Source organism: Anoxybacillus tepidamans PS2 (assembly GCF_000620165.1).
In the GTDB taxonomy this organism is placed as follows: Bacteria; Bacillota; Bacilli; order Bacillales; family Anoxybacillaceae; genus Anoxybacteroides; species Anoxybacteroides tepidamans_A.
The window spans coordinates 1-115,343 of record NZ_JHVN01000002.1 but is presented as its reverse complement, the minus strand read 5'-3'; the positions used below and the strand labels follow the sequence as shown (position 1 = coordinate 115,343).

The following is a 115,343-nucleotide window of genomic DNA, read 5'->3' as shown; positions in this document are numbered from 1 at the left end:
GGATGAAGCGTATTTAGTTGGCGAAGGAAAAAAGCCAATTGAAGCTTACCTAGATATCGAAGGGATCATTGAAATTGCAAAAGCGCATGATGTTGATGCGATTCATCCAGGATATGGATTCCTTTCAGAAAATATTCAATTTGCGAAACGATGCGTTGAGGAAGGCATCATTTTCATCGGACCGAACGAAGAGCATTTGGACATGTTCGGTGATAAAGTAAAAGCTCGCCATCAAGCGGAGTTAGCCGGAATTCCCGTCATTCCGGGAAGCGATGGTCCGGCACATAGTTTAGAAGAAGTCGTTCGTTTTGGCGAGAAATATGGGTATCCGATTATTATTAAAGCAGCTTTAGGCGGCGGCGGTCGCGGCATGCGCATCGTCCGCTCAAAGGCGGAAGTGAAAGAAGCGTATGAGCGAGCAAAATCAGAAGCAAAAGCGGCGTTTGGAAGCGAAGATGTGTATGTTGAAAAGCTGATTGAAAAGCCGAAGCATATTGAAGTTCAAATTTTGGGCGATTACGCTGGAAACATTGTTCATCTATACGATAGAGATTGCTCTGTGCAACGCCGCCATCAGAAGGTTGTTGAGGTAGCTCCGAGCGTCTCGTTGTCGGATGCGCTGCGCCGAGACATTTGTGAAGCAGCGGTCAAACTGATGAAAAACGTCGGGTATGTCAATGCGGGAACGGTTGAGTTTCTCGTTTCAGGGGATCAGTTTTATTTCATAGAAGTCAATCCGCGCATTCAAGTAGAGCACACGATTACGGAAATGGTCACAGGTATCGATATTGTGCAGTCACAAATTTTAATAGCGGAAGGGCACACGCTTCATAGTGAACAAGTTGGAATTCCAGCACAAGAAGATATTCGAATTAATGGATATGCGATTCAGTCGCGTGTAACGACCGAAGATCCGCTAAATAACTTTATGCCTGATACTGGAAAAATTATGGCGTACCGTTCAGGCGGTGGCTTTGGTGTGCGCTTAGATGCCGGAAACGGGTTCCAAGGAGCGGTCATTACACCATATTACGACTCGTTGCTTGTGAAATTATCCACATGGGCGTTAACATTCGAACAAGCAGCGCGGAAAATGCTCCGCAACTTGCGCGAGTTCCGCATTCGCGGCATTAAAACGAACATTCCGTTTTTAGAAAACGTCGTGCAGCATCCAAAGTTTTTATCAGGGGAGTATGATACGTCGTTTATCGATACGACGCCGGAATTGTTCGTGTTTCCGAAACGGAAAGACCGCGGAACGAAGATGCTCACATACATCGGCAATGTGACGGTCAACGGATTCCCAGGCATAGGCAAGAAGAAAAAACCGGTGTTTGAAAAGCCGCGCATTCCGAAAATGGACGATTCAAAGCCAATTGCTAGCGGCACGAAGCAAATTTTAGACGAAAAAGGGGCTGAAGGGCTCGTAGCCTGGATTCAAGAGCAAAATCGGGTGCTTTTAACCGATACGACATTCCGTGACGCTCACCAATCGCTGCTTGCCACTCGTGTTCGTACAACGGATCTAGTGCATATTGCTGAACCGACGGTCCGGCTGTTGCCGAATTTGTTCTCCCTTGAGATGTGGGGAGGAGCAACGTTTGATGTCGCCTATCGTTTCTTGAAGGAAGATCCATGGGATCGCTTGTTGAAGTTGCGCAAGCGGGTTCCAAATGTCCTATTCCAAATGTTGCTTCGCTCTGCTAATGCGGTTGGTTACAAAAACTATCCAGATAACGTCATTCAAGAATTTGTTGAGAAGTCAGCGCACGCTGGCATCGATGTTTTCCGCATTTTTGACAGCTTAAACTGGGTCAAGGGAATGACTGTTGCCATTGATGCTGTGAAACAAACAGGAAAAGTGGCGGAAGCTGCTATTTGCTATACAGGAGACATTTTAGACCCTGCCCGTCCAAAATATAATCTTGAATATTATAAAGCGTTGGCAAAAGAACTGGAAGCAGCAGGCGCACATATTTTGGCGATTAAAGATATGGCTGGACTATTGAAGCCGCAAGCAGCGTATATACTCATTTCCGCTTTAAAAGAAACAGTCGATATTCCGATTCATCTTCATACGCATGATACGAGCGGCAACGGTATTTATATGTATGCAAAAGCGATCGAAGCGGGCGTTGACATTGTTGATGTAGCGATTAGTTCGATGGCTGGACTAACATCGCAGCCAAGTGCCAATACGCTTTATTATGCATTAGAAGGAACAGAGCGCGCTCCGCTCGTTGATATCCAAGGGCTTGAACAGCTTTCTCGCTATTGGGAAGATGTACGCAAGTTTTACCAAGAGTTTGAAAGTGGCATGAATGCTCCGCATACGGAAGTGTATATGCATGAAATGCCAGGGGGACAATATAGCAACTTACAGCAGCAAGCGAAAGCAGTAGGGCTTGGCGATCGCTGGGATGAAGTAAAAGAAATGTATCGGCGCGTCAACGACTTGTTTGGCGATATTGTCAAAGTAACTCCTTCATCTAAAGTAGTGGGAGATATGGCGCTTTATATGGTGCAAAATAATTTAACGGAACAAGATATTTATGAGCGGGGAGAGACGCTTGACTTCCCGGATTCCGTTGTGGAATTGTTTGAAGGATATTTAGGACAAACGCCGGGCGGGTTCCCGAAAGAGCTGCAGCGCATTATTTTAAAAGGGCGCGAACCGATCACAGTCAGACCAGGGGAATTGCTCGAACCAGTTGATTTCGGCAAAATTAAAGAAGAACTGTTCCATACGCTAGGAAGGGAAGCAACTGATTTTGATGCGATTGCTTACGCTCTTTATCCTAAAGTATTCCTAGAGTATACGCAGACGGTTGAAAAATTCGGCGATATCTCTGTTCTTGATACCCCAACGTTCCTTTACGGCATGAGACTTGGAGAAGAAATTGAAGTCGAAATCGAAAAAGGAAAAACATTAATCGTGAAATTAGTGGCAATCGGTCAGCCGCAAGCCGATGGCACACGGGTCGTTTATTTCGAATTAAACGGCCAGCCGCGTGAAGTTATCATTCGCGATGAAAGCATTAAGTCGGCAGTTGTCGAGCGAATTAAAGCTGATAAAAACAATCCGAACCACATTGCGGCCACGATGCCTGGAACGGTTGTGAAAGTGCTCGTAGAATCAGGTGAAAAGGTGAACAAAGGCGATCATTTAATGATTACAGAAGCGATGAAAATGGAAACAACGGTGCAGGCGCCGTTTTCGGGAATCGTCAAAGATATTTATGTGAAAAATGGAGATGCGATTCAGGCGGGCGATTTGCTCATTGAGTTAACGAAATAAAATAAAGCGCTAGGAGAAATCCTAGCGCTTTTCTATTTAACAAGAGCGTGTGTATGATGTTCAAGTTGTCGTGAGAGCTGTTCGTTTTGTTTGCTTCGCACCGCAAGCAATAACAAATAACTAAGCACGCCGAATAAGCACGAGATGAAAAAGGCATGGGCTAGAGCGATATATAAGTTTAACTGTGTAAAGACGGCCAGCGCACCGGTTGCCATCTGCAATAAAACGAGAACGAGAGCGGCGATCCATCCCCAGTAAATCACCCGTTGATGTTTATGATATTTAATTGCACGAATTGTTGCTATGAAAATCCAAACGATAATTAACCCCGCTGCAAGGCGATGGCCCATTTGAATCCATTCATGGAGTTGCATAGGAAAAGGGCGTGTATTAGAACAGAGCGGCCAGCTAGGACATGCTAGGCTCGCATGTTTGTGTCGAACGAGCGCCCCCGTATAGACGACAATATAACAATAAGAGATTATACCGTAAATGTGCATTTTCATCTTGCTGTCAATAACTAATGACTGAGCGTCGAATTTTTTATCGATTTCAAAAATAAGAAGTGTTAATAAAAAAACCGAAGCAAACGATATAAGAGAAATGCCAAAATGCAAGGCCAGCACAAAATCAGACTGCCCCCATACAACAGCGGCTGCGCCGATAAGACCTTGGAGGACAAGAAAAATAAATGAAACGCTCGCCAAAAACTTCGTTTCACGAATATGCCCGATTGCCCGCCATGACCAAATCGACAAGGCAAGCACCAAGAATCCCGCCAGACCTGAAACTAGACGGTGGCTTAATTCTATCACAAGCTCTGGAGTGATGTTCGACGGAATGATCTCACCTTGACAAAGCGGCCAAGAACGTCCACATCCCATTCCAGATCCCGTCTTTGTCACTAGCGCTCCACCAATTAACACAAACAGCATCGCAATTGTCGTTGCTAAAGCAAACCATTTTAAAGAACGTTGCAAAATTCTTCACCTACTTGTATTGGAAAGTATTGATTTTGTCAATAATCTAGTAAAGTATATGTTTATCTTACACGAAATAAGCAGATCGAGCAATTTCGACAATGAGCAACATTATTTTATAACATATTCAAAGTGGAAAACAAATAAATGCTTATTTCTGCAAAAAATGTTGAATGTTGCGCGGGAGTTTGCTAGAAATATTAATGGGCATATACAAGGGGCAACATTTTAGTCAAAAATTTGACACAAATTATCCAAAAAAAGTTCACAATTCGCTAAAAAAATGTGATTTAATATTATAAAGAAAGGAATAACGATTAAAAATGTGTTAAAATACGTTAAGATATTGATGAGTGCTTGTAAACGTATTCATGTGGCCTGTTACTCCGAGTGTGGAGCGGGGAATGAAGGAGGAATCAATGATGGCAAATGAAGCGGCCACTCAAACTCGTGAAGAAGTTCAAAGTGTACAATTGACGAGTGTATGGAAAGATTTTCTTTCTGTTATAAAAATCGGCATTGTGAACTCGAATTTAATTACGACGTTTACGGGATTATGGCTTGCGTTTTATTTTATGGGAGAAGGATTCCTCGAGAATCTTCAAACCGTCTTTTTTACTCTTTTTGGCTCAGCTCTTATTATTGCTGGCGCTTGTAGCATAAATAATTTTATTGATCGTGATATTGATCATTTAATGGAGCGAACAAAAACAAGACCGACTGTAAAAGGGACGATGGAACCGAAGCGGGTCTTGTGGCTTGGTATTTTGCTTACTGTTGTCGGAACGCTTAGCTTGCTCATGACAACGGTCACAGCAGCTATTGTTGGCTTAATCGGCGTCGTCACATATGTGTTTTTATATACTATGTGGTCGAAGCGGAGCAATACATTAAACACAGTGATTGGAAGCATCTCCGGCGCGGTCCCGCCTGTGATCGGTTGGACAGCCGTTGATCCGAATTTTCATATTGTTCCGCTCGTTTTATTCTTGTTGATGTTTTTATGGCAACCGCCACATTTCTTGGCGCTTGCGATGAAGCGATGTGAAGAGTATCGTGCGGCAGGCATTCCAATGTTGCCTGTTGTCCATGGTTTTTCGGTTACAAAGCGGCAGATTGTTGTGTGGATTGCTTGTTTGTTGCCGCTGCCGTTTTATTTATTTTCTTTAGGCAAACTGTTTCTTGTTATTGCTACTTTATTGAATGTAGGATGGCTTGCGTTAGGGCTTTATGGCTTTAAAATGAAAGACGATTTAAAATGGGCAAAATGGATGTTTGTTTATTCGTTAAATTATTTAACTATTTTATTTGTTGCTATGGTGATTTCAGCCATTGACTAATGTGTTTACAATTCTTTCTACATTAATATAGAGAAAGAATTTATATACTTTATTCAAAATTGAAAGAGGGGTTTGATTAGGCTATGAAGAAATGGCTACTTAATTGGCGCTTATTTTCTCTTTTTAGCGTAATGGCGCTTCTATTAGCCGGTTGTGGCAAGCCGTTTTTATCGACGCTGCAACCAGCCGGTGAAGTAGCAGATATGCAGTATTCACTTATGCTGCTAAGCACAGCCATCATGGTTCTTGTTATTGTTGTTGTAACAATTATCTTCGTCTATGTTGTCATTCGTTTCCGGCAACGTAAAGGCGAAGAAAAGAAAATTCCAAAGCAAGTGGAAGGAAGCCACACGCTAGAAATTATTTGGACTGTCATTCCAATTATTCTTCTTCTTATTTTGGCGGTTCCGACCGTTTCAGCGACGTTTAAACTTTCTGATGTAAAGCCAATGAATAAAGAAAAGCGCGATAAACACACAGTCGTTGTTAATGTACGCGCAAATCTGTATTGGTGGGAGTTTGAATACCCTGACTATGGCATTATCACAAGCCAAGAGTTAGTCGTTCCTACGAATGAACGTGTCTACTTTAATTTGAAGGCTTCTGATGTGAAGCACTCTTTCTGGATTCCGGCGGTTGGCGGAAAAATGGATACGAACACTGATAACAAAAACCAATTTTGGTTAGAGTTTGACCAAAAAGCAGCAGACAAAGCAGGAGGCATTTTCTACGGAAAATGTGCGGAGCTCTGTGGGCCGTCTCATGCTTTAATGGACTTCAAAGTAAAACCGCTTCCTAGAAAAGAGTTCGATCAATGGGTAGAGAAAATGAAAAATGCAAAACCAGTTGTTACGGACTCAGTTGCAAAAGAAGGGGAAGCAATCTTTAATAAAAGCTGTATCGGTTGCCATGCTGTAACTCCAGTGGATAAGCGTCCGGAGCAAGCGCGTACAGCACCAAACTTAGCTAACTTTGGCGATCGCACTCGCATTGCCGGCATTTTAGAACATAACGAAGAAAACTTAAAGAAATGGTTAAAAGATCCTAACAGCGTGAAACCTGGCAACAAAATGGCAGGTACATATGGCAATTTGACTGACGATCAAATTAACGCGTTAACGAAATATTTAATGAGCTTGAAAGTGGAATAATTCAGGGGATTTATATCAAAAAGGGAGGTTAAATCGTGAGTACAGTAGCTCGCAAAAAGAGCGTAATTTGGGACTACCTTACGACGGTCGACCACAAGAAAATCGCCATTCTTTACTTGATTGCCGGTGGCTTTTTCTTTCTTGTCGGTGGTCTTGAAGCTCTATTTATTCGTATTCAGCTTGCTAAGCCGAACAACGACTTTTTAGTTGGCGGTCTGTATAACCAAGTGTTGACAATGCACGGTACAACGATGATTTTCTTGGCTGCGATGCCGCTCATTTTTGCGATGATGAATGCGGTTGTGCCGATTCAAATTGGGGCGCGCGACGTTGCGTTTCCATTTTTGAACGCATTAGGTTTCTGGTTGTTCTTTTTCGGAGGAGTGTTCCTCAACTGTTCTTGGTTTTTAGGTGGAGCGCCTGATGCAGGTTGGACTTCGTATGCGTCTTTATCGCTTGAGTCGCCAGGACACGGTATCGACTTTTATGTACTAGGGCTGCAGATTTCAGGTTTTGGTACGTTAATGGGTGGTATTAACTTCCTAGTTACAATTATTAACATGCGCGCACCTGGAATGACGTATATGCGCATGCCGATGTTTACTTGGGCATCATTTGTTACGTCTGCGCTAATTTTATTTGCGTTTCCTCCGCTTACTGTCGGTTTAGTATTCATGATGATGGACCGTTTATTCGGAGGTAACTTCTTCCATCCGGCGCAAGGCGGTAACACGATTATTTGGGAGCACTTATTCTGGATTTTTGGTCACCCAGAAGTGTACATTTTAGTGTTGCCGGCATTCGGTATTTTCTCGGAAATTTTTGCAACGTTCTCGAAAAAACGTTTGTTTGGATATTCTTCAATGGTATTTGCGACAGTATTGATCGGATTTTTAGGATTCATGGTGTGGGCGCACCACATGTTCACAACCGGTATGGGGCCAATTGCTAATGCCATTTTCGCAGTGGCTACAATGGCGATTGCGGTGCCAACAGGTATCAAAATCTTTAACTGGCTCTTTACAATGTGGGGCGGAAACATTCGCTTCACAACACCAATGCTGTATGCAGTAGCGTTTATCCCATCGTTCGTTATGGGTGGCGTTACAGGGGTTATGAACGCTGCGGCAGCAGCTGACTATCAATATCATGATAGCTATTTCGTTGTAGCGCATTTCCACTACGTAATCGTAGGTGGGGTTGTCTTTGCGCTCCTAGCTGGTGTTCACTATTGGTGGCCAAAAATGTTTGGGAAAATGTTAAATGAAGCACTTGGTAAAACTACGTTCTGGTTGTTCTTAATCGGATTCCATTTAACATTCTTTATCCAGCATTTCCTTGGTTTAATGGGGATGCCACGTCGCGTCTTTACGTATTTGCCTGGTCAAGGATTTGAAACAGGAAACTTAATTAGTACAGTAGGTGCCTTTTTCATGGCAGCTGCCACAATTATTCTTTTAGTTAACGTTATCATCACAACTGCTAAAGGGAAAAAAGCAGAAGCGGACGCATGGGGTGTTGGCCGTACGCTTGAGTGGGCTGTCGCTTCTCCGCCGCCAGAATACAACTTTGCGCAAACTCCACTTGTGCGTGGATTGGATGCATTATGGATTGAAAAAATGGAAGGCAAAAAAGGTTTAACGCCTGCAGAACCATTAGGCGATATTCACATGCCTAACTCTTCAATCTTGCCATTTGTTATTTCGCTTGGTTTATTTATTGCAGCCTTCGGTTTTATGTACCATAATCAGCATTCTTGGGGGCTATTCGTGGGAATCGGCGGATTGTTAATTACGCTTGGTTCGATGTTCTTACGTTCCGTCATCGATGATCACGGCTTCCACATTCATAAAGAAGAAATTATGGAAGCAGAAAAGGGGGTTAAGGCATAATGCATGCTGAAGAAAAATTAACAGCGGAAACATTTCCTGCAGCACCTGAAAAAGCCACCCTCGAAGGGAAAAATAAATTTTTAGGTTTTTGGTTATTCTTAGGGGGAGAGACGGTTCTCTTCGCCTCCCTCTTTGCTACTTATTTGGCATTGAGAGATAAAACAGCTGGCGGGCCACCTGCACACGAATTGTTTAGAATGCCGCTTGTATTCGTGGCAACGATGCTTCTATTAACGAGTAGCTTGACAAGCGTGTATGCAATTTACCACATGAAAAATTTTGATTTTAAGAAAATGCAGCTTTGGTTCGCGATTACTGTGCTGCTAGGTGCAGGCTTCTTAGGACTTGAGATTTTTGAGTTTAATGAATACGTCCATGAAGGACATGTATTTACGAAAAGCGCTTTTGCTTCTTCATTCTATACATTGGTTGGAACACACGGAGGTCACGTTGCATTCGGATTGCTGTGGATTTTGACGTTAATGATCCGCAATGCAAAGCGCGGATTAAATCTGTACAACGCGCCAAAATTCTACGTAGCAAGTTTATATTGGCACTTTATTGACGTTGTATGGGTGTTCATTTTTACCGTTGTATATCTAATGGGAATGGTGGGGTGATTGTATGGCAAATCATACAAATACAGGCAACCCAAACGTGGATTTAGCATACCGTCGCAAAAAGAATGCTGAAGAAATGAAGCACCAAGTCATCTCATTTGTTTTAATGATTGCACTAACGTTAGTTGCCTTTTTTGCAGTCGGTTATGACGAGTTTTCTCACTGGTTTTCAGTGCCATTTATTTTACTGCTTGCCGCTGTGCAAGTAGCGTTTCAACTCTACTATTTTATGCATATGAGTCATAAAGGTCATGAAGTTCCAGCTCTATTTATTTATGGCGGGGTGCTCGTTGCATTCTTAACCATTTGGGCGTTTATGACTGTTGTTTGGTGGTAATCAAAAAGGAAATCGGCGCTGCCGATTTCCTTTTTCACATCATAGGGACATTTAATAGACAAACGTTTAATGTATAGTATAATGATGAAAGAGAGGTGAGAATATGCTTGCATCATTGCAAATGTTTGGCTTTATGGCTCTATGGAGTCCCATTTTTCTAGGAGTACTTCTAGTCATTGCCATCCTTTATGTTTTAGCGGTAGGTCGATGGCGTGAAAGAATGGCGACAGAGGAGTTGACGCCTACAAAGCAAAAGACTTATTTTTTTGTAGGGCTTGTGCTTCTTTATGTGATCAAAGGCTCTCCTATCGATTTACTTGGACATTTAATGTTCAGTGCTCATATGACGCAAATGGCGGTATTGTATTTAATCATCCCGCAATGCTTTATCTTAGGAATTCCAAATTGGATGTATGAACAGCTGTTTCGTATGAAAGCAATAAAACGTACGTTTGCTTTTTTTACAAAACCGCTTATTTCCTTATTATTATTTAACGGTTTGTTTTCGTTTTACCACGTACCGTTTATTTTTGATGCCATTAAAACAAATATGCTTTATCACGCAATGGTTACGACAGTCATTTTTATTTCCGCCTTTTTCATGTGGTGGCCGGTGATTAATAAATTGTCAGAGTGGCAAACGTTGTCCAATATTAAAAAAGTAGGCTATATTTTTGCCAATGGCGTGCTTCTAACTCCTGCGTGCGCTCTTATTATTTTTGCGGATACACCGTTATATAAGACATTTTCAGATCCGCAAGCATGGCTTAACGCTCTTCAGCTTTGCGTGCCAAAGGGGACACTGGCGTCATTGCATTTAACGGGACCGGAAATGTTTTTATCAATGTCGCTTATCCATGACCAACAACTTGGCGGCGTCTTAATGAAAATTATTCAAGAAATTGTGTACGGAGCAATGTTATTCTTTATTTTCATTGACTGGTATCGAAAAGAACGCGAGAAGGAGCCATCGTTAGAAACGATTGCTTCACCGCATCCTTCCGAATCATAACTAGAGTTAAAGCGAGGAAAAGGATATGGAACATTCATTGCCGATTTTACCAACCATTAGCACAAGTTGCATTGTTATCAGTGCTGCGCTAGTAGCATACGGGTGGAGCCTTATTCGAAAACGAAAGATCGAGGCGCATAAAAAAGTGATGCTTTGGGCAGCGGCGTTTGCTCTAGCGTTTTTTCTCGTTTATTTATCGAGAACTGTGTTTATTGGAAACACAAGTTTTGGCGGCCCGGACGATGTGAAAATATACTATACTATTTTCTTAGTGTTCCACATTTTTTTAGCGACAGTAGGAGCTATTTTTGGGATTGTTACACTTTTAACGGGTTTAAAAAACAACTTAGTTAAACATAAAAAATTAGGGCCGATTACAAGCGTTATTTGGTTTTTTACAGCTGTGACAGGTGTCGCTGTCTACTCGCTTCTTTATGTGTTCTATCATGGAGGAGAGACGACATCAATGATTAAGGCGATTTTAGGATTTTAGATAGCTCGACATAAAGGTCGGGCTTTTCTTTTAGGCCCCCTCTGTAAACAATGTGTAGGTGGAGGGGTTCGTGGGAAACAGAGGATGATAAACGGCATATAAATATAAAAATATTTTGCCCGCAGGAGGAAAACGATGAAGGGAGCAGCTCGGTTGCGCCGTTCTAGTGCAGCCTATTTGACGTTAGTAACGATTGCAACGATGTGCCTGCGTGAACAAAAAGAAATCGTGCTCGATGAAACAACTGTAGATGTTTTGTTTCATGAGAAATTTTATTGTACGATCGCCGTTACGGCAGTTATAAAATATGGGGCCGCTATTATTCCGGTATGCGAAAAGTTGCAAGAGCAAATCGCCGCTGAAATTCAAGTAATGACCCCATTTGTTGCAAAACATGTCCATATTTTTGTGAAACGTCTTGCGGATGCAAAAATAAATGCATGAGAATCGATCTCATGCATTTATTTTTGCCAATTCCTCTTTTACTTTTGCTAAAATCGTTTGGCACTGGCTCACTAACGAAGATGGGAAGTTTTCTCCTTCGCCGTATTCAACGCCATGCGGATAATAATGTTTGCCAAGAAGCGGAGTGATGAGTTTGATTAACGCATAGCGCGAATCCACTTCGCCTTCGATCGCATAGCCTTGCACGCGAAGATAGTAGACATCGTTTTTAATCTCAAATTTGCGATCGTATGTAACTCGCTCGTAATCCCATTGACCTGCGCGCACAAATCCTAAACTTTCCATTAATTCGTCTAAGCGAGACAATTCAGCTGTTTGGTTTTCAATGCCCGTGTTTTCGAATCTCATGATATATTCCCTCCTAATATGAACCAATATCCCGATAAATAGGAAATGCTCCTTCATCTATAATAGTATGAAAGCGTTCAACTTTCAATCAATAGTTTAGTTTCGTTTCAATGACGGAAAAAATTTTGCGGAGTTCGTCATTTTTTTAAAATTTTGGTGAAACTAAAAGGCGAAAGGAGGAGAAAACAATGAAAAAAGTGTTGTTATCATTATTATGCAGCGTAACTCTGTTTGTTATTAGTGTTCCGCCAAGCGCCCATGGACAAGGGACAACGACTTATATTGTCCAACCAGGGGATAGCTTATGGAAAATAGCGGTGCGCTATCAGGTAGGACTGTCGGAAATTATTCAAGCAAACCCCCAAATTCCTAATCCTCGTTTAATTTATCCTGGTCAAAAGGTATATGTACCTGTTTTAGATGCTGTAAAACAAATCGAGAATGAAGTTGTGCGTCTAACAAATCAGCAACGGGCAAAATACGGACTGCCTCCGTTGCAACTTGATTGGGAATTGGCGCGCGTGGCCCGCTATAAATCGGCAGACATGCGCGATAAAAATTATTTTTCGCACCAATCACCAACATATGGATCGCCATTTACTATGATGAAAAATTTCGGTATTAATTATCGCACAGCAGGAGAAAATATTGCAGCCGGCCAACAGACTCCGCAGGAAGTGGTTAACGCTTGGATGAATAGCGCGGGGCATCGTGCGAATATTTTAAATAAAGATTTTACACATATCGGTGTAGGTTACGCGAAAGGCGGATCATACGGCCATTATTGGACACAAATGTTCATCGCAAAATAAAAAGAGGTGAAATAATGAAAAGAGTACGTGAAGTGATGACCACAAACGTGGACTATTGCACACCGCTTGATAATGTGTTTGAAGTGGCGGTCAAAATGCGCGATTTAAATGTCGGGGCTGTTCCTATAGTTGAAAACGGGCGGCTCATCGGAATGATTACCGATCGCGATCTAGTCGTTCGCGGAATTGCAGAGAAACGTCCGGGATCAAGCCAAGTGACTGACGTGATGAGTAAAGAAATCGTTGCAATATCACCTGATGCATCTGTTGAAGAGGCAGCCGAGCAAATGGCGAAACATCAAATTCGTCGTCTGCCCGTTATCGAAAACGACCGGCTTGTCGGTATTGTGTCGCTTGGCGATTTAGCGACATACCAATATTCGGATGAGAGCGCTGGTCGTGCATTAAGTGCTATTTCAGAACAACACCCGTTCCACTAAAAATAGAAATCCCTTTTTTATAAGGGGTTTCTGTTTTTTTTATGGACAAAGCAGGATATAATGACAGTAAAGAGATTTTGTGAAGGTGGGACGGCCTTGTGAAATGGTTTTTTCTATTTTTTCTTGTATTTATAGGCTTTTTTTATTTTTTTCCTAATCATATACCTCCATTAAGTCCTCCGCAGCCGCAAAAGGAGCATTACCTCGTCGAAAAAAAGAAAACATCCGTAATTATGAACTTAATTGGAAAAACAGAGGAGGAAGTAACAAAACAATTCGGTCAGCCGATGCGTACGGACGACTCTGCCTATGACTATAAATGGTGGATTTATAATCGGCAGCCGCAAACGTACTTGCAATTAGGAATGCTGAATGGCCGGGTTGTTACAGCTTTTATATGCGGCGAGCAAATTGATGTTGCCCCGTTTCGTATCGGCCAGCCGGTCCGAGAATTATTTGACCGTATTTCCCTCTCTCCAACAATAGAAGTATCGCTACCTACTGGCACCTACCGTTTTGAATTATCTGAGCAAGACATGACGATTCAACCGCTTGTCAGACTAAACGATATATATGCTCAACTTTACATTGATCATTTTACTGGAAGGATTTCAAGTATCCGTATCATGGATGCAAAAACACTTGTGAAACTGCGTCCGTACGAGTTGATGTATCGAGGCAAACTGCTGTCACCTCGCCCTCTGTCTTTAGAGGAGCAAAAGCGGGTGGAAATGGCGAATGCAAGGCAAATTTTTGAGATTACCAACGTCATCCGAAAGCGCTACAATGTTCCGCCGCTAAGCTGGCATGAGAAGGCAGCACAGGCAGCCTATGCGCACAGCGAAGATATGAAAGAGAACCGCTATTTTTCCCATCACTCGCCTACTTACGGTGATTTGAAAGACCGATTATTACTGGCCCACATTCCATTTCAAATAGCAGGAGAAAATATTGCAGCGCAGTATGTTGACGGAATCGCTGCTGTCGAAGGATGGTTAAACAGCAAAAGCCATCGTGATACACTATTAAGTCAGCAATTTACCCATCTTGGTGTCGGTGTGGCTGGTCAATATTATACGCAAGATTTTCTAAAGCCGTGGAAGCTGTCTGGTAAGTAGAAAATAAAAACAAATCGTTATTCCGCTGACCGTAGCAGACGATCGTTTCGCCAATTTCAAACGATGGTTTTTGCATATGTTGCATCACTGGTAATTGCATTCGCGCGATTATTTTTTCGTTTTTGCATTGAAGCAATAGATCAATTACGTAAATGTAGTAATTGTGATAATAATGTTCCGTTTTTTCTTGAACGTTGACAATCGTTCCTTTTATTACTGATTCTGCCGCCACTTTTCCGATTTGCCGCCATTTTTTGCGAATTTCTTTTTGCTCTTTTCGCGTGATGTAATAGAAATAACAAAATAAGAGCGGGATTACAACGGCTGTTACCAATACCCATTCCCTCCTTTTTTATTATTGTATCAAAAAATGGGCGCACGCCGCATTGCTCTATTCGATAGTATATGGTAGATGAGCAAAGGGAGGTAGAAGGGGTATGGAAAAACGTCTAGATCCTTCCGTGGAGCAGTTTAAACAGTTTGTAAAAAAACACCCAAAAATCATTCAAGCAGTACGTAACGGCACAAAAACGTGGAAGCAGTTTTATGAAGATTGGTATTTATTTGGCGAGGAAGACGAGATATGGGATGAGTACAAAGAAGAAGAGAAAAAACAAGCGACCAAAACGACAAACAGCCCGCTCTTTATCAATAAAATTTTATCAACGTTAAAAAACATGGATCCGAACGAAATGCAGCAGCACATTGCCAGCGTCCAACAAGCGATAGCAGCCATTCAAAGCATGATCGGGCAACTCCAAGGAATGAAGCCACCGTCTTCAACTGTTCCGAGTGAACATCATCCATTTTCGTTTCGGAAAGATTAGAGGAGTTTAAATGAGAAAAGAAGTTGTGCAATATATTCAATCAAAGAAAATGTTACAAATGTTTATCCGCGAGAAGCCGAGATGGTACCGGATATTATCTCGTGACCCAAGCAAGCTTGCATCATTTGAATTAAAGGCCCTTGAATATTACGAGCAAACATTGCCGCATAAAGTGGAAAAAGTAGCAAATTCATTAGAAATGGCATCTCTTATGCTTCATATGTTTCAGGCGATACGCGATTAATTTTTTAAAAAAAGCAAAGACTACTCCCTAAAGGAGTGTGATGTCTTTGCGAACAAAACTATTCATCGCCGCTATTTCTTTATCAGTTTTGGCAGCATGCACCAACCATAAACCAGAGCCTGAGACGATGTATGAGGCAATCCCAACGGCTTCTGCTCAAGGCGTACAAACAATACACGTCAAACATGATGTGCGCGGGAAAGATGTATTTATTGAATGCATTATAGGCAATTTTTCCTTTAAAAAGGGGACGCGACGCAAAGTAGAGGGAGAAGGACATATTGATGTGTATTTAAATGGACAAAAAATAAATGAGGTGTTTACTGCTGCTTTCATTCTAAGAGGATTACCTACTGGAAAACATAAGGTACATCTCGAACTCGTTCATAACGATGGAAGTAAATACGGTGTATCGTATGATTTTGAGGCCGATGTTTCGTAATCAAAAGTCTGACAAGGGTCAGACTGCTTTTTTTTATGCAGTATCTCGCTTTCCTTACATATTGCTGTCATGATATGATGAAAACGGAGGTGTTTATATAAAGTGATCATTGCAACGCTCGAGCGGCTCGAGATTTTAAACAAGGCCGAATCGTTGGGAAAAATGATTGCTGACTCAGAGGTAGCCGAGCGCTATCGTGATTGTTTCCAACGATTGAAACACGATCGCACAGCTCAAGAGTTGATTTCCTATTTTACCAAAATGAAGGAACGTTATGAGGAAGTGCAGCGTTTTGGAAGATATCATCCAGATTATTATACAGTGACAAAAGAGATACGCGAAGTAAAGCGAAGGCTAGATTTGCATGAAAGCGTTGCCGCCTTTAAAAAAGCGGAAAACGAATTGCAAGAATTGTTGGATGAAATTAGCGTACTTGTTGGGAAGGCGGTGTCGGTACAAGTAAAAGTGCCGACAGGAAACCCTTATTTTACTTCAATATCTAGTTGCTCGGGCGGATGTGGCGCAGGAGGGAGCTGCGGCTGCCGTACGTAATTTGTCAAAAGGGGAATGGGATTATGTTTCCGAAGCGTCAAGGAATCATTGTTTGGCTATACTCAACTAAACATAGCAAACATTTGCGGAAATTTGGAAATATTCATTATGTTTCTAAACGGCTTAAATATGTAGTGTTGTATTGCAATATGGAAGAGGCAGATCACCTTATGAAAAAAATTGCTTCTTTGCCGTTTGTTAAAAAAGTAGAGCCTTCGTACCGACCATTTTTGAAAATGGAGTTTGAGTCGAAAGGTGATAAGGAGAAAGAAAAGGATTTCCAATTAGGATATTCCATAGAATAAAGCTGACTTTCATTTGAAAGTCAGCTTTATTGATGTAGCGGGAAGCATTTTTCGTTTCTCATTGCAATGGAGGGATAAAGCGGTTCATGCGCATAATTCCGATTAAATGCTGATAATATAGTTCACGCTCGGCGAAAAATGTTGACGGCTTAACCTCTAAATGAATAATTTCCAAATTAAGTTCTTTTGCGAGATCAGCAAATAATTCGTATCGTTTGTTCGGTTTGACTGAAGGATTCGGAATTCCCTCGCGGCAAATATATAAAGGCTGAAATTCTCCTGGATCAGTCGGATGAAGAACAACGACACAAGACGTTACAGCTTGGCCATTTTTAACGGTATGAAAAGCAAAAAGGCCAGATAAACGGTGGCGATTTGCTTTAGCTAACTCAACTAACTCGTAAATATCGGAGTATCCTTCCCCAAGTTCAATAAATCGTTGAATCATGTGCAATACCCCCTTTTTCTTTTTCTTCAATTTACTACTTTATCATTGTTTCTGAAAAAGATAAACAAATTTCGACATTTTTATACAAATGGTGTATATTTTTTGATATCTTTATTTGTAAGAAGTGAGTTAAATGAGGGATTGCACCATGATACGAACGGCTATTTTGATGATGGTTCTTTTTTTAGGCATAAGCGGCGGAACTGTATATATGCAATGGCATGACTACGAACAGAGCGACAGCCAAAGCGATGAGATCCCATTAGTGCATATGATTGATATTCGCCGTACCGGAACCGTTTTGGAAATTACGCAAACGGTTGAAGGGACTCTTAATCCATCATATGAAATTATAATACCGATTGGGGCTAAGCATTTGAATTATACAGTTGGTAAGAAACAGCAAACACTCAAGTATGGACAAGATGGAAAAACTTCTGTTAAAACAAATGGACAAGATCGTCTTGTTTTTCAATATACAATTCCACTGCCACAAACGAAGACGATTTGGCTTGAGAACTGGTCCGTCGTATTGTTAGCCAAGCAGCCTCAACAATTTCACGTGCAGCTTGTCGATTATGCGACGAGAAACGGAATGTGGATTGCGGGTGCTCCGCTAGAAGAAAGGATAAAAAAAGAAAGGTTTACCATTTATTCTTGGTCGCAAACTAAGTTGTTGTCGTTTCCTCTTTACTTTCAGCCGGGAGAGCTGCCAAAAAGGGTATATAAGCATATCGAAGTGTACGGACGTGATAAAGCAGATCTTAAGCCGATAAAAGGGATGGACACTCCGTCAATAACAATTGTGCGGTCGCTATGGAATGATCGGCATGTATCACCAACACTCATTGTTGTGCCGGAAAAAAACTCTCTTTCTTCGATAGAAACAGAGCTTAGGCGTGCATACTATGCTTCTTATTTTTGGCCGAGTGGTGCAATCAACAAGTGGGTAGGCGATTTATTAACCGCACTCATCTTTCAAAAACAAGCGGTAACCCCTCAAGCAAAAATGGCGATGGAACAAATTCAAAAAAACTTGACAAAGGAGGAGCAGGATATATTCCTATCTTCTGTTTTACAAAATAAAGGAGAGATGCTCACACCAGCCTTGCTTGATGCGGCTTTATCGGAAGTTCATAAGGGGACTACAACATATTTTACAGAATTATCAAAAACGAAAAGACCGCACACTCTCGTTTTTACGAATGAAGGCGGGGTTTATGTGAATAACAGACTATTAAAAGGTGTGAAATCGATTTTGCGAAACGGGGAGATTCTTTTACCATTTACAGAAACGATGAGGCATTTAGGGTATCGTGTAAAACAGTCGGGAGAGGCGGTGTTTATTGAAAAAGATCACAATAATTGGCGTTTTTTTGTCAATTCTCCAGTATATATGCAAGGAAATGATCGCTTTGGGGAAGGTTCTGTTATTATTTATGATATTAACGGCTCGCTATACATGAGCACAGATATGATACAGCGTTGGTTTTCTGTCCAGGTGTGGACAAACGATCGCGATATTTATGTTAAAGAAGCTTCGTAAATCTAAGAGTTAAAAATGTTTTGTGAAGGTAATGATGAGTTAATTTGCTGTGAACAGGTGTGTGAATTATCCAATCATAATCAATTGATATCGCTCTACACTTAGCTTTTCTGCCGTAGTCGGCGAAGCTCTTGCTTTGCCGACTGGGCATACTATAGGCATGCCCTCCTCGAACAGCGAACGCTTTGCGGGCAAATTCATTTGCCCGCTGGCGTTCCTGTTCGAGGGAAGAGGCAGAAAAGCTTGTGTTTAGCTGTATCATTGTATTTTTTGGTAAAATAATGGATCATCAACACTTTTGACTTCGCTATTCATAAAAAAAGTCCCTGCAGTTTCCTGCAGGGGCCTTTGATGCTTACCCGTTCCTTGCGCATCGAAAAGGAGCTGGTAAGCCAAAGGAAAAGGGAGAGGAGAAACCGGAGGAAGAACTTATGGGGAAACGTAAGTCTTCTCCGTGGTTGGCAACAACATCCATATGGACGTTGCCATTAATCATTATGACCAATGCTTGAATTTGTATACATGCTTTCCGAAAAACCTTTGTCAAAAAACGACTTGAAACGGCAAAGTGTGGTATTATCAATAAGTTTATGATAGCATAGGAATGGTAAAACGTTTAAAAACGTGGTGAAACATAATGAGAGTTATTTCGGGGAAATGTAAAGGAAGACCATTGCAAGCGGTTCCAGGCATGTCAACAAGACCGACAACAGATAAAGTGAAAGAAGCAATTTTTAATATGGTTGGTCCTTACTTTTTTGGAGGGATGGGCCTCGATTTATTTGGCGGAAGCGGCGGTCTAGGTATTGAGGCACTAAGCCGCGGGTTGGATCGTATGATTTTTGTTGATCACGACTTTAAAGCCGTTCAGACGATCCGCCAAAACATAAAAACGTGCGGGTTAACAGACCAAGCGGAAATATACCGGAACGATGCTGAACGAGCATTAAAAGCGATTGTAAAACGAAAGCTCCAATTCCGTCTCATTTTTCTCGATCCGCCTTATCGAAAGCAAAAGTTGCAACAATTGATTTCTTTTATAGATGAACAAATGCTGCTTGAAAGAGATGGACATGTAGTTGCGGAGCATGCGCACGACATTGAACTCCCTCCCCAAATAGGAAATTTAGCGCGCGTCAAACACGAAATTTATGGGATTACTGCCGTGTCTATTTATGCATATGTAGAGAAAGGAGAATAGAATAAATGGCGAGCATTGCGGTTTGCCCGGGCAGTTTTGATCCGGTCACATATGGGCATCTAGATATTATTCGGCGCGGTGCAAAAGTTTTTGATCAAGTGTATGTTGCTGTTCTAAATAACTCATCGAAAAAGCCCCTATTTTCGGTAGAAGAAAGAATGGAGCTCTTAAGGGAAGTAGTAAAACCGTTTCCAAACGTCGTTGTTGAATCGTTTAACGGTCTTCTCGTTGACTATGCGCGCAGTAAAAACGCCAATACCATTTTGCGAGGATTGCGCGCTGTATCGGACTTTGAGTACGAAATGCAAATCACATCAATGAACCGCGTATTAGATGAGAACATTGAAACTTTTTTTATGATGACAAATAGCCAATATGCATTTTTAAGTTCTAGCATTGTCAAAGAAGTGGCGAGATATAACGGAAATATTTCTGAACTTGTGCCGCCTGTTGTTGAAGAAGCGCTTCGTAAAAAATTTGCGCCTTCTGTGCCAAAGCAATAATAAACGCAAAATAAGCTGACTGAACAGGAAAAAGCCCTCGTTTCAGTCAGCCTCTTTATTATTTAGTTTAGGAAAAAGCAACAATATATATAGGCATAGTGATAACAAGGTAACAATAGGCCCGTATGCACTCAAAAATTTATAATAACTTGCTGCCCATGAAGAAGCATGTTCTGTTAGAAATACTGGAATGGCGCCTTTTGTTTCATGAGTCGATTGCCACCGGACATAAAGCGGATCCCATAAAATGTAAGTGAAAAGGGCAGCAAAACAACCGTGAAAAATTCGCGCTATGAAAAAAGGCTGAAATCGAATATTAGCTTCTGCAAGAATACTTGCTACTTGAGCTTGTACGGAAAAGCCGCCGAAGGACAAAATAAAGCTTGTTACGATGGCTTTTTCTAAAAGATCTGCCTGCTCAACTTGGCTGATCATTTGGCTGCCGAGCGTAATTTCAAATAAACCGGAAATAAACGGGATGCCTAGCTCTTTCGGAAGCTGAAGCAGGTGAAGCACGTATTGGAACAAGAAAGCGATATGCTCAGTAATATGGATCATATATAACAGTTTATTAATAACAGAGAAAAGGATAATAAATCCGCCAATCATTAATAATGTTTGAATGGAAGAACGGACGGCATCCCCCAACAATTTTCCTAGCGGCTGTTCATTATTAAGACGTGTTTTATGTAAAATGCGAAAGGCGCGGCGAATGGAAAAAGGGGGACGTTTGACAGGCTTAGAATGTCGTTCTTCCGTTTTTCGATAAAATCGCATCATCAAGCCGACAAACACATTACCGATATAATGGGATAGTGCAAAAACCATCCCGAGCCGAGGATTATGAAAAAATCCGATCGACACCGCGCCAAAAATAAATAGAGGATTGGACGCATTTGTAAATGAGGAAAGGCGTTCTGCTTCGATCGTCGATATTTGCTTTTCTTGATACAGGCGGGCCGTAAGTTTGGCTCCAGACGGATAACCGGATGCCATTCCCATTGCCCAAACAAATCCCCCGACACCAGGAACGTTAAATAACGGGCGCATAAGCGGCTCCAACAGCACACCAAGCAAATGAACAACTCCGAAGCTGATCAACAGCTCAGAAACGATAAAGAAAGGCAATAGCGATGGAAAAACGACTTCCCACCACATATTTAAACCGCGAATCGAAGCCTCGAGCGATTGTTGCGGATAGCAAATAAGAGACAAGGCAAAAACGGTGACGGATAAAGCCAAAAGAAGCGTATACGCCTTTGCTTTCATATATGTGTCGCCTCCTTAGTACGGCGTTTGTTCACATCTTTTCTCTCCTTTCATTTTGATGTCGTGTACAACCTCATGTAGTTTAATATACGAGTATAGGCAATCGTTTTAGACCATAAGAATGAAAGAAAGGGGGGAAAGGGATGGAGCCGAAAATTGGTTTAGCCCTTGGTGCCGGAGGGGCTAGGGGGTTTGCCCATTTAGGGGTCATTAAAGTGCTTGAGGAAGAACGGATTCCGATTGATTACATAGCGGGAAGTAGCATGGGGGCTCTTGTTGCGGCGCTATATGCAACTGGTTTAGGAAGCGATCGTTTGTATCGGTTAGCGAGAGCTTTTAGGCGCAATGATTTCATTGATATCACTATTCCGAAAATGGGGTTGATTTCCGGGAAAAAAATAAAGGAATTTATTCGCCTCGTAACAAAAGGCAAAAAAATCGAGGAGCTGCAAATTCCTATTGCTCTTGTTGCAACCGATTTGCAAAGATGTGAAAAAGTCGTTTTTTCTAGCGGCGATGTCGCTGATGCGGTACGCGCGAGCATTTCCATTCCCGGAATTTTTGTTCCCGAGGTAATAGGTGGCCGCATGCTTGTCGATGGAGGCGTGATTGATCGCATTCCGGTCTCGGTAGCGCGTGAGATGGGGGCGGATATTGTCATCGGTGTAGATGTTTCGCACGTAAAAGTGAATGAAGAAATTAGCTCTATTTTTGATGTGATTTTGCAAAGTCTTGACATTTTGCAAGACGAGCTCGTTCGCTACCGCGAAATTGTTTCTGACATCATGATTCGACCGCGGGTTGAGCAATACAATTCTCGTGCGTTTACTCATACGGAAGAAATCATTAAGATAGGGGAAGAGGAAGCGCGCAAACAACTGCCTAAAATCCATCAAGCAATCGAGAAATGGAAGGAGCAGCATTTATGAAGAAACGAGCCTATATGATTACATTTTTGCTTGGGGTCGTCGTCAGTTTTCTTTTTATTTTTGTACAGCTGCCGTATTATGTTACGATGCCTGGGACAGCGCAAAAGCTAGAGCCGCTCGTTCATGTAGAGAATGGAGATAAGGATCAAGGAACGCTAATGTTGACAACAGTGCGAATGGGAAGGGCGAACGTAGCATCGTATTTGCTTGCCCATATTCGTTCTTATTATGAACTGTACCCAATGAAAGACATTAAACAAGAAGGAGAAACCGACGAAGAATATACGATCCGTCAGCTGCATCTCATGGAGGAGTCTAAAGAGGCCGCAATTGTTGTAGCATATAAAAACGCCCACAAACCGTTGTCATACCGACCGCATGGTGTTTACGTTATGGGAGTGGTGCCCGGGATGCCAGCGGAGCGCATTTTACAAGTAGGGGATCGAATTGTCGGTATTGATGGAAAGAAAGTTGAGACAGCAGAACAGCTCATTCAATATGTCCGACAAAAGAGAAAGGGGGAGCGGGTAGCGATTACATGGATAAGAGGCGAAAAAGAAAAGACGTCCTTTCTTACTTTAGCTTCGTTTCCTCAATCTCCGAAACAGGTCGGTCTCGGCATTTCACCAATGACTGATTATAATATCGTGACGAATCCGCCTGTTCGTATTGACTCGGAGAAAATTGGCGGACCGTCCGCTGGACTTATGTTTTCTTTAGAGATCTATAATCAGTTAGTACCGGAAGATATTACGAAAGGACATAAAATTGCCGGGACGGGCACCATTAATATGAAAGGGGAAGTCGGACCGATCGGTGGAATTTCGCAAAAAGTTGTTGCGGCCAACGAGGCGGGAGCGGACATTTTCTTCGCTCCGAACGAAAAAGGGGCGAAAAACTCGAATTATCGTGAAGCGTTAAAAACGGCCAAAAAAATTGGAACAACCATGAAGATTGTTCCAGTGGATACATTTGCGGATGCGCTTCGCTATTTGCAAAAACTTAAATAGATTGGCGGGGTCGCATATTCTTCTTTCATCATTTTGATGCGCAGCGCTTCAGGAAAAATAGCGGCATAGGCAGCTGTCGCTTTTTTTTCTTGCGCATATATAGGATGCGATTGCAAGCGGGACATCGTTGTAGCAACCGGCAATGGCAGATGTTTTTTGACCGACTGCAAATAACGTTGTCCGTTGCCGCTCATGCCAAGAAGACGAATGTAAGACGGTTTTTTCATCGCTTTCATTTGTTCCTTCGTAAAGTTCGTTAAAATATGCGCACATGCTCTTTGCAACCTGGTCCATGTATACCGCCTTGTTTTGAGTGCTTGCATGAATTGCGCGAACGTTTCTGCCTGTATAATGGTTGCTTTGAATCGATGCTCGAGCCCTTCGTCGATGTTGGCAATGCGCTGCAATTCGCTCTCTTCGCTAATCATAATTCGATATTTTAGTAAAGGGAAATAATGTTCCCAATGATGGAATGTGCCGTATGTTGAATAATATTGTTTCAGTGCATGCTTTGTATATGAAGGGATGTATCGTGAAATATCATTTAATTGTTCAGCTGATCCATTCAGCATCTTTCGCAGGCTTGTCGCACTAGCGATCGACGGGTGGGAAACCGTTTCGTCGTGATACCCAGCGGCGATGCGACGAATTGTTCGCGGAACGATAGAGCTTTGTTGCTCTACAATTGCCTTGACATAGGAAAAACCAAGAATGTTATTAGGTTGGGTTAAGTCGACACCATCGATTTGCAGTTGTTTCCACGTGTCAGTAATCGCTTGCGGATAGCTCACTCCAGTCTTTATCGCTTTCTGAATATGCGCATTGTATTGTTGCTCGTGTTTTTGCACGGCATGCACGGCCGCGATAAACGGTTCAATTTCGCCATGTTCGCTGCCAAAGCAAAGTTCGGTGCAACGAAGCGCATCAAGCAAAGCCACCGCTCCGCTTGCGAACATTTCTGCCGATTGCACACTAAACGCATAAGGCAGCTCGATCACAAGGTCCACGCCTGCTGAAAGAGCCATCTTTGTCCGCGCCCATTTAGAAACGAGCGCTGGTTCACCTCTTTGAAGAAAGTTTCCGCTCATGACGGCAATGATACAATCTGCGCCCGTCTGTTTTCTCGTTTCTTGTAAATGATACAGATGTCCATTGTGAAACGGATTATATTCTACAACGATTCCGACCGCTTTCATTTTTTCTCCCCATTTTCGATTTTGTATTTTTATTGGAAAAGTGATAAATTGTATGTAAGCTGACAATCATTATACTGTAAAGAAAAAATATTGACAAACGAGAAAACGAAACGTATAATTTTCTTTGTTGCCTTGAGGTGATTTTTATGAAATGGTCTATTCACCAGCTTCATCAGCTGCAAGCAAAAGGACTTGTTATTGATGAGACAGTAGATCTTTCCGATTTGAAGCAAATTGATCGTTCAATCCGCGATATTTCACCTGTTCGTGTAACAGGAAGAGCGGATATCGGTGCGACTAAATTCACGTTTCATTTAACGATTGAAGGTACGATGGTGTTGCCTTGTTCCCGGACGCTTGTTGACGTATCCTATCCGTTTACAGTTCAGACAACGGAAACGTTTTTTTTGAACGACTATGACGTCAATAACGATGAGGATACGCACCTCGTTCAAGGAGATGCGATTGATTTATTGCCTATTGTAAAAGAACTCGTTCTTCTTGAAGTTCCGATGCAAGTGTTTTGTGAAGCGGATGGGCAAGAAGGGGCGCCGCAGTCAGGGGCTGGCTGGGAGGTCATTACTGAAGAGCAGGCAAAAAATAAAATTGACCCTCGCCTAGCTGGATTAGCAAAATTTTTTGATAAAGATAAAAAGGAAGAGTAAGCGAAGAACCGGCATGATCCGGCCTTCATTATAACTTCTAAATCCTGTTAAGGAGGTGGAAAGAATGGCTGTACCTTTTAGAAGAACATCCAAAACGAAAAAGAGAATGCGTCGTACACATTTCAAATTGCAAGTACCTGGCATGGTAACATGCCCAAATTGCGGTGAAATGAAATTAGCACATCGCGTCTGCAAATCTTGCGGAACTTATAAAGGAAAAGATGTTGTTAACAAATAACGATGAAAAAACGGGCATAAGGAGCAATCCTTATGCCCGTTTTTATTGTAGAATAGAAGGAAAATGGAAAGGTGCGACTAACATATATAACAAAGAGGGGGAAGGTAAGATGAGTGCAGTTTTGTTAGAGCGTGATTATGACGGCATCGTTTGGTTTACCATTAACCGCCAAGAAAAGCGGAATGCGATCAATTATGAAGTGATGGATGCTTTGCAAGAAACGATTCGTCTTGTGGAGAAAAATGATAAAGTAAAGGTGCTCGTTATTACTGGAGCAGGTGACCAAGCGTTTTGCTCGGGCGGCGATTTAAGCGAATTTCATCATTTGCATACGAAAGAAGAAGCATATCAAATGCTTTCAAAAATGGGCTCCATTTTATATTCGTTGTTAACGCTTTCTAAACCGACTGTTGCTTTGTTGAACGGATCGGCAGTGGGCGGTGGATGTGAGCTGGCGACAGCGTGTGATTTCCGTTATGCGAAAGCAGGAGTGAAAGCGGGGTTTATTCAAGGAACGCTTGGAATTACGACAGGTTGGGGCGGGGCAACAATGCTCTTCGAGAAGATTCCGTATGCGAGCGCGCTTGATCTGTTGCTGAGAGCGGAGCGTATTCCTGTCGAAAAAATGCAAGAATACGGATGGATTCATTCTCTTATTTCCGGAGAAAACGTTAAAGAAGACTGCAGAAAGCTTCTGTATCCGTATTTATCGCAATCTGTTCCGGTGCTGCGCGCCTATAAAAAAGCAGCGATAAAAAAATGGGAAACTGAAGAGTTTCGCGCTCGATTTTTTGCAGAAATTGAACAATGTGCCGTGCTGTGGGAATCAGAAGAACATGAGGAAGCGGTGCGCATTTTTTTAAATCGGTCTTAACATTCTTCTTCTATCTTTTCTACTAGTCGCATACATTAGTGAAAAAAGCGACTAGGGGGAAGGAAAAATGACAAGTGTGCGCCAAGATGCATGGACGCAGGATGAGGATTTATTACTTGCTGAAGTAGTATTGCGTTATATTCGGGAAGGTGGAACCCAGCTGCAAGCGTTTGAAGAAGTTGGTAGACGGCTTTCGCGTACAGCAGCTGCTTGTGGATTCCGTTGGAATTCATATGTTAGAAAGCAGTATAAAGAAGCTATTGAATTAGCGAAAAAGCAGCGAAAAGAAAAAAAGAAAGAACGAGCGCAGCTAGCCCAAAAAGCAGAGAATCTATCTGAAGAAAAAGCGGTGAAAATAACATGGCAAGATGTTATTTCTTTTTTACAAACATGCCAGCAGGCTTCTGCTCATCATCAGCATGTTGTTGACGAAAACCGCGCGCTGAAAAAAGACATGGAACAGCTCCAGCAAATGATTACGAAGCTGCAAATGGAAAAAGAACAACTGCAAAGAGAGTTAAAGGCCGTTCAGGAAGATTATAGGACGTTTATTGGGATTATGGAACGGGCGCGCAAAATGGTTGTGCTAGAAGAAGAGGCGCAGGCAACAAAGGTGAAATTCCAAATGGATAGAAATGGTAATTTAGAGAAAATTGAAAAGTAAAAGTAATAGAAAGAGCTGATCTTTTTCGATCAGCTTTTTCTATTAACGTTCAGATTTAGAATTTGATAAAATAGGAACATGAGCTTATTGACGGAAAGAGAGGAAAAACAGGGATGAAGATAGGGATTGTTGGAGGAGGGGCAATAGGGCTATTAATCGCTGCCTATTTGTGTGATCGTCATGATGTAACCATTTATACGCGGCGCAGATCGCAGGCGGCACTGCTCAAACAAGAGAAATTGCGGCTTATTAAGGCAGATTGTGAACGTGTGATCCCTGTTCGCGCTGTACAAATTGACCAGGAGGATATAAAGGCGGACGTTGTATTCATTACCGTGAAGCAGTATGATCTTGCCGATGTGATAGAACGGTGTCAACAATGGCCAGAAGAAGCAACGCTCGTTTTTTTGCAAAACGGAATGGGACATATTCGTTTGTTGTCTGCATTAAAACAGCGAAACATTGCAGTAGGGGTCGTTGAACACGGAGCGTTAAAGCACGATGATCGGACGGTTGAGCATACTGGGATCGGGAAAATCAATGTTTCTTTATTTAATGGGTATTTTGGTCTTTTGAAGCAATTGCTAGATGACCCAATCCCTGATTTTTCTATTAATTGCGAAAATAATTGGCAAGGGATGTTGACAAAAAAATTGATAGTCAATGCAGTTGTCAATCCACTTACCGCCATTTTGCGCGTGCGAAATGGTGAGCTATTGCGGGTGGCTGAATATAAAAAGATGATGAGAATGCTATTTTCTGAAATATGTACTGTCCTAACGCTGCATGATAAAAAAGAAGCATGGGACCATATTTTAAGCATATGCGAAAAAACGGCAAACAATCGTTCCTCTATGCTCTCTGATCTCGAACAAGGCCGGAAAACAGAGGTTGATGCCATTTTAGGATATGTGGTTGACCAAGGAGAAGAAAGGAATATACCAACTCCGCTCTGCCGGTTTTTATTTCATGCAGTGAAAGGGATGGAAGGAAGGGAACTATAAATGGGGAATTTGATTGCTCATGTAACAGCTGCTTTTGTCACGATGCCGCTGTTTGCCTTTTTCGTTATCTATTTGTTGGCTAGGAAACTGACAAACAAAAAGAAAAAATCATTTTATGCTGCAGTGAATATTTCTACGTTGTTTTTTATGATTGCTGTTCATTTTTTAATTGTTGCAATTTGGGGGAAATCATATTTATCCGCTATAATTATTTTTCTATTGGTTGTCAATATGCTGTTTGCAGTCGGGTATTGGCGCAGAAAAGGTGATTTGCATATTGCAGCAGTTTTTCGTTTGTTTTGGAGGTTTAGTTTTTTGCTATTTTTCTTTGCTTATTTCGGCTTGCTTAGCTACGGGATTTTTGTAAGAGTGTCTAACAATATGTAACACGTTGTGAGCGCATGTTTTTTCATTTTGTGCAAAGAATGCTATACTCATGAGTGTTCACTACTGATAAAGAGGCAGTATGCTTAAAAATAAAGAGCGAGAAAGGAAGTTTTCTAATATGGAGATATATGAAATCCCTTTGCGAGCAACGACTCCATTGGCGACTGATTACATAACTGGAGCGTTTCCGATTGAAAAAGGATTTGTATATGACGTGAGAGCGGGCGCTGTATTTGAACAGCGTGTGCGCGACCTCCAGGAGCGAACATATCCGCGCCAACGGCTAGTGGATCATTTGCTATCTTATCATCAATCGTTTCAAGCGAGCGAGCAAACGTTAAATAACATTCGGAAGCTTTCAGATCCAACGAGCGTAGTTGTTATTGGGGGACAACAAGCTGGTTTACTGACAGGACCGTTGTATACAATTTATAAAATTATATCGATTATACGTTTAGCAAAAGAACAGGAACAACAATTGGGGATTCCGGTCATCCCGGTTTTCTGGATTGCCGGTGAGGACCATGATATTGCAGAGGTGGACCATGTTTATGTAGCGCAAAAAGGAAGGGTCAAAAAGCATACGTACCCGCAATCCGCACAAGAGAAAAGAATGGTTGCGGAGCTCTCGATTGACAAACCGCTTTGTTTTGAATGGATTAAAGAGATCGTCGAGACGTATGGGGAAACGAACACAACAAACGAACTGCTCGACTTTTTAGAGGATTGTGTCAAACAAGCGAACACGTTTGTTGATTTTTTTGCCATCATTGTTTTGCGCTTATTCGCTTCGGAAGGGATTGTCGTTATCAACGCTGCCGATGAATCGCTAAGAGCGATCGAAAGCGACTTTTTTGGAAAACTCATCGCACGGCATAATGAAGTGACGAATGCTGTATTGCTGCAGCAAAAATTATTAGGAGAGCTTGGCTATGCTAAAGTGCTGGATGTACGGGAGCAGTCAGCAAACCTTTTTTATTACGATGGGCGGGAACGGTGGTTATTAGAACGGGAAGGGCAAAATGGACTTTTTCGCAGCAAAAAAGGCGAAATAGCGTTTTCCGAAGAAGAGTTATTGACGCTTGCGAAAACTTCTCCCGGCAAACTAAGCAATAATGTTGTAACACGTCCGCTCATGCAGGAGTTTTTATTCCCGACGCTTGCTTTCATTGCAGGGCCGGGCGAAATTGCTTATTGGGCTGAGTTGAAGCAAGCATTTGCGCTATTTGGCTACTTGATGCCTCCTGTCGTTCCAAGGTTGAACATTACACTTGTTGAGCGATCGATTCATAGCGATTTACAGGAAGTAGGGCTAACCGTTTCCGACGTTTTGCAAGGTCGCACGGAACAAGCAAAATCAGATTGGCGGCTGCGGCAAATTGCTTATCCGCTTGATGAAATGACCATGCGGGCAAAGGAAACCATTGAGGAAGTTCATCGTCCGTTGCGGGAAATCGGACTAGAAATTGACCGTGGTTTAGCGAATGTATTGACGAAAAATGCAGCCTTTCTGCAAACACAAATCGATTTTCTTCATCAAACATTGCAACGTTCCATCGAGAGGAAATACGAAGTGCAATGGAACAAATTTGCTCGCATCGAAACCTCCCTATATCCGAATCAGGCGCTTCAGGAGCGGATTTGGAACATTTTCTATTATATAAATAAATATGGATTTGACATTGTTGACCGGTTAACGCAACTCGAGTATAAATGGAATGGTTTGCATAAAATTGTATATATATAACAGAAAACGTCGAACGAAAAATCCTGTCTAATACAGGATTTTTTTTCTGTAAATGAGAATAGTACAAAGAGAATGTGAAAAGGAATATTTGTTCGTATTTCCGATCCATTAGACGAAATACGACAAAAGAAAACATGATAAGACGTTTTTTTACAGAAAACACCTAAAAATTTGTTTTGTTTTGTTGTATAATAAATTGACGGTTGCTTACATGGACATACATCATGGAAAAGGTGGTGAGGCTGTGTTTCAGCATACGACAGTCTTATTGAAAGAAACAGTGGACGGATTGAAAATAAAGCCGGATGGTACTTATGTTGACTGCACGTTGGGTGGTGGAGGACATAGCGAATATTTGCTTTCGCAGCTATCAGAACAGGGGCGATTGTTTGCCTTTGATCAGGATGATATGGCGATTGAACATGCGAAAGAAAGATTGGCACAGTATGAGAAACAAATCGTGTTCATTAAAAGCAATTTTCGATTTTTGACTGCGAAGCTCGCTGAGCACGGCGTTGATAAAGTAGATGGAATTTTGTTTGATTTGGGGGTATCTTCCCCACAGTTAGACACACCCGAACGCGGTTTCAGCTACCATCATGATGCGCCGCTTGATATGAGAATGAACCGCGACGCAAACCTAACGGCTTACGATATTGTAAATAACTGGACGTATGAGCAGCTTGTACATATTTTTTTCCACTATGGAGAAGAGAAGTTTTCTAAACAAGTGGCCAGAAAGATTGAGGCTTTCCGAAAGCAAAAGCCGATTGAAACAACAGGGGAATTAGTGGAGTTGATTAAGGAAGCAATTCCTGCCCCTGCGCGAAGAAGTGGAGGGCACCCGGCAAAACGAATTTTTCAAGCGATACGCATTGCCGTCAATGATGAACTGCAGGCCTTTAAAGAGGCGATTGTCCAAGCGATTGAGTTGCTAAAGCCAGGGGGAAGGATCAGCGTTATTACCTTCCATTCGCTCGAAGATCGCATCTGCAAAACCGTATTTAAAGAGGCGAGCGAGGGGCCAAAACTTCCACCGGGGCTGCCGATTGTTCCAGAGGAATATCAGCCAAAGCTAAAACTCATTACGAAAAAACCGATTGTTCCATCAGAGCAAGAAACAAGTGCCAATAACCGCGCGCGATCGGCGAAACTGCGCATTGCTGAGAAGCTATAAATCAATTTAGGGAGGGAAACGTGTGAATAATACAGCCGTAAAAATTCAGGAAAAACAAAGACAGCATTCTTCTTTGCGTCCAGAAGTAAAACAAAGACGAAAAGTTAAGCTTCGTTTGACGCTTGGTGAAAAACTCGTGCTATTTTCATTTCTTTTATTTGCGATATATGCATCTGTGAAAATGGTTTCAAACCAAGTGGCTATTTACCAAGTCAATAAGCAAATTCAACAATTACAAGGAGATATTAACGAGCAGAAAAAACATAATAACGATTTATACGTAGAGGTACAGCAACTAAGCACGTATGAGCGAATTTTAGAAAAGGCGAAACAGTTAGGGCTTTCGCTAAATGAAAATAACGTAAAAGTCGTGCAGGAATGATGGACGATGGCACATAAAAAGCATAAGAATACTCATAAAGGAGCAGCACTATTATTTTGTTTGTTTAGCCTGCTCTTTTTTGTGTTAGTGTTCCGGTTTGTTGAATTGCAGGCAACAGGAGTAGCGGATGGACAAGTGCTGGCGGTAAAGGCCGAAGAAATGCATAAGAAAAAGCGAACAATTGAAGCGAAGCGCGGAACGATTTTAGATCGCCACGGAGAAGTGCTTGCAGAAGATACGCCGTCGTATACGCTTATTGCTGTGCTCGATCCAAAAATGACAACCGATCCTAGTAATCCGAAGCATGTAGTCGACCCGGAGATGACAGCACGAAAACTAGCCCCGCTTCTACATATGGACGTCAGCGAAGCCGAGCACATTTTAAAGAAAAAAGCAAAACAAGTAGAATTCGGTGTATATGGACGCGATATTAGCTATGAACTCAAGAAAAAAATTGAGGCGTTGAAGCTTCCAGGCATCGGATTTATTCGGGATACGAAGCGGTTTTATCCAAATGGGACCTTTGCTTCTTACGTTATCGGCTATGCGCAAAAAAAAGGAGAAAACGGCGATAAAACAGTTGGAATGATGGGACTTGAAAAAAGTTTAAATCGCTATCTGCGCGAAAAAGACGGATATGTTCTTTTTGAAGGAGATAAGGAAGGGTTTCGTTTACCGGAAACCAAAGAAAGGATCGTTCCTCCGGATAACGGGGATGAAGTATATTTAACGATTGACCAAAAAATTCAAACGTTTTTGGAAGATGCAATGAATCAAGCTGAAAAAAAATATCAGCCCAAAAAAATTATTGCAATTGTTGCAAATCCAAAGACGGGAGAAATTTTGGCAATGGGAACAAGACCGAGTTTCGACCCAAATCAACGTAACATTACGAACTATTTAAATGATGCGATCTCTTATCCTTACGAACCAGGTTCCACCATGAAAATATTCACATTAGCCGCCGCCATTAATGAAGGAGTGTACAATGGAAATGAGTTATACCGTTCCGGTTCTTACCGAGTGGGGCCGAACGAAATTCGGGACCATAACAAAGTCGGTTGGGGTGTTATCTCCTTTAACGAAGGAGTGCAACGTTCCTCGAACGTCGCATTTGCGAAGCTAGTGCATGAAAAACTAGGAGAAGACCGTTTTCTACAATATTTGTACCGGTTCCACTTTCAAGAAAAGACCGGTATTGATCTTCCAGGGGAAGCAGTCGGTAACATTGTTTATCGATATCCAATCGAAAAATTGACAACTGCGTTTGGACAAGGAACGTCTGTGACTCCGATTCAGCAAATTCAGGCGGCAACAGCGATTGCAAATGGTGGGAAAATGATGAAGCCATACGTGGTGGATCGCATTGTTGATCCGGACACAAAAAAAGTCGTTTTCAAGAATGAACCGGAAGCCGTTGGGGAACCAATCACGAAAGAGACCGCTCAAAAAGTGCTAGATATATTAGAAACGGTTGTAACATCAGAAAAAGGAACGGGTCGCCCTTATCAAATCGAAGGTTACCGGGTGGCCGGAAAGACGGGAACAGCACAAATTCCGTCTCCGAAGGGCGGATACTTAACAGGCTACGAAAATTATATTTTCTCGTTTTTAGGAATGGCTCCAAAAGAAAACCCGCAACTTATTATGTATGTGGCTGTTCAACAACCGAAGCTTTCGTACACAGAGACAGGTGCTGCACCGGTTTCAATGATCTTTAATAGCGTGATGAAAAATAGTTTGCAATATTTGAATATCCATCCTTCGTCTGACAAAACAGAGCAGACCTTCAGCAAAAAGGGAGTCGAACTGCCGTCATATGCCGGGCAAACGGTCGAGGCTGCTTTGCAGGATTTAAAGTCTAAAGGATTGCAACCGATTGTGCTCGGAGAAGGAAAACAAGTAGAGGCACAGCTTCCTTTAGCCGGCGGTGAAGTGATTGCTAGTGAGCGCATTATTTTAAAAACGAGCGGTACCGCTACCATGCCGGATCTTCGAGGCTGGTCGTTGCGTGATGTTATGAAAGTTGTCGAGCTGCTTCATATTAAGCCAAGCATAAAAGGAAGCGGATATGTTGTGACGCAAAGCATTCGCCCTAAAACGACCGTTAAGGAGAATGATTATTTAATCGTTGAACTCGCTGCGCCTTCCAAATGGAAAGAGCGCATAGAAAAAGAGAAAGGAAAAAAAGTTAAAAAGAGAGAACAGCCTGTTGACTAAGAGAAGCGGCCGATATCGGTGAAATCACTATGTTGTTTATTAAAATACCGATTATATTGAACGCATTCTGTTCTAGCGTTCTATAAACAAAAGTACAAGCATATAGTGGAACGAGCCTATTATAAGGGGGGTTCCCAAAATATGCGCGTTTCAAACGTCACCGTTCGCAAGCGGCTCGCTGCTGTATTGCTCATTGGGGTGCTCATCTTTTCAATTATTGATATCCGTTTGGGATACGTTCAATTGATTCTCGGCGATGGTTTGACAGAGAAGGCAAAAAACTCATGGAGTCGAAGTATTCCGTTTGAACCGAAAAGGGGAGAAATTTTAGATCGCAACGGTGTTCCGTTGGCGACGAATATGAGCGCTCCAACCGTCTATGTCGTGCCAAGGCAGGTTGAAAACCCGGCAGAGACTGCTGAGAAACTAGCAAAAGTATTGAACATGCCTGTTGAGGAAGCATACAAGCACGTGACGAAAAAAACGTTAATTGAACGCATTCCAGAAGGCCGAAAAATTTCTAACGAAAAAGCGAGAGAAATCCGGGATCTTAATCTCAAAGGAGTGTATATCGCCGAAGATACAAAGCGGTATTATCCTTTTGGTAGCTATTTGTCGCACGTTCTCGGTTTCACCGGAATTGATAATCAAGGGCTTACTGGCTTAGAGTTATATTATGATAAAGAGTTAAAAGGTCATAAAGGTTCAGTTGAGTTTTACTCGGATGCAAAAGGAAAACGAATGCCGAACATGGCAGATCGCTATACGCCGCCAACGGACGGATTAAATTTAGAGCTGACGATAGATTCTCGCATTCAAACAATTGTGGAGCGCGAACTTGATATTGCCGAGGCTAAATATAATCCGGACGGCATTATAGCAATTGCAATGGATCCTAATACAGGGGAAATTTTGGCAATGTCCAGCCGTCCGACGTTTGATCCAGCGAATTATCGAAACGTCCCGTCAGAAATTTATAATCGCAATTTGCCTGTATGGAGCACGTATGAACCGGGTTCAACATTTAAAATTATTACGCTAGCCGCCGCTCTTGAGGAGAAGAAAGTAAATTTGTTAAAAGATCACTTTTATGATCCAGGTTATGTAAAAGTGGCTGGCGCAACATTGCGTTGCTGGAAAAGAGGGGGGCATGGCTCCGAAACATTTTTGGAGGTAGTTCAAAACTCATGCAACCCCGGTTTTGTCGCATTAGGTGAGCGCTTAGGAAAAGAAAAACTGTTTGATTACATCAAGGCGTTTGGATTCGGACAAAAAACAGGTATTGATTTGCAAGGTGAGGGAACAGGAATTTTATTTGATATGAAGCGCGTCGGTCCTGTTGAGCAAGCGACGACTGCGTTCGGCCAAGGTGTGTCAGTGACGCCGATTCAGCAAGTGGCAGCAGTTGCCGCGGCAGTTAATGGAGGGATTTTATATACTCCGTATATCGCGAAACAGTGGATTGATCCTGAAACAGGTGAGGTCATCAGCCGCAATACACCAAAAGCGAAACGTCGCGTTATTTCCGAGGAAACTTCGAAGCAGGTTCGCTTTGCGCTTGAGAGCGTCGTTGCCCAGGGAACAGGGAAAGGCGCTTTCGTCGAGGGATACCGTGTCGGCGGAAAAACGGGAACGGCGCAAAAAGCGAAGAATGGTCGCTATCTAAAAGACGATTATATCGTTTCATTTATTGGATTTGCCCCGGCAGACGATCCAAAATTGGTCGTTTATGTAGCTGTTGACCATCCAAAAGGAACTGTACAGTTTGGTGGGGTTGTTGCGGCGCCAATCGTTGGAAAAATTATGGAGGATAGCTTGCGCACGATCGGCGTGAAACCACGAAAGGGACAGATCGAAAAAGAGCGTGCCTGGAACGATCCAAAAGTAGTTGAAGTACCAAATTTAGAAGGTTTGACAAAAAAAGACTTGCAAGAGCAGCTTTTTAACTTAAAATTAGATGTTAGTGGAGAAGGCGATGTTGTAATTGACCAAGCTCCACAGCCAGGAGTTAAAGTGAAGGAAGGAGCCACGATTAGGGTCTATATGGGGACGAAGTCGGGTTCTCGTTAATAAAAACTAGCATTGATATTTAAAAAAATGATAAGGGGGATGCCATGACCCCTTCTTTTCCATTTTTTAAGCAGAAGAAGGTTTGTATTTTCCTTTAAGGGAATTTAAACGAGAGGAATGAATAAGATGAAGCTGCAAACATTGCTTTCTTATTTGCATGATTTCACGACATACGTCGGCGAAAATCCGACGATTACATCGATCGAAATGGATTCGCGAAAGGTAACAAAAGGGGCACTATTTATTTGCATTAAAGGATTTACCGTCGATGGGCATGATTTTGCCAGAAAAGCGGTAGAAAATGGGGCTGTTGCGATCGTTGCTGAACGAAACGTCGATGTTCCCGTTCCTGTCATTATCGTTCGCGACAGCAAGAGAGCGATGGCGGTATTGGCGGATGCGTTTTACGGGCAACCAACCCATCAGTTACACTTGATCGGGGTAACAGGAACAAATGGGAAAACAACAACAACTCATATGATTGAACATATTTTTCGAAAGTCGAAGAAGAAAACGGGGTTAATTGGAACGGTTCATATTAAAATTGGCGACAAGACGTATGAAGTGCAAAATACAACCCCTGAGTCGCTAGTGTTGCAGAAAACGTTTAAGCAAATGGTCGATGAGAATGTCGATGTAGCCATTATGGAGGTATCATCGCATGCGCTGCATATGGGGCGCGTTCACGGCTGCGATTATGATGTGGCTGTGTTTACAAATTTAACGCAAGATCATTTGGATTACCATCGGACGATGGAGGAATACCGCCTAGCGAAAGGATTGCTGTTTGCGCAACTTGGAAACCGTTTTGATCACAGACGGCCAAAATTTGCGGTTCTCAATCATGATGATCCAGCATCGGAACAATATAAACATATGACAGCCGCTACGATTATTACGTACGGTATCGATCGGCCAAGCGATATTATGGCGAAAAATATCGATGTTACATCAGGAGGAATGGTTTTCGACTTAGTGACGCCATATGAAACTGTTCGAATCAAAACGAAGCTGATCGGTCGATTTAATGTATATAATGTGCTTGCGGCCGCCGCAGCTTGCCTCGTCTCGGGAATTGCTCTATCGACCATTGTAGAGGCGATCGAAGAATTGAGCGGCGTTCCCGGCCGGTTTGAAACCGTGGATGAAGGGCAAGACTTTACAGTAATCGTCGATTATGCACATACGCCTGATAGTTTGGAAAATGTGTTGAAAACAATCCGGCAGTTTGCTAGAGGAAGGGTTTGCGTCGTTATCGGTTGTGGAGGCGATCGTGATCGCACGAAACGGCCATTGATGGCACAAATAGCGGTTCAATACGCAGATACAGCGATTTTTACATCTGATAACCCTCGTTCCGAGCGTCCAGAAGATATTTTGAAAGATATGGAAAACGGGGTTGTTGGTCAGCGCTATGTTTCAATCGTTGATCGAAAAGAAGCGATTCGTTATGCAGTTCATAACGCTAGCGAAGGTGATGTTATTTTAATTGCCGGAAAAGGACATGAGACGTACCAAATTATCGGGGATCGCACATTGCATTTTGACGATCGCCTTGTTGCCCGCGAGGCGATTAAGGAGCGGCAGCTGTTATGCTGACATATCAAATGGTAAGGCAATTATTCCCGCGTGTGCGCGGAATTGTTGACGATAGCATTGAGTTTCATTCCGTTTTTGTCGATCCTTCCCAGCAAGTAAAAAAAGGACTGTTCGTTCCATTACTGAATGAGAACGAGCAGTTAAAAATAGCAATCGAGCACGGAGCGATTGCTTCATTGTGGAAAGAGGGGACAGAGTTGCCTCGCTATGTCCCTAATCAATTTCCAATCTTTTTCGTTCCTTCGCCGCAAGAAGCGTTAGCGGCGGTTATTCAAACATACAGAAAGACAAATGCGGGGAACGGTAAAATGACTAAATTTTATTTAACGGTCGATATTTCGCATCATAATGCGGAAAATCGCTCATATGATATAGCGGTAGTTCATGAATTGCAACAACTGGAACAAAAATGGTTCGGTGTTCAACAGAAAGAAGGGTGTGAACCATCATGACAGAACAAGTTATCGTATTTTCAATAGTCACAGCTTTTTTCATTACAGTGCTGCTATCACCCATTTTTATTCCCTTCTTGCGAAGATTAAAATTTGGGCAAAGCATACGCGAAGAAGGACCGAAATCACATCAAAAAAAATCAGGTACCCCGACAATGGGCGGTATTATGATTTTGTTATCTATTGTCATCACAACTCTTTTGATGACGAAAAAGTTTGCAAGTATAACAGTTGAAACATATTTGCTCCTTTTTGTCACGATCGGCTACGGGTTGCTAGGTTTCCTTGATGATTTTATTAAAGTGGTCATGAAGCGCAACCTTGGACTGACAAGCAGACAAAAACTCGTTGGACAACTCATTATTGCGTTTATTTTTTATATTGTTTACCGTCAACATGATTTTTCTACCGTTTTACATATTCCTGGAACAAATGTATCGTTTGATTTAGGATGGGGATACATTGTTCTGCTTGTCTTTATGCTCGTAGGAGGATCGAATGCGGTTAATTTGACCGATGGACTTGACGGCTTATTATCGGGAACGGCGGCTATCGCGTTTGGCGCTTACGCGGTACTGGCTTGGAATCAGAATCAATACGATGTGGCTATTTTTAGCGTAGCCGTTGTTGGGGCTGTTTTGGGATTCCTTGTATTTAATGCCCATCCCGCTAAAGTGTTTATGGGAGATACAGGATCGCTCGCACTAGGCGGAGCGATTGCCACTGTCGCTATTTTAACAAAGCTTGAAATATTGCTCGCCATCATCGGTGGGGTATTTGTCATTGAAACATTATCGGTGATTATTCAAGTCATTTCGTTTAAAACAACAGGAAAACGAGTATTCCGCATGAGCCCGTTGCATCACCATTACGAGTTAATCGGATGGTCTGAATGGCGCGTTGTTGTTACATTTTGGGCCATTGGTTTATTATTTGCAATACTCGGAATCTATATCGAGGTGTGGATGTAATTGAAACGAGTCACGATGTATGAAGGTAAACGCGTGTTAATCATTGGTTTAGCGAAAAGCGGATCCGCTGCAGCGATATTGCTGCATAAGTTAGGAGCGGATGTGACGGTAAACGATCAAAAACCGCTTGAGGAAAATGAAGCAGCGAAACAATTAGAGAGATTAGGGATTCGCGTCATTTGTGGGGGGCACCCGCTAGATTTGCTCGACGAGCCATTTGATTTCGTCGTGAAAAATCCGGGAATTCCTTATAAGAATCCGCTCGTGGCAAAAGCGGTGGAAAAAGAGTTGCCGGTCATCACCGAAGTGGAGTTAGCTTATGAAATTTGCGAAGCCCCATTTATCGGGATTACTGGATCCAATGGCAAAACAACAACTACAACACTTGTTTATGAAATGTTAAAAGAAGCTGGACGAAAACCATTAATAGCCGGCAATATCGGAACAGTCGCTTGCGAAGTGGCACAAACCGCTAACGGAGATAATTGGGTCGTAACTGAATTATCTTCGTTCCAGTTGATGGGAATTCAAGCATTTCGCCCGCACATTGCTGTGCTTCTTAATATTTTTGATGCACATCTAGACTATCATGGGACGAAAGAAGCGTATGCACAGGCTAAAGGAAATATATTTAAAAACCAGACGGAAAGCGATTATGCGATTGTGAACGCGGACGATGAGATTGTTATGCAACTTGCAGAAAAGTCACGTGCCAACAAAATATTGTTTTCCGCAACAAAACAGCTTGAATCCGGTATTTATGTAAAAAACGAAGCAATTTACTGGGATGAAGAGCAAATCATTGCATTATCCGATATTGTGCTTCCTGGGAAGCACAATCTTGAAAATATACTAGCAGCGATTGCGGCTGCTAAACTAGCAGGCGCAGACAATGAAGCGATTGCCCGGGTACTAGCGACGTTTACAGGGGTCAAACATCGCCTTCAATATGTAGATACTGTTGACGGCAGAAAGTTTTTTAATGACTCCAAGGCAACTAATATACTTGCGACGCAAAAAGCGCTATCCGCTTTTGGTGGCCAGTCCGTCATTCTTCTTGCGGGCGGACTAGATCGCGGCAATGAATTTGATGATTTGATTCCTTATTTAAAACATGTTAAAGCCATCGTCTTATTTGGACAAACAGCACCAAAGTTAGAGCGGGCAGCTAAACAAGCGGGAATAGAAACGGTTTATCATGTCGATAATGTGGAAAAAGCGGTGCCTGTTGCTTATGAAATCTCAAGCCCTGGTGATATTATTTTATTATCGCCAGCATGCGCAAGTTGGGATCAATATAAAACTTTTGAACAAAGAGGGGACATTTTTATAAGCGCGGTGCATAAGCTGAAGTAGAGGAAGGACATACCGTTCATAAAGCTGAGGTGTTGGGCATTGTCGCAAAAAAAGTCTACGCCTGATTTTTTACTCATTTTGTTGACGTTTTCGCTTCTAGCTATCGGGCTCATTATGGTATATAGTGCTAGCGCTGTATGGGCAGAATACAAGTTTCACGATTCATTTTTCTTCGCCAAGAGGCAGCTTTTATTTGCTGGGGTCGGCATCATCGCTATGTTTTTTATCATGAATGTTGATTATTGGGTGTGGCGCGATTGGTCAAAAGTGCTGCTTATCATTTGTTTTGTGCTTCTTGTTCTTGTGCTTATTCCAGGAGTTGGAATGGTGCGCAACGGTTCACGTAGCTGGATCGGTGTTGGGGCGTTCTCTATTCAGCCATCTGAGTTTATGAAACTAGCGATGATTGCCTTTTTGGCGAAATACCTGTCAGAACACCAAAAAAAGATTACGTCGTTTAAACAGGGAATGCTCCCTGCCTTAGCCCTCGTATTTGCAGCGTTTGGTATGATTATGTTGCAGCCCGATTTAGGAACGGGAACGGTGATGGTTGGTACGTGTATTACAATGATTTTCGTTGCTGGAGCTCGCATCAGCCATTTCGTTGGATTAGGAATGGTTGGGTTAGCTGGTTTTGCGGGACTTGTTTTATCCGCTCCTTACAGAATTAAGCGAATCACTTCCTTTTTGAACCCTTGGGAAGACCCCCTTGGGAGCGGCTTTCAAATGATTCAATCGCTATACGCGATTGGTCCGGGGGGACTGCTTGGCTTAGGATTGGGACAAAGCAGACAAAAGTTTTTTTACTTACCAGAGCCGCAAACGGATTTTATTTTCGCCATTTTGGCAGAGGAATTAGGATTCATTGGCGGTTCGCTCGTGCTACTTTTGTTTAGCTTGCTGCTTTGGCGGGGGGTGCGAATCGCTTTTGGTGCCCCAGATTTATACGGCAGCTTCTTGGCCATTGGAATTATCTCAATGGTCGCAATTCAAGTGATGATTAATATTGGTGTAGTAACGGGACTTATGCCTGTTACAGGGATCACATTGCCTTTTTTAAGTTACGGTGGTTCCTCGCTAACGCTTATGTTAATGGCGATTGGTGTGTTGCTCAACATTAGTAAACATGCTCGATATTGAAACGACAAAGGGGAAGCTCTCCAATTGCCCTATTTGGAGAGATAGCCCCTCTCGTTTTGTTTGCATCATCTAGTAGCGGCAGGCAAGAAACATCATAGGATAAATGTAAGTGCAACCAAGTATGTTGATTATCCAATAAAAACTAGTTGACATTGCTCTATTCCTAGCTTTTCTACCATAGTCGGCAAGGCAGAGCTTTGCCGACTGACATGCTTAACATGCCCTCCTCGAATAACGAACGCTTGGGGGGCAAATGGATTGATTTGTCCGCCAGCGTTCTTGTTCGAGGGAAGAGGCAGAAAAGCTTGTGTTTAGCTATGTAATTCTATATTTTTTAGTAAAATAATGGATCATCAACATTTGTGAAGTGCAACAAGAGATTACCAGGAAAGGGGAGGATGTCCGTGCAACAATTAATAAAGGAACTATTGGAGGCTAATGTTGGAAAAGTAAAAGAAAAAGAACCGCTTGCACATCATACGACGATTAAAATCGGTGGGCCTGCGGATGTTTTTATAGAGCCGAACAGTATCGAAAACTTGCAAAAAGCAATGTCGATTATTCAGAAACATCAAGTCAATTGGCGAGCGATTGGCCGCGGCTCCAATCTGCTTGTTTCAGATGAAGGAATTGAAGGAGCAGTCATCAAACTTGGCGAAGGACTCGATGAACTAAGCATTAATGAGGACGAAGTAACCGTCGGAGGAGGGTACTCTCTTATTAAACTAGCGACCATTGTGAGTAAACAAGGGTTATCGGGACTGGAGTTTGCTGGTGGAATTCCGGGATCGATTGGCGGTGCTGTATACATGAATGCAGGCGCCCACGGAGCGGATATGTCGCATATTTTGAAAAAAGCGCAAATTTTATTTCCAGACGGGACGATTGAATGGCTGACAAATGAGGAAATGGAATTTTCGTACAGAACATCCGTTTTGCAAAAGAAGCGGCCAGGCATTTGCATTGCGGCTATTTTGCAACTGCAAAAAGGAGAGCGAGAGGAAATTGTAGCAAAAATGCAAAAAAACAAGGATTATCGCCGTGACACTCAACCGTGGAACTACCCATGCGCTGGAAGTATTTTCCGAAACCCGCTACCAAACTATGCAGGAAAATTAATTGAACAGGCAGGGTTGAAAGGATACACAATTGGCGGTGCAAAAATTTCAGAGCAGCACGCTAACTTTATTGTTAATATCGGAAATGCAAAAGCCCAGGATGTATTGGCCCTTATTTCCTATGTCAAAACGGAAATTCAACGTCTATACGGAATTGAACTTGCTACAGAAGTAGAAATCATTGGTCGGAAGTCCTGAAAATTAGGTCACCCTATTTTCCAATATTGTGCTATAATGAAAGCAGCATTGCTTAAAAAATCAACGGCATGGAAAAATGCCGTTTGTTTTATTGTTTGAAGTGTCGGAAAGCGGTGATCGAGTTGGAGAAAAGAAAAGTTGTTGTTCTCGAAGAGCGTGTTCCAAAACTGAAAGAGCGCCGAAGACAAAAAGTAAACCGCCGATTAACAGCCTATATTTCTTTCTTTTTTATGTTAATTTTATTAATTATTTATTTTCAATCACCGTTGAGCAATGTTAGGCATATTGAAGTAAAAGGGAATCAGCATGTTTCCGACAGAAAGGTTATTGAATTAAGCGGTTTAACGGGGCGGACAAGCTTTTGGAGAGTAAAAGCAGAAAAAGTTGAAAGGGCGATTGAACATCACCCGGAAGTAAAAATGGTAACGCTTAAGAAAATTTTTCCTAACACAATTGTGTTGTATGTGAAGGAGCGAAGAAGAGTCGCCTATATCAAGCATAAACAGGCCTTTTTTCCAATTCTTGAGAATGGTCAAATTTTAACGAAGCACACATCTGAGACCGCACTAAGTGATGCACCGATCTTAGTTGATTGGAAAGAAGGAGAAGATATTCAAGAAATGGCGGGACAGCTCGCCAAATTACCGCCATACATACTAAACTCCATTTCCGAAATTCATTATACACCGCGTAGTCAAGACAAATATCATATTACGGTCTACATGAATGACGGGTTTGAAGTAAGCGCGAATGTACAAAACTTCGCTGAAAAAATGCTTCTGTATCCATCGATTGTAAAACAGCTGAATCCAAATGTAAAAGGTGTTATTCATTTAGAAGTGAGCAACTATTTTAAAGCTTACGATGAAGAGAAAAAGGGGGATGGCGATGAAAAAGATTCGAGGTAATGATGTCATCCTTTCCTTTGTTTGTCTAGTTTTAGGCTTTATGCTTTCCTTTTCCTATCAATATACGAAAAGTCAATCCGAAAAGCGAAACATCACCGATAGTCAGTGGGAGAAGGAGTATGAATATCGAAAACTGCTCATCCATGCGCAAAAAGAAAACCGCAAGTTAAAGGAAGAACTAATGAAAAAGCAAGAAAAAGTAAGACAGATGGAAACGTCATTAGCGAATGAAAAAAAGACGTATGTTGATTTAGTAGAACAGGCGGAACAACTGCGCATGTATGTTGGAAAAGTGAAGGTAAAAGGGAAAGGAGTGGAAGTGACGCTATCTGATGCGTCCTACATTCCAAGCGAACAAAATGCTACAAACTACATCGTTCACGAACAACATGTGTTTAAAGTGGTACATGAATTGCTTATTTCAGGGGCGGAGGCGATCGCTATTAACGGCCAACGTATATCCCATCGTTCCTATATTGTTTGTAACGGTCCTGTTATTGAAGTAGACGGCACGCAACATTCGGCTCCATTTGTCATTTCGGCTATCGGCGATCCTGCCGTACTTGCTTCGGCGCTCAATATCGCCGGGGGTGTGAAGGATCAATTAACGAATGATCATATTGTCGTTAAAATTGAGCAAAAAGAGGAAATTACGTTAGATCCGATTTTTCATACGAATCGCGATTGAAGATGGAAAGTTTGGTGAATCCCGTTGGAAAGAAGACTTGTTCATTTTACACTGATTACAATTATTATCGGTTTTATGCTGGCTGTTCAGTTGCAAACGAAACGGCATCCTGTTGTTCGCGATACTCGCGACATTTGGGAATTGCGCAAAGATTTGAAGCAAGAACAGGAACTTGAACAACAGCTTTTGCTAGAAATTCGTCACAATGATGAAAAAATACAAAACTATAAACAAAGCCGTTCTGTTAATCAAAGAGCTGCGCTGGAGGAAACGGTTAACGAGTTAAAGAGGGAGGCTGGATTGACAGAAATAAGTGGTCCCGGTCTTCTTCTAACGATCGAACCATTCTATCCTGACAATTATGTAGGACCGGTTGTGAACACCGTTTCCCCTGAATTGTTAAAGCGGTTTATTAATGAACTTAATATGTATGGGGCAAAGGAAATTGCTATTGCCAACGAGCGAATCACCAATACAACAGCGATTCGGGATGTAAATGGAGTTACAAAAATCGGAAATACTAAAGTTTCTTCATTGCCTATACAAGTAAAAGTGATTGCCGACAATGTGACAACGTTTCATAACAGGCTAAAAGCTTCAACCATTTTCGATGATTTTGTGATTGAAAATTTGCAAATTACTGTTTCCGAACCGATGACAACAGTAGTAATTCCAAAATATGACGGGAATTGGCACATTCGCTATATGAAAGCGGTACAAGCCGAAAAGGAGGGAAAATAGCGTGTGGCTCCCAATCATCGGCTTCATTATAGGGATTACGCTAGGATTGCTCACCGACTGGCGCATTCCAGACGAGTATTCGAGCTATTTATCAATCGCGATTTTGGCGGCATTTGATACGTTAATCGGCGGCATTCGCGCCCATTTACAAAACACGTACGATGAAAATGTCTTTTTAACAGGGTTCTTTTTTAATATTATTTTAGCTGCAAGTTTAGCTTTTCTCGGTGTTCATCTTGGTGTAGACTTGTATTTAGCAGCTGTGTTTGCTTTCGGGGTTCGACTGTTTCAAAACATTGCTGTCATTCGCAGAATTTGGCTTGGGAAATGGATGGAGAAGCGGCAAAAATCCTAAAAAGTTGATGCAAATAAGAGGGAATGCTTCTTTACATGTTGAATATATGAATAAATCTTGTCGTCGCTGTTCGATTGATATATTAGTTTGTTGAAGGAGGTGCTAACAGATGAACAGCAATGAAATCGTTGTAAGTCTTGACATTGGAACATCCAGTGTTAAGGTTATTATAGGAGAAATGTTGAATGAATCATTGAATATTATTGGTGTTGGCAATGTGAAATCCGAAGGGCTTAAGAAGGGTTCCATTGTTGATATAGATGAAACAGTGCAGTCAATTAAGCGAGCCATTGATCAAGCGGAACGAATGATCGGTTTAACCATTAACCAGGTCGTCGTCGGCGTAAATGGCAACCATGTACAGCTGCAAGATTGTCGCGGGATCGTCGCTGTTTCAAGCGAAAATCGTGAGATTACAGATGAAGATGTTGCACGCGTCATCGACTCTGCACAAGTGGTCTCAATTCCGCCTGACAGGGAAATTATTGGGGTCATCCCAAAACAGTTTATCGTCGATGGTCTTGACGGCATTAGTGATCCGCGCGGTATGCTCGGAGTGCGACTTGAAATGGAAGGAACGATGATTACCGGGGCGAAGACAGTTTTACATAACTTGCTGCGCTGTGTTGAACGAGCGGGGTTAGAAATTAGTGATATTTGTTTACAACCACTTGCCGCTGGTTCCCTTGCTCTGTCAAAAGATGAGAAAAATTTGGGTGTCGCTTTAGTGGATATTGGTGGAGGTTCTACGACGATCGGCGTGTTTGAACAAGGTTTTCTTCAGGCATCATCCGTTCTCCCAGTCGGAGGCGACCATATTACGAAAGATATCTCAATTGGGTTGCGGACATCCACGGAGGACGCTGAAAGAATTAAGCTGAAACATGGACATGCTTTCTATGATCTTGCTTCTGAGGAAGAAATTTTCAGCGTGCCGATCATTGGGACTGATCAGCATCAGCAGTTTACTCAATTAGAAGTTGCTGATATTATTGAAGCGAGACTCGAAGAAATTTTTCAATTAGTGTACCAAGAAATTCGAAAGCTAGGATTCCGTGATTTGCCGGGCGGATATGTGTTAACGGGTGGAGTCGCCAATATGCCAGGAATTTTAGAGTTGGCCCAAGTGATGCTCGGCAGCAGCGTGCGCATTGCAATTCCTGACTATATTGGCGTCCGCGACCCGCAATATACAACGGGAGTAGGATTGATAAAGTTCGCTTACCGGCATGCGAAATTGCAAGGCCGCGGTATCCCTGTGGCAGCGGCGATCGAAGTGCCGGAAAAGCGGGCGCCTAAACAACAACCGGCTAAAGCAAAACAAAAGAGCAAGGAAGAAAACTTAGGACAAAAAGTTAAAAAGTTTTTCGGTTATTTCTTCGAATAGAGATCGAAATTATTGGGAGGATTTTGTCATGTTGGAGTTTGACACTACTGTTGATCAGTTAGCAACGATTAAGGTCATCGGTGTTGGCGGCGGCGGAAACAATGCCGTAAATCGAATGATTGAACATGGCGTACAAGGTGTAGAATTCATTGCGGTCAACACCGATGCACAAGCTTTAAATTTATCAAAAGCCCCTACTAAACTGCAAATTGGTGCGAAATTGACGCGAGGATTGGGGGCTGGAGCAAACCCAGAGGTTGGAAAAAAAGCGGCGGAAGAAAGCAAAGAGCAGATTGAAGAGGCGCTAAAAGGTGCTGACATGGTGTTTGTGACCGCGGGAATGGGAGGCGGAACAGGAACTGGAGCAGCGCCAGTCATCGCACAAATTGCCCGGGAGTTAGGAGCGTTGACTGTAGGGGTTGTAACGCGTCCATTTACGTTTGAGGGCCGAAAACGGGCAGTACAAGCGGCTAATGGGATCGCTGCGATGAAGGAGGCTGTTGACACACTCATCGTTATCCCAAATGATCGTCTTTTAGAGATCGTTGACAAAAACACGCCAATGCTCGAGGCGTTCCGCGAAGCAGATAATGTCCTTCGTCAAGGGGTGCAGGGCATTTCCGACTTAATTGCTGTCCCAGGGCTTATCAACCTCGACTTTGCCGATGTGAAAACGATCATGTCAAATAAAGGTTCAGCGCTCATGGGAATCGGAATTGCCAGCGGAGAGAATCGCGCGGCTGAGGCTGCGAAAAAGGCGATTTCGAGTCCGTTGCTTGAAACTTCGATTGACGGAGCACAAGGGGTGCTAATGAACATTACAGGCGGCACTAATTTAAGCTTATATGAAGTACAAGAAGCGGCTGATATTGTTGCGTCTGCTTCCGATCAGGATGTTAATATGATTTTTGGCTCCGTCATTAACGAAAACTTAAAAGATGAGATCGTTGTGACAGTTATTGCTACCGGGTTTAACGAAACGGAAGCACAACCATCGCGTCCTGTTCGTTCAGGCATCGGAACAGCGACTAAGGTCACAACGACAGTCAAGCGAGAAAAACGGGAGGAGCCAGCACAAGATTACAGCTCAATCCGTTCTCCACAAGTGGAGGACCCTCTAGATATTCCAGCATTCCTCCGCAACCGCAATCGCCGCCGATAACAAGAAAAGCGAAGGCGCCGAAGCTAGACAGCAAGAAAAGCGAAGGCGCTGAGAGTCACAGCGAAAAGAGCATGGATCATAACGATTCATGCTCTTTTATACTAATAGAAGTTATAATCCAAAGTTCTTCGCTGTCTCCAAACAAAGCCTCATGTTATCAATCAATAGCAGTTGCCGGTTCGAGCATATAATTTTTGCATTATAGAGCAGTTTTTTATGGGCACATGAAAACAGCGGGTAAATGGCTCGCGAATGAACCTCCCCCACCTACACTTCGTTTCAAGGTGGGAGACTTCTCAGTAGATGATGTTAAAAAGCTATATCGCGAGCAATGTTTTATCGAAATCAGCAATTCCTCTTATCTTTGTTCTATCGTCCTCATTGATCCCCGCAAAATATCCCTTATTTTGTTCGCAAGATTGTGCTGCTGCCACAAAAAGTGTATGTAACGTTATTGTTATGCTAAGGAAGATATGGACTGGCCGATAGAGGATGTATTCCTCCATTTTTGCCAAACTCTCAAAAATCATCGCTTGATTAGTTTCATAAAATAAATTTTTTACAAAATCCTCTTTTGATTGAATCGAGAAAAAATGCAGCAAATGGCTAACGGATTGCTAAAGAGCTTGTCTGTTCGTTTTTCTTTGACAAAAAATTTGTTTTTTCACCATCATAAATTGACAGACTTTCCAATAAGATGTGCTATATACTATTTTCAGAAATTGCTTGGCTTTGTTCCTTATAAAAGGGAGGCTAGTTGCTTGACGGTTTATTTAGATATTGTCTGGCTATTAAACTTTTGCTTTGATGGTTTATTGCTTTGGCTGACTGCTATTATGCTGAAAAGGAGCATTGTGTGGTGGAGAATCGCGGTGGGAGCATTTATCGGCTCATTGCTTGTGTTGTTTATGTTCACGCCGTTTTCGCCATACGTGCAAAAACCGATCGGCAAATTGTTCTTCTCTCTCCTTATCGTTTGGGCATCTTTTGGATTTAAACGTTTTCGGTATTTTTTTGAGAACTTATTTACATTTTATTTTGCTACTTTTATGGTCGGCGGGGGATTAATTGCCGTTCACTATTTTCTCCAAAATGAGGTGCAAATTACAAATGGAGCCCTTACAGCCTATTCTTTAGGAGCAGGCGATCCAGTTAGCTGGTTTTTCGTTTTAATCGGTTTTCCGCTTTTATGGTTATTTTCACGATCGCGAATCAATGGAATCCGTGAGAAAAAAATGCGGTTTGATAGCATTGTGGATGTTGTTCTTACGTTTGATGGCCATTCGCTTTTATTAAAAGGGCTGATTGATAGCGGGAATCAGTTATATGATCCGATTACAAAAACCCCTGTCATGATTATCGATGCGGATGAAATGAAAGATATTTTGCCGTCTTTATTGTTAGAGAATATAAAGCAGCAAACAGACTTTCAATGGTTGCATAATGAACAACTTGGAAAATGGGCGCAACGGTTGCGTCTCATTCCTTATCGTGTTATTGGAAAGGGGCAACAATTTATGCTAGCAGTAAAACCGGACCGAATCGTCATTTGTTATGAAGCGCAGCGGATTGAGGTGTCAAAAGGTCTTGTTGGCCTAAATGAAGCACGTTTATCAACGGATGGAGAGTACCAGTGTATTGTGCATCCAAAAATGATACAAACAGGCAGACGGTTAACAGCTTCATGAGTTTGTTACTATATCATACGCATTTTTAATTAAATTAGAAGGGGGATTTTTATGAGAGCATGGAAACTTCGCATTATTTATTTATGGCATAAGCTATTAATGAAATTAGGAATAAAAACAGATGAAATTTATTACATCGGCGGAAGCGAAGCGCTACCACCGCCACTAACAAAAGAAGAGGAAGAGGTGTTGTTGCAAAAGCTTTCATCAGGTGATGAAACTGCAAGGTCGTTGCTCATTGAGCGAAATCTGCGTCTCGTTGTTTATATAGCTCGGAAGTTTGAGAATACGGGTATTAACATTGAGGATTTGATTAGTATCGGAACAATCGGATTAATTAAAGCAGTTAACACGTTTAATCCAGACAAAAAAATTAAATTGGCAACCTATGCTTCGCGATGTATTGAAAATGAAATTTTAATGTATTTGCGCCGCAATAATAAAGTGCGATCGGAAGTATCGTTCGATGAACCTCTAAACATTGACTGGGACGGCAACGAATTATTGCTTTCGGATGTGCTTGGGACAGAAGATGATGTTATTACAAAGGATTTAGAGGCAGATGTTGACCGTCATCTTTTACTTAATGCGCTTCGGCAGCTAAGTGACCGAGAAAAACAAATCATGGAGCTTCGTTTCGGACTTTCTGGAGGAGAAGAAAAAACACAAAAAGATGTTGCGGATTTGCTCGGTATATCGCAATCTTACATATCACGTCTAGAAAAACGCATTATAAAACGGTTGCGCAAGGAATTTAACAAGATGATGTAGCCTGCTAATCTCTAAAGTCCTTTTGCCTCGATTGTGGTCCGTTCGTGGCTTTTTTTGAAAAGCGTCACAGAAGAGATCGCGACCATCTGCTCATGACGATTGTATGATGCATGATTGTTAGAACATAAGGCAGCTGTTTCCATGCATATCTTTTTCGTCTATTTGATTGTGCATATTTTTCCTTCCTAAGGGGATACTGAACATTGACAGCATCTCCTGATGGGAGGGAAAGACTTGACAAGAAACAAAGTAGAAATTTGCGGTGTTGACACATCAAAGCTTCCGGTATTAAAAAACGAGGAAATGCGTGAATTGTTTAAAAGAATGCATGAAGGGGATTTGGAAGCAAGGGAAAAGCTTGTAAATGGAAACTTGCGCCTAGTTTTAAGTGTGATCCAACGTTTTAATAACCGCGGAGAATTCGTCGATGATTTGTTTCAAGTCGGTTGCATTGGACTTATGAAATCCATTGATAATTTTGATTTAAGCCAGAATGTCAGATTTTCTACGTATGCCGTGCCAATGATCATTGGGGAAATTCGTCGCTATTTGCGTGACAACAACCCGATTCGCGTATCCCGCTCCTTGCGCGACATTGCTTATAAAGCGTTGCAAGTACGCGAAAAATTAATGGGCGAAACGGCTAAGGAACCGACAGCAGAAGAAATCGCCAAAGTGCTTGGGGTTCCGCATGAGGAAGTCGTATTTGCTCTTGATGCCATTCAGGATCCGGTTTCATTATTTGAACCGATTTATAATGACGGCGGTGATCCGATTTATGTGATGGATCAGTTAAGCGATGAAAAGAACCGAGACAGCCATTGGATCGAAGAAATCGCTTTAAAAGAGGGATTGCGTCGATTAAATGAGCGAGAAAAAATGATTATCCGTAAGCGTTTTTTCCAAGGAAAAACACAGATGGAAGTAGCCGAAGAAATCGGCATTTCTCAAGCGCAAGTGTCACGGTTAGAAAAAGCGGCGATTCGCCAAATGAATAAAAATATTCAAGTATGAAGAGCTGTTCTATTAAGAACAGTTCTTTTTTTCGGAAAGGTCATAACAAACACGTCATATAGTGAATTAAGAAACGAAAAGCGGAGGGGCTTGCCATGATTAAAATTTCTGAATTTCAAGCAAAAGATGTTGTGAATGTGGCAAACGGAAAGAAACTCGGGAATATTGGTGATATCGATATTAATTTACAGACAGGTCAAATCGAATCTTTAATTATTCTAGGTGCCGGAAAAGTGCTAGGTCTATTCGGCCGTGAGGAGGAAACGGTCATTCCTTGGCGCAACATTGTCAAAATTGGTGCTGATGTTATTTTAGTTCGTTTCAATGAAGGTGAATAAATTATTGATTATCATTTGTAAGCAAACTATGATAAAATAGGAAAAAAAGTGATAAAAATCTACAAAGAGGATGTCGAGAATGTCGGAAATTTTTCACCAGGTTGGCGAGGAACTGCTGCTGTTGGACGGTTGGCAAGGTGTGGTTGCCGGTTTTACAACAAAACAAGGGGGGGTTAGTGATCCGCCATTTGCGACGTTCAATGTCGGCTTGCATGTCGGAGATGCCAATCCTTCTGTTGAAAGCAACCGCCGAAAGCTTGCCGGGTTGTTGCAGTTTCCTATCGAGAGGTGGGTATGCTCCGAGCAAACACACGGCTCCCGAATTGAAAAGGTAACGAGATGCGATGCTGGAAAAGGAGCTCTTCATCTTGAGACAGCTATTGCTGATACGGATGGATTGTATACAGAGGAGGCAGGAATTCTGCTAGCATTATGTTTCGCTGACTGCGTACCTCTTTATTTTGCTGCCCCTAATCACGGTATGATAGGGGTAGCCCATGCAGGATGGAAAGGAACAGTTAAAAATATTGCTGGGGAAATGGTGCGTTTATGGCGGCATAACGAGCAGATTCCACTAGATGAGGTTGTAGTAGCAATCGGTCCATCGATTGGTTCTTGTTGCTATATTGTAGACGATCGTGTCATGGAAGCTGCGGAAAAAGCGTTAGGAATGAAAGAAGCCCTTCCTTATCGAGAGGTAAGTATAGGACAATATGCTCTTGATTTAAAGGAGCTAAATCGTCTATTGCTTATAAAAGAGGGTGTCCCGGAGCAACAGATTCATATGTCTCATTACTGCACAAGCTGTACAAAAGATTTATTTTTCTCGCATCGCCGCGATCGCGGCCGGACGGGAAGAATGATGGCATTTATCGGCAGGAAGGAGGAATAAATGATGTCTGTTTATGACAATGTAGCATTGATCCGTAGCAACATCGAAGAAGCATGCAAGCGGACTGGGCGCAATCCTGCCGACATACGCATCATTGCGGTAACGAAATATGTAAGCATCGACCGCGCGAAGGAAGCCCTTGCTGCCGGAATCGCTGATCTCGGAGAAAATCGCGATGATGGTTTGCTTAGGAAGTATGAGGCAATCGGTAAGGAAGCAACATGGCATTTCATTGGAACATTGCAATCGCGCAAAGTGAAAAATATTATAGATAAAGTAGACTATATTCACTCGCTTGACCGTTTATCGCTCGCACAAGAAATTGAAAAGCGGGCAGCCCAAAAAATGAAATGTTTTGTTCAAGTCAATGTATCAGGGGAACAAACAAAGCATGGACTAGCAAAGGAAGAAGTGCTCCCATTTATTGAGCAATTGCGGGATTTTTCTAAAATCGAAATTGTCGGGTTGATGACAATGGCTCCGTATACAGATGATGAGCCGTTTCTGCGCCAATGTTTCCGCGAGTTGAAAACATTGCAGCAACATGTACAAGCACTAGGCATCCCAAATGCCCCATGCACAGAGCTATCGATGGGGATGTCCAACGATTATGTGATTGCAGTTGAAGAAGGTGCTACGTTCATCCGATTGGGAACATCACTTGTTGGAAATGAATGATAGGAGGTGTAAAGTTTATGGGACTTATTAAAAAGTTTAAAGATTATTTTTTAGAAGAAGATTACGAGGAATATGAAGAGGAATATGAAGAAGTGGATGAGGACGAGCTACCTCCTCAGCCGATTGGAAAAGGAACTGCTAAGCAAAACGTCGTAAGCTTGCAAAGTGTGCAAAAATCATCAAAAGTTGTACTCATCGAGCCAAGAGCATATGCCGAAGCCCAAGAAATCGCTGATCATTTGAAAAATCGCCGTGCTGTTGTCGTTAATTTGCAGCGAATTCAACATGATCAAGCGAAGCGCATTGTCGACTTTTTAAGCGGAACGGTTTACGCCATTGGCGGAGATATTCAGCAAGTCGGTACGCGCATTTTTCTGTGTACTCCTGACAATGTCGACGTTACTGGATCAATCTCTATTGTTTCTGAGGACGAAACATCGATGAAAAGGTGGTAATTTATGTATAGTCTCCTTTCGTTTTTAACAACGTTAATTGATATATATTCGTACGCATTAATTGTGTACATTTTAATGTCGTGGTTTCCTAATGCGCGCGATACGAAAATCGGCCAGCTTTTGGCTGCGATTTGCGAGCCGTATTTAGAGCCGTTTCGCCGCATCATTCCTCCAATTGGAATGATTGATGTTTCTCCGATTGCCGCTTTATTTGTGCTAAATTTTGCTACGAGAGGTTTGCATGCGCTATTTAACATGTTACATTTAGTGTAGGGAATCCAAAAAAGGGTTCCCTTCTTTGTGAGAAGGAGTAGCGACGATGAATTTATATCAGCATTTCCGAAAAGAAGAGCACCATTTTATCGATCAAGTGCTTGAATGGCGGGAATTTGTCAAAGAACAGTATTGTCCGAAGTTAACGGATTTTCTTGACCCGCGTGAACAACAAATTGTCCAACTTGTCATCGGGAATGACGAGGATGTACATATTTCTTTTTTCGGTGGCGCACCGTCAGTCGAGCGAAAGAGAGCGCTTTTATACCCGCCGTATTTCCAACCAGAGGAAGAGGATTTTTCGCTAACTCTTTTTTCGATTGGCTACCCGAGTAAGTTTGTTTCGCTCGAACACCGACAAGTGCTTGGGGCTCTTATGTCTCTTGGTTTGAAGCGAGGAAAATTCGGAGATATTTTAGTCAAAGATGACCACATTCAGTTTATTGTTGCAAAAGAAATTGCCGATTACATTCGCCTCCATTTTGAGGCGGTAGGAAGAACGAAAATTTCACTGCAAGAAAAGCCGTTGACAGATATGATTGCAGTGGAGGAGCAATGGAAGGAGACGACAATTACCGTTTCGTCGCTTAGGCTTGACGCCGTACTGTCGCAAGCGTTTGGTGCATCGCGGCAAAATGTTCAATCGCTAATTGAAAATGGCCTTGTCAAAGTGAATTGGAAGGTTGTCGAACAAGCACATTCAGAGTGCAAGGAAGGCGATACGCTTTCCGCACGGGGGCTTGGGCGGTTAAAAATTATCGCAATTGACGGAAAAACTAAAAAAGATCGGTGGCGCATTCAAATAGGAATGCAAAAATAATCGAATTGTTGCAGGAATTCGCAGAAATATGTCGAATAATAGCAAAAGAGGAAAGTGTGTTGATTATCCACGATTTTGTTTCTGAAAAAATGTTTAATATGGCGATCATCAGCCATTGAAGCCAAAATCGCCATGGACAGCAACGTGCAAATGAATTTGCTCGCAAAGCGTTCATGTTCGATGGGCACGCGTATCGCATGCTAGGGCGACAAGAAATCTTGCCGTCCTAGCAGAAAGCGTGACGACCGTTGTTATTGGCTAATCAACACACCAAGTTAAAGAGGAATTATGCAGATGGAGGTGGCATTCGTGCCTTTAACACCATTAGATATTCATAACAAAGAATTTAGCAAGGGTTTTCGCGGTTATGACGAAGACGAAGTAAACGAGTTTCTAGATCAAGTGATTAAAGATTATGAGATGATGATTCGCGAAAAGAAACAGCTAGAGGAAAAAGTGGCCGAATTGACCGAAAAGCTTGGCTATTTTACTAACATTGAAGAAACGTTAAATAAATCAATTTTAATTGCACAGGAAACAGCAGAAGAGGTGAAGCGGAACGCTCAAAAAGAAGCGAAACTCATCATTAAAGAAGCGGAGAAAAATGCTGACCGCATTATTAGTGAAGCGCTCGCTAAATCGAGGAAAATCGCTTTGGAAGTCGAAGAGCTAAAGCGGCAGTCGAAAGTGTTCCGTACGCGCTTCCGCATGTTAGTAGAGGCGCAGCTTGAAATGTTAAACAACGATGATTGGGATCATTTGATGGAATATGAAATCAAAGAAATTGAATTGAACGAGCAGGAAGAAATAAGCCAATCTTGACGAATTTTGCCCGTTTCGCATATAATCAAAAATAAATGTTTTGTCTTAGTTTAATTATCACTAACGACAAATAAAATTGACATACAATTGACGATGAAAGGGACAGTAGTTCTTTCAGTTGCTTATGATAGCGAGTCGGGGACGGTGGAAGCCTGGCATAAGCGAAAGAGTGAAGATCACCCTGGAGTTCCATGCTGAAAGAAAGTAGGCAATGGCGCGTCATTCCCGTTACGAATGCAGAGTGGACTATGTTTGAGTAGTCAATAAGGGTGGTACCGCGAGACCGTTCTCGTCCCTTTTGGGGATGAGAACGGTTTTTTTATGTTGATAAAAAATGGAGGAGTGTAGGTATGGACTATAAAGATACGTTGTTAATGCCGCAAACAGACTTTCCGATGAGAGGAAACCTTCCGCAGCGTGAGCCACAAATTCAAGCGCAGTGGGAAGAAATGAATATTTACCAAAAAGTGCAGGAGCGCACGAAAGGCCGTCCGCTATTCGTGCTGCATGACGGTCCTCCGTATGCGAACGGCGATATTCATATGGGGCATGCCTTAAATAAAATTCTAAAGGATTTTATTGTTCGCTATAAATCAATGAGCGGCTACTGTGCCCCATATGTGCCGGGGTGGGATACGCATGGTTTGCCGATTGAAACGGCGCTTACCAAAAATAAAGGTGTAAATCGTAAGGAGATGAGCGTAGCTGCGTTTCGCAAGCTTTGCGAAGAGTACGCTTATGAACAAATTGACAGCCAGCGCAAACAATTTAAGCGTCTTGGTGTTCGCGGAGATTGGGAAAATCCGTATATTACGCTGAAACCAGAGTATGAAGCGCAACAAATTAGAGTGTTCGGCGAAATGGCGAAAAAAGGGTTGATTTATAAAGGCTTGAAGCCTGTTTATTGGTCCCCGTCAAGCGAATCCGCACTGGCAGAAGCGGAGATTGAGTATAAGGATAAACGCTCTCCGTCGATTTATGTTGCGTTTTCTGTTAAAGATGGAAAAGGTGTGCTTGATGGAGACGAAAAAATTGTGATTTGGACAACAACGCCTTGGACGATCCCAGCGAACTTAGGAATTGCGGTACATCCGGATTTGGAATACAGTGTTGTTCAAGTAAGCGGGGAAAAATATGTTGTAGCTTCCGCGTTGCTTGAATCTGTGAAAAAGGAGATTGGCTGGGAAGAGACAACCGTTGTCAAAACATTGAAAGGAAAAGAGCTTGAGTACGTTGTGGCGAAGCATCCGTTGTATGAGCGTGATTCCCTCGTTGTCTGCGGCGAGCACGTCACGACCGATGCCGGAACAGGATGTGTTCATACAGCTCCTGGACACGGGGAGGATGACTTCTTCGTTGGTCAAAAATATAACTTAGGAGTACTTTGTCCAGTTGACGAGCGCGGTTATATGACAGAAGAAGCCCCTGGATTTGCAGGACTCTTTTATGATGAGGCAAATAAAGCAATTACTGAAAAATTAAAAGAGGCAGGCGCGCTGTTAAAGCTTCAGTTTATTACACACTCTTATCCGCATGATTGGCGTACGAAGCAGCCGACGATTTTCCGCGCGACGGCGCAATGGTTCGCGTCGATTGATAAAATTCGCGATGAATTGTTGCAGGCGGTACAAGAAACGAAATGGGTGCCAGCCTGGGGAGAAACACGCTTATATAACATGGTGCGTGATCGCGGCGACTGGTGCATTTCGCGCCAACGTGCATGGGGCGTGCCGATTCCGGTCTTTTATGCGGAAAACGGCGATCCAATCATCACCGATGAAACAATTGAGCATGTGTCGAATTTATTTAGACAATACGGCTCCAATGTTTGGTTTGAGCGTGAAGCGAAAGATTTGTTGCCGGAAGGATTTACGCATCCATCTAGTCCAAACGGCATCTTTACAAAAGAAACGGACATTATGGATGTTTGGTTCGACTCCGGTTCTTCGCATCAAGCGGTCTTAGAAGAGCGCGATGACTTGCAGCGTCCAGCCGACCTCTATCTTGAAGGGTCTGACCAATATCGCGGTTGGTTTAACTCTTCGCTTTCTACGGCGGTCGCTGTAACAGGAAAAGCGCCGTATAAGGGAGTATTGAGCCACGGGTTCGTTCTTGATGGTGAAGGACGCAAAATGAGCAAATCGCTTGGCAACGTTGTCGTGCCGGCGAAAGTGATGGAGCAGCTAGGAGCGGATATTTTACGCCTTTGGGTTGCGTCTGTCGATTACCAATCTGATGTGCGCATTTCTGATAGCATTTTAAAACAAGTGGCAGAAGTATATCGGAAAATCCGCAACACGTTCCGTTTCTTGCTTGGCAACTTATTTGACTTCGATCCGGAAACAAATGCTGTTCCTGTCGCGGAACTGCGCGAAGTCGATCGTTATATGCTCGTTAAATTAAACGGATTAATTGAAAAAGTGAAACGCTCGTATGAAACATATGATTTTGCCGCGATTTATCATGATGTAAACAATTTCTGTACGGTTGATTTAAGCGCATTTTATTTAGATTTTTCAAAGGATGTCCTTTATATTGAAGCGCCGAATCATAAAGAGCGCCGCTCGATCCAAACGGTGCTGTATGAGACGCTTGTGGCGTTAACGAAATTAGTTGCTCCGATTTTGCCGCACACGGCCGATGAAGTATGGGGACATATCCCGAATCGAAAAGAGCAAGCGGAAAGCGTTCAGCTTGTTGATATGCCGGAAGCGAAGGAAATCGAAGGAGCAGATCAGCTCGCTGCAAAATGGGATGCGTTTATGAATGTGCGCGACGACGTGTTAAAAGCGCTTGAAGTGGCACGCAATGAAAAAGTAATCGGAAAATCGTTGACCGCCCATTTAGCTATTTATCCAACAAAAGAGACGAAACAACTTCTTGATTCGATTGAAGAAAGCTTGAAACAATTATTTATCGTTTCCGGATTTGAAGTTGCTGGAGACTACACAGAAGCGCCAGAAGAGGCACAAAAATTCGCAAGCATGGCCATTGTTGTGAAGCAAGCAAACGGCGAAACATGCGAGCGTTGCTGGGTCGTGACGCCAGAGGTCGGAACAGATTCAGACCATCCAACGTTGTGCCCGCGTTGCGCAAGCATTGTCAAAGAGCATTATACAGCGTGAGAAGGGAAAGGCTCGCTTTGATGGCGGGCCTTTTTGCTAAAAAATGTATGACTATTTGGGCTAGAAGTGCTTTTTAACAAAGTGTCTGTTTTAGTTTAACATAGGACATTTTCCTTAGGGCATGTTAAACAATATTGTTGATTTCTTTGTTAGACTAGCGGAGGCATTATTCAATTTCGGTTACTGTGACCCTATCTAAATTTACATCAAAAGTTAGAGTGACTGGGCCTTCTGGTGGATTATGGGGACCCGTATAAGTATCATATTTAACTTTTATGATAAAGTTATACTGAGAAAATCCTTCCGTTTTCCGATGAACTTCTAATATTTCTGCATTCCATAAACCGTAACTGCGTGTCGGATACTTATTTTCGATTGCTTTCCTTGCATAAGGGTCTAATAGAACTAAGACGGCGTCATAAAAATCAGTATGCTTTTTCTCGCTATTCCGATTTGACTCGGCCATTGCTTGATAAGGCCACGATATATTCCAGAATAATAAACATATGAAAAGAGAAATTACGATGCGCTTCATATAAAATAACCACCTCCTTTATCTAAGATAGTTTTTGTTAAAAGAGACGTGTCATTCCATATGTTTTTTAGCAAACCATTTTTTTCAGGTGGATTCAATGCCTCGTTTATTATTCATTAAAATAAAGTATTAATCTATAGGCGCTAGACCACATCCATTGTCTACCTCTCTACGATTGTGCTACAATTCATAAGTACATATGTCGAGTTGGAGGGAGTCGCGTGCTTTATTATTTAATCGCTCTTTTTGTGATTGCGGTGGATCAGTTGACAAAATGGCTGGTCGCAACGCATATGAAGATCGGTGAAAGCGTTACGATTATACCGAATGTGCTGTATATTACTTCCCACCGAAACCGGGGAGCAGCATGGGGGATTTTACAAGGCCAGTTTTGGTTGTTTTATTTAATCACCATTATCGTTGTTGTTGGTTTAGTTGTATATATTCAGCGCTTGCCGCGCAGGGAGCGTCTATTTGGCGTTGCGCTAGGATTTATGCTAGGCGGGGCGATCGGAAACTTTATTGACCGCTTAATCCGCAAGGAAGTGGTCGACTTTATCCATACATATATTTTTACGTACGATTTTCCGATCTTTAACATTGCTGATTCCGCCTTGTGCATAGGCGTCGCCCTCGTTTTTTTACAAACATTTGTTGTTGGAGCGAAGGAAAAGGAGAATTCATGATATGAATGTGGTACAGTTTCATATTGAGGAAGAGTATGATCGCGAGCGGATTGACAAAGTCATTGCCGCTCTTAATGAAGAATGGTCGCGCTCGCAAGTTCAACAATGGATCAAAGACGGGCTTGTGGCGGTAAACGGGAAGCCGATTAAAGCAAACTATAAATGTTCTGCAGGCGATGAAGTCATTATCGAGCTTCCGGAGCCAGAGCCGCTTGATGTCGAACCGGAAGAAATGGATTTAGATATTTACTACGAGGACGCCGATGTTCTCGTTGTCAACAAACCGCGCGGCATGGTCGTACATCCCGCTCCAGGTCATATGCGCGGCACGCTCGTCAACGGATTGCTTGCCCACTGCAAAGATTTATCGGGCATCAACGGCGTATTGCGTCCAGGGATTGTGCACCGCATTGATAAAGACACATCTGGGTTGTTGATGGTGGCAAAAAACGATATAGCTCATGAGTCGCTTGTAAACCAGCTTGTCAAAAAAACAGTCACTCGCAAATATAAAGCGATTGTACACGGAGTTATTCCTCATGACTACGGCACGATTGATGCACCGATCGGCCGCGACAAGCACGATCGACAAAGCATGGCTGTCGTAGAAAATGGGAAAGAAGCGGTGACTCATTTTCGGGTGCTTGAACGATTTGCCAACTTCACATTTATTGAATGCCAATTAGAAACAGGACGAACGCACCAAATTCGCGTACACATGAAATATATCGGCTATCCGCTTGCAGGTGATCCAAAATACGGGCCGAAAAAGACGCTTCCGATTGATGGACAGGCACTTCACGCTGGTGTGCTCGGGTTTGTTCATCCGCGCACAGGGGAGTATTTAGAGTTTGAGGCGCCGCTTCCGATCGAGTTTGAACAGCTTTTGGACATGTTAAGAAATAATCGTTGACAAACGTAGCTTTCACACGTACAATGAAAGCAAGTGAATGATAGTCCTTTAAATCAGTCCCGTGAGGCTGAGAAGGAGACGGATGTGAGCGAATTTATGCCATTTTCTGCCCTCTCGCCGATCGGCGGGAGGGCTTTTTGTGCGGAGGTGAACACGATGCAAAAAGCAGTTGTGTTGGACGAACAAGCGATTCGCCGCGCATTAACACGCATCGCGCACGAAATTATTGAGCGCAACAAAGGGATTGAGGATTGCGTGCTTGTCGGCATTAAAACGCGCGGCATTTATTTGGCGCAGCGGCTCGCTGAGCGAATTGAGCAAATCGAGGGAGCAGCAATTTCTGTTGGTGAACTCGATATTACATTGTACCGTGATGATTTAACGACGAAAACAAGCGATAAAGAGCCGCTTGTAAAAGGAAGCGACATCCCGTTCGACGTAACAAACAAAAAGGTCGTGCTCGTCGACGATGTATTGTTCACTGGGCGAACGGTTCGCGCTGCAATGGACGCGATTATGGATTTCGGACGTCCTGCCCAAATTCAATTGGCTGTCCTTGTTGACCGAGGCCACCGCGAACTGCCGATTCGCGCTGATTTTGTCGGAAAAAATATCCCTACATCCAGTTCAGAGATTATCGTTGTAGAATTAAAAGAAGTGGATAAACTTGATCAAGTAAGCATTCATGAAAAATAATGCCCTTTTAAAAGGCAGTCCCGTGAGGCTGACAAAGGGGTTGGGCTTGTCTACGCCATTTGTAGGCAACGACTGTACCTCTTTGCACCCTCCGGGCAAAGAGGTTTTTTTATGAACAAGTAACGAAAGGAGCTTTTCAATATGAACAAACCTGTGTTAGACGTTAAAGATGTTCCTTCACCAATGCAGTGGTTAACATTAAGCTTGCAACATTTATTTGCGATGTTTGGTGCGACCATTTTAGTTCCGTATCTTGTTGGGCTCAGCCCAGCGATGGCTCTTATTTCAAGTGGTCTTGGAACGCTGGCGTTTTTAATCATCACCAAATGGCAAGTGCCTGCGTACCTTGGTTCCTCATTCGCATTCATTTCTCCGATTATTGCGGTAAAAACGGCTGGAGGTCCTGGTGCTGCCATGATCGGAAGCTTCTTGGCGGGACTTGTATATGGTGTTGTGGCACTCATTATTAAAAAAGCTGGTTACCGTTGGATTATGAAATTATTGCCGCCTGTTGTAGTAGGTCCGGTCATTATCGTCATTGGGTTAGGGCTTGCCAATACAGCAGTTGGCATGGCGATGAATGGGCCAAATGGCAAGTATAATCTTACCTACTTTTCGGTAGCGCTAGTGACGCTTGCTGCGACGATTGTATGTGCGATTTATATGAGAGGATTGTTTAGTCTTGTGCCGGTGCTCGTCGGAATTATAGTAGGCTATGTTTATGCGTTGGCGATTGGCATTGTCGATTTATCCAAAGTCGCTAGCGCGAAGTTATTCGAGATGCCGGATTTCTTGCTGCCTTTTGTTGACTATCCTGTGCATTTGACAGGGCAAATTGTTCTCCTTATGGTGCCGGTTGCAATCGTAACGCTTTCGGAACATATCGGTCATCAGCTCGTATTAAGCAAAGTTGTCGGTCGCGATTACATCAAAAAGCCTGGTTTGCATCGCTCGATTTTAGGGGACGGTACGGCGACGATGATTTCTGCATTAATCGGTGGACCACCGAAAACAACATACGGCGAAAATATCGGTGTGTTGGCGATTACGCGCGTTTACAGCGTATACGTGTTAGCCGGAGCGGCGGTGCTCGCTATCATCTTTGGTTTCGTTGGAAAAGTAACCGCTTTGATTAGTTCGATTCCGACGCCGGTCATGGGCGGCGTGTCCATCTTGTTGTTCGGAATTATTGCCTCTTCTGGTTTGCGCATGCTTGTTGACAGCAAAATCGACTTTGGTGATAAGCGAAACCTAGTGATTTCGTCCGTCATTCTTGTCATCGGAATTGGCGGAGCGGTATTAAAGATCTCAGAAACATTTCAAATTCAAGGAATGGCTCTGGCTGCGATCATCGGTGTTCTTCTCAACCTGATTTTGCCAGGCCGACCTGAATTGGATGAAAATATGTTTGAACTTGAAGAAGAAAAGGATAATCATATTGCGTAATGCCACCTTTTAACTAAGTCCCGTGAGACTTAAAAGGGTGTTGCTGTTCGCGGAAAAAGGAGCGAGCCAGCGCCTAGGCGCAGGCTTCTTTCCGCCTACCTTTTTGCGCCCAAAACGGTGTAACACCCTGTCCAATGACAGGGTGTTTTTTTATAAAGCAGGAGGGAAAGATGATGAAACATTTATTTACCTTATCGGAATTATCGCTTGATGATATTATCGCATTGCTTCAAGAGGCTGAACGATTTGCCAACGGAGAGCATTGGCGAATGGAACAACCTGGTTTTGCCGCGAATCTATTTTTCGAGCCGAGCACGCGGACGAAATGCAGTTTTGAGGTGGCACAGCGGCGGCTAGGACTTCATGTGATTCCATTTGATGTAGAAATGTCAAGCGTACAAAAAGGAGAAACTTTATATGATACGATTCGCACACTCGAGTCGATCGGAGTGCAAACGGTCGTGATTAGACATCCAGAAGATCGCTATTTTGAATCGTTGCGCCATGCAGTTCATATTCCGATTATTAATGCAGGGGACGGATGCGGTCATCACCCGACGCAATCATTGTTAGACTTGATGACGATTCGTCAGGAGTTCGGAACGTTTCAAGGGTTAACGGTGGCGATTGTTGGCGATATTCGCCATAGCCGCGTGGCCCGGTCAAATGCGGAAGTGCTCACAAGATTAGGTGCGACGGTGCTGTTTTCCAGCCCGGAACAATGGAAAGACGAAACAAATCCGTACGGCACATATGCTGATTTAAATACAGCGGTAAAAGAAGCGGATGTTGTGATGTTGCTTCGCATCCAACATGAGCGGCACGGTGAGAAAATGGGATTAACGAAAGAACAATACCATCAACAGTACGGATTAACAGTAGAACGAGAACGGAAGATGAAGACTAGCAGTATTATTTTGCACCCGGCGCCTGTCAATCGCGATGTGGAAATCGCCAGTGAACTTGTTGAATGCGAACGATCTCGTATTTTTAAACAAATGGAAAACGGGGTATACGTGCGCATGGCTGTCTTAAAACGAGCGCTTGAATCATGCGAAAGGAGAGTCGAACATGGCTATTATTTTAAAAAATGCTCGCTCGCTTAATGAAGAGGGAAAGCTTGTCGCAACAGAAGTGAAAATTACTGGAGATGTCATTGAGGAAATTGCGCCGCATGTTGCTGTGAGCGAAGGCGATGAGGTTATTGATGTCGCCGAGCAACTGCTTGTTCCAGGGTTCATTGATTTGCACGTCCATTTGCGCGAACCGGGTGGTGAGCATAAAGAAACGATTGCTACTGGCACGCTCGCGGCAGCCAAAGGCGGCTTTACGACGATTGCCGCCATGCCGAATACGCGACCTGTACCTGATACGAAAGAGCAAATGGAGTGGCTGCAAGAGCGCATTCGTGAAACAGCCCGCGTCAATGTGCTCCCATATGCCGCTATTACCATTCGCCAGCTTGGCAAGGAGCGGACTGATTTTGCGGCGTTAAAAGCAGCGGGGGCGTTCGCGTTTACGGACGACGGCGTCGGCGTTCAAAATGCGCAAATGATGTACGAGGCAATGAGGGAAGCCGCTGCGCTCGATATGGCGATTGTAGCCCACTGCGAAGACGAAACCCTTACATATAAAGGATGTGTTCACGCGGGGGCGTTTGCAAAAAAATACGGGCTTCCGGGAATTCCATCCGTGTCGGAATCGGTTCACATTGCCCGTGATGTGCTGTTGGCCGAAGCAACAGGGTGCCATTACCACGTCTGTCACATTAGCACAAAAGAATCCGTTCGCGTTGTCCGTGATGCGAAGCGGGCGGGTATTCGTGTCACAGCGGAAGTGACGCCGCATCATTTGCTTCTTTGTGATGAGGACATCCCAGGACTTGATGCGAATTTTAAAATGAATCCGCCGCTAAGAAGCAAAGAAGACCGCGAAGCGCTTATTGAAGGGCTGCTTGATGGAACGATCGATTTTATTGCGACAGACCATGCTCCGCATACGCAGGCAGAAAAACAAGAAGGAATGGAGCTCGCGCCATTTGGCATCGCCGGGCTTGAAACCGCGTTTCCACTGCTTTACACATATTTCGTCGAAAAGAACGTTTGTACGCTGAAACAGCTCGTGGATTGGCTGACGAAAAAGCCAGCCGAAGTGTTTGGCCTCAAGCAAGGAACATTGGCGGTCGGCGCGAAAGCGGATTTGACGGTGATTGATTTGCATACGGAGCAAGCGATTGACCCGAGTACGTTTGTTTCAAAAGGAAAAAATACGCCGTTTGCTGGCTGGGTGTGCAAAGGGTGGCCAACGATAACGTTTGTCAACGGAAAACTCGCATGGAAGAAAGGGAGAGAGCAATGAAGCGACAACTCATTTTAGAGGATGGAACGGTTTTCGTAGGAGAGGCGTTTGGCAGCACGGAACAAAAGATTGGGGAAGTCGTGTTTAATACAGGAATGACGGGCTATCAAGAAATCTTATCCGACCCGTCGTATTGCGGACAAATTGTCACGATGACGTATCCATTAATCGGCAACTACGGCGTGAACCGCGATGATTTTGAGTCGATTGAACCACATATTCATGGATTCATCGTGAAAGAAATATGCGACGCGCCGTCCAACTGGAGAAATGAAATGACGCTCGATCAATATTTCAAAGAAAAAAATATTCCAGGTTTGGCGGGCGTCGATACAAGAAAATTAACGCGGATTATTCGCCAGTACGGAACGTTAAAAGGAATGATTTGCGATGTCGATGTCAACGTGGAGGAAGCGGTCGCTTACTTAAAGAGTACGACGCTTCCGACCGATCAAGTGAAGCGTGTTTCCACGAAAAGCGCGTATCCAAGCCCTGGACGTGGTCATCGCGTCGTTCTCATCGACTTTGGCATGAAACACGGCATTTTACGTGAACTCAATAAACGCAATTGCGATGTCATTGTTCTTCCGTATAACGCGACAGCACAGGATGTACTTCGATTACATCCAGATGGCGTCATGTTATCAAACGGCCCTGGCGACCCGAAAGATGTGCCGGAAGCGATTGCGATGATTCAAGGAATACTCGGCCGCGTGCCGCTTTTTGGTATCTGCCTCGGACATCAGTTGTTTGCGCTCGCTAGCGGCGCCGATACGGAGAAAATGAAATTCGGCCATCGCGGCTCGAATCATCCTGTCAAACACTTGGCAACAGGAAAAGTGGCGATTACATCGCAAAATCATGGCTATACGGTCAATGAAGAGTCGCTTAAAGGGACACGTTTAGAAGTGACACACGTGGCCTTGAACGACGGCACGATTGAAGGGCTGCGTCACCTTGATCACCCGGCATTCACGGTGCAATACCATCCGGAAGCTTCTCCAGGTCCGGAAGATGCGAACAATTTATTTGATGAATTTATCGCTATGATCGAACAGTTCAAAAAAGAAAGGGAGATCGTTCATGCCTAAACGTCGAGATATTGAAACGATTTTAGTCATCGGATCCGGTCCGATTGTCATCGGCCAAGCGGCGGAGTTCGATTACGCCGGAACGCAAGCGTGCTTAGCGCTGAAAGAAGAAGGATACAAAGTGATTTTAGTGAACTCCAATCCTGCAACGATTATGACCGACACGGAAATTGCCGACAAAGTGTATATGGAGCCGCTTACGCTCGAATTTGTTTCGCGCGTCATACGCAAAGAACGTCCTGATGCGATTTTGCCGACGCTTGGCGGCCAGACGGGTCTGAACCTAGCGGTGGAACTCGCGAAAGCGGGCGTGCTTGCAGAATGCGGAGTGGAGATTCTCGGTACGAAGCTTGAAGCGATCGAAAAGGCGGAAGACCGCGAATTGTTCCGTGCACTTATGAATGAACTCGGCGAACCGGTGCCGGAAAGTGACATTATTCACAGTTTGGAGGAAGCTTACGCCTTTGTCGAAAAAATCGGCTATCCGGTCATCGTCCGCCCGGCGTTCACTCTCGGCGGAACGGGTGGCGGCATTTGCACGAACGAAGAGGAGCTCGTCGAGATTGTTTCAAGCGGCTTAAAAATGAGCCCGGTGCATCAATGTTTATTGGAAAAAAGCATCGCCGGCTATAAAGAGATCGAGTATGAAGTGATGCGCGATGCGAATGATAACGCGATCGTTGTGTGCAATATGGAGAATATTGACCCTGTCGGCATTCATACGGGCGATTCGATCGTCGTTGCTCCAAGCCAAACATTAAGCGATCGGGAATACCAACTGCTCCGGAACGCCTCCTTACGCATTATTCGTGCCCTCGGAATTGAAGGGGGATGCAACGTGCAGTTGGCGCTTGATCCGCACAGCTTTAACTACTACGTCATCGAAGTCAACCCGCGCGTCAGCCGTTCCTCGGCGCTCGCATCGAAGGCGACGGGCTACCCGATTGCGAAACTCGCAGCGAAAATTGCGGTTGGTCTAACGCTTGATGAAATTATCAACCCGGTGACGGGCAAAACGTATGCTTGCTTTGAACCAGCGCTCGACTATGTCGTCACGAAAATCCCGCGCTTTCCGTTCGACAAGTTCGAATCGGCGAACCGCCACCTCGGCACGCAGATGAAAGCGACCGGCGAGGTGATGGCGATCGGTCGGACGTTTGAAGAATCGCTGTTAAAAGCGGTACGCTCACTTGAAACGAATACGTATCATTTGCAAATTAAAGATGCGGACCACGCGACGGATGAATTGATTGAAAAACGCATTCGCAAAGCAGGGGACGAGCGGCTCTTTTATATCGCTGAGGCGATCCGCCGCGGCATCGATATTGAGCAAATTCACGAATGGAGCCGAATCGACCGCTTCTTTTTAACGAAAATCGCACGCATTGTTGCTTATGAAAAAGTCGTGCGCGAGCATATCGGAGATGCGGACGTGCTCCATACAGCGAAACGCATGGGCTTTTCCGATGTCGCCATCGCCGAACTTTGGGGCATGAGCGAGCGGGACGTGTATGAGTTGCGGAAACAAGCGGGCATCGCGCCGGTATATAAAATGGTTGACACATGCGCGGCGGAATTTGAATCGGAAACGCCATATTATTATGGAACGTATGAAGAAGAAAACGAGTCGATCGTAACGCCAAGAGAAAGCGTTGTTGTTCTTGGATCGGGGCCGATCCGCATCGGGCAAGGAATCGAATTTGACTACGCGACTGTTCATTCGGTCTGGGCGATTAAAGAAGCAGGTTATGAAGCCATTATTATTAACAACAATCCGGAGACGGTGTCAACCGACTTTAGCGTATCAGACAAATTGTATTTTGAACCGCTCACGATCGAAGATGTCATGCATGTGATCGATTTAGAAAAACCGATCGGCGTGATTGTGCAATTCGGCGGCCAAACAGCCATTAATTTGGCGGCGGAGCTTGCGGCGCGCGGTGTTCGCATCCTCGGCACCTCGCTCGAAGATTTAGACCGCGCAGAAAACCGCGATAAATTCGAACAGACACTATCACAATTAGGCATCCCGCAGCCGAAAGGAAAAACGGCGTTTTCTGTGGAAGAAGCAGTGCGAATTGCCGCGGAAATTGGCTATCCGGTTCTCGTTCGTCCATCGTATGTGCTTGGCGGCCGGGCGATGGAAATCGTCTATAAAGAGGAAGAGCTGCTGCATTACATGGACAACGCCGTGAAAGTTAATCCGCAGCACCCAGTTTTAATTGATCGTTATTTAATCGGAAAAGAAATTGAGGTTGATGCGATTTCCGACGGAGAGACGGTATTGATTCCAGGTATTATGGAACATATTGAGCGGGCTGGCGTCCACTCGGGCGACTCGATAGCCGTTTATCCGCCGCAAACGCTAACTAGCGAGATCCAACAGAAAATTGTTGATTATACGATTAGACTAGCTAGAGGATTGCGCATCGTCGGATTGCTTAATATTCAATTTGTTATGTACAAAGATGAGGTATTTGTGCTTGAAGTAAATCCTCGTTCAAGCCGAACCGTGCCGTTTTTAAGCAAAATTACCGACGTGCCGATGGCGAACATTGCGACAAAAGTCATTTTAGGGGCGAAGCTTGTTGATTTCGGCTACGAAACGGGATTAAAGCCGGAAAGCGAAGGGGTGTATGTGAAAGCGCCGGTCTTTTCGTTCGCGAAGCTGCGCAACGTCGATATTTCGCTCGGGCCGGAAATGAAATCGACCGGGGAAGTGATCGGCAAAGACACAACGTTTGAAAAAGCGCTCTACAAAGGGCTTTTAGCTTCCGGCATCCACATTCGTCCGTACGGGGCGGTGCTGTTGACGGTAGCCGACAAAGATAAAGAAGAAGCGATCGAAGTGGCGCGCCGCTTCCATCAAATCGGCTACCAGCTTCTTGCGACAACCGGAACAGCGGAAGCGTTGCGCACTGCCGATATCCCGGTAACAGTTGTAAATAAAATCCATTTGGAATCGCCGAACATTTTAGATATCATCCGCCAAGGAAAGGCGCAAGTCGTGATTAACACATTGACAAAAGGAAAGCAGCCGGAAAGCGACGGCTTCCGTATCCGACGCGAAGCGGTCGAAAACGGCATCCCATGTTTAACATCGCTTGATACAGCAAAAGCAATGCTGCAAGTGATGGAATCGATGACATTTTCAATGACGGCGATGTCTGAAAAGAAGGTGCACGCATGAAAACGGAACAAATGACGATTGTTCATCAAGAACCGATCGCCAAAAACATTTATAAATTGACGCTTGCAGGCGCACTTGTGCAGCAGATGAATGAAGCGGGTCAATTTGTCCACATTAAAGTGTCAGAGCAAGCAAATCCGCTCTTGCGCCGCCCGCTTAGTCTTTGCGATATCAACAAAGAAGCGAGCGAATGCACGATTCTTTACCGAAAGGAAGGAGCGGGCACGACGCTCCTTTCGCAAAAGAAAACAGGCGATGCGGTCGATGTGCTCGGCCCGCTCGGAAACGGCTTTCCGCTTGAAGCGGTTCAAGCGGGACAGCGCGCCCTTTTGGTCGGGGGCGGCATCGGCGTCCCGCCGCTCTATGAATTAGCCAAGCGGTTGGTGAACAAAGGTGTGAAGGTAACGAGCGTGCTCGGCTTTCAAACGAACGAGGCCGTGTTTTACGAGCGCGAGTTTGCTGAATTTGGCGAAACGTACGTGGCGACGGTCGACGGCTCTTATGGAATGAAAGGATTTGTAACCGACGTGATCGATGAGCGTGGACTTTCGTTTGACGTGCTGTACGCATGCGGGCCGAAGCCGATGTTGCGGGCGCTTGAGCAAAAATTCCCAAACAAAGAAGTGTATCTATCGCTAGAAGAGCGGATGGGCTGTGGCATTGGCGCTTGTTTTGCCTGCGTGTGCCGCGTGCCGGGAAGCGACACTGCGTATAAAAAAGTGTGCAGCGACGGTCCTGTATTTAAAGCCGGGGAGGTAGTGCTATGAACCGTTTAGCCGTGGAATTGCCGGGACTTTCGCTAAAGAATCCGGTTATGCCGGCGTCCGGATGTTTCGGATTCGGGCGCGAATACGCCAAATTTTACGATTTAAGCAAGCTTGGAGCGATCATGATTAAAGCGACGACGCTCGAACCACGCTTTGGCAATCCGACGCCGCGAGTGGCCGAGACGCCGAGCGGCATGTTGAATGCGATCGGGCTGCAAAATCCAGGATTAGAAAAGGTGATCGAGGAAGAGTTGCCATGGCTTGCGCAATACGATGTGCCGATTATCGCCAACGTCGCCGGATCGACGATGGAAGATTACATCGAGGTGGCGAAGCGCATTTCTCAAGCGCCAAACGTCCATGCACTTGAGTTGAATATTTCGTGCCCGAATGTGAAAAAAGGCGGCATTACATTTGGAACGGTGCCGGAAGTGGCCGCTGAACTCACTAAGCTTGTTAAAGAAGTATCGGCTGTGCCTGTTTATGTGAAGCTGTCGCCGAACGTGACCAACATCGTCGAGATGGCGAAGGCGATTGAAGCGGCAGGGGCCGACGGCTTGACAATGATTAATACGCTCCTTGGCATGCGAATCGATGTGAAAACGGCAGCGCCGATTTTAGCGAATCGTACAGGAGGGCTGTCAGGACCAGCGATTAAGCCGATTGCGATTCGCATGATTTACGAAGTGAGCCAAGCGGTATCAATTCCGATCATCGGCATGGGCGGCGTTCAATCGGCGGAGGATGTCATTGAATTTTTCTACGCTGGGGCGAGCGCGGTCGCTGTTGGAACAGCCAATTTTGTCGATCCGTTCGTGTGCCCGAACATTATTGCGGAGTTGCCAACATTGCTCGATGAACTCGGCTTTGACCACATATCTGAATGCACGGGAAGGGGCTGGAACAAAGGTGGACCAACCGTTTATTGTGGCGCTTGATTTTCAATCGCGCAAAGAAGTCGAAGCGTTTTTGCGGCCGTTTGTCAATGAGCCGCTGTTTGTCAAAGTCGGGATGGAACTGTACTATCAAGAAGGGCCTAATATCATCGCCGCTTTAAAAGAACAGGGGCACCGCATTTTTTTAGACTTAAAGCTTCATGACATTCCGAATACGGTGAAGCAGGCGATGAAAGGGCTCGCGCGCCTTGGCGTCGATTTAGTAAACGTGCACGCTGCCGGCGGCACGAACATGATGAAAGCGGCGCTTGAAGGATTGGATGCGGGAACGCCAAGCGGCATGGCGCGCCCTCTTTGCATCGCGGTTACGCAGCTTACAAGTACGAGCGAGGAAATGCTGCATCATGAACTTTGGATTGAACGACCGATGGAAGAAGCGGTGCTTCACTATGCGTCGCTCGCACAAGAAAGCGGATTAGACGGCGTTGTTTGCTCGGCTAGAGAAGTGCCGCTCATCCGCGAGCAGTGCGGAACAGCATTTATAACAGTGACGCCAGGCATCCGTTTTGCCGACGATGAAACGAACGATCAAGTGCGCGTCGTAACGCCAAAAGAGGCACAGAAGCTTGGTTCCAGCTTTATTGTTATCGGAAGAAGCATTACCCGTGCCGCTGATCCGTATGCGGCGTATGCGCGGCTTAAACGGGAATGGAATGAGGAGGAATCATGATGAAAAAAGAGATTGCCACACAGCTGCTGCAAATTGGAGCAGTTTCCTTGCAGCCAAATGAACCGTTTACATGGTCATCCGGGCTGAAATCACCGATTTATTGCGACAACCGCTTGACTCTCGCCTATCCAAACGTCAGAAGCGCGATCGCTGACGGGCTCGCGCAGCTCATTCGCGCGCATTTTCCAGATGCGGAAGTTGTGGCGGGAACGGCGACTGCGGGCATTCCGCATGCGGCATGGGCAAGCGAGCGCCTCGAGTTGCCGATGTGCTATGTGCGCAGCCAAGCAAAAGCGCACGGAAGAGGCAAGCAAATTGAAGGAAAAGCAGAAGCCGGGCAAAAAGTCGTTGTTGTAGAAGATTTAATTTCTACAGGGGGCAGTTCGTTAAACGCTGTCCGCGCGCTTCAAGAAGCAGGCTGTCATGTACTTGGCGTCGTCGCCATTTTTACATACGGCTTGGAAAAAGGAACGCAAGCGTTTGCGGAAAGCGGTGTGCCAATGCATACGCTAACGGATTATGACACGCTTATTGAAACGGCGGTGGAACTTGGCGTTGTGGGCGAACAAGACCTCGCTACCTTGCGTGACTGGCGAAAACAGCCGGAGGAGTGGGGGAAGTAACGCTAGAGAAGGAGTACGAATGACGAGGTTATTCGTACCCTCAGACTGTTGACAAAATGGTTTTTTGATCGTGGAAATATTAAGTCCATCGAATTAAGCGTATGATTTAGTGGCGAAGTTCAAGAAATATTTAGCTAACAGAAAAACAGCAACCGCCTATTCGCGGTTGCTTGATTTGTTTTTTGGAATGATATCATCATGAGAGGGATATGGTTGTGTTATGGAGAGGGGTTGTTTTGCTTTTAAGGAACGAATTTCATTTTCGTGTTCAAGAGAACGAAACGCAAGCGATTGAAGCACAAGCTCTTGGCGCGCCTGCGAAGCGATGACGTCATCCAGCTTTCGCAACGCTTCGGCGAGCGTTTGCTTTATTGTTGGGATTTCCCTGACCGCCTCCTGCATTTCCAGCACGGCTTGTTTAATAAACGGAATCTCTTTTACATCCTCTTTCGTGGCCATCGTTTGCTCAATGTTCTCGATACGTTTGTTCATCGCGGCGAGATCATCTTTTGTTGCCATGGCTTCCTCAATTTGCTCAATCCGCTTGTCCATCGCAGCGACATCCTCTTTCGTCGCCATCGTTTGTTCCACGCGCTCGATGCGTTTGTTCATGGCGGCCAGATCGTCTTTTGTCGCCATATGTTGACGCAAAAACGACAGTTCATCGAAAATCCGACTTAACACTTCCTCCATTCGTTCACCTCCTTTTCTCCAACTTTATTATAGCATTCTCCGGTCATTGGAAGCGAGCATACAAGCAAAAGGAAAGATGAAAAAACCGCCTGTTCATCAGACGGTTTTTTTCATTTTTATCACCAGCTCCTCATCCGGCGTGACGTAAATTGTTTGTTGGTTTTCGTAGATGACAAACCCCGGTTTGGCGCCGCTCGGTTTTTTGACGTGGCGGATGCGCGTATAGTCGACGGGAACAGAGCTGGAGTGGCGCGCTTTGCTGAAATAGGCGGCAAGATGGGCGGCTTCGATGAGCGTCTGCTCGGACGGGTTTTTGCTGCGGATGACCACATGCGAGCCCGGGATGTCTTTCGTGTGCAGCCAAATTTCATCTTTTTGCGCCAGTTTGTTCGTCAAATAATCGTTTTGTTTATTGTTTTTGCCGACGAGAATTTCCGTGCCGTCGCTGGCGGTATACCGTTCAAGTTCAATCGCGCGCGGCTTTTGTTTTTTCAGCTTGGATGCGCGCGGCCGCAAATAGCCTTGTTCGGTCAATTCGTCGCGAATTTCTTCGATATCTTTCGGCGCGGCCGTTTCAAGCTGCTGCAAAAGCGTGTCGAAGTAGGCGATCTCTTCATTTGTCCGCATGATTTGTTCTTGCACGATGCCGATGGAGTTTTTCGCCTTTTGATATTTTTGAAAATAGCTTTGCGCGTTTTCTGACGGCGATTTTTGTGCATCAAGCGGAATTGTCATCGTCGAACCGTTTTCATCGTAATAATTGATCACTTCGATTTCTGTCATGCCGCGCTTAACGGCGTAAAGGTTCGCTGTGAGCAGTTCCCCCCAAAGCCGGTATTGCTCGGCTTGTTTCGCCTCTTCTAACGTTTCGTTCAGCTTGCCAAGCTTTTTTTCATTTTTCGCTTTTTCATTGGCGACAAACCGCTCTAAATCGTATGCTTGCTGTTTGACGCGGTCGCGTTCCGCCTTGCCGAAATAAAAGCGGTCAAGCATCTCGCTCAGCGTGGCGAACGGTTTCGCTTCCGCATCTAAATGGGTCAGCGGCAACACGTAAAACCATTGTTTTTGGCCATTGTCATAAATACAAGGCGTAAAACGGTCATTTCGCACGTCTTCTATCAAGGCAACAAAACTTTTCGGCAGCGTTGTTCGGTTGGCAAGTCCGGCGCGAAAGACCGCTTCGTTGGCAAACAGCGGCGAGATGCCGGCAAAAGCGGAAACGAGCTGCTCTGCTAGCTTTCCGGCATGAAAATCCACTTTTTTCATCACGGTTTCTTCATTGACGGTAAGCGGATTGAGCTTGTCATGCGATGGCGGCGCGACGTATGAATAGCCAGGAAGCACCGTCCGGTAGCGGTTGACCGCTGGCGAGAGATGTTTGATGCTGTCAATGATTGTGTTCGTTTCTTTATCAATTAAGATGATATTGCTATGACGCCCCATAATTTCCACGATTAATTGTTTGACGGATAAATCGCCGATTTCATTCCGCCCTTTTGCTTCAATGACGATAATCCGGTCAAAATCGATTTGGCGAATCGATTCGATGATGCTTCCTTCTAAATGCTTGCGTAAAAGCATGCAAAACATTGGCGGTTCGGCCGGGTTGTCGTACGTTTCGGCTGTCAAATGAACTCGTGCATAACTTGGATGCGCCGATAGAAGCAGTTTATAGTTTTTTCCGTGCGCGCGCACATAAAGCACCAATTCGTGCTGAAACGGCTGGTAAATTTTTGTGATGCGTCCTCCTTCGAGCGCCGTTTTTAATTCCTTTGTCATCGCATATGTAAAAATTCCGTCAAACGACATATGAAACACCTTTCTTATTTTTATTTCGCTAATATCATATCATTTTTTCGGACATGTCTGAATAAGCTTTGATAGAAAAGCAACGAGGAAGGGGGAATACAATATGCAATGGCACACGCTCGCGCCAAACGATGTAGCGAAAGAAGCGCATACGGATTTGGCGAAAGGACTAACGGCGGAAGAAGCGAAAAAACGGTTAAAGCGGTTTGGACCGAACGAACTGAAAGAAGCGAAAAAGCAGTCGGCGCTTTTATTATTTTTACAGCAGTTTCAGGATTTTATGGTGCTTGTGCTGCTTGTGGCAACGGTCATTTCCGGCTTTCTTGGCGAGTATGTCGATGCGGTCGCGATTATCGTCATCGTGATTATGAATGCTTTTTTAGGATTCTTTCAAGAACGGCGCGCCGAAAAATCGCTTGAAGCACTGAAGCAACTGTCCGCTCCACAGGCTACAGTTTTGCGTGACGGGGAATGGATCAAAGTGCGTTCGCAAGAGCTTGTCGTCGGCGATGTTATTAAATTTTCAAGCGGGGACCGTATAGGGGCGGACGTCCGCTTAATTGAAGCAAAAGGCTTAGAAATCGAAGAATCGGCATTAACGGGCGAGTCGGTTCCGACGGCTAAGTTGGCGGCTCCATTAATGAATGAACAAGCGACGATCGGCGATTTACATAACATGGCGTTCATGGGCACGCTCGTGACGAGGGGAAGCGGCATGGGCATTGTCATCGCTACGGGAATGAAGACAGCAATGGGACAGATCGCCAACTTGCTTCAAGAAGCGGAAACGGTGACAACTCCGCTGCAGCGCAAGCTTGAGCAGTTAGGAAAAATTTTAATTGTCATTGCTTTAGTACTGACGGTTCTTGTTGTCGTTGTCGGTGTTATTCAAGGACATGAACTGTATGAAATGTTTTTAGCAGGAGTGTCACTTGCGGTTGCAGCGATTCCGGAAGGATTGCCAGCGATTGTGACGATCGCGCTAGCGCTTGGAGTTCAGCGCATGATTAAGAAAAATGCCATTGTTCGGAAGCTGCCAGCTGTAGAGACATTAGGATGCGCCTCGGTTATCTGTTCAGACAAAACAGGGACGATGACAGAAAATATGATGACCGTTACCGATATTTGGGCGAGTGGAAAGCATTGGACGGTCAGCGGCACTGGGCTTGATATAAAGGGGCAGTTTTACGAAAACGACCGACCTGTGGATGTCAAAAAGGAGTCGACCTTGCAACAGTTATTGACATTCGGGGCGCTTTGCAATAGCTCGCAAATTAAGGAGAAAGAGAATCGTCGCTACATTGACGGCGATCCGACGGAAGGGGCGCTGTTGGTAGCTGCAGCAAAGGCTGGTCTAACGAGAACGCGTCTTGATGCGGAGTTTGTCATTGAACAAGAGTTTCCGTTCGACTCGGAGAGAAAGATGATGACCGTTATCGTGAAAGATCGAAATGGTCGGAGATGGATTGTCACAAAAGGGGCACCTGATGTACTGCTGGAAATAAGCCAGCACATATGGTGGAATGGGCGCGAGCAACAAATGACGACCGCTTGGCGAAAAACGGTGCAAGACGTGATTTACACAATGGCCAATAGAGCGCTTCGCACCATTGCCGTCGCTTATCGTCCGCTTCACGCGCAAGAGCGCATCGCATCGGAAAAAGAGGCAGAAAAATCGCTCATTTTTATCGGAATTCAGGCAATGATCGACCCGCCGCGGCCGGAAGTGAAAAAGGCGGTTCAACAATGTAAAGAAGCCGGCATTAAAACGGTGATGATTACCGGAGACCATGTGTTGACAGCGAAGGCGATTGCTAAACAGCTCGGTATTTTGCCGCCAAACGGAAAAGTAATGGACGGCGCGACATTATCTCGGCTTTCAGTTGATGAGCTTGAAGAAGTAGTTGATGACGTATACGTATTTGCTCGCGTATCGCCAGAGCACAAACTGAAAATTGTAAAAGCGTTACAGCGGAGAGGGCATGTCGCAGCGATGACAGGGGACGGTGTGAACGACGCCCCGGCGATTAAATCGGCCGATATTGGTGTAGCGATGGGGAAATCCGGCACTGACGTAGCAAAAGAGGCGGCTGCTCTTGTGCTTCTTGATGACAATTTTGCGACCATTCAGGCAGCGATTCATGAAGGAAGAAATATTTATGAAAACATTCGGAAATTCATTCGTTATTTGCTTGCTTCGAATGTCGGCGAAATTTTAGTGATGTTGTTTGCGATGCTTTTGGCATTGCCGCTGCCGCTTGTCCCGATTCAAATTTTATGGGTAAATCTTGTCACTGACGGGCTTCCGGCGATGGCATTAGGACTGGATCAGGCGGAGGATAATGTAATGAAACGGAAGCCGCGCCATCCGAAAGAAGGAGTATTTGCGCGTGGCCTCGGCTGGAAAATTGTCAGTCGTGGATTTATTATTGGTATTGTTACGTTAGCTGCTTTTATGACGGCGTATGAACGAAGCGGAAACGAGCTTGTGTACGCACAAACGGTGGCGTTCGCGACTCTTGTGATGGCGCAGCTGATTCACGTATTTGATTGCCGCTGTGAACGTTCGATTTTTGACCGCAATCCGCTTGGGAATATGTATCTTGTTTGGGCGGTATTGTTATCGTTATTGCTTGTGCTCGTTGTTATTTATTATCCGCCGCTGCAACACATTTTTCATACAGTTCCAATCGCGCTGTTCGATTGGATTTTGATTATTGGCTTAGCTGCGTTACCTACATTTTTGTTTGCCGGATCGTTTTTTACGAGAAAATCGTCTACAAATATGCTATAATATGCAAGGTGATAGAGAAGTTTCTCTATGACCTTTTCTTTTTGTATGCTAACATAATGGGTGTGATCGTATGGTTTATAGTATGACAGGCTTTGGAAGAAGCAAAAAAACGAATGGCTTAATCGGCGTAACGGTAGAAATGAAATCGGTGAATCACCGCTTTTGTGAAATTTCTGTTCGAATGCCTAGACAATTGTTGATATTTGAAGATAAAATAAAAAAAGTGATTACGGAATATATCAAAAGAGGCAGAGTAGAAGTGTTCGTTACTGTCGAAGGAGAAGGATGGACAAAGCGAAAGCTCCAAGTCGATTGGCAGCTCATGAGCGACTATTACGAACAGATTAAAAAAGCCTCCGACCGCTTTGCTCTTCAAGATTCCATTACGCTCGCGCAACTATTTCAGCTTGAAGGGGTCACAGAGGTAGTTGAGGAAGAAGCGGAAAACCAAGAGATAGAACATCTGCTCTTGTCGGCTGCGGATGAAGCTGTTGTGCAGCTGAAGGCGATGCGCCAACAAGAAGGAAAGGCACTTCTTTGCGACATAGAGGAGCAACTGGCGATTGTGAGGCAGTGTGTACAAATGGTCGAACAGTTAGCCCCTGAAGTCGCCGAGCAATATCGCGAGCGATTGATGAGACGGATAAAGGAATTTGTACAAGGAGAGGTTGAAGAGACCCGCCTTTTAACAGAAGTGGCCATTTTCGCCGAAAAAGCGGACATTAACGAGGAGTTGAAACGAATTCGTAGCCATATTGAGCAGTTTGTGCGGACGTTGCAGCATACTGAACCGATTGGACGCAAGCTGGACTTTTTGGTACAAGAGCTGAACCGTGAAGTAAATACGATCGGTTCGAAAGCGAACGATAGCCGCATCGCTTTGCAGGTAGTGGAAATGAAAAGTGCGCTTGAAAAGGTAAAAGAGCAAGTGCAAAACGTCGAGTAGCTGTTTATAAGCGTAGGATTGCGGCAACAATAATTTTTATGGCAGGTGGAATTTTTGTGGGAATTAAATTAGTCAATATTGGCTACGGAAATATGGTTTCAGCCTCCCGAATTATTTCTATTGTTAATCCGGATTCTGCTCCGATTAAACGGATTGTGCAAGATGCGCGGGAGAGCGGAAAATTAATTGATGCGACCCATGGAAGACGAACGCGCGCGGTCATTATTATGGACAGCGATCATGTCATTTTATCTTCGGTGCAACCGGAGACCGTTGCGCATCGACTATATGAACGCGATGATTTATCAGAGGAAGGGTAGGTTTACATACTTTTATGAGCGAAAGAGGTTTATTGATTGTATTGTCGGGACCTTCAGGCGTTGGGAAGGGAACTGTGCGCAAAGCGCTCTTTTCTCAGCCAGATATCAATTTGCATTATTCGATTTCAGTGACGACGAGAAAGCCGCGTGAAGGCGAAATAGACGGGGTCGATTACTTTTTCAAAACGCGCGAAGAGTTCGAACAAATGATTCGCGAAAACAAATTGTTAGAATGGGCCGAATACGTTGGCAACTATTATGGCACGCCGATTGATTACGTCGAGAAAACGTTGCAGGAAGGAAAAGACGTGTTTCTCGAAATCGAGGTGCAAGGGGCGTTGCAGGTGCGCAAGGCGTTCCCTGAAGGCTTGTTTATTTTCCTTGCTCCACCAAGCTTGAGCGAACTAAAAAATCGCATTGTGACAAGAGGAACGGAATCCGAAGAATTAATCAATAATCGCATGAAAGCGGCGCGCGAAGAACTAGAAATGATGGATGCGTACGACTATGTCGTGGAAAACGATCGCGTTGAGTTAGCATGCGAGCGCATTAAGGCGATTGTAACAGCGGAGCATTGCAAACGTGAGCGGGTTGCACAACGCTATAAAAAAATGTTGGAGGTCGAGTAAGTATGTTGTATCCTTCCATCGATTTGCTTATGGAGAAATTAGATTCAAAGTATACGCTTGTGAGCGTTGCGGCAAAACGGGCGCGCCAGCTGCAAGAAAAAGATGATTTATTGGTTGAAAAGCCAGTATCGAAGAAATTCGTAGGAAAAGCGTTAGAGGAAATCGCGGCTGGTCATATCGAATTAGTAACAGAGGAGCAAAAATAACAACCTAGCTTTAGGTTGTTATTTTTTTACAATGGTGAAGGGAGCGTTGCGGAATGATTGATGGGAAACGTGTTTTGCTATGTGTCACTGGCGGGATTGCTGTATATAAGGCGGCAGCGCTAACAAGTCAGCTTACGCAAAGAGGCGTTCATGTCAAAGTCATTATGAGCGAAAGCGCGTGCAAATTTGTGACACCGCTGACCTTTCAAGCGTTGTCGCGGAACGAAGTGTATGTGGATACATTTGACGAAAAAAATGCTGCTGTCATCGCTCATATCGATTTAGCAGATTGGGCTGATTTGGTGCTTGTTGCTCCTGCGACGGCCAACACGATTGGAAAGCTAGCTAATGGAATCGCAGATAATATGATTACGACAACGTTACTTGCGACGAAAGCGCCGGTATGGCTTGCGCCGGCAATGAACGTCCATATGTATGAACACCCGGCCGTTTGCGAAAATATTGAAAAACTCGTTCGTTTCGGCTATCAGTTTATTGAACCGTCTGAGGGACATTTAGCGTGCGGATATGTTGGAAAAGGAAGATTAGAAGAGCCGGAAAAGATTATCGCGCTAATTGAACGGCATTTTTCTCCTGCTTTTTCTCCGCTAAGAGGGAAGAAAGTGATCGTCACTGCCGGCCCGACGCGAGAAAAAATTGATCCAGTCCGCTTTTTCACCAATCGATCGACCGGAAAAATGGGATATGCTATTGCGGAAACGGCCGCTGAATGGGGAGCAGATGTGACGCTTATTTCAGGTCCAACCCATTTGGCGGCGCCACGGAACGTGGAAACGGTTCGCATCGAGTCCGCCCAGGAAATGTACGAGGAGGTTGCGAAGCGGTTTCCGGATGCTGACATCGTGATTAAATCGGCAGCTGTCGCCGATTATCGTCCGAAATATATATTTAGTGGAAAAATGAAAAAGCAACCTGGCGATCTCATGATTGAGTTAGAAAGAACAGTCGATATTTTAAAAACGCTTGGAGAACAAAAAAGCAAGCAATTTCTAGTCGGATTTGCGGCAGAGACAGAGAGAGTCGAAGAATATGCACGCAAAAAACTAGAAAGCAAAAATTTAGATATGATTGTAGCAAACAACGTAGCCGAGGAAGGAGCAGGGTTTGGCGGCGATACAAACATTGTGACGATTTTTAAGCGAGACGGCTCCATGATTGAGCTTCCGCTGTTGTCGAAAAAGAAGGTGGCGGAAGAAATTTTAAAACAGATTGCAGAGGCGATTCAATGAAAGTAGCAGCAGTTATCGTTGATGTTCCAGCGCGGCAAACAGATCGGCCGTTTGATTATCAAATACCAGAAAAATGGGAGGATGTGTTGCAAGTCGGCATGCGCGTCGCTGTGCCGTTCGGCGCTCGGCGCTTGCAGGGATTTGTCGTCGCCATAAAATCCCACTCCGACGTAAAATCATTAAAGCCGATCGAAGCGATTTTAGATGTGGCGCCTGTATTGAATGAAGAGCTATTGCGTTTAGGCGAATATTTAACAGAAACGACGCTTTGCTTTGCCATTTCGGCTTATCAGGCGATGCTGCCCGCGGCGATGAAAGCGAAATATGAAAAAGAAATTCATCTTGTCAGCGAGCAATACCGCTCACAGCTAGATTCGAGCATTCAACCGTTTTTTTCTGAGCGGTCCGTTGTTCCATGGAAGGAAATAGAGCATACAAGCGCATTAAGCCGTTTGCAAAAAGATATTCAAAAAGGATATTTGGAAGTCGTATATCAAGTGAAAGAAAAAGGCACAGCGAAAACGGTCAAATATATCGCTTTTGCGCTTCCGCAAGAACAGCGCGGACAAGCGATCGATTCGCTGCCGGCAAAAGCCGTTAAACAAAAGCAATTATTGACATTGCTTCTTGCCAAAGAGAGCATGCCGTTAAAGGAAGCACTAGAACAAAGCGGGGCTTCTTATGCTGCCGTTAAAACGTTAGTGCAAAAAGGAATGCTCCACGAATATGAAATGGAAACGTATCGTGATCCTTATGGACATCGAGATTTTCCAAAGACAAGGCCGCTTCCGCTCACCGAGGAACAAAAGCGAGCGCTCACGCCGATTGTAGAAAGCGTGCGAGCCGAGGAGCATCGTGTTTTTTTGTTATACGGCGTCACCGGGAGCGGAAAAACGGAAGTGTACATGCAAGCGATTGAGGAAGTGCTCAAACGCGGAAAACAAGCGATTGTACTTGTTCCGGAAATTTCCCTTACACCGCAAATGGTAGAACGATTCAAAGGAAGATTTGGTTCTCAAGTGGCGGTGTTGCACAGTGGCCTTTCCATCGGTGAAAAGTATGACGAATGGCGAAAAATTCACCGAAAAGAAGTTCAGCTCGTTGTCGGAGCGCGGTCGGCCATTTTTGCTCCTTTTGATAATCTCGGCATGGTTATTATTGACGAGGAACATGAAGCAAGCTATAAACAAGAAGAAACGCCGCGTTACCACGCTCGTGATGTAGCGATTTACCGCGCGCGCTTCCATCAATGTCCCGTTGTGCTCGGCAGCGCCACGCCGTCGCTTGAGTCGTTTGCCCGCGCGAAAAAGGGAGTGTATGAGCTTTTAACGCTTAGCAAACGTATGAGCGACAACGGGTTGCCGACGGTAAGCGTTGTCGATATGCGCGAAGAACTGCGAATCGGCAATCGCTCAATGTTTTCGCGGACGTTGTTTGAAAAATTGCAGGACCGTTTGCACAAGGGAGAGCAATCGGTGCTCTTTTTAAATAGACGCGGTTACTCGACGTTTGTTATGTGCCGCGATTGCGGCTATGTCATCCGTTGCCCGCACTGCGATATTTCCCTTACGTACCACCGGGCGGGACAGCGTTTAAAATGCCACTATTGCGGCTATGAAGAACCAATCGCCCAGCGTTGTCCGTCATGCGGAAGCGAGCACATTCGCTTTTTCGGGACGGGAACGCAAAAAGTGGAGGAGGAACTAGCAAAACTTCTTCCCGAAGCGCGGGTCATTCGCATGGATGTCGACACAACAAGCAGAAAAGGGGCTCATGAACGGATGCTAGCGGCGTTCGGTGAGGGAAAGGCTGATATTTTGCTTGGTACGCAAATGATTGCTAAAGGGTTAGATTTTCCGAAAGTGACGCTCGTTGGTGTTCTAACTGCGGATACGATGCTCCATCTTCCTGATTTCCGAGCGTGCGAAAAAACGTTTCAGTTGCTGACGCAAGTAAGCGGAAGAGCGGGGCGTCACCAATTGCCTGGAGAAGTGATTATTCAAACGTATACACCTGAGCATTACAGCATCAATCTAGCCGCACGTCATGATTATGAGACGTTTTATCAAAAAGAAATGTCACTTCGCAAACTGTATGGTTATCCGCCATTTTATTATTTAACGCTGATCACTGTTTCCCATTCGGAATTAACGAAAGCGGTCTCGATAACGGAAAAAATTTCGTCGTACTTGCGTGCTCACTTATCAAAAGAAGCTATTATTCTTGGCCCGGTCGCTTCGCCGATTGCACGGCTCCATGATAGATATCGCTACCAATGCATGATAAAATACAAGCGGGAGGCCAATTTTACCCAAATGCTAAAAAACGTCGTTGACCGTTATCAGCAAGAAATGTCGCAAGGGGACTTATTAATTACAATTGATACAAATCCATATATGATGATGTAAATTGGAGGAATGACTTTGGCTAGACTAAACATCGTAACATATCCGGCAGAAGTGTTAGAAACAGTTTGCGAAAAAGTAACTGAATTTGATCGCAAGCTTGTCAAGTTATTAAATGATATGTATGATACAATGCTTGACGCGGACGGTGTCGGATTAGCGGCTCCGCAAGTCGGCATCGCTAAGCAAATTGCTATCGTTGATGTTGGCGATGAACATGGAAGAATTGAATTAATGAATCCGGTCATTCTCGAGGAGAGCGGGGAGCAAACCGGGCCTGAAGGATGCTTAAGCTTCCCGGGGTTGTTTGGGGAAGTCAAGCGCGCCAATTATGTGAAAGTGCGGGCGCAAAACCGCCGCGGCCGTTTCTTTACGATAGAAGCGACCGGCTTTTTAGCGCGCGCATTGCAGCACGAAATCGATCATTTGAACGGCATTTTATTTACATCGAAGGTCATCCGCTATTATGAAGCGGAGGAATTAGAAGGGTAGATGATGGAGAATGGTAAGAATCGTATTTATGGGGACGCCGGATTTTTCGGTTCCGGTATTGCAGCAATTAATTCGGGACGGATATGACGTTGTCGGTGTAGTGACACAGCCCGATAAACCGAAAGGGCGTAAAAAAGAATTGACGCCGCCCCCTGTCAAGGTCGAGGCGGAAAAACACGGCATTCCGGTGTTGCAGCCGACGAAAATTCGCGAAAAAGAACAATATGAACAAGTGCTTGCGCTACAGCCTGATCTAATTGTAACCGCGGCTTTCGGGCAAATTTTGCCAAAAGAATTGCTAGAAGCACCGCGATATGGCTGCATCAATGTTCATGCGTCGCTCCTTCCGGAATTGCGGGGGGGCGCACCGATTCATTATGCAATTTTGCAAGGAAAAACAAAGACGGGCATCACCATTATGTATATGGTCGAGAAGCTCGATGCGGGCGATATTTTAACACAGGTGGAGGTGTCGATTACGGAAACCGACACAGTAGGAACGCTCCATGATAAATTAAGTGCCGCTGGGGCAAAACTGTTATCAGAGACGATTCCGCTTTTGCTGGAAGGAAGCATTACACCGGTCCCGCAAGAGGAGGAAAAAGCGACATTTGCTTATAACATTAAACGAGAACAAGAAAAAATTGATTGGACGAAAGCCGGTGAAAGCATTTATAACCATATTCGCGGTTTGAACCCTTGGCCAGTAGCATATACAACATGCCAAGGACAAGTATGGAAAATATGGTGGGGGGAAAAAATGCGAACACAGTCTCCCGCTGCTCCGGGAACGGTCATCGACATTGTTGATGACGGCATCGTTGTCGCGAGCGGAAACGAGACAGCAATTAAAATTACTGAATTGCAACCGGCAGGGAAAAAACGAATGAGTGCAGAACAATTTTTGCGTGGTGCCGGTGCAAACGTAGCAATTGGAATGAAGTTAGGAGATGAAAATGAAAACTAAAAATGTACGAGAAGTGGCGCTAGAGGCGCTTTTAGCGATTGAAGAACAAGAAGCATACAGCAATTTGCAGCTTAATCAAATGATTCGCGCTTCCCGCTTATCGGAAAAAGATACAGGGTTGTTGACAGAAATTGTTTACGGCACGATTCAGCGCCGTGACACGCTTGATTATTATTTGCGTCCGTTCCTAGAAAAAGCTCGCAAATTGCAAAAATGGGTGCAAATGCTGCTTCGCTTGTCGCTTTATCAAATGCTATATCTCGATCGAATTCCGGACCGGGCTGTTATTTTCGAAGCGGTGGAAATCGCGAAAAAGCGAGGGCATCGCGGAGTTGCTTCAATGGTCAACGGGGTGCTTCGCGCGATTCAGCGACAAGGAGTTCCTTCTATTGATGATATTGCTGACGACATCGAGCGATTATCTGTTCAAACGAGCCATCCGTATTGGCTTGTGAAACGATGGGTGGACCAATACGGTTTTGAGGAAACAGAAAAAATGTGTGAAGCGAATCTACAGGCACCGAAACAAACCGCAAGAGTGAACACGGCGCGCACGACGGTCGAAGAAGTGATCAAGATGCTCTCACAAGAAGGAGTGGAGGTAGCGCGCGGGGAGATCGCCCCTGAGGCGATTCAAGCGAAAAAAGGAAATTTGGCGCATACGAAAGCCTTTGAACAAGGGTATATCACCATCCAAGATGAAAGTTCGATGCTTGTTACACGTGCGCTCCACCCTATGGAGCATGAGAGAGTGCTTGACAGCTGCGCAGCGCCAGGGGGAAAATCGACGCACATTGCGGAGCGGATGAACGGCACTGGGCAAGTCATTTCACTCGATATTCATGAACATAAAGTGAAACTAATTGAGGAGCAAGCGAAACGCCTTCATTTGCCAAACATCGCTGCCCATGTGCTAGACAGCCGAAGAGCTTCGAGCCGTTTTGCCGAAGAGTCATTTGATAAAATTTTAGTCGATGCTCCTTGTTCAGGGTTTGGCGTCATCCGCCGCAAGCCTGATATTAAATATGCCAAAACGGAAGCAGACCTTCCAGCATTAGCAAGCTTGCAGCTAGAAATTTTGACGAAAGTTGCGCCGCTATTAAGAAAAGGTGGAACACTTGTTTACAGTACATGTACAATAGACCGAGACGAAAATGAGGCGGTTGTGACTGAATTTTTACGGCGCCATCCAGAGTTTGCGCCGGACAATACGCTCGCTGCGCGATTGCCTGAAAAGGTGCGCCCGTATGTGGCGAACGGACAATTACGTTTATTGCCTCATTATTTCGGTTCGGACGGATTTTTTATCGCATCATTAAGAAAGAAGGTGTAGCTTCATTGGAAACAGCAGAAAGGCAAACGAACAGCAAGGGAGAAATGGTTACATATCAACCATCAATTTACTCTTTAACATTAGAAGAGCTGCAAACGTGGATGACTGAACAAGGAGAAAAACCGTTTCGTGCGGTACAAGTATATGAATGGCTTTATCAAAAGAGGGCATCATCATTTGCCGATATGACGAATCTTCCAAAGGCGTTGCGCGATCAACTTGCCGCGCATTTTACCGTGACGACATTAAAAACGATCGTTCAACAAACATCAAAAGACGGCACGATGAAGTTTTTATTTGAGCTCCATGACGGCTATTCCATCGAAACCGTTTTAATGCGGCACGATTACGGCAATTCCATTTGCGTCACGACCCAGGTTGGCTGCCGTATCGGTTGCACGTTTTGCGCCTCAACGCTTGGCGGATTAAAGCGCCATTTAGAAGCGGGAGAAATTGTTGCCCAGGTCGTGAAAGTGCAAAAGGCGCTCGATGAACAAGGAGAGCGTGTGAGCAGCATCGTTGTGATGGGGATTGGTGAGCCATTTGACAATTACGATGCATTGTTGAAGTTTTTAAAGATTGTCAACCATCCAAAAGGGTTGCACATCGGAGCGCGGCATATTACTGTTTCGACAAGTGGAATTATACCTAAAATTTATCAATTTGCTGATGAAGGAACGCAGATCAACTTTGCTATTTCACTCCATGCACCGACAACAGAGTTGCGCACAAAGCTGATGCCGATTAATAAAGCATACCCTCTTCCTAAATTGATGGAAGCTGTGCGCTATTATATCGAGAAGACGGGACGCCGCGTCACATTTGAATACGGATTGTTCGGCGGAGTCAATGATCAAGTAGAGCACGCAGAACAATTAGCGGAACTGTTAAAAGGATTAAAATGCCATGTGAATTTAATTCCAGTCAACTATGTACCTGAACGAAATTATGTGAGGACACCGAGGGAGCAAATTTTTGCTTTTGAACGGACGCTTAAAAAACACGGAATCAATGTGACGATTCGCCGCGAACAAGGGCACGACATCGATGCAGCATGCGGACAGCTTCGCGCGAAGGAGCGAAAAGAAGAGACGAGGTGAAATAATGAAAGTCGTTTTCCAAACCGACGTTGGAAAAATTCGGCCTCATAATGAAGACTGCGGCGGCATCTTTCAAAATAAGGACGGCTATTATTTAGCGGTCGTCGCCGATGGCATGGGCGGTCATCGCGCGGGCGACGTGGCGAGCGAAATGACGATCACCTATTTAAAAAATCAGTGGGAAGAGACGGAAAAAATTTCTTCACCGGAAGCTGCTGAACAATGGTTGAAGGAGCAAATTGCAAATATCAACCGTTTGTTGCTAGATCATTCGTCGCGCCATGCAGAATGTCAAGGAATGGGGACGACGGTTGTAAGCGCGATCTGCACGGATCAGTTTGCAACAGTCGGCCATATCGGCGACAGCCGCTGTTATTTGTTGAATCAACATGGATTTCAACAAATTACCGAAGACCATTCCCTTGTAAATGAGCTCGTGAAAACGGGACAAATTTCTAAAGAAGACGCAGAGCATCATCCGCGTAAAAACGTGTTATTGCGTGCGCTTGGAACGGAAAAAGATGTGAAGCTCGATATCAAAACAATCGGCATTGAACAAGATGATCGCTTGTTGCTATGTTCGGACGGACTATCGAATAAGGTTTCAGAGCAAATGATGATAGATGTTTTAGTTTCAGAACAATCGCTCGAAGAGAAGGCGCAAACATTGATTCATTTAGCAAATGAGCATGGGGGAGAAGACAATATTACATTAGTGATTGTGGAATTTTCATCGGAATGTGAAAGCGGGTGATAGCACATGCTCATTGGCAAACGACTTAACGGGCGCTATAAAATTATGAACTTGCTTGGCGGCGGAGGAATGGCGAACGTTTTCTTAGCAAGGGACATGATTTTAGAACGGGATGTAGCCATTAAAATATTGCGCTTTGATTTTTCTAGCGACGAGCAATTTATTAAGCGGTTTCGCCGCGAAGCACAAGCAGCGACAAGCTTGAATCATGAAAATATTGTGAGCATTTATGATGTCGGAGAAGATGAAGGCATTTATTATATTGTAATGGAATATGTACGTGGCTATACATTGAAACAATATATTCAGCAACATGCCCCGCTTGCTGTTGAGAAAGCATTAGATATTATGGAGCAACTCACATCGGCGATTTCCCACGCGCACGCAAATGGCATTATTCACCGAGATATTAAGCCACAAAATATTTTAATTGATGAAAGTGGAAAGGTAAAAGTGACTGATTTTGGCATCGCTGTGGCGTTAAGTTCAACGACGATTACCCAGACGAATTCTGTGCTTGGGTCGGTTCATTATTTGTCACCGGAACAGGCACGCGGAGGTGTGGCTACGGAGAAGTCCGACATTTATTCGCTAGGAATTGTCATGTTTGAACTGTTAACAGGCCGTCTTCCTTTTTCCGGAGAATCAGCGGTTTCGATTGTACTTAAGCACTTACAAACAGAAACTCCTTCTCCGAAAGCATGGAATCCTGCGATTCCGCAAAGTGTAGAGAATGTGATTTTAAAGGCGACAGCGAAAGATCCGTTTTATCGTTACGAATCGGCGCGTGCGATGAACGAAGATATCCGTACAGCGCTTCATCCGGACCGACTGAATGAACAGAAATTTACCATCCCTGAAGATGACGAGCCGACGAAAGCAATTCCAGTTATTAAAGATGGAGAGTTGACGGAACAGACGATTGTGCATGAAGAAAAGAAGGAACAGCCGCCTCAAACTCCAAAAAAGAAGAGAAAGTGGCTCGTCTGGTTAATGGCGTTTCTTTTTTTGATCGCTGCTGTCGGTGTAAGCGTAGTGACGTGGGTGCCGGCGCTTTTCTTTCCGAAAGATGTTACCGTTCCAGACGTTACGAATCAAGATTACGATCAAGCAGTGGCAAAACTTTCTTCGCTTGGCTTTGAGATAAAAGATACAATTGAAATGGAAGATAATGAAATCGCAGAAGGAAACGTGATCCGCACGAAGCCAGAGGCAGGGAAAGTTGTTAAAGAAGGGACAGCCATTACTATTTATAAAAGCACAGGAAAAAAGAAAGTCGAATTTGGCAATTTCATTGGCGAAGATATTCAGACGGTCGAAGCGCAGTTAAAAGATGAACATTATTTAGCAGTTAGACGTATTGAGCGCTATAGCGACGAACCGGCTGGAACGATTCTTGAGCAGTTTCCTTCTCCAGGAGAAAAAGTTGTTCCTGAGGAAACGGAAGTGGAACTCACAATCAGCGCAGGAACACCGAAAATTATGTTAAAGGATTTAACGGGATATACGGAAAAAAGTGTGCGCGATTATGCGGAAGAGCAACAGCTCAACGTCATTGTTAAGCACGAGTATTCCGATCAAGTGCCAGAGGGAATTGTGATTTCGCAAACGCCGGGCGCCAATACGGAATTGCAAAAAGGGGCAACGATTACCGTTATTATTTCTCGCGGCAAGGAGCAACTACCGAATAAAACCGTTGTCAAAGAAATTGAAATTCCATACGATTCACAACAGCCTGGGAAAGTAGTGGAGGCACAGTTATACATTCAAGACGCTAATCATAATATGGCAAAGCCGTATAAAACGTATCGTCTTACTGCTTCAGCTAAGGAAACAGTAGAGTTTGTCATTCCATATGGCGGCCAAGGATACTACCGAGTTATTGTGAATAACGTTGTTAAGCAAGAAGGAACAATTCCGTATCCAAAGGAGTGAGGCTATGGCAGAAGGAAAAATTATTAAGGCGTTGAGCGGATTTTATTATGTGTTAAGCGAAGGGGAAGTGATTCAGTGTCGAGGTCGGGGGGTGTTTCGCAAGCAAAAAATTACCCCGCTTGTTGGCGACCATGTGACGTTTCAAGCAAGCAACAAAACGGATGGATATATTATGGAAGTGCATGAGCGGAAAAATGAGCTCATTCGCCCGCCGATTGCCAATGTTGATCAAGCAATTCTTGTATTTTCTGCTGTGGAGCCAGATTTTAGTTCGGTGCTTCTCGATCGCTTTCTCGTTCTAATCGAAGCGAAAGATATTCGCCCAGTGATTGTCGTCAATAAAATGGATTTGCTGGGTGGAGAGATGAAGCCGCTTGTCGAAGAGTATATTCGTGATTACCGCCGCATCGGCTATGATGTGATCGAAACGTCAACGGTCACAAAGTCAGGAATTGAGCAGCTCTATCCTTATTTAGAGGGGCGCATTTCTGTGTTTGCTGGTCAGTCAGGTGTGGGGAAATCATCGCTTTTAAATGCCCTGCGCCCAGATTTACACTTGAAAACAAATGATATTTCGACCCATTTAGGGCGCGGAAAGCATACGACCCGCCATGTCGAACTGATAGAAATCCGCGGAGGGCTCGTTGCTGACACGCCTGGGTTTAGCGCTTTAGAGTTTCAAGATATCGAAGAAGAACAGTTGCCCCTTTGTTTTCCGGAATTTCTCAAACATAGCGACGGGTGCAAGTTTCGTGGATGCATACATATGACAGAACCGAAATGTGCCGTAAAACAAGCGCTCGAAGACGGGAAAATTCCTGCATATCGCTATGAGCATTATACAAGTTTTATGGAAGAAATTAAGGAAAGAAAGACGAGGTACTACTAATGATTAAAATTGCTCCTTCGATTTTATCAGCCGATTTCGCGAAGCTTGGCGATGAAATCCGCGATGTGGAACAAGGAGGCGCTGATTACATCCATGTCGATGTGATGGATGGCCATTTTGTGCCAAACATTACGATCGGACCGCTTGTTGTCGAAGCGATTCGGCCAATTACGAAATTGCCGCTTGATGTCCATTTGATGATTGAGCATCCAGATCGTTACATCCCAGCTTTTGCGAAAGCCGGTGCTGATTATTTATCCGTTCATGTCGAAGCGTGCCCGCATTTGCATCGGACAGTGCATCTGATTAAAGAATGCGGAGTGAAGGCGGGAGTCGTCTTGAACCCGCATACGCCTGTAGAGATGATCGAGCATATCATCGATGATGTTGATTTAGTGCTGTTAATGACGGTCAATCCGGGCTTTGGCGGCCAAAAATTCATTCATTCTGTGCTCCCTAAAATTCGCCAAGTAGCACAATTGGCACAAAAGAGAAATCTATCGCTTGAAATCGAGGTGGATGGAGGCGTCAATGTAGAAACGGCTCGCCTTTGCATAGAGGCAGGAGCAAACGTGCTTGTTGCTGGGTCAGCTATTTACGGACAGGCCGATCGCAAGGCGGCCATCGAGGCGATTCGCGGCGCTCGTTAGAAACGGAAGGTGCATGCCTTCCGTTTTTGTTAGGTGCTTTTAAAAAAACATCCTATTTTATGTTGCTCAGAAACGAAATTCTCCATTATTACTTAATAGAAAGGAAGAGAAACAAGTGTTTATTTATATTGTAGGCGGTGGTCCGGGCGAGTTTCTTCCTTCACTTCAACAGTTCGTAACAGACGGTGTTCAATGGGTTGGTGTCGACCGAGGAGTTATGACTTTATTAGAAGCGGGAATTCGCCCTGTCAAGGCATTTGGCGATTTTGATTCCATCAGTACGGAGCAGCTTGCCTATGTGCGGTCCGTGCTGAACGATTTGGATATATGGCCGTCGGAAAAAGACAAAACGGATATGGAAATCGCACTAGATTGGGCAGCTAGGCAAGATAAGGTCACTCTTATTCGTATTTTCGGAGCGACAGGGGGACGAATCGACCATTTGTTAGGGAACATTCAGTTGCTAGTAAAATATTTAGACAAACCGATTGAAATCATCGATAAGCAAAATGTGATAACAATCCACGCTCCTGGGGAATACACAGTTTCAAAAGACGAGCATCGCTACATTTCTTTTATCCCGGTTTCCTCTGAAGTAAAAGGAATCAACTTAAAAGGTTTTAAATATCCATTAACAAATTGTCATATTCGGCTCGGTTCTACACTATGTATTAGTAATGAACTCATCCAATCTTTTGGTACTTTTTCTTTTTCTGAGGGCATATTAATGATGATAAGAAGCAATGATTCAGGAGGTCACTTGTAGGTACTATTTTTCATCGGCGGAATATACTTATAAGGAAATGAGGTAAAGCGCGTCACGATAGTTGGGGAGGGATCGGAATGAAGTTTTATACGATTAAGCTGCCAAAGTTTCTTGGTGGAATTGTTCGGGCGATGTTAAACTCGTTTAAAAAAGGATAATAAAAAAGCACCAATCTCTGGTGCTTTTTTATTTGGGTTAACGAGCGCAAAGCATTAGCTTTTTGTATTATACACGCTCGATTTTTCCAGATTTAAGCGCACGTGCAGAAACCCATACACGTTTTGGCTTTCCGTCTACTAAAATGCGCACTTTTTGAAGATTTGCTTTCCATGTACGTTTATTAGCGTTCATTGCGTGTGAACGAGAGTTGCCGAAAGATTTTTTCTTTCCAGTTACAAAGCACTTCGCCATTTTTTTCCCTCCTTACTTCCAACACAAATTCAGTCATCGACTGCGCATGCTAAAAACACTACTATAATTTATCATACAAAATGGCAGATTGCAATAGCCCAGCTTCAACCTTTCAAGAAAAATTCCTTGACATCTATTTTGTTTTAGGCTAAATAATACTAGAGGGTGAAGGGGCTTTCAAAAAGGAAACTGTTATAGTAAAATGGCTGTAGCTATGTGAACATTTCCGAAGGAGGAAGCCCATATGTCCATTGAATTGCAAACGAAGTATGGCCGGATTGAAATTTCCAACGACGTTATTGCGACGATCGCGGGTGGAGCAGCTGTTGATTGCTACGGAATTGTAGGAATGGCATCGAAAAATCAAATTAAAGACGGCATTTCAGAAATTTTGCGCAGGGAAAATTTTGCAAGAGGCGTAGTTGTGCGAGAAGAAGACGGAGAAGTGCATATTGATATGTATATTATCGTAAGCTATGGAATTAAAATTTCGGAAGTAGCTCATAATGTGCAAACAAAAGTAAAGTACACGTTAGATAAAACATTAGGACTTGCTGTGCAGTCGATTAACATTTATGTTCAAGGGGTTCGCGTCACGAACCCATAGGATAGGTAAGGAGGAATTCATCGGTGACAATTCAGACGTTAGACGGAAGGCGTTTTGCCGACATGGTATTAACAGGCGCGCAACATTTATCAAATAATGCAAAGGCAGTCGATGCGCTGAACGTCTTTCCGGTTCCAGATGGCGATACAGGCACAAACATGAACTTGTCGATGACATCTGGGGCAAAAGAAGTGAGAAATCACGTTTCTGATCATATTGGAAAAGTGGCGGGAGCCCTTGCCAAAGGATTGCTGATGGGCGCCCGTGGAAATTCTGGCGTCATTTTATCCCAGCTGTTTCGCGGCTTCGCTAAGGCGGTGGAGAACAAGCAATCGATCAATAGCAGCGAATTTGCCGCAGCATTGGAAGCGGGGGTTACTACGGCTTATAAAGCTGTGATGAAGCCGGTCGAAGGAACGATTTTGACAGTGGCGAAAGATGCTGCGAAACGAGCGGTGACTGTAGCGAAAAAACAAGCGGATATTGCCGCCGTGATGGAGGAAGTCGTCAAAGAAGCAAAAGCATCTTTGCAACGGACGCCGGATCTTCTTCCTGTTTTAAAGGAAGTTGGTGTCGTCGACAGCGGCGGACAAGGGCTTGTTTATGTATACGAAGGATTTTTAGCTGAATTAAAAGGCGAAACGATCGAAACGCTGGAAGCAGAAAGCGTTTCGATGCGCGACCTTGTAAACGCCGAACATCATAAAAGTGCACAAAGCCATATCCATACAGATGAAATAGAGTTCGGCTATTGTACGGAATTTATGGTACGGTTTGAGGCGGAAAAATTAAGAGAATACCCGTTCTCTGAAGCACAGTTTCGCGAGGATTTAAGCCAGTTTGGCGATTCGTTATTAGTGATCGCAGATGATGAGCTTGTAAAGGTTCATATTCACGCAGAACATCCAGGCGAAGTATTAACATATGGGCAACGTTACGGGAGTTTATTAAATATAAAAATTGAGAATATGCGCGAGCAACATGCCAATATTGTCAACGAACCGCCTAAGCCGATGCCGGAGGCGCCAAAGCAAAAGCAACCGTACGGTATTGTTACGATTGCCATGGGAGATGGAATCGCAAACCTATTCAAAAGCATCGGAGCCCAATCTGTCATTGAAGGCGGGCAAACGATGAATCCGAGTACAGAAGACATCGTAAAAGCGATTGAAAACGTTCATGCAGAAACGGTTTTTGTACTTCCGAACAATAAGAACATCATTATGGCTGCCGAGCAGGCGGCCTCAGTCGTGGACAACCGGGTCATTGTGATTCCATCCAAAACGGTTCCTCAAGGGATGTCGGCAATTTTAGCATTCAATCCTTCCGTCTCGGCTGAACAAAACGAGAAAGCAATGACCACCGCTTTATCCCGGGTAAAGACAGGTCAAGTTACATTCGCTGTTCGCAACACAACAATAGATGGAGTAGAGATTGCAAAAGATGATTACATGGGAATTGCGGACGGAAAAATTGTTGTGTCGGAGAAAGATAAGATCAACGTAGCAAAGACATTAATGAATCAATTGCTAGATGACGATTCGGAAATTGTAACTATTTTATATGGAGAAGACGCATCTGAAGAAGAAGTGGAGGAAATCGTTCGCCATATTGAAGAAGTGCGTCCGGATGTAGAAGTGGAAGTTCATAATGGAAAACAACCGTTATATCCGTTTATCTTTTCAATTGAATAATATGTTAGAATAGTAGAAGGGGAATCCCCTTCTATTTTATTGGATATTAGAGGGAGAGAGGCAGCATGAAGTATAGAAGCGTATTCGACATTATCGGACCAATTATGATTGGTCCATCGAGTTCACATACAGCGGGAGCAGCGAGAATTGGCAGAGTGGCACGCAGCTTGTTTGGAAGAATGCCGAAGTGGGCACATATTTCGTTTTACGGTTCGTTTGCCCAAACGTATAAGGGGCATGGCACCGATGTAGCTATTGTCGGTGGGTTGTTGGATTTTGATACGTTCGATGAACGCATCAAATCTTCGCTTGAGATTGCAAAGCAAGAAGGTATGGAAGTAGTGTTTTATGAAGAGGAAGCGGTTCCAAACCATCCAAATACTGCGAGAGTTCGCATCGGTGATGAACAAGGGGAGCTCGAGCTTGTCGGCATCTCGATCGGAGGCGGGAAAATTGAAATCACGGAATTAAACGGATTTGAACTTAAATTATCCGGACACCATCCAGCGCTTCTTATTGTTCATAACGACCGTTATGGAACGATTGCTTCTGTCGCGAATGTGCTGGCAAAATATGCGATTAATATTGGCCATATGGAAGTGTCGCGCAAAGAAAAAGGAAAAGAGGCATTAATGACAATCGAAGTCGATCAGCCGATTGATGCTTCTATTATTGAGGAGCTTTCGCAACTTCCTCACATTATTCAAGTGACAAAAATTGTCGATTAACAGTAGAAAGCGTTTACAGAGAGAAGGAGGCGGCATCTTAGATGTTTCGAAATGTTGCAGAGTTAGTGCAGCTTGCGGAAAGTCAAGGAATTAAAATTGCAGAAGTAATGATTCGCCAAGAGATTGAAGAAACAGGAAGAAGCAGAGAAGAAATTTTCACGCAAATGGATCGTAATTTACAAGTAATGGAGCAAGCCGTCATGAAGGGATTGGCTGGCGTTTCTTCCCATTCAGGGCTGACGGGCGGCGATGCAGTGTTGTTGCAAAACTATATTCGCGAGGGACGTTTTTTGTCGGGAGAAACGATTTTAGATGCCGTTAGTAAAGCGGTAGCAACGAACGAAGTGAATGCGGCAATGGGAATTATTTGTGCTACGCCTACGGCGGGCTCTGCGGGGGTTGTGCCTGGAACACTATTTGCTGTCAAAGAAAAGCTGCATCCTACCCGTGAACAGATGGTCGAGTTTTTATTTACGGCAGGAGCGTTTGGGTTTGTTGTAGCCAATAACGCTTCGATTTCTGGAGCCGCTGGTGGCTGCCAAGCGGAAGTAGGCTCAGCGGCGGGGATGGCGGCTGCTGCGCTTGTTGAAATGGCGGGTGGCACGCCGAGCCAAGCTGCGGAGGCAATGGCCATCGCTCTAAAAAATATGTTAGGATTAGTATGTGACCCGGTTGCGGGATTAGTGGAAGTGCCTTGCGTCAAGCGGAACGCGATGGGAGCTGCGAACGCGATGGTGGCAGCGGATATGGCGCTTGCGGGGATTAAAAGCCGCATTCCTTGCGATGAAGTAATCGAGGCGATGTATCGCATCGGCGAAACGATGCCGACTGCTTTAAAAGAAACTGCACAAGGGGGGTTAGCGGCAACGCCGACTGGACGCGCGTTAGCTGCGAAAATTTTCGGCGTTCCTAACGATCACCGTGAATAACGTATTGCAAGAGCCAGTTACGCGAATTAAAGGAATTGGAGAGGAAACAGGCGAAGCATTGCGGGATATGGGGATTGAAACGATTGAAGACTTGTTTGCCTATTTTCCTTTTCGTTATGAAGATTATGAAGTACGAGATTTAGCAGATGTGAAACATGACGAAAGAGTAACGGTTCAAGGGAAGGTTCATAGCGAACCTTCTCTTACGTATTATGCCCGCAAAAAATCCCGCTTAACGTTTCGACTTCTTGTCGACCGTTATTTAATTACGGTCGTTTGTTTTAATCGTCCATATTTGAAAAGCAAATTGTCCATCAATGAAACCGTGACGGTCATCGGGAAATGGGATCAGCACCGTCAAACGATTACAGCCAGCGATTTGAAAATTGGTGTGCCAACAGAAACACAAGAGTTAGAACCGGTCTATTCTACAAAAGGCGCACTAACCGTTAAAGGAATGCGGCGTTTTATGAAGTTAGCGCTTGAACAATACGGGGAAGCGATACACGACCCGCTTCCTGTCTCTATACGCCAAGCTTACCGCCTTGTATCGAAGAAAGAAGCTATTTTTGCTATTCATTTCCCGCGTTCCCACGAAGAACTAAAGCAAGCAAGGCGCCGACTTGTGTATGAAGAGTTTTTGCTATTTCAATTAAAAATTCACGCATTCCGTAAAATACAGCGAGAACACTCCCGCGGCATTGCTCATGATTTTTCGATGGAGATATTGCAGCAGTTCATTCAAAAGCTTCCGTTTCCGCTAACAGGGGCGCAAAAGCGCGTCGTTCAAGAAATTGTCAAAGATATGCGGTCCCCGTATCGAATGAACCGACTCCTTCAAGGTGACGTCGGTTCAGGAAAGACGGTCGTCGCCGCGATCGCTTTATATGCGACTGTATTGTCCGGATATCAAGGCGCGCTCATGGTGCCGACAGAAATTTTAGCTGAACAGCACGCCCATTCGCTGCAGCAGCTATTGGCTGGAACAAATGTACAGGTCGAACTGTTGACAAGCTCTGTCAAGGGGAAGCGGCGGAAAGAACTCCTTGAGCAGCTTGCTGAAGGGCGCGTTGACATTGTGATCGGCACGCATGCGCTCATTCAAGATGAAGTCAATTTTCATCGGCTCGGACTCGTCATTACTGATGAACAACATCGCTTCGGTGTTGAACAACGGCGCATTTTACGGGAAAAGGGAGAATCGCCGGACGTGTTGTTTATGACGGCAACACCGATTCCGAGGACGCTCGCAATTACAGCGTTTGGGGAAATGGACGTTTCTGTTATTGATGAAATGCCGGCCGGGCGTAAAAAAGTCGAGACATATTGGGTCAAGCACCATATGCTTGATCGCGTTCTACATTTTATTGAAAAAGAGGTTCAGAAGGGAAGGCAAGCCTACGTAATTTGTCCTCTTATTGAGGAATCGGAAAAACTTGATGTGCAAAACGCGCTCGATGTTCACAGCATGCTCGTTCACCATTACCGCGGGAAATATCGCATCGGTTTGATGCACGGACGGCTTTCCTCCGAGGAAAAAGACGCAGTCATGAAAGCATTTAGTCAAAATGAAGTACAAATTTTAGTGTCGACGACGGTCGTCGAGGTCGGGGTGAACGTGCCGAATGCCACTGTTATGCTTATTTACGATGCGGAGCGATTTGGTTTGGCACAGCTTCACCAGCTGCGCGGACGCGTAGGTCGCGGCAGCGAGCAATCTTATTGCATTCTTTTGGCGGACCCGAAGTCGGAGATCGGAAAAGAGCGAATGCGAATTATGACGGAGACGAATGACGGTTTTTTGTTGTCGGAAAAAGATTTACAGCTGCGCGGTCCTGGTGATTTCTTCGGAACGAAGCAGAGCGGCATGCCGGATTTTAAACTTGGAGATGTTGTGCACGACTACCGAATTCTTGAAGTGGCGCGAAATGACGCTGCGAGATTAGTTGATTCACAAGCGTTTTGGCACGATGAATCTTACGGATGGTTGCGTTTTTACCTGCAGCAAGCCGGCGTGTTCAGCGGAGAAAAATTGGACTGAGAAACACAGATTGCAAACTTCATCTTGCAATCTGTGTTTTCGAATTATATACTACTATTAGTACCTAGTCATAGAAGTGGACGGTGTATCGATCATGCGAAAGACGAAGCGAGAACGGCAAAGAATGCTGCGGGAGACCATTGAAGAAAATCCTTTTATTACAGATGAAGAGCTAGCGGAAAAATTCTCTGTCAGCATTCAAACGATTCGTTTAGACAGGCTCGAATTATCGATCCCTGAGTTGCGCGAACGAATTAAGCACGTTGCGGAAAAATCGTTTGCTGATAAGGTGAAGTCGCTGCCAATCGAAGAGGTGATCGGCGAAATCGTCGACATTGAGCCTGATCAAAGCGCCATTTCTATTTTTGATGTTAAAGCGGAGCATGTGTTTAGGCGAAATCGCATTGCACGCGGACATCACTTGTTCGCCCAAGCCAACTCGCTCGCAGTGGCGGTTATCAACGATGAGCTCGCATTAACGGCAAAGGCAAATATTCGCTTTACACGTCCAGTTAAAGAAAACGAACGGGTTGTAGCAAAAGCAAAGGTAAAAGACGTCAATGGAAGCGGAAGAACGATGGTAGAGGTTAACAGCTACGTTGGGCAGGAGCTCGTATTTTCAGGCGAATTTGAAATGTACCGATCAAACATCGCAAAAAAGGATGGAGTAAACGATGAGAATAGCGATTGATGCCATGGGCGGAGACCATGCCCCAAAAGAAATTGTAATGGGAGCGGTGCAGGCGGTTCAGCACTTTCAAGACATTGAAATCGTGTTATTTGGCGATGAACAACAAATCGAACCGCACCTTTCTGCCAAAGAACGGATTCAAATTGTACATACAGACGAAGTGATTGAAGCAACTGATGAACCGGTTCGTGCTGTAAGACGAAAAAAACAATCATCGATGGTGTTAATGGCTGAAGAAGTGAAGCAAGGTCGAGCGGATGCCTGCATCTCGGCGGGAAACACGGGCGCTTTAATGGCCGCTGGGTTATTTGTTGTCGGGCGAATTGAAGGAATCGAACGCCCGGCTTTAGCTCCAACGCTGCCAACGGTTGACGGAGGAGGCTTTGTCTTTTTAGATGTGGGCGCAAACGTTGATGCCCGCCCAGAGCATTTATTGCAATATGCGTTAATGGGAGCAGTATATGCGAAAAAAGCAAGAGGAATCGCAGATCCGCGTGTTGGCTTATTGAACGTTGGGACGGAAAATCAAAAGGGAAACGATTTGACAAAGCGGGCATTTCAACTCCTTCAAGAGGCCAATGTGAATTTTGTCGGCAATGTTGAAGCGCGCGACCTGTTGCAAGGAGTGGCTGATGTTGTCGTCACGGACGGCTTCAGTGGAAATATTGCATTGAAGGCGATTGAAGGAACGGCTATTTCAATGTTTTCGATGTTGAAAAAAGCATTAACGAGCAGCTTTTCTAGCAAAATAGCAGCCTCTCTACTAAAGCCGAAGTTAATGGGGCTTAAGAAACAAATGGACTATTCCGAGTATGGCGGCGCGGCTTTATTCGGACTAAACGCACCCGTGATCAAAGCGCACGGTTCTTCAGACGCGAACGCGATTTTTCATGCGGTGCGTCAAGCGCGCGAAATGGTCATAAACGACATGGTCGGAACAATTAAGGAAGAACTCCGACATATTTCCTAAGGAGGGAACTATATGGGGAAAATTGCATTTATTTTTCCAGGGCAAGGATCGCAAACGGTTGGTATGGGAAAAGAACTAGCCGAAAAGGACGAGAAAGCGGCAGCGGTGTTTCGGGTAGCCGATGAGCGCCTTGGTTTTTCGCTTTCATCGATTATTTTTGAAGGACCACAGGAGAAGCTAACGCTCACTTATAATGCACAACCGGCTTTGCTAACGACAAGCATTGCGCTGCTTGAAAAGGTCAAAGAAGCTGGCATCGCCCCTGATTATGTGGCAGGCCATAGTTTAGGAGAATATACGGCGCTTGTGGCAGCGGGAGCGATGTCGTTTGATGATGCCGTATATGTTGTTCGCAAGCGGGGCGAGTTCATGGAAGAGGCTGTTCCAGCAGGTGAAGGAACAATGGCGGCAGTGCTCGGAATGGGGGCTGGGGAACTTGAGGCCATCACAAACGAAGTGACTGAAGCAGGAGCGCCCGTTCAACTGGCCAATTTAAACTGTCCGGGGCAAATTGTCATTTCCGGCTCAAAAGCGGGGGTTGAGCGCGCATCGCAAATGGCTAAGGAAAAAGGGGCGAAACGCGTTATTCCTCTTGATGTGAGCGGCCCATTCCACTCCTCGCTCATGAAGCCTGCGGCTGGCAAGCTAGCGGATGTATTAAACGGAGTGGCGATTGCGAATGCCGAGATTCCTATAATAGCTAACGTCACGGCTGAGCCAATGCAAGAAAAGGAAGCGATTCAACAATTGTTAATTGAGCAATTGTATTCGCCTGTTCGCTGGGAGCAATCGGTAGAAAAAATGATTGAGTTAGGTGTTGACACATTTGTTGAAATTGGTCCGGGGAAAGTGTTATCAGGTCTTGTGAAAAAAGTGGATCGCAATGTGCAAGTATACGCGGTGAATGATTTCGCCTCCCTTGAGACGACCATTGCATCATTGAAAGGAGAATCGTAATGTTACAAGGAAAAGTGGCGCTTGTCACAGGCGCATCGCGCGGAATTGGGCGCGCTATCGCTTTAGAGTTAGCTCGTCAAGGCGCGAAAGTGGCTGTCAACTACGCTGGCAGCGAAGCAAAAGCGAAAGAAGTAGTCGAAGCGATTGAACAAATGGGCGGGGAAGCTTTCGCCATTCAAGCGGACGTATCGAACGCGGAGGCGGTCGATCGAATGGTAAAGGAAGTGATGGAACGCTTTGAGCGCGTTGATATTTTGGTGAATAATGCCGGTGTAACGCGCGACAATTTGCTTATGCGCATGAAAGAAGAAGAGTGGGATGAAGTCATCAACACGAATCTAAAAGGTGTATTCCATTGCACAAAAGCTGTTACACGCCCAATGATGAAACAGCGCTATGGCCGTATTGTCAATATCGCATCGGTTGTTGGCGTAATGGGGAATCCGGGGCAAGCCAACTATGTGGCTGCCAAAGCGGGCGTTATCGGTTTAACGAAAACGGCGGCGAAAGAGCTTGCGAGCCGCGGCATCACCGTCAATGCGGTGGCACCTGGATTTATTACAACCGACATGACGGATCGTCTCGCTGAAGACATCCGCACCGAGATGCTAAAGCAAATTCCGCTCGCTCGCTTTGGAGAGCCTGAGGATATCGCTAAAGTTGTAGCATTTTTAGTGTCGGATGCGGCAGGCTACATTACCGGCCAAACGATTCATGTCGATGGCGGAATGGTCATGTAATGAATCTTTATTATTGGCTAGTATTTTTGCGATAAATTTACTATAATCATGAGAGGAGGTGAGTGTAATGGCAGATGTATTAGAGCGTGTAACAAAAATCATCGTAGACCGTTTAGGAGTAGAGGAGTCTCAAGTAACGCTTGAAGCTTCTTTCAAAGATGATCTAGGCGCTGATTCATTAGATGTAGTAGAGCTTGTAATGGAATTAGAAGACGAGTTCGATATGGAAATTTCTGATGAGGAAGCAGAAAAAATTGTCACGGTTGGAGATGCTGTGAACTACATAAAAAGCCGCATGTAATGATATAACTAGAAAAGTCCCGTTATTTTAACGGGGCTTTCTATGCTTTTTTGTCCTAGCTAACATTCATTGCCGAATACATTGAGCGAATGAAGTCCGGAGGTCCTTATTTATGTCGAGACAAAAAGACAAAGAGCAGCGCATAGGTGAAAAAAAGCGGATCAAGTTTAAAGAGTTGCAAGAAAAAATCGGCATATTTTTCTCAAACGAAAAGCTGTTGATTCAAGCGTTTACTCATTCATCGTATGTGAATGAGCATCGCAAACGACCGCATGAGGATAACGAAAGACTCGAATTTTTAGGAGACGCTGTGTTAGAGCTGACCATTTCACAATATCTTTTCCAACATTTCCCGCAAATGAGTGAAGGGGAGTTAACTAAATTGCGGGCAGCCATTGTATGCGAGCCGTCGCTTGTAAAGTTTGCCAACGATCTTTCATTTGGCCAGCTTGTTTTGCTAGGAAAAGGAGAGGAAATGACGGGAGGACGAATGCGTCCATCGCTTTTGGCGGATGTGTTTGAGGCGTTTATTGGTGCGCTTTATTTAGATCAAGGAATGGATGCGGTCGTTCGATTTTTGGGCCAAACGATTTTCCCAAAAATCAACGAAGGTGCTTTTTCTCATGTGATGGATTACAAAAGCCAGTTACAGGAACTCGTCCAACGAGACGGAAGCGGTGTCATCGAATATACGATTTTACAAGAAAAAGGACCTGCACACAATAAAGAGTTTGTGTCCCGCGTTTCTTTAAACGGCCAAGAGTTTGGAATTGGCGTCGGAAAATCGAAGAAGGAAGCGGAACAAAAAGCTGCGCAAATGGCGCTGCAAAAGTTAAAAGCGTTGATGAGCGAATCGTGACATTTATCGTGGAAAAAGGGCTGACTCAACAAATGATAGTCAGCTCTTTTTTCCTCTCTCATTCTATATTTAAGCTAAAAGTTATGATACAATAATGAAGATTTTAGATGAAAGATAGCGAGGCGGGGTACGGATGTTCCTCAAACGATTAGATATTGTTGGATTTAAATCTTTTGCGGAGCGTGTGTCGATTGAGTTTGTTCCGGGGGTGACCGCCGTTGTCGGCCCGAACGGCAGCGGAAAAAGCAACATTACCGATGCGATTCGCTGGGTGTTAGGAGAACAGTCAGCAAAATCGCTTCGCGGAGCAAAGATGGAAGATATTATTTTTGCGGGAAGTGATTCACGCAAACCTTTAAATATCGCGGAGGTAACGTTGACACTTGATAATGAAGATCAATTCTTGCCGATTGATTATCAAGAAGTGAGCGTTACTCGGCGCGTGTATCGCTCCGGCGAAAGTGAATTTTTAATCAATCAGCAACCTTGTCGCTTAAAAGATATTATTGACTTATTTATGGATTCCGGGCTTGGAAAAGAAGCGTTCTCGATTATCGGGCAAGGACGCATCGAAGAAATTTTGAGCAGCAAGCCAGAAGAAAGACGTACGATTTTCGAAGAGGCGGCAGGGGTGCTTAAATATAAAATCCGAAAGAAAAAAGCAGAACATAAGCTTATTGAAACGCAAGAAAATTTGCATCGTGTCAACGACATTTTACATGAATTAGAGAGCCAGCTTGAGCCATTGAAAATTCAGGCTTCGATTGCGAAAGATTATCTTGAAAAGAAAGAAGAACTTGAAACGTTTGAAGTGGCACTTATTGCCCATGAAATTGAGGAATTGCACCAGCAATGGGCGAATTTGAGCGAGCAGCTGTCTATCCATCAACAAGACGAAATGTCGCTGTCAGCAACGTTACAAAAAGAGGAGGCGACTGTTGAGCAATTGCGCGACCAGATGACGGCACTCGATGAATCGATCGACGGTCTCCAACAAGTATTGCTTGTTGTCAGCGAAGAACTTGAAAAGCTTGAAGGGCGGAAAGAAGTATTAAAAGAACGCAAGAAAAATGCCGCTCAATATAAAAAACAACTTGAAGAAGCGATTGCTTCGTTTTCTGATAAAAAGGAACGGCTAGTGTTAACGCTTGAAAAAGAACTAGAGTCGCTTGCAACTATTCGAAAAGAAATGAACGAGATTCAAACAGAGCTGAAGGAAAAGCAGCAAACGTTTTCTTCTTATGATGTAAGCGTTGAAGAGCAAATGGAGAAACTAAAAAGCGACTATATCGAAATCGTTCACGAGCAAGCGTCATTAAAAAATGAGCGCTCCCATTTGCAGGCATTGCTCGAAAAGCTTGAGACAAAGCAAGCGGCGCTGGCAAAAGAGAACGAGAAAAATTTGCTTGAAAGACAACATGTTCGAGAGCGTCATGCAGCTTTAGAAGAAAAATATAAACAAACAGAACGCGCGCTTGAAGAACGCGAAACGCTGCTTCGCGAAAAAAGCGCCCAAATCGCTGAATTAAAGAAAGAAATTGAGAAAAAGGAAGCAATGCTCTATCAAGCATATCAATATTTGCAACAGACGAAATCGCGAAAGGAAATGCTAGAAGAAATGCAGCATGATTATGCTGGATTTTTTCAAGGCGTTAAAGAGGTTTTAAAAGCGCGCGAACAACTTTCTGGAATTCACGGAGCGGTCGTTGAACTGATCCGCGTATCAAGCGAGTACGAGACAGCGATAGAAATAGCACTTGGAGGAGCGACGCAGCATATTGTCGTGGCCAACGAGGAAGCAGCGCGCGCGGCCATCCAGTATTTAAAAACGAACGCATATGGCCGGGCCACGTTTTTGCCGTTGAATGTTATTCAGTCTAGAACCATCCCGATAGAGCAGCTAGCGCTCGTGCGCAACCATCCGGCGTTTGTCGGTGTGGCGAGTGAACTGATTGCATACGATTCAATGTATCATGCGGTTATGTCGCATTTGCTCGGCAATGTCATTGTCACGACCGATTTGAAAGGAGCGAACGAGTTAGCGCGCCTGCTTCATTATCGCTACCGTCTTGTAACGCTAGGCGGTGATGTCGTCAGCCCTGGCGGCGCGATGACGGGCGGCGGCGTTGCGAAAAAGACGAACTCGCTGTTAGGGCGCAACCGTGAACTTGAAACGATTTCCGACAAACTCCGAGAAATGGAGGAAAAAACAGAGCAGCTCGAACGATATGTGCAAAAGAAAAAGAAAGAAGCGGCCGAGCGAGAGACGGAAATGGCAGAACTTCGCAATGAAACAGAACAATGCCGCTTCGCTCTTCAAGAAATCAAAAGCGAGTGGCGCGAAGTTGAATGGCAAGAAAGGCACATGAATGAGCGCCTTGCGTTGTACGACCATGAAAAGGCGCATGACGAACAAGAAATGGCACAAACACGCGAGAAAATGATAATTGTCGAGAAAAAACTTGAACAAATTGAAAAAACACTTGCTGAGATCGATGAACAAATGGAGCAGCTCGCGCTAAAAAAACAAGATGAACAAAGCTCTAAGGAAGCGTTGCAGACAGCGATTACGGAGAAGAAAATTGCTCTTGCCGAAAAACAACAGTTGCTGAAGCATATCGAAGAGAAAGTTGAGCAAATTCAACTTGAACAGGCGGAAACAGAAACACAGCTACAAACAGCCAAAGAGGATTTAGCGGCACTAGTTAGTGAAATGGATTCAAACCATTCTGGCGAGGAACAGCTTGAACATTTAAGAAAACAAAAACTGCAACATAAAAACGAAACAGTGGAACTTATTGCGAGCCGTCGTGAACAAAGGCTGCAATGCCAAGAAACACTTGAAAATCTTGAGCGCGAGCTAAAAGAGAAAAAACGGCAGTATAAACAATTGACCGATATCATTAAAGATGAAGAAGTCAAATTAAACCGGCTTGATGTCGAACTGGAAAACCTGCTTGCGCGCCTTCGTGAAGAATATATGCTTACATTTGAAGCAGCGAAAGAAAAATATCCGCTAAAGATGGATGCCAATGATGCGAGAAAAAAGGTCAAACTGATTAAACGAGCGATCGACGAGTTAGGAACCGTCAATCTAGGCGCGATCGATGAGTATGAACGCGTATCGGAGCGATATGAGTTTCTAACAAGTCAAAAAAGTGATTTACAGCAAGCGAAAGAAACTTTATACCAAGTCATCGATGAAATGGATCAGGAAATGAAAAAGCGCTTCTTTTCTACTTTCCAGCAGATTCGTTCGCATTTTGGTGACGTGTTCCAGCAATTGTTTGGCGGTGGACGAGCTGATTTACAGCTGACCGATCCGGACGATTTGTTAAATACAGGCATCGATATTGTGGCGCAACCGCCAGGAAAAAAGCTGCAAAATTTAAGTTTGCTCTCCGGTGGTGAACGGGCGCTGACAGCGATCGCTTTATTGTTCTCAATCTTAAAAGTGCGCCCCGTGCCATTTTGTGTCCTCGATGAAGTGGAGGCGGCGCTTGATGAAGCAAATGTGCATCGTTATGCCCAGTATTTAAAGCGATTCAGCAACCAAACACAATTTATTGTCATTACTCACCGAAAAGGAACGATGGAAGAAGCCGATGTGCTTTACGGTGTGACGATGCAAGAGTCCGGCGTGTCGAAGCTCGTATCCGTTCGCTTGGAGGACTCAAAACAACTTGTAAAATCGTAGTGTAGAAAGGTGGCATTAGCGGTGAGTTTTTTTAAAAAGCTAAGAGAAAAAATTACACAGCAAACAGATGCGGTAACCGAAAAGTTTAAACAAGGGCTTTCGAAAACGCGCGATTCATTTGCCGGGCGGGTGAACGATTTAATTGCCCGCTATCGGAAAGTAGATGAGGAGTTTTTTGAAGAGTTAGAGGAAATTTTAATCGCGGCCGACGTTGGCGTCACGACAGTAATGGAGCTGATTGATGAGCTAAAGATGGAAGTGAAGCGACGCAACATTCAAGATACAAAAGAGATGCAAGCAGTCATTTCAGAAAAGCTCGTCGACATCTACCGCGGCGGCGCTGAAGAGCTTGCGACGTTGAACATTCAGCCGGACGGGCTTACCGTTATTTTATTTGTCGGGGTCAACGGCGTCGGAAAAACGACGACAATCGGTAAGCTGGCTCATAAACTGAAATCAGAAGGAAAAATGGTCATGCTGGCGGCGGGAGACACGTTTCGCGCTGGGGCCATTGAACAGTTGGAAGTATGGGGCGAACGCGTTGGAGTAGAAGTGATTAAGCAATCGGCGGGTTCCGATCCGGCGGCGGTCATGTATGACGCGATCCAAGCGGCAAAAGCGCGGCGCGTAGATGTGTTGTTGTGCGATACGGCTGGACGCTTGCAAAATAAAGTCAACTTAATGAAAGAGCTTGAGAAAGTGAAGCGCGTCATTGAACGCGAAATTCCGGGAGCGCCGCATGAAGTATTGCTTGTGTTGGACGCGACGACCGGGCAAAACGCGATGAGCCAAGCGAAAATTTTTAAAGAGGCGACGAATGTCACGGGGATCGTGCTCACAAAACTCGATGGAACAGCGAAAGGCGGCATCGTTCTTGCGATTCGCAACGAGTTAAATATTCCTGTGAAGCTTGTTGGACTCGGCGAAAAAATGGACGATTTGCAGGAGTTCGATCCAGAGCAATACGTATACGGGCTATTTGCTGATTTGCTAGAGGAACCACAATCGGATAGATAAATGCTATCCGATTTTTTGTAAGGTAAAAAACTTGACACTCCTTCTAAAAGACGATACACTAAAAATTTGTAAAGGTATTTTACTTAACAAGCGGGGAGGGAGTTCGATGCTTGAAAAAACAACGAGAATGAATTATTTGTACGATTTTTATCAATCGTTGTTAACCCCGAAGCAGCGAAGCTACATGGCGCTTTATTACTTAGACGATTACTCCCTCGGCGAAATTGCAGAAGAATATGAAGTAAGCCGACAGGCCGTCTATGATAATATTAAACGGACAGAAGCGATGCTTGAGGAATACGAGAAAAAGCTTCTGTTATTTCAAAAATTCCAGGAGCGACAAAAACTGATTAAGCAGTTAAAACAGCTAGTTTCGCAAAAATATGCTGATGATCAACAACTATTGCAAATGATTGAATCGCTAGAGAAATTAGAGTAGGAGGCGGTAATTAATGGCGTTTGAAGGATTAGCCGACCGTCTGCAAAGCGTGATGAGCAAAATTCGCGGCAAAGGAAAGGTAACGGAAACCGACGTTAAAGAAATGATGCGGGAAGTCCGTCTCGCGCTGTTAGAGGCAGATGTCAACTTTAAAGTCGTGAAAGATTTCGTCAAACGCGTGAGCGAGCGCGCTGTCGGGCAGGAAGTATTAAAGAGCTTAACACCTGGCCAGCAAGTCATTAAAGTGGTCAAGGAAGAATTAACCGAACTCATGGGCGGCGAACAAAGCAAAATCGCCGTCGCGAACCGTCCGCCGACCGTGATTATGATGGTCGGTTTGCAAGGGGCCGGAAAAACGACGACGACAGGGAAACTTGCCAACCTTTTGCGCAAAAAGTATAATCGCCAACCGCTTTTAGTAGCGGCTGACATTTATCGCCCAGCGGCGATCAAGCAGCTAGAGACGCTAGGAAAACAGCTGAACATGCCGGTATTTTCCCTTGGCGACCAAGTCAGTCCAGTCGAGATCGCGAAGCAAGCGATTGCCAAAGCGAAAGAAGACCATCACGATTATGTCCTTATCGACACAGCGGGCCGGCTTCACATTGACGAAGCATTAATGGATGAGTTAAAACAGATTAAAGAACTTACCAAGCCGGATGAAATTTTCCTTGTTGTTGATGCGATGACGGGACAAGATGCTGTCAACGTCGCCGAGAGCTTTAACGAACAGCTCGGCCTAACGGGCGTCATCTTAACGAAGCTCGATGGGGACACGCGCGGCGGTGCCGCTTTATCGATTAAAGCAGTGACGAATACGCCAATTAAATTCGTCGGAATGGGCGAAAAAATGGATGCACTTGAGCCGTTCCATCCGGAGCGGATGGCCTCGCGCATTTTAGGCATGGGGGATGTGCTGACGCTGATTGAGAAAGCACAAGCTGCTGTTGATGAAGAAAAAGCAAGGGAACTCGAACAAAAAATGCGCACAATGTCGTTTACGTTTGACGACTTCCTTGAGCAGCTCGGACAAGTGCGCAAAATGGGCCCGCTTGATGAAATTTTAAAAATGCTCCCGGGCGCTAATAAAATTAAAGGCTTGAACAACATCCACATTGATGAAAAACAAATCGGCCGCGTCGAAGCGATCATTCGCTCAATGACGAAGGAAGAAAAGACGAATCCGGAAATTATTAACGCAAGCCGTAAAAAGCGGATTGCGAAAGGAAGCGGCACGTCGGTTCAAGAGGTGAACCGCCTATTAAAACAGTTTGATGAAATGAAGAAAATGATGAAAATGATGACGACGATGACAAAAGGCAAGAAAAAAGGGTTTAAGTTCCCATTTATGTAGGGAATAATGTGTTAAGAAAAAACACTTTACAAACTAGATGATTATTGCTAATATACTATCTTGTGTGAACTATTTACGGAGGTGCTAGAAAAAATGGCAGTAAAAATTCGTTTAAAACGCATGGGTGCGAAAAAATCACCTTTCTATCGTATTGTAGTAGCGGACTCTCGTTCTCCGCGCGACGGCCGCTTTATTGAAACAATCGGTACGTACAATCCGGTTGCTGAGCCAGCAGAAGTAAAAATCAACGAAGAGTTGGCGTTAAAATGGTTGCAAAACGGCGCGAAGCCATCTGACACAGTGCGCAACCTTCTTTCTAAGCAAGGAATTTTAGAGAAATTCCACAACTTAAAATACGGCAAATAATAGCCGGGATGTAAATGAAAGCGTTAATTGAAACGATTGTGCGGGCGCTTGTCGACTATCCTGAAGACGTAGTCGTAACAGAGTCTTCGGATGAGAGTACTATTACTTATGTTTTATCTGTGCACGAAGGAGACATCGGAAAGGTAATCGGAAAGCAAGGGCGCACCATCCATGCCATTCGAACGGTTGTGTACGCTGCAGCTTCCGATCAGCCGAAGCGTGTTGTCGTGCAAGTGAAAGACAAAGGGTGAGGGGAAATCCTCGCCTTTTTTATATAATAAAGCATAAATTTCTGAATCGCTGTTTAGCTTCAAGTTCGATCCGCTCAAGTGGCGCTGTCCTGCAATGCGGCAGCGACACGTTAAGTTGTGTTCTTTATTTAAACATAAGTCTAGGCATTGAGTTAATGGAGATAGCACGACCTTCACTAGTAAACGGGCGTTTTGTGCTTTTCTTATTACCGCTTTAGGGGTGGCGTTATGAAAATTATCCAAACCGTTGAAGTAAAGCAAATTTTAACAGAAAAAAGCAGAGCGGAGCTGCGCGAAAAATTTGCGGCGAGAAAACGGCAGCTTCAACAAGAATGTGACCAACTTCGGTTTGAGCAGAAAAAGCTTGAAAAAAGCGCAAAATATTCGCCAACCGTTCTGAAGCAATATTTTACAAAAGAAATTGACGATCGAGTTGAAAAAATAAAACTGCTTGATTTTCAAATGGAACAATTACATATTCTACCGTTAGGAAGTGAATTGAAAGAACGTGAGGTGCAAGCGCTCGTTGAAGTGAAGGTAGGGGATCGTTGGGAGGATATTATGGCGAAGCGGGCGATTATTGTAAAAAATGGCATTGTCGAAGAAATTCGCTGAAAAGAGGTGAACGGAAAGTGACGAAATGGTTTCATGTTGGAACGATTGTGAATACGCATGGTATTCGCGGAGAAGTTCGGGTCATTTCTAAAACCGATTTTGCCGAGGAGCGTTACAAAATCGGGAATACACTTTACATTTTTACGGAAGGGGCGCGAGAGCCGATCGAAGTCAAAGTGAAAAGCCATCGTGTCCACAAATCATTCGATTTATTGTCTTTTGAAGGATACGATAACATTAACCATGTTGAAAAATTTAAAGGATCGGTTTTAAAGGTGCCGGAAAGTCAGCTTGGCCCATTAGGCGAAGGAGAGTATTATTTTCACGAAATCATTGGCTGCACGGTCGTAACGGAAAATGACGAAACGATTGGTGTAGTGAAAGAAATATTAACGCCTGGTGCGAACGATGTGTGGGTTGTTAAACAAAAAAATGGAAAAGATGTCCTTATCCCATATATTTCCGATGTCGTGATCAATGTCGATGTCAATGAGAAAAAGATTACGATTCGTCCAATGGAAGGATTGCTTGAATGATGAAAATTGACATCCTTACATTATTCCCTAATATGTTTACAGGTGTGTTTAGTGAGTCCATTTTAAAAAAAGCGCAAGAAAAACAGGCGGTTTCCATTAACGTAGTCAATTTTCGTGATTTCGCCGATAACAAACATCAAACCGTCGATGATTACCCTTATGGCGGTGGAGCGGGGATGGTGTTAAAGCCGCAACCGATTTTTGATGCGGTTGCCCATTTGGCAAAAGAGTCGCAAAGTGCGCGCATCATTTTGCTTTGCCCGCAAGGAGAACGATACACGCAAAAGAAAGCTGAGGAGCTTTCAAAAGAATCGCACTTGATTTTTATTTGCGGACATTATGAGGGATATGACGAACGTATACGCGAACATTTAGTAACGGATGAAATTTCGATTGGCGATTATGTGCTGACAGGCGGAGAATTGGGCGCGATGGTGATTGTCGACAGCGTGGTCCGCTTGTTGCCAGGAGTTCTTGGCAATGAAGCTTCTTCCGTCCACGATTCATATAGCTCAGGTTTGCTGGAGCATCCGCATTATACGCGCCCGGCTGATTTTCGCGGTCTTAAAGTGCCGGAGGTTCTCTTATCCGGCAATCACCGTTTAATTGACGAATGGCGGCAAAAGGAGTCGCTGCGCCGGACGTTTTTGCGCCGGCCTGATCTTCTTGAACAATATCAATTAACCGAACAGCAAAAAAAATGGCTGGAAGAATTTCAAAAAAACGAACGGTAACTATTGCATACAATACCCCTTTATGCTAGTATAATCTTTGTGACTTAGGCTTGCTTAAGTCGTTAAAACGATGTTCCGCTGCTAATGAAAAAGCATTGGTATGAGCATCTGTTGGAAGGAGTTGAATAGGATGCACCACTTAATTCAAGAAATCACAAAAGAGCAATTGCGAACAGATTTGCCTGAATTCCGTCCTGGCGACACAGTGCGTGTACACGTGAAAGTCGTTGAAGGAAACCGCGAGCGTATTCAGGTGTTTGAAGGCGTTGTGATTAAGCGTCGCGGCGCTGGTGTAAGCGAAACATTTACAGTTCGTAAAGTTTCTTACGGTGTAGGTGTTGAGCGCACATTCCCAGTGCATACGCCAAAAATCGCAAATCTTGAAGTGGTTCGTCGCGGTAAAGTACGCCGTGCGAAACTTTACTACTTGCGTCAACTTCGTGGTAAAGCTGCACGCATCAAAGAAATTCGCTAATCCATCAACTCCATTCGTCTCAAAATTCGTTTGCGAATGGAAAGATACAACATCGGATGGTAAGATGAAAAAAGGAGCTTGGTGTTCAAGCTCCTTTTTTCTAATCAAATCACACGCTAGGTGGGAGAACGATGACAAAAAAGAATGAAACATGGGAGTGGCTGAAGGCGATCGCCATTGCTGTTCTGTTAGCCGGAGGTATCCGTTATTTTGTTTTTGCACCTATTATTGTTGACGGTCAATCGATGATGCCGACTTTGCATGACCATGATCGAATGATTGTCAATAAATTGTCTTATCGAATTGGTGAACCGCACCGCTTTGATATTATTGTGTTTCATGCCGAAGAAGGGAAAGATTATATTAAGCGGGTCATCGGTTTGCCAGGCGACCATATTGAATATAAAAACGATACATTATATGTGAACGGGAAACCTTATAAAGAGCCGTATTTAGACCAATACAAAAAACAGCTTGTTGACGGACCGCTAACAGAACCTTTTACACTAGAGGAAATCACGGGGAAGAAGACGGTACCTAAAGGCTATTTGTTTGTTATGGGGGACAACCGTCGATTTAGCAAAGATAGCCGCCATATCGGATTTATCCCGATGGATAAAGTAGTAGGCAAAACAAATATTGTATATTGGCCGCTTTCTGATGCCCGCATTATTAATAAGTAGGTGGAAGCAATGACAATTCAATGGTTTCCGGGTCATATGGCGAAAGCGAGACGGGAAGTGCAGGAAAAATTAAAACTCATCGATATCGTATTTGAGTTGTTAGACGCGCGCATTCCGCTATCGTCACGAAACCCGATGATCGATGACATTTTGGCAAACAAGCCGCGCATCGTTTTACTTAATAAGGCCGACATGGCCGACGCCGCTATCACGAAGCAATGGATTTCCTTTTTTGAACAGCAAGGTGTGCGAGCGTTAGCCATTGATTCGCAAGCGGGAACAGGCGTCAAACAGATTGTTGCTACGGCTAAAGATATGATGAAAGATAAATTTGCCAAAATGGCCGCTAAAGGCATTAAAAACCCTCGGCCGTTGCGTGCTCTCATAGTGGGCATTCCGAATGTCGGCAAGTCGACGCTTATTAACCGCCTTGCTGGCAAGCATATTGCTAAAACCGGTGATAAGCCTGGTGTGACAAAAGCGCAGCAGTGGATTAAGGTAGGAAAAGAAATGGAGCTTTTAGATACACCAGGGATTCTATGGCCGAAGTTTGAAGATGAAGAGGTTGGATTAAAGCTCGCTACAACCGGCGCGATTAAGGATGCCATTTTAAATTTGCAAGATGTTGCGGTATATGCACTTCGTTTTTTAAAACAGCATTATCCGGATCGCTTAAAAGAGCGCTATTCGCTTGATGATATTTCAGATGACATTGTTGAGTTGTTTGACGCCATCGGTACCCGCCGCGGCTGCCTTGTAGGCGGCGGAACGGTGGATTATGACAAAGTGGCAGAACTTGTGTTGCGGGACATTCGCACAGAAAAGCTCGGACGGCTTAGCTTTGAAAAACCATAAAGCCCGAAATAAACGGGCTTTACAAAGTGTTGAAAAAGTCAGGCGTCAAGAAAAAGTTCACGGAACATGTGAACTTTTTCTTTTCTTTTGGCTTTACATTTGATACGTTAAAGATAGGCCATAGAGTTGAAGGGATCGTAATTTGGCCCATTTTTTTAGGTTTTGGATCATGGCGGTGATCCAAACCTGAATCTGTACGTATCGAACTCCTCGGTACCGCGCAAAGCGAAGACCGTGGAGTTCTTTGCTTTCTGCGAAACTTCGCTCGATCGTGGCGGGACGAACTGATCGCAACACCTTGCCCCTTGCCGATAACCGACGATTCCTCATTCGATCATAGATGTCTTGATGAACGGATACTCGGAAG

Annotated in this window: 119 protein-coding genes and 1 other annotated feature (1 of these 120 running past the window's edge); of the genes, 108 read left to right on the top strand and 11 right to left on the bottom strand. The window is 44.3% G+C overall.

Going from position 1 to position 115,343, the window contains the following annotated elements; all coding sequences use genetic code 11:
- Positions 1 to 3,298, top strand: the 3' portion of a protein-coding gene (pyc, locus tag N667_RS0103360; protein ID WP_027408266.1) for a pyruvate carboxylase. Its footprint begins 146 nt before the window's first position; 3,298 of the gene's 3,444 nt are visible here — the last part of the coding sequence; its start codon lies off the left edge, out of view; its stop codon occupies positions 3,296 to 3,298.
- 32 nt (positions 3,299 to 3,330) lie between these two features.
- On the opposite strand, the gene N667_RS18220 is transcribed toward pyc, so the two are convergent.
- The gene (locus N667_RS18220) at positions 3,331 to 4,278 is read right to left on the bottom strand and encodes a COX15/CtaA family protein (protein WP_035097955.1); all 948 of its coding nucleotides are present in this window, start codon (positions 4,276 to 4,278) and stop codon (positions 3,331 to 3,333) included.
- A gap of 422 nt (positions 4,279 to 4,700) precedes the next feature.
- Between N667_RS18220 and cyoE the strand changes: the two genes are divergently transcribed.
- The 8 genes from cyoE (at position 4,701) to N667_RS0103315 (ending at position 11,567) form a co-directional block, all read left to right on the top strand.
- The gene (gene cyoE, locus N667_RS0103350; protein WP_027408265.1) at positions 4,701 to 5,618 is read left to right on the top strand and encodes a heme o synthase; all 918 of its coding nucleotides are present in this window, start codon (positions 4,701 to 4,703) and stop codon (positions 5,616 to 5,618) included.
- 83 nt (positions 5,619 to 5,701) lie between these two features.
- The gene (coxB, locus tag N667_RS0103345) at positions 5,702 to 6,769 is read left to right on the top strand and encodes a cytochrome c oxidase subunit II (protein ID WP_027408264.1); all 1,068 of its coding nucleotides are present in this window, start codon (positions 5,702 to 5,704) and stop codon (positions 6,767 to 6,769) included.
- Positions 6,770 to 6,804: 35 nt separating this feature from the next.
- Positions 6,805 to 8,661 carry a cytochrome c oxidase subunit I gene (gene ctaD / locus N667_RS0103340; RefSeq protein WP_027408263.1) on the top strand — a complete coding sequence of 619 codons (1,857 nt, stop codon included), beginning with the start codon at positions 6,805 to 6,807 and terminating at the stop codon, positions 8,659 to 8,661.
- Complete coding sequence (gene ctaE / locus N667_RS0103335; protein ID WP_027408262.1) at positions 8,661 to 9,281, top strand: cytochrome c oxidase subunit III; 621 nt, start codon at positions 8,661 to 8,663, stop codon at positions 9,279 to 9,281. Before ctaD ends, ctaE begins: the two co-directional genes overlap by 1 nt.
- 4 nt (positions 9,282 to 9,285) lie before the next feature.
- Positions 9,286 to 9,618 (top strand): cytochrome c oxidase subunit IVB, encoded by a 333-nt coding sequence (gene ctaF / locus N667_RS0103330; protein WP_027408261.1) that lies wholly within the window; start codon positions 9,286 to 9,288, stop codon positions 9,616 to 9,618.
- Positions 9,619 to 9,721: 103 nt separating this feature from the next.
- Positions 9,722 to 10,630, top strand: a complete 909-nt coding sequence (gene ctaG / locus N667_RS0103325; protein ID WP_027408260.1) for a cytochrome c oxidase assembly factor CtaG — start codon at positions 9,722 to 9,724, stop codon at positions 10,628 to 10,630.
- Between the two features lie 25 nt (positions 10,631 to 10,655).
- Positions 10,656 to 11,123: a DUF420 domain-containing protein gene (locus tag N667_RS0103320; protein ID WP_027408259.1), complete on the top strand. Its 468-nt coding sequence runs from the start codon at positions 10,656 to 10,658 to the stop codon at positions 11,121 to 11,123.
- Positions 11,124 to 11,258: 135 nt separating this feature from the next.
- Positions 11,259 to 11,567 carry an Asp23/Gls24 family envelope stress response protein gene (locus tag N667_RS0103315; RefSeq protein ID WP_027408258.1) on the top strand — a complete coding sequence of 103 codons (309 nt, stop codon included), beginning with the start codon at positions 11,259 to 11,261 and terminating at the stop codon, positions 11,565 to 11,567.
- A 9-nt stretch (positions 11,568 to 11,576) separates the two neighbouring features.
- Here N667_RS0103315 and N667_RS0103310 read toward each other — a convergent pair whose 3' ends face one another.
- Positions 11,577 to 11,936 carry a YugN family protein gene (locus N667_RS0103310; protein WP_027408257.1) on the bottom strand — a complete coding sequence of 120 codons (360 nt, stop codon included), beginning with the start codon at positions 11,934 to 11,936 and terminating at the stop codon, positions 11,577 to 11,579.
- Between the two features lie 188 nt (positions 11,937 to 12,124).
- Between N667_RS0103310 and safA the strand changes: the two genes are divergently transcribed.
- The 3 genes from safA (at position 12,125) to N667_RS0103295 (ending at position 14,306) form a co-directional block, all read left to right on the top strand.
- A complete protein-coding gene (gene safA / locus N667_RS0103305; RefSeq protein ID WP_027408256.1) occupies positions 12,125 to 12,748 on the top strand; it encodes a SafA/ExsA family spore coat assembly protein in 624 nt (207 codons plus the stop codon).
- Between the two features lie 14 nt (positions 12,749 to 12,762).
- The gene (locus N667_RS0103300; protein WP_027408255.1) at positions 12,763 to 13,188 is read left to right on the top strand and encodes a CBS domain-containing protein; all 426 of its coding nucleotides are present in this window, start codon (positions 12,763 to 12,765) and stop codon (positions 13,186 to 13,188) included.
- 98 nt (positions 13,189 to 13,286) lie between these two features.
- Complete coding sequence (locus N667_RS0103295; RefSeq protein WP_027408254.1) at positions 13,287 to 14,306, top strand: CAP domain-containing protein; 1,020 nt, start codon at positions 13,287 to 13,289, stop codon at positions 14,304 to 14,306.
- On the opposite strand, the gene N667_RS19040 is transcribed toward N667_RS0103295, so the two are convergent.
- Positions 14,227 to 14,640 (bottom strand): hypothetical protein, encoded by a 414-nt coding sequence (locus N667_RS19040; RefSeq protein WP_051529933.1) that lies wholly within the window; start codon positions 14,638 to 14,640, stop codon positions 14,227 to 14,229. The two genes, N667_RS0103295 and N667_RS19040, sit on opposite strands and share 80 nt — an antisense overlap.
- Before the next feature lie 103 nt (positions 14,641 to 14,743).
- Here N667_RS19040 and N667_RS0103285 point away from each other — a divergent pair, with 103 nt between their 5' ends.
- The 5 genes from N667_RS0103285 (at position 14,744) to N667_RS0103265 (ending at position 16,676) form a co-directional block, all read left to right on the top strand.
- Complete coding sequence (locus N667_RS0103285; RefSeq protein ID WP_027408253.1) at positions 14,744 to 15,133, top strand: YlbD family protein; 390 nt, start codon at positions 14,744 to 14,746, stop codon at positions 15,131 to 15,133.
- A 10-nt stretch (positions 15,134 to 15,143) separates the two neighbouring features.
- Positions 15,144 to 15,377, top strand: coding sequence for a YlbE-like family protein (locus N667_RS0103280; protein ID WP_027408252.1), 234 nt, complete (start codon positions 15,144 to 15,146; stop codon positions 15,375 to 15,377).
- 40 nt (positions 15,378 to 15,417) lie between these two features.
- The gene (locus N667_RS0103275) at positions 15,418 to 15,819 is read left to right on the top strand and encodes a hypothetical protein (protein WP_027408251.1); all 402 of its coding nucleotides are present in this window, start codon (positions 15,418 to 15,420) and stop codon (positions 15,817 to 15,819) included.
- A 102-nt stretch (positions 15,820 to 15,921) separates the two neighbouring features.
- Complete coding sequence (locus N667_RS0103270) at positions 15,922 to 16,371, top strand: YlbF family regulator (protein WP_027408250.1); 450 nt, start codon at positions 15,922 to 15,924, stop codon at positions 16,369 to 16,371.
- 23 nt (positions 16,372 to 16,394) lie between these two features.
- Complete coding sequence (locus N667_RS0103265) at positions 16,395 to 16,676, top strand: YlbG family protein (protein ID WP_027408249.1); 282 nt, start codon at positions 16,395 to 16,397, stop codon at positions 16,674 to 16,676.
- A 58-nt stretch (positions 16,677 to 16,734) separates the two neighbouring features.
- Here the strand turns inward: N667_RS0103265 and N667_RS0103260 are convergent, their stop codons facing one another.
- Positions 16,735 to 17,124 carry a hypothetical protein gene (locus N667_RS0103260; protein WP_027408248.1) on the bottom strand — a complete coding sequence of 130 codons (390 nt, stop codon included), beginning with the start codon at positions 17,122 to 17,124 and terminating at the stop codon, positions 16,735 to 16,737.
- A 148-nt stretch (positions 17,125 to 17,272) separates the two neighbouring features.
- On the opposite strand from N667_RS0103260, the gene N667_RS0103255 reads away from it, so the two are divergent.
- The 3 genes from N667_RS0103255 to coaD all read left to right on the top strand — a co-directional run bounded on the left by N667_RS0103255 (position 17,273) and on the right by coaD (position 20,374).
- The gene (locus tag N667_RS0103255; protein WP_027408247.1) at positions 17,273 to 18,670 is read left to right on the top strand and encodes a hypothetical protein; all 1,398 of its coding nucleotides are present in this window, start codon (positions 17,273 to 17,275) and stop codon (positions 18,668 to 18,670) included.
- Positions 18,671 to 19,307: 637 nt separating this feature from the next.
- On the top strand, positions 19,308 to 19,871 hold the full coding sequence (gene rsmD, locus N667_RS0103250) for a 16S rRNA (guanine(966)-N(2))-methyltransferase RsmD (RefSeq protein WP_027408246.1): 564 nt from the start codon (positions 19,308 to 19,310) through the stop codon (positions 19,869 to 19,871).
- Positions 19,872 to 19,876: 5 nt separating this feature from the next.
- A complete protein-coding gene (gene coaD, locus N667_RS0103245; protein WP_027408245.1) occupies positions 19,877 to 20,374 on the top strand; it encodes a pantetheine-phosphate adenylyltransferase in 498 nt (165 codons plus the stop codon).
- 42 nt (positions 20,375 to 20,416) lie between these two features.
- Here the strand turns inward: coaD and ylbJ are convergent, their stop codons facing one another.
- Complete coding sequence (gene ylbJ / locus N667_RS0103240) at positions 20,417 to 21,643, bottom strand: sporulation integral membrane protein YlbJ (protein ID WP_027408244.1); 1,227 nt, start codon at positions 21,641 to 21,643, stop codon at positions 20,417 to 20,419.
- Positions 21,644 to 21,786: 143 nt separating this feature from the next.
- Between ylbJ and N667_RS0103235 the strand changes: the two genes are divergently transcribed.
- Together N667_RS0103235 and N667_RS0103230 are read left to right on the top strand one after the other, a co-directional pair.
- Positions 21,787 to 22,572 carry a patatin-like phospholipase family protein gene (locus tag N667_RS0103235; protein ID WP_027408243.1) on the top strand — a complete coding sequence of 262 codons (786 nt, stop codon included), beginning with the start codon at positions 21,787 to 21,789 and terminating at the stop codon, positions 22,570 to 22,572.
- Complete coding sequence (locus N667_RS0103230) at positions 22,569 to 23,582, top strand: SepM family pheromone-processing serine protease (RefSeq protein ID WP_027408242.1); 1,014 nt, start codon at positions 22,569 to 22,571, stop codon at positions 23,580 to 23,582. The genes N667_RS0103235 and N667_RS0103230 overlap by 4 nt, the downstream gene beginning before the upstream one ends.
- On the opposite strand, the gene N667_RS0103225 is transcribed toward N667_RS0103230, so the two are convergent.
- The gene (locus N667_RS0103225) at positions 23,561 to 24,778 is read right to left on the bottom strand and encodes a nucleotidyltransferase (RefSeq protein WP_027408241.1); all 1,218 of its coding nucleotides are present in this window, start codon (positions 24,776 to 24,778) and stop codon (positions 23,561 to 23,563) included. The genes N667_RS0103230 and N667_RS0103225 overlap by 22 nt on opposite strands.
- 146 nt (positions 24,779 to 24,924) lie before the next feature.
- Here N667_RS0103225 and N667_RS0103220 point away from each other — a divergent pair, with 146 nt between their 5' ends.
- The 34 genes from N667_RS0103220 (at position 24,925) to ileS (ending at position 59,157) form a co-directional block, all read left to right on the top strand.
- Entirely contained in the window at positions 24,925 to 25,443 is a 519-nt protein-coding gene (locus N667_RS0103220) for a YceD family protein (RefSeq protein WP_027408240.1), read from the top strand.
- A gap of 64 nt (positions 25,444 to 25,507) precedes the next feature.
- A complete protein-coding gene (gene rpmF, locus N667_RS0103215) occupies positions 25,508 to 25,681 on the top strand; it encodes a 50S ribosomal protein L32 (protein WP_027408239.1) in 174 nt (57 codons plus the stop codon).
- Positions 25,682 to 25,790: 109 nt separating this feature from the next.
- Positions 25,791 to 26,555, top strand: a complete 765-nt coding sequence (locus N667_RS0103210) for an enoyl-CoA hydratase/isomerase family protein (RefSeq protein ID WP_027408238.1) — start codon at positions 25,791 to 25,793, stop codon at positions 26,553 to 26,555.
- A gap of 67 nt (positions 26,556 to 26,622) precedes the next feature.
- A complete protein-coding gene (locus tag N667_RS0103205) occupies positions 26,623 to 27,219 on the top strand; it encodes an RsfA family transcriptional regulator (RefSeq protein WP_027408237.1) in 597 nt (198 codons plus the stop codon).
- Between the two features lie 113 nt (positions 27,220 to 27,332).
- Positions 27,333 to 28,223: a 2-dehydropantoate 2-reductase gene (locus N667_RS0103200; RefSeq protein WP_027408236.1), complete on the top strand. Its 891-nt coding sequence runs from the start codon at positions 27,333 to 27,335 to the stop codon at positions 28,221 to 28,223.
- Positions 28,224 to 28,610 carry a DUF3397 domain-containing protein gene (locus N667_RS0103195; RefSeq protein ID WP_027408235.1) on the top strand — a complete coding sequence of 129 codons (387 nt, stop codon included), beginning with the start codon at positions 28,224 to 28,226 and terminating at the stop codon, positions 28,608 to 28,610.
- Positions 28,611 to 28,728: 118 nt separating this feature from the next.
- Complete coding sequence (bshC, locus tag N667_RS0103190; protein WP_027408234.1) at positions 28,729 to 30,357, top strand: bacillithiol biosynthesis cysteine-adding enzyme BshC; 1,629 nt, start codon at positions 28,729 to 28,731, stop codon at positions 30,355 to 30,357.
- 244 nt (positions 30,358 to 30,601) lie between these two features.
- On the top strand, positions 30,602 to 31,534 hold the full coding sequence (gene rsmH / locus N667_RS0103185; protein WP_027408233.1) for a 16S rRNA (cytosine(1402)-N(4))-methyltransferase RsmH: 933 nt from the start codon (positions 30,602 to 30,604) through the stop codon (positions 31,532 to 31,534).
- Positions 31,535 to 31,556: 22 nt separating this feature from the next.
- Complete coding sequence (ftsL, locus tag N667_RS0103180) at positions 31,557 to 31,916, top strand: cell division protein FtsL (protein ID WP_027408232.1); 360 nt, start codon at positions 31,557 to 31,559, stop codon at positions 31,914 to 31,916.
- Between the two features lie 6 nt (positions 31,917 to 31,922).
- Positions 31,923 to 34,136 (top strand): penicillin-binding protein, encoded by a 2,214-nt coding sequence (locus tag N667_RS0103175; RefSeq protein ID WP_027408231.1) that lies wholly within the window; start codon positions 31,923 to 31,925, stop codon positions 34,134 to 34,136.
- A gap of 141 nt (positions 34,137 to 34,277) precedes the next feature.
- Positions 34,278 to 36,206: a stage V sporulation protein D gene (locus tag N667_RS0103170; RefSeq protein WP_027408230.1), complete on the top strand. Its 1,929-nt coding sequence runs from the start codon at positions 34,278 to 34,280 to the stop codon at positions 36,204 to 36,206.
- Between the two features lie 126 nt (positions 36,207 to 36,332).
- Complete coding sequence (locus tag N667_RS0103165; RefSeq protein ID WP_027408229.1) at positions 36,333 to 37,805, top strand: UDP-N-acetylmuramoyl-L-alanyl-D-glutamate--2,6-diaminopimelate ligase; 1,473 nt, start codon at positions 36,333 to 36,335, stop codon at positions 37,803 to 37,805.
- Positions 37,799 to 38,257 (top strand): hypothetical protein, encoded by a 459-nt coding sequence (locus tag N667_RS0103160; protein ID WP_027408228.1) that lies wholly within the window; start codon positions 37,799 to 37,801, stop codon positions 38,255 to 38,257. The genes N667_RS0103165 and N667_RS0103160 overlap by 7 nt, the downstream gene beginning before the upstream one ends.
- Positions 38,254 to 39,228 carry a phospho-N-acetylmuramoyl-pentapeptide-transferase gene (gene mraY, locus N667_RS0103155; protein WP_027408227.1) on the top strand — a complete coding sequence of 325 codons (975 nt, stop codon included), beginning with the start codon at positions 38,254 to 38,256 and terminating at the stop codon, positions 39,226 to 39,228. The genes N667_RS0103160 and mraY overlap by 4 nt, the downstream gene beginning before the upstream one ends.
- A 15-nt stretch (positions 39,229 to 39,243) precedes the next feature.
- Positions 39,244 to 40,584, top strand: coding sequence for a UDP-N-acetylmuramoyl-L-alanine--D-glutamate ligase (gene murD / locus N667_RS0103150; protein ID WP_084278873.1), 1,341 nt, complete (start codon positions 39,244 to 39,246; stop codon positions 40,582 to 40,584).
- Positions 40,585 to 40,623: 39 nt separating this feature from the next.
- Complete coding sequence (gene spoVE / locus N667_RS0103145; RefSeq protein WP_027408225.1) at positions 40,624 to 41,724, top strand: stage V sporulation protein E; 1,101 nt, start codon at positions 40,624 to 40,626, stop codon at positions 41,722 to 41,724.
- A gap of 404 nt (positions 41,725 to 42,128) precedes the next feature.
- On the top strand, positions 42,129 to 43,040 hold the full coding sequence (gene murB, locus N667_RS0103140; protein ID WP_027408224.1) for a UDP-N-acetylmuramate dehydrogenase: 912 nt from the start codon (positions 42,129 to 42,131) through the stop codon (positions 43,038 to 43,040).
- Positions 43,041 to 43,156: 116 nt separating this feature from the next.
- The gene (locus N667_RS0103135) at positions 43,157 to 43,948 is read left to right on the top strand and encodes a cell division protein FtsQ/DivIB (protein WP_035098003.1); all 792 of its coding nucleotides are present in this window, start codon (positions 43,157 to 43,159) and stop codon (positions 43,946 to 43,948) included.
- Entirely contained in the window at positions 43,929 to 44,636 is a 708-nt protein-coding gene (locus N667_RS0103130; protein WP_027408222.1) for a DUF881 domain-containing protein, read from the top strand. Before N667_RS0103135 ends, N667_RS0103130 begins: the two co-directional genes overlap by 20 nt.
- A gap of 75 nt (positions 44,637 to 44,711) precedes the next feature.
- Positions 44,712 to 45,377: a DUF881 domain-containing protein gene (locus tag N667_RS0103125; RefSeq protein WP_051529947.1), complete on the top strand. Its 666-nt coding sequence runs from the start codon at positions 44,712 to 44,714 to the stop codon at positions 45,375 to 45,377.
- A gap of 1 nt (position 45,378) precedes the next feature.
- Positions 45,379 to 45,732, top strand: a complete 354-nt coding sequence (locus N667_RS0103120) for a small basic family protein (RefSeq protein ID WP_027408220.1) — start codon at positions 45,379 to 45,381, stop codon at positions 45,730 to 45,732.
- A 109-nt stretch (positions 45,733 to 45,841) separates the two neighbouring features.
- Complete coding sequence (gene ftsA, locus N667_RS0103115) at positions 45,842 to 47,119, top strand: cell division protein FtsA (RefSeq protein WP_027408219.1); 1,278 nt, start codon at positions 45,842 to 45,844, stop codon at positions 47,117 to 47,119.
- 28 nt (positions 47,120 to 47,147) lie between these two features.
- Complete coding sequence (gene ftsZ, locus N667_RS0103110; RefSeq protein ID WP_027408218.1) at positions 47,148 to 48,281, top strand: cell division protein FtsZ; 1,134 nt, start codon at positions 47,148 to 47,150, stop codon at positions 48,279 to 48,281.
- Positions 48,282 to 49,042: 761 nt separating this feature from the next.
- On the top strand, positions 49,043 to 49,969 hold the full coding sequence (spoIIGA, locus tag N667_RS0103100) for a sigma-E processing peptidase SpoIIGA (protein ID WP_027408216.1): 927 nt from the start codon (positions 49,043 to 49,045) through the stop codon (positions 49,967 to 49,969).
- A 51-nt stretch (positions 49,970 to 50,020) separates the two neighbouring features.
- Positions 50,021 to 50,740, top strand: a complete 720-nt coding sequence (sigE, locus tag N667_RS0103095) for an RNA polymerase sporulation sigma factor SigE (RefSeq protein ID WP_027408215.1) — start codon at positions 50,021 to 50,023, stop codon at positions 50,738 to 50,740.
- Positions 50,741 to 50,974: 234 nt separating this feature from the next.
- Positions 50,975 to 51,754 (top strand): RNA polymerase sporulation sigma factor SigG, encoded by a 780-nt coding sequence (gene sigG / locus N667_RS0103085; protein ID WP_027408214.1) that lies wholly within the window; start codon positions 50,975 to 50,977, stop codon positions 51,752 to 51,754.
- A 95-nt stretch (positions 51,755 to 51,849) separates the two neighbouring features.
- A complete protein-coding gene (locus N667_RS0103080; RefSeq protein ID WP_027408213.1) occupies positions 51,850 to 52,092 on the top strand; it encodes a YlmC/YmxH family sporulation protein in 243 nt (80 codons plus the stop codon).
- 79 nt (positions 52,093 to 52,171) lie between these two features.
- Positions 52,172 to 52,984, top strand: a complete 813-nt coding sequence (gene pgeF / locus N667_RS0103075) for a peptidoglycan editing factor PgeF (protein ID WP_027408212.1) — start codon at positions 52,172 to 52,174, stop codon at positions 52,982 to 52,984.
- A 3-nt stretch (positions 52,985 to 52,987) separates the two neighbouring features.
- Positions 52,988 to 53,662, top strand: a complete 675-nt coding sequence (locus N667_RS0103070; RefSeq protein WP_027408211.1) for a YggS family pyridoxal phosphate-dependent enzyme — start codon at positions 52,988 to 52,990, stop codon at positions 53,660 to 53,662.
- Positions 53,663 to 53,679: 17 nt separating this feature from the next.
- Positions 53,680 to 54,117: a cell division protein SepF gene (locus N667_RS0103065; protein ID WP_027408210.1), complete on the top strand. Its 438-nt coding sequence runs from the start codon at positions 53,680 to 53,682 to the stop codon at positions 54,115 to 54,117.
- A gap of 3 nt (positions 54,118 to 54,120) precedes the next feature.
- The gene (locus N667_RS0103060; RefSeq protein ID WP_027408209.1) at positions 54,121 to 54,390 is read left to right on the top strand and encodes a YggT family protein; all 270 of its coding nucleotides are present in this window, start codon (positions 54,121 to 54,123) and stop codon (positions 54,388 to 54,390) included.
- 46 nt (positions 54,391 to 54,436) lie between these two features.
- Positions 54,437 to 55,210 (top strand): RNA-binding protein, encoded by a 774-nt coding sequence (locus N667_RS0103055; protein ID WP_027408208.1) that lies wholly within the window; start codon positions 54,437 to 54,439, stop codon positions 55,208 to 55,210.
- Between the two features lie 309 nt (positions 55,211 to 55,519).
- On the top strand, positions 55,520 to 56,032 hold the full coding sequence (locus N667_RS0103050) for a DivIVA domain-containing protein (RefSeq protein WP_027408207.1): 513 nt from the start codon (positions 55,520 to 55,522) through the stop codon (positions 56,030 to 56,032).
- Between the two features lie 84 nt (positions 56,033 to 56,116).
- Positions 56,117 to 56,332: a binding site (T-box leader), on the top strand.
- Between the two features lie 50 nt (positions 56,333 to 56,382).
- A complete protein-coding gene (ileS, locus tag N667_RS0103045; protein ID WP_027408206.1) occupies positions 56,383 to 59,157 on the top strand; it encodes an isoleucine--tRNA ligase in 2,775 nt (924 codons plus the stop codon).
- Between the two features lie 166 nt (positions 59,158 to 59,323).
- On the opposite strand, the gene N667_RS18210 is transcribed toward ileS, so the two are convergent.
- Entirely contained in the window at positions 59,324 to 59,692 is a 369-nt protein-coding gene (locus N667_RS18210; RefSeq protein ID WP_051529932.1) for a DUF3888 domain-containing protein, read from the bottom strand.
- A gap of 221 nt (positions 59,693 to 59,913) precedes the next feature.
- Here N667_RS18210 and lspA point away from each other — a divergent pair, with 221 nt between their 5' ends.
- The 12 genes from lspA (at position 59,914) to pyrE (ending at position 73,088) form a co-directional block, all read left to right on the top strand.
- A complete protein-coding gene (lspA, locus tag N667_RS0103035) occupies positions 59,914 to 60,378 on the top strand; it encodes a signal peptidase II (RefSeq protein WP_027408205.1) in 465 nt (154 codons plus the stop codon).
- 1 nt (position 60,379) lies between these two features.
- The gene (locus N667_RS0103030) at positions 60,380 to 61,291 is read left to right on the top strand and encodes an RluA family pseudouridine synthase (RefSeq protein ID WP_027408204.1); all 912 of its coding nucleotides are present in this window, start codon (positions 60,380 to 60,382) and stop codon (positions 61,289 to 61,291) included.
- 156 nt (positions 61,292 to 61,447) lie between these two features.
- Complete coding sequence (pyrR, locus tag N667_RS0103025; RefSeq protein WP_027408203.1) at positions 61,448 to 61,987, top strand: bifunctional pyr operon transcriptional regulator/uracil phosphoribosyltransferase PyrR; 540 nt, start codon at positions 61,448 to 61,450, stop codon at positions 61,985 to 61,987.
- A gap of 141 nt (positions 61,988 to 62,128) precedes the next feature.
- The gene (locus N667_RS0103020; protein ID WP_027408202.1) at positions 62,129 to 63,433 is read left to right on the top strand and encodes a solute carrier family 23 protein; all 1,305 of its coding nucleotides are present in this window, start codon (positions 62,129 to 62,131) and stop codon (positions 63,431 to 63,433) included.
- Between the two features lie 173 nt (positions 63,434 to 63,606).
- The gene (locus N667_RS0103015) at positions 63,607 to 64,539 is read left to right on the top strand and encodes an aspartate carbamoyltransferase catalytic subunit (RefSeq protein ID WP_027408201.1); all 933 of its coding nucleotides are present in this window, start codon (positions 63,607 to 63,609) and stop codon (positions 64,537 to 64,539) included.
- Entirely contained in the window at positions 64,505 to 65,791 is a 1,287-nt protein-coding gene (locus N667_RS0103010) for a dihydroorotase (protein ID WP_027408200.1), read from the top strand. The genes N667_RS0103015 and N667_RS0103010 overlap by 35 nt, the downstream gene beginning before the upstream one ends.
- Positions 65,788 to 66,882, top strand: a complete 1,095-nt coding sequence (locus N667_RS0103005; protein WP_027408199.1) for a carbamoyl phosphate synthase small subunit — start codon at positions 65,788 to 65,790, stop codon at positions 66,880 to 66,882. The genes N667_RS0103010 and N667_RS0103005 overlap by 4 nt, the downstream gene beginning before the upstream one ends.
- Positions 66,875 to 70,072: a carbamoyl-phosphate synthase large subunit gene (gene carB, locus N667_RS0103000; RefSeq protein ID WP_027408198.1), complete on the top strand. Its 3,198-nt coding sequence runs from the start codon at positions 66,875 to 66,877 to the stop codon at positions 70,070 to 70,072. Before N667_RS0103005 ends, carB begins: the two co-directional genes overlap by 8 nt.
- Positions 70,069 to 70,839 (top strand): dihydroorotate dehydrogenase electron transfer subunit, encoded by a 771-nt coding sequence (locus tag N667_RS0102995; RefSeq protein ID WP_027408197.1) that lies wholly within the window; start codon positions 70,069 to 70,071, stop codon positions 70,837 to 70,839. Before carB ends, N667_RS0102995 begins: the two co-directional genes overlap by 4 nt.
- On the top strand, positions 70,836 to 71,777 hold the full coding sequence (locus N667_RS0102990) for a dihydroorotate dehydrogenase (RefSeq protein WP_027408196.1): 942 nt from the start codon (positions 70,836 to 70,838) through the stop codon (positions 71,775 to 71,777). Before N667_RS0102995 ends, N667_RS0102990 begins: the two co-directional genes overlap by 4 nt.
- Entirely contained in the window at positions 71,749 to 72,465 is a 717-nt protein-coding gene (gene pyrF / locus N667_RS0102985) for an orotidine-5'-phosphate decarboxylase (RefSeq protein WP_027408195.1), read from the top strand. The genes N667_RS0102990 and pyrF overlap by 29 nt, the downstream gene beginning before the upstream one ends.
- The gene (gene pyrE, locus N667_RS0102980; RefSeq protein ID WP_027408194.1) at positions 72,465 to 73,088 is read left to right on the top strand and encodes an orotate phosphoribosyltransferase; all 624 of its coding nucleotides are present in this window, start codon (positions 72,465 to 72,467) and stop codon (positions 73,086 to 73,088) included. The genes pyrF and pyrE overlap by 1 nt, the downstream gene beginning before the upstream one ends.
- Before the next feature lie 156 nt (positions 73,089 to 73,244).
- On the opposite strand, the gene N667_RS18205 is transcribed toward pyrE, so the two are convergent.
- Both N667_RS18205 and N667_RS0102970 read right to left on the bottom strand, forming a co-directional pair.
- The gene (locus N667_RS18205) at positions 73,245 to 73,781 is read right to left on the bottom strand and encodes a hypothetical protein (RefSeq protein WP_232223878.1); all 537 of its coding nucleotides are present in this window, start codon (positions 73,779 to 73,781) and stop codon (positions 73,245 to 73,247) included.
- A gap of 96 nt (positions 73,782 to 73,877) precedes the next feature.
- On the bottom strand, positions 73,878 to 75,590 hold the full coding sequence (locus tag N667_RS0102970; RefSeq protein ID WP_027408193.1) for an NFACT family protein: 1,713 nt from the start codon (positions 75,588 to 75,590) through the stop codon (positions 73,878 to 73,880).
- Between the two features lie 103 nt (positions 75,591 to 75,693).
- Between N667_RS0102970 and N667_RS0102965 the strand changes: the two genes are divergently transcribed.
- The 17 genes from N667_RS0102965 to spoVM all read left to right on the top strand — a co-directional run bounded on the left by N667_RS0102965 (position 75,694) and on the right by spoVM (position 93,184).
- Positions 75,694 to 78,384, top strand: a complete 2,691-nt coding sequence (locus N667_RS0102965) for a calcium-translocating P-type ATPase, SERCA-type (protein WP_027408192.1) — start codon at positions 75,694 to 75,696, stop codon at positions 78,382 to 78,384.
- A gap of 70 nt (positions 78,385 to 78,454) precedes the next feature.
- The gene (locus N667_RS0102960) at positions 78,455 to 79,330 is read left to right on the top strand and encodes a YicC/YloC family endoribonuclease (protein WP_027408191.1); all 876 of its coding nucleotides are present in this window, start codon (positions 78,455 to 78,457) and stop codon (positions 79,328 to 79,330) included.
- A 56-nt stretch (positions 79,331 to 79,386) separates the two neighbouring features.
- Complete coding sequence (gene remA / locus N667_RS0102955; RefSeq protein ID WP_027408190.1) at positions 79,387 to 79,650, top strand: extracellular matrix/biofilm regulator RemA; 264 nt, start codon at positions 79,387 to 79,389, stop codon at positions 79,648 to 79,650.
- Between the two features lie 14 nt (positions 79,651 to 79,664).
- Entirely contained in the window at positions 79,665 to 80,279 is a 615-nt protein-coding gene (gene gmk, locus N667_RS0102950) for a guanylate kinase (protein WP_027408189.1), read from the top strand.
- 2 nt (positions 80,280 to 80,281) lie between these two features.
- The gene (gene rpoZ, locus N667_RS0102945; RefSeq protein WP_027408188.1) at positions 80,282 to 80,485 is read left to right on the top strand and encodes a DNA-directed RNA polymerase subunit omega; all 204 of its coding nucleotides are present in this window, start codon (positions 80,282 to 80,284) and stop codon (positions 80,483 to 80,485) included.
- A gap of 53 nt (positions 80,486 to 80,538) precedes the next feature.
- Positions 80,539 to 81,735, top strand: a complete 1,197-nt coding sequence (coaBC, locus tag N667_RS0102940) for a bifunctional phosphopantothenoylcysteine decarboxylase/phosphopantothenate--cysteine ligase CoaBC (protein ID WP_027408187.1) — start codon at positions 80,539 to 80,541, stop codon at positions 81,733 to 81,735.
- Positions 81,732 to 84,143, top strand: coding sequence for a primosomal protein N' (gene priA, locus N667_RS0102935; protein ID WP_027408186.1), 2,412 nt, complete (start codon positions 81,732 to 81,734; stop codon positions 84,141 to 84,143). Before coaBC ends, priA begins: the two co-directional genes overlap by 4 nt.
- A 15-nt stretch (positions 84,144 to 84,158) precedes the next feature.
- On the top strand, positions 84,159 to 84,632 hold the full coding sequence (def, locus tag N667_RS0102930) for a peptide deformylase (protein WP_027408185.1): 474 nt from the start codon (positions 84,159 to 84,161) through the stop codon (positions 84,630 to 84,632).
- A gap of 10 nt (positions 84,633 to 84,642) precedes the next feature.
- The gene (fmt, locus tag N667_RS0102925; RefSeq protein WP_027408184.1) at positions 84,643 to 85,599 is read left to right on the top strand and encodes a methionyl-tRNA formyltransferase; all 957 of its coding nucleotides are present in this window, start codon (positions 84,643 to 84,645) and stop codon (positions 85,597 to 85,599) included.
- A complete protein-coding gene (rsmB, locus tag N667_RS0102920) occupies positions 85,589 to 86,932 on the top strand; it encodes a 16S rRNA (cytosine(967)-C(5))-methyltransferase RsmB (protein WP_027408183.1) in 1,344 nt (447 codons plus the stop codon). Before fmt ends, rsmB begins: the two co-directional genes overlap by 11 nt.
- A 44-nt stretch (positions 86,933 to 86,976) precedes the next feature.
- Positions 86,977 to 88,032, top strand: coding sequence for a 23S rRNA (adenine(2503)-C(2))-methyltransferase RlmN (gene rlmN / locus N667_RS0102915; RefSeq protein WP_051529946.1), 1,056 nt, complete (start codon positions 86,977 to 86,979; stop codon positions 88,030 to 88,032).
- A 4-nt stretch (positions 88,033 to 88,036) separates the two neighbouring features.
- The gene (locus N667_RS0102910; RefSeq protein WP_027408181.1) at positions 88,037 to 88,786 is read left to right on the top strand and encodes a Stp1/IreP family PP2C-type Ser/Thr phosphatase; all 750 of its coding nucleotides are present in this window, start codon (positions 88,037 to 88,039) and stop codon (positions 88,784 to 88,786) included.
- Positions 88,787 to 88,792: 6 nt separating this feature from the next.
- A complete protein-coding gene (gene pknB, locus N667_RS0102905; RefSeq protein ID WP_027408180.1) occupies positions 88,793 to 90,721 on the top strand; it encodes a Stk1 family PASTA domain-containing Ser/Thr kinase in 1,929 nt (642 codons plus the stop codon).
- 4 nt (positions 90,722 to 90,725) lie between these two features.
- On the top strand, positions 90,726 to 91,610 hold the full coding sequence (gene rsgA, locus N667_RS0102900; protein WP_027408179.1) for a ribosome small subunit-dependent GTPase A: 885 nt from the start codon (positions 90,726 to 90,728) through the stop codon (positions 91,608 to 91,610).
- On the top strand, positions 91,610 to 92,260 hold the full coding sequence (gene rpe, locus N667_RS0102895; RefSeq protein WP_027408178.1) for a ribulose-phosphate 3-epimerase: 651 nt from the start codon (positions 91,610 to 91,612) through the stop codon (positions 92,258 to 92,260). The genes rsgA and rpe overlap by 1 nt, the downstream gene beginning before the upstream one ends.
- Positions 92,261 to 92,375: 115 nt before the next feature.
- Positions 92,376 to 93,026, top strand: a complete 651-nt coding sequence (locus N667_RS0102890) for a thiamine diphosphokinase (protein WP_027408177.1) — start codon at positions 92,376 to 92,378, stop codon at positions 93,024 to 93,026.
- 77 nt (positions 93,027 to 93,103) lie between these two features.
- Positions 93,104 to 93,184, top strand: coding sequence for a stage V sporulation protein SpoVM (spoVM, locus tag N667_RS18200; RefSeq protein WP_003394991.1), 81 nt, complete (start codon positions 93,104 to 93,106; stop codon positions 93,182 to 93,184).
- A 67-nt stretch (positions 93,185 to 93,251) separates the two neighbouring features.
- On the opposite strand, the gene rpmB is transcribed toward spoVM, so the two are convergent.
- Positions 93,252 to 93,437, bottom strand: coding sequence for a 50S ribosomal protein L28 (rpmB, locus tag N667_RS0102880; RefSeq protein ID WP_027408176.1), 186 nt, complete (start codon positions 93,435 to 93,437; stop codon positions 93,252 to 93,254).
- Positions 93,438 to 93,681: 244 nt separating this feature from the next.
- Here rpmB and N667_RS0102875 point away from each other — a divergent pair, with 244 nt between their 5' ends.
- From N667_RS0102875 to ylqF, 23 genes are all read left to right on the top strand, one after another.
- Positions 93,682 to 94,044: an Asp23/Gls24 family envelope stress response protein gene (locus N667_RS0102875; RefSeq protein WP_027408175.1), complete on the top strand. Its 363-nt coding sequence runs from the start codon at positions 93,682 to 93,684 to the stop codon at positions 94,042 to 94,044.
- 23 nt (positions 94,045 to 94,067) lie between these two features.
- A complete protein-coding gene (locus tag N667_RS0102870; RefSeq protein ID WP_027408174.1) occupies positions 94,068 to 95,738 on the top strand; it encodes a DAK2 domain-containing protein in 1,671 nt (556 codons plus the stop codon).
- Positions 95,739 to 95,803: 65 nt separating this feature from the next.
- Positions 95,804 to 96,466, top strand: coding sequence for an L-serine ammonia-lyase, iron-sulfur-dependent subunit beta (sdaAB, locus tag N667_RS0102865; protein ID WP_027408173.1), 663 nt, complete (start codon positions 95,804 to 95,806; stop codon positions 96,464 to 96,466).
- 41 nt (positions 96,467 to 96,507) lie between these two features.
- The gene (sdaAA, locus tag N667_RS0102860) at positions 96,508 to 97,395 is read left to right on the top strand and encodes an L-serine ammonia-lyase, iron-sulfur-dependent, subunit alpha (protein ID WP_027408172.1); all 888 of its coding nucleotides are present in this window, start codon (positions 96,508 to 96,510) and stop codon (positions 97,393 to 97,395) included.
- Complete coding sequence (gene recG / locus N667_RS0102855; RefSeq protein WP_027408171.1) at positions 97,388 to 99,436, top strand: ATP-dependent DNA helicase RecG; 2,049 nt, start codon at positions 97,388 to 97,390, stop codon at positions 99,434 to 99,436. The genes sdaAA and recG overlap by 8 nt, the downstream gene beginning before the upstream one ends.
- A 94-nt stretch (positions 99,437 to 99,530) precedes the next feature.
- The gene (gene fapR, locus N667_RS0102850) at positions 99,531 to 100,127 is read left to right on the top strand and encodes a transcription factor FapR (RefSeq protein WP_027408170.1); all 597 of its coding nucleotides are present in this window, start codon (positions 99,531 to 99,533) and stop codon (positions 100,125 to 100,127) included.
- Positions 100,111 to 101,097 (top strand): phosphate acyltransferase PlsX, encoded by a 987-nt coding sequence (plsX, locus tag N667_RS0102845; protein ID WP_027408169.1) that lies wholly within the window; start codon positions 100,111 to 100,113, stop codon positions 101,095 to 101,097. Before fapR ends, plsX begins: the two co-directional genes overlap by 17 nt.
- Before the next feature lie 12 nt (positions 101,098 to 101,109).
- On the top strand, positions 101,110 to 102,054 hold the full coding sequence (gene fabD / locus N667_RS0102840; protein ID WP_027408168.1) for an ACP S-malonyltransferase: 945 nt from the start codon (positions 101,110 to 101,112) through the stop codon (positions 102,052 to 102,054).
- The gene (gene fabG, locus N667_RS0102835) at positions 102,054 to 102,794 is read left to right on the top strand and encodes a 3-oxoacyl-[acyl-carrier-protein] reductase (RefSeq protein WP_027408167.1); all 741 of its coding nucleotides are present in this window, start codon (positions 102,054 to 102,056) and stop codon (positions 102,792 to 102,794) included. The genes fabD and fabG overlap by 1 nt, the downstream gene beginning before the upstream one ends.
- A gap of 67 nt (positions 102,795 to 102,861) precedes the next feature.
- Positions 102,862 to 103,095: an acyl carrier protein gene (gene acpP, locus N667_RS0102830; RefSeq protein ID WP_027408166.1), complete on the top strand. Its 234-nt coding sequence runs from the start codon at positions 102,862 to 102,864 to the stop codon at positions 103,093 to 103,095.
- A 112-nt stretch (positions 103,096 to 103,207) separates the two neighbouring features.
- Positions 103,208 to 103,954, top strand: a complete 747-nt coding sequence (gene rnc, locus N667_RS0102825; protein ID WP_027408165.1) for a ribonuclease III — start codon at positions 103,208 to 103,210, stop codon at positions 103,952 to 103,954.
- Between the two features lie 133 nt (positions 103,955 to 104,087).
- On the top strand, positions 104,088 to 107,651 hold the full coding sequence (smc, locus tag N667_RS0102820) for a chromosome segregation protein SMC (protein ID WP_027408164.1): 3,564 nt from the start codon (positions 104,088 to 104,090) through the stop codon (positions 107,649 to 107,651).
- Between the two features lie 21 nt (positions 107,652 to 107,672).
- Complete coding sequence (ftsY, locus tag N667_RS0102815) at positions 107,673 to 108,668, top strand: signal recognition particle-docking protein FtsY (protein ID WP_027408163.1); 996 nt, start codon at positions 107,673 to 107,675, stop codon at positions 108,666 to 108,668.
- A 106-nt stretch (positions 108,669 to 108,774) separates the two neighbouring features.
- Positions 108,775 to 109,107, top strand: coding sequence for a putative DNA-binding protein (locus tag N667_RS0102810; RefSeq protein WP_027408162.1), 333 nt, complete (start codon positions 108,775 to 108,777; stop codon positions 109,105 to 109,107).
- Positions 109,108 to 109,120: 13 nt separating this feature from the next.
- Positions 109,121 to 110,461, top strand: coding sequence for a signal recognition particle protein (gene ffh, locus N667_RS0102805; RefSeq protein ID WP_027408161.1), 1,341 nt, complete (start codon positions 109,121 to 109,123; stop codon positions 110,459 to 110,461).
- Between the two features lie 93 nt (positions 110,462 to 110,554).
- Positions 110,555 to 110,827, top strand: coding sequence for a 30S ribosomal protein S16 (gene rpsP, locus N667_RS0102800; RefSeq protein WP_027408160.1), 273 nt, complete (start codon positions 110,555 to 110,557; stop codon positions 110,825 to 110,827).
- 14 nt (positions 110,828 to 110,841) lie between these two features.
- On the top strand, positions 110,842 to 111,078 hold the full coding sequence (locus N667_RS0102795) for a KH domain-containing protein (RefSeq protein WP_027408159.1): 237 nt from the start codon (positions 110,842 to 110,844) through the stop codon (positions 111,076 to 111,078).
- Positions 111,079 to 111,306: 228 nt separating this feature from the next.
- Complete coding sequence (locus N667_RS0102790) at positions 111,307 to 111,693, top strand: YlqD family protein (RefSeq protein WP_027408158.1); 387 nt, start codon at positions 111,307 to 111,309, stop codon at positions 111,691 to 111,693.
- A 17-nt stretch (positions 111,694 to 111,710) separates the two neighbouring features.
- Complete coding sequence (gene rimM / locus N667_RS0102785; protein WP_027408157.1) at positions 111,711 to 112,229, top strand: ribosome maturation factor RimM; 519 nt, start codon at positions 111,711 to 111,713, stop codon at positions 112,227 to 112,229.
- Entirely contained in the window at positions 112,229 to 112,963 is a 735-nt protein-coding gene (trmD, locus tag N667_RS0102780; protein ID WP_027408156.1) for a tRNA (guanosine(37)-N1)-methyltransferase TrmD, read from the top strand. Before rimM ends, trmD begins: the two co-directional genes overlap by 1 nt.
- A 130-nt stretch (positions 112,964 to 113,093) precedes the next feature.
- Positions 113,094 to 113,438, top strand: coding sequence for a 50S ribosomal protein L19 (gene rplS, locus N667_RS0102775; protein ID WP_027408155.1), 345 nt, complete (start codon positions 113,094 to 113,096; stop codon positions 113,436 to 113,438).
- A gap of 131 nt (positions 113,439 to 113,569) precedes the next feature.
- A complete protein-coding gene (gene lepB, locus N667_RS0102770; RefSeq protein WP_027408154.1) occupies positions 113,570 to 114,121 on the top strand; it encodes a signal peptidase I in 552 nt (183 codons plus the stop codon).
- Positions 114,122 to 114,976: a ribosome biogenesis GTPase YlqF gene (gene ylqF, locus N667_RS0102765; protein WP_198020507.1), complete on the top strand. Its 855-nt coding sequence runs from the start codon at positions 114,122 to 114,124 to the stop codon at positions 114,974 to 114,976.
- Positions 114,977 to 115,069: 93 nt separating this feature from the next.
- Here the strand turns inward: ylqF and N667_RS18195 are convergent.
- Positions 115,070 to 115,343: transposase (locus tag N667_RS18195; RefSeq protein ID WP_035097904.1), on the bottom strand; the 274-nt coding region annotated here is incomplete at its 5' end.

Bases quoted from the DNA above. Each gene is read 5' to 3' on its own strand.
- cyoE (WP_027408265.1), top strand. From the start codon at position 4,701: ATGGCAAATGAAGCGGCCACTCAAACTCGTGAAGAAGTTCAAAGTGTA.
- coxB (WP_027408264.1), top strand. From the start codon at position 5,702: ATGAAGAAATGGCTACTTAATTGGCGCTTATTTTCTCTTTTTAGCGTA.
- ctaE (WP_027408262.1), top strand. From the start codon at position 8,661: ATGCATGCTGAAGAAAAATTAACAGCGGAAACATTTCCTGCAGCACCT.
- ctaF (WP_027408261.1), top strand. From the start codon at position 9,286: ATGGCAAATCATACAAATACAGGCAACCCAAACGTGGATTTAGCATAC.
- ctaG (WP_027408260.1), top strand. From the start codon at position 9,722: ATGCTTGCATCATTGCAAATGTTTGGCTTTATGGCTCTATGGAGTCCC.
- N667_RS0103320 (WP_027408259.1), top strand. From the start codon at position 10,656: ATGGAACATTCATTGCCGATTTTACCAACCATTAGCACAAGTTGCATT.
- N667_RS0103315 (WP_027408258.1), top strand. From the start codon at position 11,259: ATGAAGGGAGCAGCTCGGTTGCGCCGTTCTAGTGCAGCCTATTTGACG.
- N667_RS0103310 (WP_027408257.1), bottom strand. From the start codon at position 11,936: ATGAGATTCGAAAACACGGGCATTGAAAACCAAACAGCTGAATTGTCT.
- safA (WP_027408256.1), top strand. From the start codon at position 12,125: ATGAAAAAAGTGTTGTTATCATTATTATGCAGCGTAACTCTGTTTGTT.
- N667_RS0103300 (WP_027408255.1), top strand. From the start codon at position 12,763: ATGAAAAGAGTACGTGAAGTGATGACCACAAACGTGGACTATTGCACA.
- N667_RS0103285 (WP_027408253.1), top strand. From the start codon at position 14,744: ATGGAAAAACGTCTAGATCCTTCCGTGGAGCAGTTTAAACAGTTTGTA.
- N667_RS0103280 (WP_027408252.1), top strand. From the start codon at position 15,144: ATGAGAAAAGAAGTTGTGCAATATATTCAATCAAAGAAAATGTTACAA.
- N667_RS0103275 (WP_027408251.1), top strand. From the start codon at position 15,418: ATGTCTTTGCGAACAAAACTATTCATCGCCGCTATTTCTTTATCAGTT.
- N667_RS0103265 (WP_027408249.1), top strand. From the start codon at position 16,395: ATGTTTCCGAAGCGTCAAGGAATCATTGTTTGGCTATACTCAACTAAA.
- N667_RS0103260 (WP_027408248.1), bottom strand. From the start codon at position 17,124: ATGATTCAACGATTTATTGAACTTGGGGAAGGATACTCCGATATTTAC.
- N667_RS0103255 (WP_027408247.1), top strand. From the start codon at position 17,273: ATGATACGAACGGCTATTTTGATGATGGTTCTTTTTTTAGGCATAAGC.
- rsmD (WP_027408246.1), top strand. From the start codon at position 19,308: ATGAGAGTTATTTCGGGGAAATGTAAAGGAAGACCATTGCAAGCGGTT.
- coaD (WP_027408245.1), top strand. From the start codon at position 19,877: ATGGCGAGCATTGCGGTTTGCCCGGGCAGTTTTGATCCGGTCACATAT.
- ylbJ (WP_027408244.1), bottom strand. From the start codon at position 21,643: ATGAAAGCAAAGGCGTATACGCTTCTTTTGGCTTTATCCGTCACCGTT.
- N667_RS0103235 (WP_027408243.1), top strand. From the start codon at position 21,787: ATGGAGCCGAAAATTGGTTTAGCCCTTGGTGCCGGAGGGGCTAGGGGG.
- N667_RS0103230 (WP_027408242.1), top strand. From the start codon at position 22,569: ATGAAGAAACGAGCCTATATGATTACATTTTTGCTTGGGGTCGTCGTC.
- N667_RS0103225 (WP_027408241.1), bottom strand. From the start codon at position 24,778: ATGAAAGCGGTCGGAATCGTTGTAGAATATAATCCGTTTCACAATGGA.
- N667_RS0103220 (WP_027408240.1), top strand. From the start codon at position 24,925: ATGAAATGGTCTATTCACCAGCTTCATCAGCTGCAAGCAAAAGGACTT.
- rpmF (WP_027408239.1), top strand. From the start codon at position 25,508: ATGGCTGTACCTTTTAGAAGAACATCCAAAACGAAAAAGAGAATGCGT.
- N667_RS0103210 (WP_027408238.1), top strand. From the start codon at position 25,791: ATGAGTGCAGTTTTGTTAGAGCGTGATTATGACGGCATCGTTTGGTTT.
- N667_RS0103205 (WP_027408237.1), top strand. From the start codon at position 26,623: ATGACAAGTGTGCGCCAAGATGCATGGACGCAGGATGAGGATTTATTA.
- N667_RS0103200 (WP_027408236.1), top strand. From the start codon at position 27,333: ATGAAGATAGGGATTGTTGGAGGAGGGGCAATAGGGCTATTAATCGCT.
- N667_RS0103195 (WP_027408235.1), top strand. From the start codon at position 28,224: ATGGGGAATTTGATTGCTCATGTAACAGCTGCTTTTGTCACGATGCCG.
- bshC (WP_027408234.1), top strand. From the start codon at position 28,729: ATGGAGATATATGAAATCCCTTTGCGAGCAACGACTCCATTGGCGACT.
- N667_RS0103175 (WP_027408231.1), top strand. From the start codon at position 31,923: ATGGCACATAAAAAGCATAAGAATACTCATAAAGGAGCAGCACTATTA.
- N667_RS0103170 (WP_027408230.1), top strand. From the start codon at position 34,278: ATGCGCGTTTCAAACGTCACCGTTCGCAAGCGGCTCGCTGCTGTATTG.
- N667_RS0103165 (WP_027408229.1), top strand. From the start codon at position 36,333: ATGAAGCTGCAAACATTGCTTTCTTATTTGCATGATTTCACGACATAC.
- N667_RS0103160 (WP_027408228.1), top strand. From the start codon at position 37,799: ATGCTGACATATCAAATGGTAAGGCAATTATTCCCGCGTGTGCGCGGA.
- mraY (WP_027408227.1), top strand. From the start codon at position 38,254: ATGACAGAACAAGTTATCGTATTTTCAATAGTCACAGCTTTTTTCATT.
- murD (WP_084278873.1), top strand. From the start codon at position 39,244: ATGTATGAAGGTAAACGCGTGTTAATCATTGGTTTAGCGAAAAGCGGA.
- N667_RS0103130 (WP_027408222.1), top strand. From the start codon at position 43,929: ATGAAAAAGATTCGAGGTAATGATGTCATCCTTTCCTTTGTTTGTCTA.
- N667_RS0103125 (WP_051529947.1), top strand. From the start codon at position 44,712: ATGCTGGCTGTTCAGTTGCAAACGAAACGGCATCCTGTTGTTCGCGAT.
- ftsA (WP_027408219.1), top strand. From the start codon at position 45,842: ATGAACAGCAATGAAATCGTTGTAAGTCTTGACATTGGAACATCCAGT.
- ftsZ (WP_027408218.1), top strand. From the start codon at position 47,148: ATGTTGGAGTTTGACACTACTGTTGATCAGTTAGCAACGATTAAGGTC.
- sigE (WP_027408215.1), top strand. From the start codon at position 50,021: ATGAGAGCATGGAAACTTCGCATTATTTATTTATGGCATAAGCTATTA.
- N667_RS0103080 (WP_027408213.1), top strand. From the start codon at position 51,850: ATGATTAAAATTTCTGAATTTCAAGCAAAAGATGTTGTGAATGTGGCA.
- pgeF (WP_027408212.1), top strand. From the start codon at position 52,172: ATGTCGGAAATTTTTCACCAGGTTGGCGAGGAACTGCTGCTGTTGGAC.
- N667_RS0103070 (WP_027408211.1), top strand. From the start codon at position 52,988: ATGTCTGTTTATGACAATGTAGCATTGATCCGTAGCAACATCGAAGAA.
- N667_RS0103065 (WP_027408210.1), top strand. From the start codon at position 53,680: ATGGGACTTATTAAAAAGTTTAAAGATTATTTTTTAGAAGAAGATTAC.
- N667_RS0103060 (WP_027408209.1), top strand. From the start codon at position 54,121: ATGTATAGTCTCCTTTCGTTTTTAACAACGTTAATTGATATATATTCG.
- N667_RS0103055 (WP_027408208.1), top strand. From the start codon at position 54,437: ATGAATTTATATCAGCATTTCCGAAAAGAAGAGCACCATTTTATCGAT.
- ileS (WP_027408206.1), top strand. From the start codon at position 56,383: ATGGACTATAAAGATACGTTGTTAATGCCGCAAACAGACTTTCCGATG.
- N667_RS18210 (WP_051529932.1), bottom strand. From the start codon at position 59,692: ATGAAGCGCATCGTAATTTCTCTTTTCATATGTTTATTATTCTGGAAT.
- N667_RS0103030 (WP_027408204.1), top strand. From the start codon at position 60,380: ATGAATGTGGTACAGTTTCATATTGAGGAAGAGTATGATCGCGAGCGG.
- pyrR (WP_027408203.1), top strand. From the start codon at position 61,448: ATGCAAAAAGCAGTTGTGTTGGACGAACAAGCGATTCGCCGCGCATTA.
- N667_RS0103020 (WP_027408202.1), top strand. From the start codon at position 62,129: ATGAACAAACCTGTGTTAGACGTTAAAGATGTTCCTTCACCAATGCAG.
- N667_RS0103015 (WP_027408201.1), top strand. From the start codon at position 63,607: ATGAAACATTTATTTACCTTATCGGAATTATCGCTTGATGATATTATC.
- N667_RS0103010 (WP_027408200.1), top strand. From the start codon at position 64,505: ATGGCTATTATTTTAAAAAATGCTCGCTCGCTTAATGAAGAGGGAAAG.
- N667_RS0103005 (WP_027408199.1), top strand. From the start codon at position 65,788: ATGAAGCGACAACTCATTTTAGAGGATGGAACGGTTTTCGTAGGAGAG.
- carB (WP_027408198.1), top strand. From the start codon at position 66,875: ATGCCTAAACGTCGAGATATTGAAACGATTTTAGTCATCGGATCCGGT.
- N667_RS0102995 (WP_027408197.1), top strand. From the start codon at position 70,069: ATGAAAACGGAACAAATGACGATTGTTCATCAAGAACCGATCGCCAAA.
- N667_RS0102990 (WP_027408196.1), top strand. From the start codon at position 70,836: ATGAACCGTTTAGCCGTGGAATTGCCGGGACTTTCGCTAAAGAATCCG.
- pyrE (WP_027408194.1), top strand. From the start codon at position 72,465: ATGAAAAAAGAGATTGCCACACAGCTGCTGCAAATTGGAGCAGTTTCC.
- N667_RS18205 (WP_232223878.1), bottom strand. From the start codon at position 73,781: ATGGAGGAAGTGTTAAGTCGGATTTTCGATGAACTGTCGTTTTTGCGT.
- N667_RS0102970 (WP_027408193.1), bottom strand. From the start codon at position 75,590: ATGTCGTTTGACGGAATTTTTACATATGCGATGACAAAGGAATTAAAA.
- N667_RS0102965 (WP_027408192.1), top strand. From the start codon at position 75,694: ATGCAATGGCACACGCTCGCGCCAAACGATGTAGCGAAAGAAGCGCAT.
- N667_RS0102960 (WP_027408191.1), top strand. From the start codon at position 78,455: ATGGTTTATAGTATGACAGGCTTTGGAAGAAGCAAAAAAACGAATGGC.
- gmk (WP_027408189.1), top strand. From the start codon at position 79,665: ATGAGCGAAAGAGGTTTATTGATTGTATTGTCGGGACCTTCAGGCGTT.
- rpoZ (WP_027408188.1), top strand. From the start codon at position 80,282: ATGTTGTATCCTTCCATCGATTTGCTTATGGAGAAATTAGATTCAAAG.
- coaBC (WP_027408187.1), top strand. From the start codon at position 80,539: ATGATTGATGGGAAACGTGTTTTGCTATGTGTCACTGGCGGGATTGCT.
- priA (WP_027408186.1), top strand. From the start codon at position 81,732: ATGAAAGTAGCAGCAGTTATCGTTGATGTTCCAGCGCGGCAAACAGAT.
- fmt (WP_027408184.1), top strand. From the start codon at position 84,643: ATGGTAAGAATCGTATTTATGGGGACGCCGGATTTTTCGGTTCCGGTA.
- rsmB (WP_027408183.1), top strand. From the start codon at position 85,589: ATGAAAACTAAAAATGTACGAGAAGTGGCGCTAGAGGCGCTTTTAGCG.
- rlmN (WP_051529946.1), top strand. From the start codon at position 86,977: ATGGTTACATATCAACCATCAATTTACTCTTTAACATTAGAAGAGCTG.
- N667_RS0102910 (WP_027408181.1), top strand. From the start codon at position 88,037: ATGAAAGTCGTTTTCCAAACCGACGTTGGAAAAATTCGGCCTCATAAT.
- pknB (WP_027408180.1), top strand. From the start codon at position 88,793: ATGCTCATTGGCAAACGACTTAACGGGCGCTATAAAATTATGAACTTG.
- rsgA (WP_027408179.1), top strand. From the start codon at position 90,726: ATGGCAGAAGGAAAAATTATTAAGGCGTTGAGCGGATTTTATTATGTG.
- rpe (WP_027408178.1), top strand. From the start codon at position 91,610: ATGATTAAAATTGCTCCTTCGATTTTATCAGCCGATTTCGCGAAGCTT.
- spoVM (WP_003394991.1), top strand. From the start codon at position 93,104: ATGAAGTTTTATACGATTAAGCTGCCAAAGTTTCTTGGTGGAATTGTT.
- rpmB (WP_027408176.1), bottom strand. From the start codon at position 93,437: ATGGCGAAGTGCTTTGTAACTGGAAAGAAAAAATCTTTCGGCAACTCT.
- N667_RS0102875 (WP_027408175.1), top strand. From the start codon at position 93,682: ATGTCCATTGAATTGCAAACGAAGTATGGCCGGATTGAAATTTCCAAC.
- sdaAB (WP_027408173.1), top strand. From the start codon at position 95,804: ATGAAGTATAGAAGCGTATTCGACATTATCGGACCAATTATGATTGGT.
- sdaAA (WP_027408172.1), top strand. From the start codon at position 96,508: ATGTTTCGAAATGTTGCAGAGTTAGTGCAGCTTGCGGAAAGTCAAGGA.
- fapR (WP_027408170.1), top strand. From the start codon at position 99,531: ATGCGAAAGACGAAGCGAGAACGGCAAAGAATGCTGCGGGAGACCATT.
- plsX (WP_027408169.1), top strand. From the start codon at position 100,111: ATGAGAATAGCGATTGATGCCATGGGCGGAGACCATGCCCCAAAAGAA.
- fabD (WP_027408168.1), top strand. From the start codon at position 101,110: ATGGGGAAAATTGCATTTATTTTTCCAGGGCAAGGATCGCAAACGGTT.
- fabG (WP_027408167.1), top strand. From the start codon at position 102,054: ATGTTACAAGGAAAAGTGGCGCTTGTCACAGGCGCATCGCGCGGAATT.
- acpP (WP_027408166.1), top strand. From the start codon at position 102,862: ATGGCAGATGTATTAGAGCGTGTAACAAAAATCATCGTAGACCGTTTA.
- rnc (WP_027408165.1), top strand. From the start codon at position 103,208: ATGTCGAGACAAAAAGACAAAGAGCAGCGCATAGGTGAAAAAAAGCGG.
- smc (WP_027408164.1), top strand. From the start codon at position 104,088: ATGTTCCTCAAACGATTAGATATTGTTGGATTTAAATCTTTTGCGGAG.
- N667_RS0102810 (WP_027408162.1), top strand. From the start codon at position 108,775: ATGCTTGAAAAAACAACGAGAATGAATTATTTGTACGATTTTTATCAA.
- ffh (WP_027408161.1), top strand. From the start codon at position 109,121: ATGGCGTTTGAAGGATTAGCCGACCGTCTGCAAAGCGTGATGAGCAAA.
- rpsP (WP_027408160.1), top strand. From the start codon at position 110,555: ATGGCAGTAAAAATTCGTTTAAAACGCATGGGTGCGAAAAAATCACCT.
- N667_RS0102795 (WP_027408159.1), top strand. From the start codon at position 110,842: ATGAAAGCGTTAATTGAAACGATTGTGCGGGCGCTTGTCGACTATCCT.
- N667_RS0102790 (WP_027408158.1), top strand. From the start codon at position 111,307: ATGAAAATTATCCAAACCGTTGAAGTAAAGCAAATTTTAACAGAAAAA.
- trmD (WP_027408156.1), top strand. From the start codon at position 112,229: ATGAAAATTGACATCCTTACATTATTCCCTAATATGTTTACAGGTGTG.
- rplS (WP_027408155.1), top strand. From the start codon at position 113,094: ATGCACCACTTAATTCAAGAAATCACAAAAGAGCAATTGCGAACAGAT.
- lepB (WP_027408154.1), top strand. From the start codon at position 113,570: ATGACAAAAAAGAATGAAACATGGGAGTGGCTGAAGGCGATCGCCATT.